The organism is Chryseobacterium indologenes (assembly GCF_002025665.1).
Classification (GTDB): Bacteria; Bacteroidota; Bacteroidia; order Flavobacteriales; family Weeksellaceae; genus Chryseobacterium; species Chryseobacterium metallicongregator.
On record NZ_CP018786.1, the window covers coordinates 5,132,099 to 5,246,034 of the forward strand.

General features: G+C 35.8%; 122 protein-coding genes and 2 tRNA genes (2 of these 124 running past the window's edge). 54 read left to right on the forward strand and 70 right to left on the reverse strand.

Translation table 11 applies throughout. The features are described 5' to 3' along the window. The 7 genes from BUE84_RS23190 to rpiB all read right to left on the reverse strand — a co-directional run. A protein-coding gene (locus BUE84_RS23190) for an SDR family NAD(P)-dependent oxidoreductase (RefSeq protein WP_079243682.1) crosses the window boundary here: on the reverse strand, positions 1-180 show its 5' end (the start). It extends 570 nt beyond the left edge of the window; 180 of the gene's 750 nt are visible here — the first part of the coding sequence; its start codon is at positions 178-180; its stop codon lies off the left edge, out of view. An 82-nt stretch (positions 181-262) separates the two neighbouring features. After that, entirely contained in the window at positions 263-634 is a 372-nt protein-coding gene (locus tag BUE84_RS23195; RefSeq protein ID WP_079243683.1) for a YraN family protein, read from the reverse strand. 47 nt (positions 635-681) lie between these two features. Then, positions 682-1,611, reverse strand: coding sequence for an LD-carboxypeptidase (locus tag BUE84_RS23200; RefSeq protein ID WP_079243684.1), 930 nt, complete (start codon positions 1,609-1,611; stop codon positions 682-684). Then, the gene (locus BUE84_RS23205; RefSeq protein ID WP_034694031.1) at positions 1,608-2,294 is read right to left on the reverse strand and encodes a LysE family translocator; all 687 of its coding nucleotides are present in this window, start codon (positions 2,292-2,294) and stop codon (positions 1,608-1,610) included. The genes BUE84_RS23200 and BUE84_RS23205 overlap by 4 nt, the downstream gene beginning before the upstream one ends. A 244-nt stretch (positions 2,295-2,538) precedes the next feature. Further along, on the reverse strand, positions 2,539-2,805 hold the full coding sequence (locus BUE84_RS24255; RefSeq protein ID WP_145953321.1) for a hypothetical protein: 267 nt from the start codon (positions 2,803-2,805) through the stop codon (positions 2,539-2,541). 245 nt (positions 2,806-3,050) lie between these two features. Then, positions 3,051-5,204, reverse strand: coding sequence for a ribonuclease R (gene rnr / locus BUE84_RS23215; protein WP_079243686.1), 2,154 nt, complete (start codon positions 5,202-5,204; stop codon positions 3,051-3,053). A 336-nt stretch (positions 5,205-5,540) separates the two neighbouring features. After that, entirely contained in the window at positions 5,541-5,975 is a 435-nt protein-coding gene (gene rpiB / locus BUE84_RS23220) for a ribose 5-phosphate isomerase B (RefSeq protein ID WP_079243687.1), read from the reverse strand. Positions 5,976-6,619: 644 nt separating this feature from the next. Between rpiB and BUE84_RS23225 the strand changes: the two genes are divergently transcribed. After that, positions 6,620-7,810 (forward strand): phosphoglycerate kinase, encoded by a 1,191-nt coding sequence (locus BUE84_RS23225; RefSeq protein ID WP_079243688.1) that lies wholly within the window; start codon positions 6,620-6,622, stop codon positions 7,808-7,810. A 1,561-nt stretch (positions 7,811-9,371) separates the two neighbouring features. Here BUE84_RS23225 and BUE84_RS23230 read toward each other — a convergent pair. The 6 genes from BUE84_RS23230 to BUE84_RS23255 form a co-directional block, all read right to left on the reverse strand. Beyond that, a complete protein-coding gene (locus BUE84_RS23230) occupies positions 9,372-10,193 on the reverse strand; it encodes a class I SAM-dependent methyltransferase (RefSeq protein ID WP_079243689.1) in 822 nt (273 codons plus the stop codon). A gap of 114 nt (positions 10,194-10,307) precedes the next feature. Continuing rightward, positions 10,308-12,170 carry a tRNA uridine-5-carboxymethylaminomethyl(34) synthesis enzyme MnmG gene (mnmG, locus tag BUE84_RS23235; RefSeq protein WP_079243690.1) on the reverse strand — a complete coding sequence of 621 codons (1,863 nt, stop codon included), beginning with the start codon at positions 12,168-12,170 and terminating at the stop codon, positions 10,308-10,310. A gap of 146 nt (positions 12,171-12,316) precedes the next feature. Then, complete coding sequence (gene ybeY, locus BUE84_RS23240) at positions 12,317-12,736, reverse strand: rRNA maturation RNase YbeY (RefSeq protein WP_047426469.1); 420 nt, start codon at positions 12,734-12,736, stop codon at positions 12,317-12,319. 4 nt (positions 12,737-12,740) lie between these two features. Further along, the gene (locus BUE84_RS23245; RefSeq protein WP_079243691.1) at positions 12,741-14,900 is read right to left on the reverse strand and encodes a patatin-like phospholipase family protein; all 2,160 of its coding nucleotides are present in this window, start codon (positions 14,898-14,900) and stop codon (positions 12,741-12,743) included. Positions 14,901-14,902: 2 nt separating this feature from the next. Then, positions 14,903-17,350, reverse strand: coding sequence for a bifunctional UDP-N-acetylmuramoyl-tripeptide:D-alanyl-D-alanine ligase/alanine racemase (locus BUE84_RS23250; protein WP_079243692.1), 2,448 nt, complete (start codon positions 17,348-17,350; stop codon positions 14,903-14,905). Positions 17,351-17,548: 198 nt separating this feature from the next. Next, complete coding sequence (locus BUE84_RS23255; RefSeq protein ID WP_034694049.1) at positions 17,549-18,136, reverse strand: thymidine kinase; 588 nt, start codon at positions 18,134-18,136, stop codon at positions 17,549-17,551. Positions 18,137-18,197: 61 nt separating this feature from the next. Between BUE84_RS23255 and BUE84_RS23260 the strand changes: the two genes are divergently transcribed. The 5 genes from BUE84_RS23260 to BUE84_RS23280 all read left to right on the forward strand — a co-directional run bounded on the left by BUE84_RS23260 (position 18,198) and on the right by BUE84_RS23280 (position 24,122). Then, positions 18,198-19,685 carry a hypothetical protein gene (locus BUE84_RS23260; RefSeq protein ID WP_079243693.1) on the forward strand — a complete coding sequence of 496 codons (1,488 nt, stop codon included), beginning with the start codon at positions 18,198-18,200 and terminating at the stop codon, positions 19,683-19,685. A 2-nt stretch (positions 19,686-19,687) separates the two neighbouring features. Beyond that, positions 19,688-20,362, forward strand: a complete 675-nt coding sequence (gene rsmI, locus BUE84_RS23265; RefSeq protein WP_076595170.1) for a 16S rRNA (cytidine(1402)-2'-O)-methyltransferase — start codon at positions 19,688-19,690, stop codon at positions 20,360-20,362. Positions 20,363-20,368: 6 nt separating this feature from the next. After that, positions 20,369-21,880, forward strand: a complete 1,512-nt coding sequence (locus tag BUE84_RS23270) for a WG repeat-containing protein (RefSeq protein WP_145953322.1) — start codon at positions 20,369-20,371, stop codon at positions 21,878-21,880. A 175-nt stretch (positions 21,881-22,055) separates the two neighbouring features. Next, the gene (gene fabG, locus BUE84_RS23275) at positions 22,056-22,799 is read left to right on the forward strand and encodes a 3-oxoacyl-[acyl-carrier-protein] reductase (RefSeq protein WP_034694056.1); all 744 of its coding nucleotides are present in this window, start codon (positions 22,056-22,058) and stop codon (positions 22,797-22,799) included. Positions 22,800-22,802: 3 nt separating this feature from the next. After that, positions 22,803-24,122: a DUF6056 family protein gene (locus BUE84_RS23280; protein WP_079243695.1), complete on the forward strand. Its 1,320-nt coding sequence runs from the start codon at positions 22,803-22,805 to the stop codon at positions 24,120-24,122. Positions 24,123-24,165: 43 nt separating this feature from the next. Here the strand turns inward: BUE84_RS23280 and BUE84_RS23285 are convergent, their stop codons facing one another. Then, the gene (locus tag BUE84_RS23285) at positions 24,166-25,206 is read right to left on the reverse strand and encodes a GMP reductase (protein ID WP_079243696.1); all 1,041 of its coding nucleotides are present in this window, start codon (positions 25,204-25,206) and stop codon (positions 24,166-24,168) included. A 61-nt stretch (positions 25,207-25,267) separates the two neighbouring features. Between BUE84_RS23285 and BUE84_RS23290 the strand changes: the two genes are divergently transcribed. From BUE84_RS23290 to BUE84_RS23300, 3 genes are read left to right on the forward strand one after another with little or no spacing between them, the layout of a single operon-like run. Further along, a complete protein-coding gene (locus BUE84_RS23290) occupies positions 25,268-26,023 on the forward strand; it encodes a prolipoprotein diacylglyceryl transferase (protein WP_185117005.1) in 756 nt (251 codons plus the stop codon). Beyond that, entirely contained in the window at positions 26,020-26,256 is a 237-nt protein-coding gene (locus BUE84_RS23295; RefSeq protein WP_079243698.1) for a hypothetical protein, read from the forward strand. The genes BUE84_RS23290 and BUE84_RS23295 overlap by 4 nt, the downstream gene beginning before the upstream one ends. Before the next feature lie 10 nt (positions 26,257-26,266). Continuing rightward, the gene (locus tag BUE84_RS23300) at positions 26,267-27,670 is read left to right on the forward strand and encodes a radical SAM protein (protein ID WP_079243699.1); all 1,404 of its coding nucleotides are present in this window, start codon (positions 26,267-26,269) and stop codon (positions 27,668-27,670) included. A 52-nt stretch (positions 27,671-27,722) separates the two neighbouring features. Here the strand turns inward: BUE84_RS23300 and surE are convergent, their stop codons facing one another. Both surE and BUE84_RS24260 read right to left on the reverse strand, forming a co-directional pair. Then, complete coding sequence (gene surE, locus BUE84_RS23305; protein ID WP_079243700.1) at positions 27,723-28,511, reverse strand: 5'/3'-nucleotidase SurE; 789 nt, start codon at positions 28,509-28,511, stop codon at positions 27,723-27,725. 289 nt (positions 28,512-28,800) lie between these two features. Further along, positions 28,801-28,971 (reverse strand): lmo0937 family membrane protein, encoded by a 171-nt coding sequence (locus BUE84_RS24260; protein WP_110008970.1) that lies wholly within the window; start codon positions 28,969-28,971, stop codon positions 28,801-28,803. Between the two features lie 343 nt (positions 28,972-29,314). On the opposite strand from BUE84_RS24260, the gene BUE84_RS23310 reads away from it, so the two are divergent. Then, positions 29,315-31,444 carry a carboxy terminal-processing peptidase gene (locus BUE84_RS23310; RefSeq protein WP_079243701.1) on the forward strand — a complete coding sequence of 710 codons (2,130 nt, stop codon included), beginning with the start codon at positions 29,315-29,317 and terminating at the stop codon, positions 31,442-31,444. A gap of 53 nt (positions 31,445-31,497) precedes the next feature. Here the strand turns inward: BUE84_RS23310 and BUE84_RS23315 are convergent, their stop codons facing one another. Next, positions 31,498-32,001: a superoxide dismutase family protein gene (locus BUE84_RS23315; RefSeq protein ID WP_062672846.1), complete on the reverse strand. Its 504-nt coding sequence runs from the start codon at positions 31,999-32,001 to the stop codon at positions 31,498-31,500. 243 nt (positions 32,002-32,244) lie between these two features. Between BUE84_RS23315 and BUE84_RS23320 the strand changes: the two genes are divergently transcribed. From BUE84_RS23320 to BUE84_RS23365, 10 genes are all read left to right on the forward strand, one after another. Next, complete coding sequence (locus BUE84_RS23320) at positions 32,245-32,895, forward strand: 4'-phosphopantetheinyl transferase family protein (RefSeq protein WP_079243702.1); 651 nt, start codon at positions 32,245-32,247, stop codon at positions 32,893-32,895. Between the two features lie 86 nt (positions 32,896-32,981). After that, positions 32,982-33,884, forward strand: a complete 903-nt coding sequence (locus BUE84_RS23325) for a GyrI-like domain-containing protein (RefSeq protein ID WP_079243703.1) — start codon at positions 32,982-32,984, stop codon at positions 33,882-33,884. Positions 33,885-33,976: 92 nt separating this feature from the next. After that, positions 33,977-36,223, forward strand: a complete 2,247-nt coding sequence (locus BUE84_RS23330; protein ID WP_079243704.1) for a TonB-dependent receptor — start codon at positions 33,977-33,979, stop codon at positions 36,221-36,223. 50 nt (positions 36,224-36,273) lie between these two features. Further along, positions 36,274-36,933: a hypothetical protein gene (locus tag BUE84_RS23335; RefSeq protein ID WP_079243705.1), complete on the forward strand. Its 660-nt coding sequence runs from the start codon at positions 36,274-36,276 to the stop codon at positions 36,931-36,933. 138 nt (positions 36,934-37,071) lie between these two features. After that, on the forward strand, positions 37,072-38,385 hold the full coding sequence (locus BUE84_RS23340) for a 2TM domain-containing protein (RefSeq protein ID WP_079243706.1): 1,314 nt from the start codon (positions 37,072-37,074) through the stop codon (positions 38,383-38,385). A gap of 4 nt (positions 38,386-38,389) precedes the next feature. After that, the gene (locus BUE84_RS23345) at positions 38,390-38,695 is read left to right on the forward strand and encodes a 2TM domain-containing protein (RefSeq protein WP_079243707.1); all 306 of its coding nucleotides are present in this window, start codon (positions 38,390-38,392) and stop codon (positions 38,693-38,695) included. A gap of 46 nt (positions 38,696-38,741) precedes the next feature. Then, positions 38,742-39,311: a methyltransferase family protein gene (locus BUE84_RS23350; RefSeq protein ID WP_079243708.1), complete on the forward strand. Its 570-nt coding sequence runs from the start codon at positions 38,742-38,744 to the stop codon at positions 39,309-39,311. Positions 39,312-39,436: 125 nt separating this feature from the next. Further along, positions 39,437-39,733, forward strand: a complete 297-nt coding sequence (locus tag BUE84_RS23355) for a 2TM domain-containing protein (protein WP_079243709.1) — start codon at positions 39,437-39,439, stop codon at positions 39,731-39,733. Positions 39,734-39,763: 30 nt separating this feature from the next. Next, a complete protein-coding gene (locus tag BUE84_RS23360; protein ID WP_079243710.1) occupies positions 39,764-40,039 on the forward strand; it encodes a 2TM domain-containing protein in 276 nt (91 codons plus the stop codon). Between the two features lie 60 nt (positions 40,040-40,099). Beyond that, the gene (locus BUE84_RS23365; RefSeq protein ID WP_079243711.1) at positions 40,100-40,843 is read left to right on the forward strand and encodes a LytR/AlgR family response regulator transcription factor; all 744 of its coding nucleotides are present in this window, start codon (positions 40,100-40,102) and stop codon (positions 40,841-40,843) included. A 92-nt stretch (positions 40,844-40,935) separates the two neighbouring features. Here the strand turns inward: BUE84_RS23365 and BUE84_RS23370 are convergent, their stop codons facing one another. The 3 genes from BUE84_RS23370 to BUE84_RS23375 all read right to left on the reverse strand — a co-directional run bounded on the left by BUE84_RS23370 (position 40,936) and on the right by BUE84_RS23375 (position 43,527). Beyond that, positions 40,936-42,162 (reverse strand): DUF6051 family protein, encoded by a 1,227-nt coding sequence (locus tag BUE84_RS23370; protein WP_079243712.1) that lies wholly within the window; start codon positions 42,160-42,162, stop codon positions 40,936-40,938. Between the two features lie 170 nt (positions 42,163-42,332). Next, the gene (locus BUE84_RS24265; RefSeq protein WP_145953323.1) at positions 42,333-42,530 is read right to left on the reverse strand and encodes a hypothetical protein; all 198 of its coding nucleotides are present in this window, start codon (positions 42,528-42,530) and stop codon (positions 42,333-42,335) included. A 100-nt stretch (positions 42,531-42,630) separates the two neighbouring features. Then, positions 42,631-43,527 (reverse strand): hypothetical protein, encoded by an 897-nt coding sequence (locus BUE84_RS23375; RefSeq protein ID WP_079243713.1) that lies wholly within the window; start codon positions 43,525-43,527, stop codon positions 42,631-42,633. A gap of 113 nt (positions 43,528-43,640) precedes the next feature. On the opposite strand from BUE84_RS23375, the gene BUE84_RS23380 reads away from it, so the two are divergent. Then, positions 43,641-44,369, forward strand: coding sequence for a glycine-rich domain-containing protein (locus tag BUE84_RS23380; protein ID WP_079243714.1), 729 nt, complete (start codon positions 43,641-43,643; stop codon positions 44,367-44,369). A gap of 14 nt (positions 44,370-44,383) precedes the next feature. After that, entirely contained in the window at positions 44,384-44,734 is a 351-nt protein-coding gene (locus BUE84_RS23385; protein WP_079243715.1) for a hypothetical protein, read from the forward strand. Positions 44,735-44,797: 63 nt separating this feature from the next. On the opposite strand, the gene BUE84_RS23390 is transcribed toward BUE84_RS23385, so the two are convergent. Both BUE84_RS23390 and mnmA read right to left on the reverse strand, forming a co-directional pair. Then, entirely contained in the window at positions 44,798-45,007 is a 210-nt protein-coding gene (locus BUE84_RS23390) for a hypothetical protein (RefSeq protein WP_079243716.1), read from the reverse strand. A 126-nt stretch (positions 45,008-45,133) separates the two neighbouring features. After that, the gene (gene mnmA, locus BUE84_RS23395; RefSeq protein WP_079243717.1) at positions 45,134-46,321 is read right to left on the reverse strand and encodes a tRNA 2-thiouridine(34) synthase MnmA; all 1,188 of its coding nucleotides are present in this window, start codon (positions 46,319-46,321) and stop codon (positions 45,134-45,136) included. Between the two features lie 193 nt (positions 46,322-46,514). Here mnmA and BUE84_RS23400 point away from each other — a divergent pair, with 193 nt between their 5' ends. Continuing rightward, positions 46,515-47,042, forward strand: a complete 528-nt coding sequence (locus tag BUE84_RS23400; RefSeq protein ID WP_079243718.1) for a hypothetical protein — start codon at positions 46,515-46,517, stop codon at positions 47,040-47,042. A 145-nt stretch (positions 47,043-47,187) separates the two neighbouring features. On the opposite strand, the gene BUE84_RS23405 is transcribed toward BUE84_RS23400, so the two are convergent. Further along, entirely contained in the window at positions 47,188-49,722 is a 2,535-nt protein-coding gene (locus tag BUE84_RS23405; protein WP_079244026.1) for an ATP-dependent Clp protease ATP-binding subunit, read from the reverse strand. A gap of 151 nt (positions 49,723-49,873) precedes the next feature. Between BUE84_RS23405 and BUE84_RS23410 the strand changes: the two genes are divergently transcribed. Genes BUE84_RS23410 through BUE84_RS23425 form a run of 4 tightly spaced genes read left to right on the forward strand, consistent with a single transcriptional unit; the run spans position 49,874 to position 52,633 of the window. Next, a complete protein-coding gene (locus tag BUE84_RS23410) occupies positions 49,874-50,098 on the forward strand; it encodes a uroporphyrinogen decarboxylase (RefSeq protein WP_079243719.1) in 225 nt (74 codons plus the stop codon). After that, the gene (locus BUE84_RS23415; RefSeq protein ID WP_079243720.1) at positions 50,098-51,195 is read left to right on the forward strand and encodes a glycosyltransferase; all 1,098 of its coding nucleotides are present in this window, start codon (positions 50,098-50,100) and stop codon (positions 51,193-51,195) included. Before BUE84_RS23410 ends, BUE84_RS23415 begins: the two co-directional genes overlap by 1 nt. A 44-nt stretch (positions 51,196-51,239) precedes the next feature. After that, positions 51,240-51,659, forward strand: a complete 420-nt coding sequence (locus BUE84_RS23420) for a SufE family protein (RefSeq protein ID WP_079243721.1) — start codon at positions 51,240-51,242, stop codon at positions 51,657-51,659. A gap of 50 nt (positions 51,660-51,709) precedes the next feature. After that, positions 51,710-52,633 (forward strand): glycosyltransferase family 9 protein, encoded by a 924-nt coding sequence (locus BUE84_RS23425; RefSeq protein WP_079244027.1) that lies wholly within the window; start codon positions 51,710-51,712, stop codon positions 52,631-52,633. Here the strand turns inward: BUE84_RS23425 and BUE84_RS23430 are convergent. The 5 genes from BUE84_RS23430 to BUE84_RS23450 all read right to left on the reverse strand — a co-directional run bounded on the left by BUE84_RS23430 (position 52,623) and on the right by BUE84_RS23450 (position 55,824). Beyond that, on the reverse strand, positions 52,623-53,744 hold the full coding sequence (locus BUE84_RS23430) for a hypothetical protein (RefSeq protein WP_079243722.1): 1,122 nt from the start codon (positions 53,742-53,744) through the stop codon (positions 52,623-52,625). The two genes, BUE84_RS23425 and BUE84_RS23430, sit on opposite strands and share 11 nt — an antisense overlap. Positions 53,745-53,813: 69 nt before the next feature. Further along, entirely contained in the window at positions 53,814-54,293 is a 480-nt protein-coding gene (locus BUE84_RS23435) for a hypothetical protein (protein ID WP_079243723.1), read from the reverse strand. 61 nt (positions 54,294-54,354) lie between these two features. After that, positions 54,355-54,429, reverse strand: a tRNA-Val gene (locus BUE84_RS23440). Between the two features lie 33 nt (positions 54,430-54,462). After that, positions 54,463-54,537: transfer RNA gene (locus tag BUE84_RS23445), tRNA-Val, on the reverse strand. Between the two features lie 42 nt (positions 54,538-54,579). Next, the gene (locus BUE84_RS23450) at positions 54,580-55,824 is read right to left on the reverse strand and encodes a bifunctional folylpolyglutamate synthase/dihydrofolate synthase (protein WP_079243724.1); all 1,245 of its coding nucleotides are present in this window, start codon (positions 55,822-55,824) and stop codon (positions 54,580-54,582) included. A 183-nt stretch (positions 55,825-56,007) separates the two neighbouring features. On the opposite strand from BUE84_RS23450, the gene BUE84_RS23455 reads away from it, so the two are divergent. From BUE84_RS23455 to BUE84_RS23475, 5 genes are read left to right on the forward strand one after another with little or no spacing between them, the layout of a single operon-like run. Then, entirely contained in the window at positions 56,008-57,330 is a 1,323-nt protein-coding gene (locus BUE84_RS23455; RefSeq protein WP_079243725.1) for a TolC family protein, read from the forward strand. Position 57,331: 1 nt separating this feature from the next. Then, on the forward strand, positions 57,332-57,922 hold the full coding sequence (locus tag BUE84_RS23460; RefSeq protein ID WP_079243726.1) for a SprT-like domain-containing protein: 591 nt from the start codon (positions 57,332-57,334) through the stop codon (positions 57,920-57,922). Positions 57,923-57,924: 2 nt separating this feature from the next. Continuing rightward, entirely contained in the window at positions 57,925-59,007 is a 1,083-nt protein-coding gene (locus BUE84_RS23465) for a mannose-1-phosphate guanylyltransferase (RefSeq protein ID WP_238594320.1), read from the forward strand. A gap of 32 nt (positions 59,008-59,039) precedes the next feature. Next, complete coding sequence (locus tag BUE84_RS23470) at positions 59,040-59,702, forward strand: hypothetical protein (protein WP_079243727.1); 663 nt, start codon at positions 59,040-59,042, stop codon at positions 59,700-59,702. Then, on the forward strand, positions 59,671-60,204 hold the full coding sequence (locus BUE84_RS23475) for a GNAT family N-acetyltransferase (protein ID WP_079243728.1): 534 nt from the start codon (positions 59,671-59,673) through the stop codon (positions 60,202-60,204). Before BUE84_RS23470 ends, BUE84_RS23475 begins: the two co-directional genes overlap by 32 nt. A 91-nt stretch (positions 60,205-60,295) precedes the next feature. Here the strand turns inward: BUE84_RS23475 and bcp are convergent, their stop codons facing one another. Beyond that, on the reverse strand, positions 60,296-60,745 hold the full coding sequence (bcp, locus tag BUE84_RS23480; RefSeq protein ID WP_079243729.1) for a thioredoxin-dependent thiol peroxidase: 450 nt from the start codon (positions 60,743-60,745) through the stop codon (positions 60,296-60,298). 33 nt (positions 60,746-60,778) lie between these two features. Between bcp and nth the strand changes: the two genes are divergently transcribed. Further along, entirely contained in the window at positions 60,779-61,399 is a 621-nt protein-coding gene (gene nth, locus BUE84_RS23485) for an endonuclease III domain-containing protein (RefSeq protein WP_079243730.1), read from the forward strand. Positions 61,400-61,577: 178 nt separating this feature from the next. On the opposite strand, the gene BUE84_RS23490 is transcribed toward nth, so the two are convergent. Both BUE84_RS23490 and BUE84_RS23495 read right to left on the reverse strand, forming a co-directional pair. Further along, the gene (locus tag BUE84_RS23490) at positions 61,578-62,024 is read right to left on the reverse strand and encodes a DinB family protein (RefSeq protein WP_185117006.1); all 447 of its coding nucleotides are present in this window, start codon (positions 62,022-62,024) and stop codon (positions 61,578-61,580) included. Between the two features lie 81 nt (positions 62,025-62,105). Further along, positions 62,106-63,902 (reverse strand): DUF885 domain-containing protein, encoded by a 1,797-nt coding sequence (locus BUE84_RS23495; RefSeq protein ID WP_079243731.1) that lies wholly within the window; start codon positions 63,900-63,902, stop codon positions 62,106-62,108. A 169-nt stretch (positions 63,903-64,071) separates the two neighbouring features. Between BUE84_RS23495 and BUE84_RS23500 the strand changes: the two genes are divergently transcribed. The 4 genes from BUE84_RS23500 (at position 64,072) to BUE84_RS23515 (ending at position 66,747) form a co-directional block, all read left to right on the forward strand. After that, positions 64,072-64,533 (forward strand): hypothetical protein, encoded by a 462-nt coding sequence (locus tag BUE84_RS23500; RefSeq protein WP_079243732.1) that lies wholly within the window; start codon positions 64,072-64,074, stop codon positions 64,531-64,533. 172 nt (positions 64,534-64,705) lie between these two features. Next, positions 64,706-65,410, forward strand: a complete 705-nt coding sequence (locus BUE84_RS23505) for a MotA/TolQ/ExbB proton channel family protein (RefSeq protein WP_047426580.1) — start codon at positions 64,706-64,708, stop codon at positions 65,408-65,410. A gap of 12 nt (positions 65,411-65,422) precedes the next feature. After that, the gene (locus BUE84_RS23510) at positions 65,423-65,821 is read left to right on the forward strand and encodes an ExbD/TolR family protein (protein WP_047426583.1); all 399 of its coding nucleotides are present in this window, start codon (positions 65,423-65,425) and stop codon (positions 65,819-65,821) included. Positions 65,822-65,856: 35 nt separating this feature from the next. After that, positions 65,857-66,747 carry a ferric siderophore ABC transporter substrate-binding protein gene (locus BUE84_RS23515; RefSeq protein ID WP_079243733.1) on the forward strand — a complete coding sequence of 297 codons (891 nt, stop codon included), beginning with the start codon at positions 65,857-65,859 and terminating at the stop codon, positions 66,745-66,747. 15 nt (positions 66,748-66,762) lie between these two features. Here BUE84_RS23515 and BUE84_RS23520 read toward each other — a convergent pair whose 3' ends face one another. The 10 genes from BUE84_RS23520 to BUE84_RS23565 all read right to left on the reverse strand — a co-directional run bounded on the left by BUE84_RS23520 (position 66,763) and on the right by BUE84_RS23565 (position 74,869). Beyond that, positions 66,763-67,155: a hypothetical protein gene (locus BUE84_RS23520; RefSeq protein ID WP_062672909.1), complete on the reverse strand. Its 393-nt coding sequence runs from the start codon at positions 67,153-67,155 to the stop codon at positions 66,763-66,765. Positions 67,156-67,377: 222 nt separating this feature from the next. Further along, complete coding sequence (locus tag BUE84_RS24890; protein WP_238594321.1) at positions 67,378-67,596, reverse strand: four helix bundle protein; 219 nt, start codon at positions 67,594-67,596, stop codon at positions 67,378-67,380. A gap of 54 nt (positions 67,597-67,650) precedes the next feature. Further along, positions 67,651-69,054 carry a nucleoside recognition domain-containing protein gene (locus BUE84_RS23530; protein WP_079243734.1) on the reverse strand — a complete coding sequence of 468 codons (1,404 nt, stop codon included), beginning with the start codon at positions 69,052-69,054 and terminating at the stop codon, positions 67,651-67,653. Positions 69,055-69,353: 299 nt separating this feature from the next. Next, the gene (locus BUE84_RS23535; RefSeq protein WP_079243735.1) at positions 69,354-69,863 is read right to left on the reverse strand and encodes a DUF6973 domain-containing protein; all 510 of its coding nucleotides are present in this window, start codon (positions 69,861-69,863) and stop codon (positions 69,354-69,356) included. Between the two features lie 54 nt (positions 69,864-69,917). Then, positions 69,918-70,772 carry an acetyl-CoA carboxylase, carboxyltransferase subunit beta gene (accD, locus tag BUE84_RS23540; RefSeq protein ID WP_047426596.1) on the reverse strand — a complete coding sequence of 285 codons (855 nt, stop codon included), beginning with the start codon at positions 70,770-70,772 and terminating at the stop codon, positions 69,918-69,920. Positions 70,773-70,862: 90 nt separating this feature from the next. Beyond that, on the reverse strand, positions 70,863-71,933 hold the full coding sequence (gene fbaA, locus BUE84_RS23545) for a class II fructose-bisphosphate aldolase (RefSeq protein ID WP_079243736.1): 1,071 nt from the start codon (positions 71,931-71,933) through the stop codon (positions 70,863-70,865). Between the two features lie 70 nt (positions 71,934-72,003). Continuing rightward, complete coding sequence (locus BUE84_RS23550; protein WP_034694189.1) at positions 72,004-72,870, reverse strand: NAD kinase; 867 nt, start codon at positions 72,868-72,870, stop codon at positions 72,004-72,006. Position 72,871: 1 nt separating this feature from the next. Further along, positions 72,872-73,525, reverse strand: coding sequence for a CBS domain-containing protein (locus tag BUE84_RS23555; RefSeq protein WP_034694191.1), 654 nt, complete (start codon positions 73,523-73,525; stop codon positions 72,872-72,874). Positions 73,526-73,712: 187 nt separating this feature from the next. Continuing rightward, the gene (locus tag BUE84_RS23560; RefSeq protein WP_079243737.1) at positions 73,713-74,243 is read right to left on the reverse strand and encodes an RNA methyltransferase; all 531 of its coding nucleotides are present in this window, start codon (positions 74,241-74,243) and stop codon (positions 73,713-73,715) included. 5 nt (positions 74,244-74,248) lie between these two features. Further along, a complete protein-coding gene (locus tag BUE84_RS23565; protein ID WP_079243738.1) occupies positions 74,249-74,869 on the reverse strand; it encodes a toxin-antitoxin system YwqK family antitoxin in 621 nt (206 codons plus the stop codon). Between the two features lie 55 nt (positions 74,870-74,924). Between BUE84_RS23565 and BUE84_RS23570 the strand changes: the two genes are divergently transcribed. Beyond that, on the forward strand, positions 74,925-75,524 hold the full coding sequence (locus tag BUE84_RS23570) for a hypothetical protein (protein WP_238594322.1): 600 nt from the start codon (positions 74,925-74,927) through the stop codon (positions 75,522-75,524). Positions 75,525-75,536: 12 nt separating this feature from the next. On the opposite strand, the gene BUE84_RS23575 is transcribed toward BUE84_RS23570, so the two are convergent. Continuing rightward, positions 75,537-76,415, reverse strand: a complete 879-nt coding sequence (locus tag BUE84_RS23575) for a bestrophin family protein (protein WP_079243739.1) — start codon at positions 76,413-76,415, stop codon at positions 75,537-75,539. A gap of 265 nt (positions 76,416-76,680) precedes the next feature. Here BUE84_RS23575 and BUE84_RS23580 point away from each other — a divergent pair, with 265 nt between their 5' ends. Next, the gene (locus tag BUE84_RS23580; protein WP_079243740.1) at positions 76,681-77,559 is read left to right on the forward strand and encodes a cupin-like domain-containing protein; all 879 of its coding nucleotides are present in this window, start codon (positions 76,681-76,683) and stop codon (positions 77,557-77,559) included. 182 nt (positions 77,560-77,741) lie between these two features. Here the strand turns inward: BUE84_RS23580 and BUE84_RS23585 are convergent, their stop codons facing one another. Continuing rightward, positions 77,742-78,272 carry a GNAT family N-acetyltransferase gene (locus BUE84_RS23585; protein ID WP_079243741.1) on the reverse strand — a complete coding sequence of 177 codons (531 nt, stop codon included), beginning with the start codon at positions 78,270-78,272 and terminating at the stop codon, positions 77,742-77,744. A gap of 126 nt (positions 78,273-78,398) precedes the next feature. On the opposite strand from BUE84_RS23585, the gene mutS reads away from it, so the two are divergent. Then, positions 78,399-80,993 (forward strand): DNA mismatch repair protein MutS, encoded by a 2,595-nt coding sequence (mutS, locus tag BUE84_RS23590; RefSeq protein WP_079243742.1) that lies wholly within the window; start codon positions 78,399-78,401, stop codon positions 80,991-80,993. A 34-nt stretch (positions 80,994-81,027) separates the two neighbouring features. On the opposite strand, the gene BUE84_RS24515 is transcribed toward mutS, so the two are convergent. From BUE84_RS24515 to BUE84_RS23595, 4 genes are all read right to left on the reverse strand, one after another. Next, a complete protein-coding gene (locus BUE84_RS24515; protein WP_157885766.1) occupies positions 81,028-81,195 on the reverse strand; it encodes a hypothetical protein in 168 nt (55 codons plus the stop codon). 157 nt (positions 81,196-81,352) lie between these two features. Continuing rightward, positions 81,353-81,508 (reverse strand): hypothetical protein, encoded by a 156-nt coding sequence (locus tag BUE84_RS24520; protein WP_158521395.1) that lies wholly within the window; start codon positions 81,506-81,508, stop codon positions 81,353-81,355. Positions 81,509-81,552: 44 nt separating this feature from the next. Further along, entirely contained in the window at positions 81,553-81,714 is a 162-nt protein-coding gene (locus BUE84_RS24270; protein ID WP_145953324.1) for a bacteriocin, read from the reverse strand. Between the two features lie 112 nt (positions 81,715-81,826). Continuing rightward, entirely contained in the window at positions 81,827-82,657 is an 831-nt protein-coding gene (locus tag BUE84_RS23595) for a hypothetical protein (protein ID WP_145953325.1), read from the reverse strand. A gap of 135 nt (positions 82,658-82,792) precedes the next feature. Between BUE84_RS23595 and BUE84_RS23600 the strand changes: the two genes are divergently transcribed. From BUE84_RS23600 to BUE84_RS23610, 3 genes are all read left to right on the forward strand, one after another. Continuing rightward, positions 82,793-83,281 carry a TlpA family protein disulfide reductase gene (locus BUE84_RS23600; RefSeq protein ID WP_079244031.1) on the forward strand — a complete coding sequence of 163 codons (489 nt, stop codon included), beginning with the start codon at positions 82,793-82,795 and terminating at the stop codon, positions 83,279-83,281. 11 nt (positions 83,282-83,292) lie between these two features. Beyond that, on the forward strand, positions 83,293-83,949 hold the full coding sequence (locus BUE84_RS23605) for a thioredoxin family protein (protein WP_079243744.1): 657 nt from the start codon (positions 83,293-83,295) through the stop codon (positions 83,947-83,949). A gap of 72 nt (positions 83,950-84,021) precedes the next feature. Then, on the forward strand, positions 84,022-84,423 hold the full coding sequence (locus BUE84_RS23610; RefSeq protein WP_079243745.1) for a DUF2809 domain-containing protein: 402 nt from the start codon (positions 84,022-84,024) through the stop codon (positions 84,421-84,423). 24 nt (positions 84,424-84,447) lie between these two features. Here BUE84_RS23610 and BUE84_RS23615 read toward each other — a convergent pair whose 3' ends face one another. From BUE84_RS23615 to BUE84_RS23635, 5 genes are read right to left on the reverse strand one after another with little or no spacing between them, the layout of a single operon-like run. After that, a complete protein-coding gene (locus tag BUE84_RS23615; RefSeq protein WP_079243746.1) occupies positions 84,448-85,368 on the reverse strand; it encodes a YARHG domain-containing protein in 921 nt (306 codons plus the stop codon). Further along, the gene (locus BUE84_RS23620) at positions 85,365-86,003 is read right to left on the reverse strand and encodes a DUF2306 domain-containing protein (protein WP_079243747.1); all 639 of its coding nucleotides are present in this window, start codon (positions 86,001-86,003) and stop codon (positions 85,365-85,367) included. Before BUE84_RS23620 ends, BUE84_RS23615 begins: the two co-directional genes overlap by 4 nt. 5 nt (positions 86,004-86,008) lie before the next feature. Beyond that, positions 86,009-86,410, reverse strand: a complete 402-nt coding sequence (locus BUE84_RS23625; RefSeq protein ID WP_079243748.1) for an energy transducer TonB — start codon at positions 86,408-86,410, stop codon at positions 86,009-86,011. 19 nt (positions 86,411-86,429) lie between these two features. Further along, positions 86,430-87,731, reverse strand: a complete 1,302-nt coding sequence (locus tag BUE84_RS23630; RefSeq protein WP_079243749.1) for an alpha/beta fold hydrolase — start codon at positions 87,729-87,731, stop codon at positions 86,430-86,432. Positions 87,732-87,761: 30 nt separating this feature from the next. Next, positions 87,762-88,964 (reverse strand): NAD(P)/FAD-dependent oxidoreductase, encoded by a 1,203-nt coding sequence (locus BUE84_RS23635; RefSeq protein ID WP_079243750.1) that lies wholly within the window; start codon positions 88,962-88,964, stop codon positions 87,762-87,764. Positions 88,965-89,078: 114 nt separating this feature from the next. Between BUE84_RS23635 and BUE84_RS23640 the strand changes: the two genes are divergently transcribed. The 5 genes from BUE84_RS23640 to BUE84_RS23660 all read left to right on the forward strand — a co-directional run bounded on the left by BUE84_RS23640 (position 89,079) and on the right by BUE84_RS23660 (position 94,031). Beyond that, positions 89,079-89,573, forward strand: coding sequence for an acyl-CoA thioesterase (locus BUE84_RS23640; protein ID WP_034692066.1), 495 nt, complete (start codon positions 89,079-89,081; stop codon positions 89,571-89,573). A gap of 95 nt (positions 89,574-89,668) precedes the next feature. After that, on the forward strand, positions 89,669-90,721 hold the full coding sequence (gene thiL, locus BUE84_RS23645; RefSeq protein ID WP_079243751.1) for a thiamine-phosphate kinase: 1,053 nt from the start codon (positions 89,669-89,671) through the stop codon (positions 90,719-90,721). 92 nt (positions 90,722-90,813) lie between these two features. Further along, a complete protein-coding gene (locus tag BUE84_RS23650; protein ID WP_079243752.1) occupies positions 90,814-91,632 on the forward strand; it encodes a helix-turn-helix domain-containing protein in 819 nt (272 codons plus the stop codon). 169 nt (positions 91,633-91,801) lie between these two features. Beyond that, positions 91,802-93,037 carry a multidrug effflux MFS transporter gene (locus BUE84_RS23655; protein ID WP_145953326.1) on the forward strand — a complete coding sequence of 412 codons (1,236 nt, stop codon included), beginning with the start codon at positions 91,802-91,804 and terminating at the stop codon, positions 93,035-93,037. 85 nt (positions 93,038-93,122) lie between these two features. Next, the gene (locus BUE84_RS23660) at positions 93,123-94,031 is read left to right on the forward strand and encodes a DUF6268 family outer membrane beta-barrel protein (RefSeq protein WP_079243754.1); all 909 of its coding nucleotides are present in this window, start codon (positions 93,123-93,125) and stop codon (positions 94,029-94,031) included. Between the two features lie 53 nt (positions 94,032-94,084). Here BUE84_RS23660 and BUE84_RS23665 read toward each other — a convergent pair whose 3' ends face one another. From BUE84_RS23665 to pepT, 7 genes are all read right to left on the reverse strand, one after another. Next, on the reverse strand, positions 94,085-94,819 hold the full coding sequence (locus tag BUE84_RS23665; RefSeq protein ID WP_079243755.1) for a LytR/AlgR family response regulator transcription factor: 735 nt from the start codon (positions 94,817-94,819) through the stop codon (positions 94,085-94,087). Continuing rightward, positions 94,800-95,870 carry a sensor histidine kinase gene (locus tag BUE84_RS23670; protein ID WP_079243756.1) on the reverse strand — a complete coding sequence of 357 codons (1,071 nt, stop codon included), beginning with the start codon at positions 95,868-95,870 and terminating at the stop codon, positions 94,800-94,802. Before BUE84_RS23670 ends, BUE84_RS23665 begins: the two co-directional genes overlap by 20 nt. Before the next feature lie 77 nt (positions 95,871-95,947). Continuing rightward, a complete protein-coding gene (locus tag BUE84_RS23675; protein WP_079243757.1) occupies positions 95,948-96,541 on the reverse strand; it encodes a porin family protein in 594 nt (197 codons plus the stop codon). A 151-nt stretch (positions 96,542-96,692) separates the two neighbouring features. Further along, entirely contained in the window at positions 96,693-96,935 is a 243-nt protein-coding gene (locus BUE84_RS23680) for a hypothetical protein (RefSeq protein ID WP_079243758.1), read from the reverse strand. A 157-nt stretch (positions 96,936-97,092) separates the two neighbouring features. Further along, a complete protein-coding gene (locus BUE84_RS23685) occupies positions 97,093-98,400 on the reverse strand; it encodes a hypothetical protein (RefSeq protein ID WP_079243759.1) in 1,308 nt (435 codons plus the stop codon). A 155-nt stretch (positions 98,401-98,555) separates the two neighbouring features. Next, a complete protein-coding gene (locus BUE84_RS23690; RefSeq protein WP_079243760.1) occupies positions 98,556-99,122 on the reverse strand; it encodes a hypothetical protein in 567 nt (188 codons plus the stop codon). A gap of 6 nt (positions 99,123-99,128) precedes the next feature. After that, positions 99,129-100,376: a peptidase T gene (gene pepT, locus BUE84_RS23695; protein WP_079243761.1), complete on the reverse strand. Its 1,248-nt coding sequence runs from the start codon at positions 100,374-100,376 to the stop codon at positions 99,129-99,131. 187 nt (positions 100,377-100,563) lie between these two features. Between pepT and BUE84_RS23700 the strand changes: the two genes are divergently transcribed. Together BUE84_RS23700 and BUE84_RS23705 are read left to right on the forward strand one after the other, a co-directional pair. Then, a complete protein-coding gene (locus BUE84_RS23700; RefSeq protein ID WP_079243762.1) occupies positions 100,564-101,412 on the forward strand; it encodes a hydroxymethylglutaryl-CoA lyase in 849 nt (282 codons plus the stop codon). Positions 101,413-101,614: 202 nt separating this feature from the next. Beyond that, positions 101,615-102,451, forward strand: coding sequence for a sulfurtransferase (locus tag BUE84_RS23705; protein ID WP_079243763.1), 837 nt, complete (start codon positions 101,615-101,617; stop codon positions 102,449-102,451). A gap of 51 nt (positions 102,452-102,502) precedes the next feature. Here the strand turns inward: BUE84_RS23705 and BUE84_RS23710 are convergent, their stop codons facing one another. The 10 genes from BUE84_RS23710 to BUE84_RS23755 form a co-directional block, all read right to left on the reverse strand. Continuing rightward, positions 102,503-102,829: an SUF system Fe-S cluster assembly protein gene (locus tag BUE84_RS23710; RefSeq protein WP_047376050.1), complete on the reverse strand. Its 327-nt coding sequence runs from the start codon at positions 102,827-102,829 to the stop codon at positions 102,503-102,505. Positions 102,830-102,832: 3 nt separating this feature from the next. Then, positions 102,833-103,534 carry a 3'-5' exonuclease gene (locus tag BUE84_RS23715; protein WP_079243764.1) on the reverse strand — a complete coding sequence of 234 codons (702 nt, stop codon included), beginning with the start codon at positions 103,532-103,534 and terminating at the stop codon, positions 102,833-102,835. Between the two features lie 19 nt (positions 103,535-103,553). Further along, positions 103,554-103,901, reverse strand: a complete 348-nt coding sequence (locus tag BUE84_RS23720) for a tRNA-binding protein (protein WP_079243765.1) — start codon at positions 103,899-103,901, stop codon at positions 103,554-103,556. Continuing rightward, entirely contained in the window at positions 103,898-104,407 is a 510-nt protein-coding gene (locus BUE84_RS23725; RefSeq protein WP_079243766.1) for a hypothetical protein, read from the reverse strand. The genes BUE84_RS23720 and BUE84_RS23725 overlap by 4 nt, the downstream gene beginning before the upstream one ends. 160 nt (positions 104,408-104,567) lie before the next feature. Next, positions 104,568-105,578 (reverse strand): trypsin-like serine peptidase, encoded by a 1,011-nt coding sequence (locus tag BUE84_RS23730; protein WP_145953327.1) that lies wholly within the window; start codon positions 105,576-105,578, stop codon positions 104,568-104,570. Positions 105,579-105,650: 72 nt separating this feature from the next. Then, positions 105,651-106,496: a caspase domain-containing protein gene (locus tag BUE84_RS23735; protein WP_079244032.1), complete on the reverse strand. Its 846-nt coding sequence runs from the start codon at positions 106,494-106,496 to the stop codon at positions 105,651-105,653. 270 nt (positions 106,497-106,766) lie between these two features. Then, positions 106,767-107,411, reverse strand: coding sequence for a response regulator transcription factor (locus BUE84_RS23740; protein WP_079243768.1), 645 nt, complete (start codon positions 107,409-107,411; stop codon positions 106,767-106,769). Beyond that, a complete protein-coding gene (locus tag BUE84_RS23745; RefSeq protein ID WP_079243769.1) occupies positions 107,408-108,178 on the reverse strand; it encodes a sensor histidine kinase in 771 nt (256 codons plus the stop codon). Before BUE84_RS23745 ends, BUE84_RS23740 begins: the two co-directional genes overlap by 4 nt. Positions 108,179-108,191: 13 nt before the next feature. Beyond that, entirely contained in the window at positions 108,192-108,836 is a 645-nt protein-coding gene (locus BUE84_RS23750) for a hypothetical protein (protein WP_079243770.1), read from the reverse strand. A 14-nt stretch (positions 108,837-108,850) separates the two neighbouring features. Beyond that, positions 108,851-109,396, reverse strand: a complete 546-nt coding sequence (locus BUE84_RS23755) for a hypothetical protein (RefSeq protein ID WP_079243771.1) — start codon at positions 109,394-109,396, stop codon at positions 108,851-108,853. Between the two features lie 245 nt (positions 109,397-109,641). On the opposite strand from BUE84_RS23755, the gene BUE84_RS23760 reads away from it, so the two are divergent. Beyond that, a complete protein-coding gene (locus BUE84_RS23760) occupies positions 109,642-110,511 on the forward strand; it encodes a RimK family alpha-L-glutamate ligase (protein WP_079243772.1) in 870 nt (289 codons plus the stop codon). A 141-nt stretch (positions 110,512-110,652) separates the two neighbouring features. Here BUE84_RS23760 and BUE84_RS23765 read toward each other — a convergent pair whose 3' ends face one another. Continuing rightward, the gene (locus BUE84_RS23765; protein WP_079243773.1) at positions 110,653-111,477 is read right to left on the reverse strand and encodes a universal stress protein; all 825 of its coding nucleotides are present in this window, start codon (positions 111,475-111,477) and stop codon (positions 110,653-110,655) included. A gap of 229 nt (positions 111,478-111,706) precedes the next feature. On the opposite strand from BUE84_RS23765, the gene BUE84_RS23770 reads away from it, so the two are divergent. The 3 genes from BUE84_RS23770 to BUE84_RS23780 form a co-directional block, all read left to right on the forward strand. Continuing rightward, positions 111,707-112,825: a sensor histidine kinase gene (locus BUE84_RS23770; protein ID WP_079243774.1), complete on the forward strand. Its 1,119-nt coding sequence runs from the start codon at positions 111,707-111,709 to the stop codon at positions 112,823-112,825. Then, a complete protein-coding gene (locus BUE84_RS23775; protein ID WP_034691944.1) occupies positions 112,822-113,586 on the forward strand; it encodes a LytR/AlgR family response regulator transcription factor in 765 nt (254 codons plus the stop codon). The genes BUE84_RS23770 and BUE84_RS23775 overlap by 4 nt, the downstream gene beginning before the upstream one ends. Before the next feature lie 272 nt (positions 113,587-113,858). Next, positions 113,859-113,936, forward strand: partial view of an efflux RND transporter periplasmic adaptor subunit gene (locus tag BUE84_RS23780; RefSeq protein WP_079243775.1) — the beginning only. The gene runs 1,044 nt beyond the window's last position; 78 of the gene's 1,122 nt are visible here — the first part of the coding sequence; it begins with the start codon at positions 113,859-113,861; its stop codon lies beyond the right edge, outside the window.

Consider the following 113,936-nt stretch of genomic DNA (forward strand, 5'->3'; position numbering starts at 1 on the left):
ATTTCTTACATCAAACATTAAACTAAATATTTCGGTAAATTGAGAAAGCTCTGTTTTTACAGATTCCAGCACCTCATTTCTCCTTCCACAAATAATAATTCTGTTTCCTTGTTTTGCAAAAAGTTCTGCAGTGGCTTTACCTATGCCAGAAGTGGCTCCGGTGATCAATATTGTCTTCATAAAATTGGTTGTTAAATGTCTGAATGCACTCCTCTATCAGTGTCATGATTCTGTTACATTCAAACATTGTTGTATTGATTTATTAATTTGCATCAAAGGCCTGAAAAGCATCTTTGATATGGTCAATGATTAAGTTTTTGTTATCATCAGGAAGAACGGAAATAATATCAAATCTGACTTCCTGATCTTTATTAAATTCCTCCATATAATGATCGGCTGCAGAGACAATAGATTTTATCTTTGTTTTTGTTACAGCCTCCTGAGGAAGCATAAAAGCATCGGTAGATCTTGCTTTCACTTCCACGATAATAATCAGATTATCTTTTTCAGCAATGATATCAATTTCGTTTTGTTTAAAACGATAGTTTCTGATAAGGATTTTATAGCCATTTTTCTGAAGATAATCAGCAGCAAGATTCTCTGCTATTTTTCCAAAATCATTATGATGAGCCATATTGTATAGTTAAGAGTTTGGAGATAGGATAGGAGAGTAGTGCTACTTTAAAAATCTATTTTTACTTTAGTATCCACTTTCATTTTCACGATTGCACCGATTAAAAGTGGCCTGTTGTCTTTAATATGTCCATTCGGGAAGGCAAATACTACCGGGAAATTATACTTTGAAATTCTGTCCGAGATCAGTTTATAAACAAACTCATCAAAACTTTCTTCATAGCTGTTATTTTCCTTTTCATCTCCCATATTGGTCATTCCGCCAACGATGAGTCCTTTGATTTTATTGAAGACACCTGCCAGCTCCAGACTCATGATCATACGGTCCAGTGCATAGAAGTTTTCTCCGATATCTTCGATAAACAGAATCTTGTCTTTAAAGTCAAAAGAATATTTGGTTCCCAGAAGGGCATAGATAAGGGCTAAATTTCCTCCAACCAATTCTCCCTGAATATTCCCTTTTTTGTTCAAAGGGTGAGATTTAAGGCTGTATTTAGGCTTTTTGCCTTTAAGGATATCAAAGATCAGATCATAGCTTTCATCTGTAACTCCAAAGCTGGATGTTTTGATGGTTTGCCCATGGATGGAAACAAAACCTTTTTTCATCAGATAACTCTGGATCACTGTATTATCGGAATATCCAATGTACCATTTCGGGTTTTCTGTAAAATTTTTCAGTGTCAGGTGCTGGATCAGATGCTGGCAACCATATCCACCTCTCGAAGCCCATACAGCTCTTATTTCCGTATCGTTTAAGGCCCAGTTGATATCTTTTGTTCTTTCCTTTTCTGTTCCGGCATAATTATATCCGTTTGAAAATTTAGTGTAGAGATGTTCTCCGAGAACGGGTTCAAAACCTCTGCTTTTAATCATTTCTATTCCCTTTTCCAGTTGAGTAGCATCTACTGCTCCTGCAGGGGAAATAACAGCTATTTTGTCTCCTTTTTTAAGAGACTTTGGAAAGATCATTTTTTTCATTTTGTTTTTTGATATTTTACTTCTTTCTTTTCTGCTTCCTCCAGTTGTTTTTCAAATTGGTTGAACTTTTTGAAACTCTGCAGGAAAATAAAGAAACTGAAGATAATAAGAATACAGCCAACAACTCTTCTGATTTGGTTGGCTAGTTTTTGTGTTAATTTATCATGAAATTGCTTGGCAAGAAATATCTTGGCAAGATCTATAGACAGGTAAGTGGCCAGTACTATGCTGATGTATAAAATAAAACTGCTGGTGTCCGGATATTGATTCCTTACGGAAATTACCGTTACCAGCCAGAAAAGGATGACTCCAACATTCAAAAGATTAAAGAAAAAACCATTGAAAAAGGTCTTAATATAATTTTGGCCAATGATCTTTTCTTCTCCCGGCATGTGCATTTTGGTTTTGGTCACCAGCATCACAATTCCATAGATGAAAATAAGAATAGAGGTGATCCTGTAGAAACCCGGATGTTTATCAATTAAAGAAACAATATCTGTACTGGCATAATACGCCGCTACAATGCATAATAAATCTGCAGTAATCACACCAAGATCCAGTGATAAGGCATGTCTGGGGCCTCTGGAAAAGCTGGTTTCAATTAACAGGAAAAAAATAGGTCCTATGAAAACCAGGCTCAGCATAAATCCTAATATGATGGCAGATAGTACAAGTTCTAGCATTAAGTGGTGTTTTAAAATGAATAAAAATTCATTTCGTTTAATACAAAGTTAGACTTTATGATTTAATTATTCAATAAAGTTGTGATATATCAAGTAGATTTTAATCAGACTTTAATGTAAAAATTTTAAGAAATAGGAGAGGAGCGTTTATTATACGTTTTTTTCTAAAAAAAAAGAGGTCGTTCCATTTCGAAACAACCTCTTTTTTATTATAATTTTACTGAATACGTTCAGCAATCTTTTTTTATTTTTCCAAACAGTTTTCATTAAAAACAAATTCGAAATCTTTTCTGATTTTAAGACCAAAAATACCTCTTTCAAAGGTATAGATAACCTGATTCTTAAACAGCATTCTTTTATAATCAATCAAAAAGCTTCTTGTCATATAAGAATATTCGTAGGCGTTTCCACTCAAATAAACGTAAGTAGTTTTACCTTTCTGATGACTGCGTACACTCCCAACCTCCGAAACCATACATCTGAAACAGTATGTTTCTTTAGTCGGATTCATTCCTGTAACATAATTGATCAAAAAAAATGCATTGACTATCTGTGGAAATGTAACTGCAAAAAAGTATTTTTTTCCTTGTTTATCAATATTAATAATATTTCTTTTGATTAAAATATTACATATGAATACAAGGACGATTATAGCGAGTACAAAAAGATAAAAATTGATAACAGTGTTAAAAATAACTGTTATCAATAATATTACGTTTAAAATACTAAATACAATGTATTTATCTATTCTCGTCATTACTTCACAATCTGGAAATCAAGCTGCTTCTGAATCAGATTGGCTTTTACCACTTTGATCTGAACTTCATCCCCCAGCTGATATTTATTTCCGTGTCTGATTCCGTATACGGCATGGGTTTTCGCATCATACATATAAGAATCATCCACAAGATCTCTCAGCTTGATAAGACCTTCAGCACCGTTCTCAGGAATCTCAACCCAGAAACCAAATTCTGCTACTCCGGAAATCACTCCTTTGAAAGTTTCTCCCAAATGTTTTTCCATGAATTTCACCTGCATGAATTTGATAGAGTCTCTTTCCGCATCTGCTGCCAATCTTTCCATTGCACTGCAGTGTTTTGCTTTTTCTTCAAGATCACCTCTGTTCGGAGATTTTCCTCCATCCAGATAATGCTGAAGAAGACGGTGTGCCAACAAATCCGGGTAACGACGGATAGGAGAGGTGAAGTGGCTGTAATACTCAAACCCCAGACCGTAGTGGCCAATAGGTTCTGTAGAATATACCGCTTTACTCATACTTCTCATCGCAAGCGTTTCAATCATATTTTCTTCCCCTTTTCCTTTTACATCATGAAGAAGTTTATTCAGAGATGCAGCCACTTTTTTGGTATTGGCTAAATCCATTTTATATCCGAAAGTAGCAACGAAGTCTCTCAACGATTCCAATTTTGCAGGATCCGGATCGTCGTGAACCCTATAAATAAATGTATTATTGGTGATCTCACCTTTTCTTGAAAGAGATACAAATTCTGATACTTTTTTATTGGCTAAAAGCATGAATTCCTCGATCAGGTGATTGGAGTCTTTACTGATTTTAAAGTAAACACCAACCGGTTCATTATTTTCATCAAGATTGAATCTTACTTCACTTCTGTCAAAAGTAATCGCTCCTTTTCTGATACGTTCATGACGCATTATTTTCGCTAGTTTATCAAGCGTATTGATTTCTTCCGCCAGATCTCCCTGTCCGGTTTCAATACGTTCCTGTGCTTCCTCATAAGTAAATCTTCTGTCTGAATGAATAACCGTTCTTCCAAACCACTGTTTCTGAATTTCAGCATTGTCATTCAGTTCAAAAACAGCTGAGAAGGTATACTTATCTTCGTGTGGACGAAGTGAACAAACATCATTACTCAAAACTTCTGGTAGCATCGGCACAACCCTGTCAACAAGATATACCGAAGTAGCTCTCTGGTAGGCTTCATCATCCAGAATTGTTCCCGGCACTACATAATGAGATACGTCAGCAATATGAACTCCGATTTCCCAGTTTCCGTTTTCCAGTTTTCTTATGGACAAAGCATCATCAAAGTCCTTCGCATCCTTAGGGTCAATGGTAAATGTACAGATATTACGCATATCCCATCGCTTTGTAACCTCTTCATCCGTAATACTTCTGTCTATTTTATCTGCATCAGCTTCAACTTCCGATGGAAATTCATATGGAAGACCATATTCTGCAAGAATAGAGTGGATTTCCGTTTCATGTTCTCCCGGAGCACCCAGCACCTGAATGATTTCACCTTCCGGATTTTTATCACCAGGTCTCCATTCTGTCATTTTTACAATGACCTTATCACCATCTTCAGCGTTGTTGAACTTTCCTTTTGGAATGAAGATATCTGTATTAATTGATTTTTTATCGCAAACCACAAACCCAAATTCCTTGTGAGCAACCTTCTGAAACGTCCCTACAAATTCTGTTCTGGTACGTTCCAAAACTTCCAAAACAGAGCCTTCCAGTTTCTTTCCTTTATAATGATAAGTTATAATAAGAACCTTATCTCCCTGCAATGCATCCTTCACATTTTTGGCGTGAACGAAGACATCATCTTCCAAACCTTCCACACTTACGTAAGCATTTCCACTTTGGTTAAAGTCAATAGTTCCGGTAAGCGTTCCTGCGATTTTCAGGTTCACTATATATTTTCCTTTTTCTACTTCTTTGATCTTTTCAGATCCCTGAAGTTTGTGCAGTGCCTGGATTACAAGTTCTCTTTGTCTTGGATTTTTGTAATCTATTCCGTCAGCGATCTGCTTATAATTATAAATTTTGGATGAATTTGCATTCATAAAACGGAGGATCATTCTTCCGATTTCCATCATTTTTAAATCATTTTTATGACTTATATATTTTCTTTTTTTTGGCATTTTAATTTTCTTTTAATTGTTTTGGTCTTTCCCAACTAAGACCTTTTTCTAAATCTTCCTTATTCGTTCCTTTGTATAAGGTTATTCAATTTCATCATTAGAATCTTTCCGTAAATCATCAGAAATTATCTTTCATTTTGCTTACAACGGGAGCTTTAGTTTTGTATAAATTTAATACAATTCTGGAGAAGAAAAGAGAAAAACCTTTTATTAAATATGTTTCAAATATAAGAAAGGCTTTGGAGAATAATAGAGTGTAATTTCTATTGGACACTGCAAATGTACAAATAAAAAATAAATAAGGCTTGTAAAGTGATTTACAAGCCTTATTTATAATTAGCAAACTGCAATTTTGTCAACTCTGTTCTGGTGTCTTCCACCTTCGAAGTCTGTTGAAAGAAATTTATCTATAATTTCAATCGCCAGTTCTTTAGATATAAATCTTGCCGGCATTGAAATCATGTTAGCATCATTATGTTGTCTTGCCAGTGTTGCAATCTCCGGCATCCAGCATAAAGCACATCTTATTTTCTGGTGTTTGTTCGCAGTGATCTGAACTCCGTTTCCGCTTCCACAGATCAGAATTCCCAGCTCATTTTCTCCGTTTTCCACAGAGGTTGCAGCAGGGTGTACAAAGTCCGGATAATCCACACTGTTTGTGGAAAACGTTCCAAAATCCTGAACTTCAAAACGTTCTGAAAGGTAGTTCTTAACAATCTCCTTATATTCATAGCCTGCATGGTCCGCTGCGATAGCAATTTTTCTTTTCATAATACTCTTATTAAGCTTTATTAGATTCTATTTCCTTACAAAGGTAAGAATAATAACAATTCGTGTTAGTAAACCCTGAGTTAATTGTGAAAAGGTATGTGAATAACTGTGGAAAACTTTTATCAACTTTCTATTTTTAAAGATGAATTTATTTCGTAATAGAAAATCTTTTCTCAAACTTTTACCACAACTTTCCAGATGTTTTCTTCAGCTATCCCCAGATTTTTCCATAATAAAATAACTAATAATGGTTTCATTTCAAAGTTATCAACATTTGTTAATAAGTATGTGAAATAGCGGGTTTACAGAGATTTATATTGTGAATTAAATATGAGTTGAATAAAAGTTGAATGTTATCAATTTTTAGCCTAAAACTTATCCCCGAAACTAACAACACTCAACAACAACTACATTATTCTTTTTTTTAAAAGAGAAAAAATTGTTGATTAATGGGTGATTGGGTTCGGGGAAAGTTTTTGAAAACTTTTATTTTAATCAAACTGTTGAAAAAGTTTAAAACCTTACATTTGTGAAACAAAAATTCAATGAGATTTATGAAATTGTTCTTGCGAGATTTTACCGAAAGCTAAAACGGATTTTGAGCACGGCGGTTTCATAGGGCTTAGCAAAAAATAAATCTACTTATGAAAACAATCAATGATCTTAATTTTAAAGATAAGAAGGCTCTGGTAAGAGTGGACTTCAATGTTCCACAGGACGATCAACTGAAGGTGACAGACAACACAAGAATTGTTGCTGTGAAACCAACGGTGGAAAAGATCCTTAATGATGGTGGTTCTGTCATCTTAATCACACACCTTGGAAGACCTAAGGGAGAGGTTAAAGATGAATTTTCCCTTAAACATATTGTTGGCGAAGTTTCTGCAGTTTTAGGACAGGAAGTGAAATTTGTTGATGAATGCATTGGAGAAAAGGCAGAGCAAGCAGCTGCAGATTTAAAACCAGGAGAAATCTTACTATTGGAAAATGTACGTTTTCATAATGAAGAGGAAAAAGGAGATACTGCTTTTGCAGAGAAGCTTTCAAAATTAGGAGATGCTTATGTAAATGATGCATTTGGAACGGCACACAGAGCTCACGCTTCCACAGCAGTAATTGCTCAGTATTTTCCATCAACTAAATATTTCGGTTTATTGATGGCTAAAGAGCTTCAGGCAATCGATAAAGTATTAAAAAGTGGAGAGAAACCTGTTACTGCTATCCTGGGAGGTTCGAAGGTTTCAACTAAAATTACCATTATAGAAAATATTCTTCCTGCAGTAGATAATCTGATCATTGGAGGTGGTATGGCATTTACTTTTATTAAGGCGCTTGGAGGTAAAATCGGGAATTCTCTTGTAGAAGAAGATAAACTTCCTTTGGCCCTTGAAATTTTAGGAAAAGCTAAAGAGCACAAAGTAAAAGTATATCTTCCGTCTGATGCCATCATCGCTGAAAGCTTTAGTAATGATGTGGAGAGAAAAGAAGTTGATATTTATACAATTCCTGAAGGATGGATGGGACTTGATGCTGGCCACAAATCAAGAGATCAGTTCAATGATGTACTGTTAAATTCAAGAACGATCCTTTGGAATGGGCCAATCGGTGTTTTTGAAATGTCAAATTTTGCGGGTGGAACAGTTGCATTAGGTGAGAGTATTGCTGAAGCAACAAGATTAGGAGCTTTCTCTTTAGTAGGAGGAGGAGACAGTGTTGCTTTCGTAAAGCAATTCGGATATGCTGATCAGGTAAGCTACGTTTCTACCGGAGGTGGAGCAATGCTTGAAAGTCTTGAAGGACTTGAATTACCAGGAGTAGCAGCAATCAATAATTAATAGAAAATAAAAAAGCCTGCTAATTATATTAGCAGGCTTTTTTATTTCTTAAACTTAAAGAAAATCCTTTATTGATCGTAGTTTTAATAATATTTTAGATATAACTTATAGTTATATATAGAGGGGTTGAATTCTCTTTCAGGTACTTATGTTTTTCAGGAAATTTATGATCAGGATATTCTTATAAAATTTATCAATTTAAGTGTTTTTAATTCTTGTTTTATTCTCTTTTTGCTTTGGTAAATGACCATGATTTTTGCAGTACTATTGATATATAAAAAAGATTTTTTCTATGAATTATACTTTGTATTTCGAAATGTATAAAGAAGTAATTGATATGATTTTATGAAAAGTATTAGAGGATTGGTAGGAGAGAGTTGTGATTTTTTTTCCAATTATAATAAGGCTTTTTTTACCTTTTTGAATAAGAACTTGAGAGAGTGGTATTAAAATTACCGGTTTCTTGGAATAGTATTTTATATTGTTTTAATTTTTAAATTTCTATTAGAAAAAGGAAGATATAAATTTTTGGAAATTTTAAATATTTATATTCAATGATTTATTTATTTCACATATCAGTGATAGTGTTGTATCTTATTGATTATTAATAATTAAACTAATTTATTAACTATCTTATCCTTTATTATTTTCATTTGATATTCTTACTGCAATAACAGAAATCAATAGGTAACTACAACAAAATGAATAAGTTATTTACTTTTAGAATTTTTAAGACCTCTTTCCAGGATAAATTTAAATGAGTTTTAATTTTTTATTTCTTAGACTTAAAAATTTTCCATGAAGTTTAAAATCGTTTAGGTGTTTTCAATTTTTAAATTTTTTTATTGAGTATTGATTTTTGAAATTCTCTGCAATTATTAATTTTTACTTTTTTCCAGTTTTCATAAAAAACAGAAACTGTCAATTTTTATCAATTTTATTTTTTTTGAAATAGAGTAAAATTATTTTTCATCAAAAATGATGGAGTGGAGTAGGGTAGGTTTTTTTTATCATAGAAGAATTACTTTAGAACGAAATTTGATTTTCTATTTCTTTATCGTCAGTAATATATTTGGCAGAACAGCTTTAATTTTTTCATTTCAATAAAATCGTCGAAAAACGACCTTCATAAATAGCCTAAAAATCGATTTTCTAACTTTTTTAGAGTATTTGTATCTTATTTTATTTTGAAGTTAATTTTAAATTGTTTTTGTGGTAATTTGTATTGTAAAAACTAAATTTCTTCTTTTTTTTCGCTGTTTTTATGCTTTTGTTAAAATTTGAGTTAAAAAGTTCAAGGAATACTTTAAGAAGATAAATCAAGGGATAGGTAATTTGTATTTCTCTCTATTTTTTAAATGGAGTAGGGGAGATATTTTTTATTGATCGGTAAGGAAGGTAAATTTCAATCTTATTTTTTGATTTGATAAAATTGAGGAAGAATTATTATTTTGGATATGATAGAGAAAAAGAAAACTCAGGAGAAATAAATCCTGAGTTTTTATTTTTAAGTTAAAAATGCTGAAAATCGGCTTTCATAAATGGGTCAAAAATCGATTTTCTATCTTTTTTCAATAATATATATCAAACTCGAAAATTCGTTGGAAAACAACGCTTTTACGTTCGAAATCGTTCCGTAAACAACAGCTTTTACCCAAAATAGGGGTGATTTTTTGTATTTTTCGCTCAACATCGAGATGTAGTAGGAATCAAGTACCAAAGGTTTGATCTTTCTCATTTTCCAGTCTGGATTTTTAGAAAATAAATTTTCCATTCCGTTTTTAGAAAAATGGTAGACATGTCTTGGCACATCATAAGCAGCCCAATATTCTTTATAATGTTTGGCGTCATAAGAAGTAGGGTTGGGAACTGCGATAATAAGTATTCCTTTTTCTTTTAATTTTCCATGAAATTTGCGGAGCATTTCATCCTGGTTTTCGATATGTTCAAATACATGCCAGAGTGTAATAGCATCTAAAGTGTTATCTTCAATTTTATGAATATCATCTAAAATTGAAGCTTTTGCTATTTTTCCCTGTGCTGCTTTTCTGGCATCAGCATCCGGTTCAAAGCCGAAGGTTTCAAAATCATTTTCTATATATTTTACAAACTCTCCGGCACCGCATCCGTAGTCAAGAACTTTTGATCCCTTTTTTATTCTGTCTACCAGTATGTTTTTTTTATACTGCAGATTAAAAGACTGTAGGAATTTATAAAGTTTTTCTTTTAAACTTCCGGAATCCTGGTGATGAGAAATGTAATCTTCACTTTCATAATATCTGGAAATATTGGATGGAATAGGAGTGGTTTTAAAGACTCCTTTTGTTTCAGTCTCTTTAATCTCAAATATTTCCTGTGAAAGAAAATGATCTTTTATTTTCATTGAAGTAAATATCTTTTATATGGTAAAAAAATTAAGATATTCAGAAGTGTTTTACGCTTATAAATACCTTAATTTTTGTTTTTATTTTCTAATGTTTCACGTGAAACATTTTTTTTAGCGCCCTAGGTAAACTAATAAAACGTTGATATCAGCTGGAGAAACACCACTTATTCTTCCTGCTTGTGCAATAGTCTTCGGACGAACGTTAGACATCTTCTGCTTTGCTTCTGCAGAAAGGCTGGAAAGCTTTGTGTAATCAAAATCTTCAGGAATTTTAATGTTTTCCAGACGATTTAACTTAGCAACATTTTCTTTTTCTTTCTCAATATATCCTTTATACTTGATATTAATCTCTGCCTGTTCTCTTACTTCATCATTATATTGAGTAGAAACTTCTTTGATAAAATCAATTTCATCCAGTTTTTCTAATGTCATATTAGGTCTGGTAAGAATTTGAGCTGCTCTGTAGGCCTGATCTACAGGACTACTTTCAATAGATTCCAGAACTGGATTGATAATGCCTGGTTTTAAAGAAGTTTCACGAAGAAACTCTTCAAGTGACTGACTTTCAGATATTTTGGTTTCAACTCGTCTTAATCTGTCTTCTTTTGCTAATCCTAACTGATATGCTTTTTCTGTTAATCTGATATCGGCATTATCCTGTCTTAAAAGAAGTCTGTATTCTGCACGTGAAGTAAACATTCTGTAAGGTTCTTCAGTTCCTTTTGTAATCAGGTCATCAATTAATACTCCAATATAAGCTTCGTCTCTGTTTAAGATAAAATCTCCTTTTTCATGAACTTTATTGTGTGCATTGATTCCGGCAATTAATCCTTGACCTGCTGCTTCTTCATATCCGGTTGTTCCATTGATCTGTCCTGCGAAATATAAATTGTCAATTAGTTTAGTTTCGAGTGTATGCTTTAATTGGGTAGGAGGGAAGTAGTCGTATTCAATAGCATAACCGGGACGGAAAACTTTTACATTTTCAAATCCTGGAATATGTTTCATTGCTTTGATCTGTACATCCTCAGGAAGAGAAGAACTGAATCCGTTTACATAGATTTCTACAGTTTTCCATCCTTCAGGTTCTACGAAAAGCTGATGTCTGTTTCTTTCTGCAAAACGATTAATTTTATCTTCAATACTTGGGCAGTATCTTGGACCTAAACTTTGAATAGTTCCATTAAACATTGGACTTCTGTCAAAACCTTCTCTTAAAATATCGTGTACTGTTTCGTTAGTGTATACGATATGACAGCTTAATTGTTTTGTCAGTTTCGGAGTATCAAGGTAGCTGAATTTTTGAGGATTTTGATCTCCTTTCTGTTCTTCCATTTTTGAATAATCCAAACTTCTTCCATCTACTCTTGGTGGAGTTCCGGTTTTCATTCTTCCTGCTTCAAAACCTAAAGTGACCAATTGTTCTGTAATTCCAAAAGCTCTTGGTTCACCCATCCTTCCTCCGCCTAATTGTTTATCTCCAACGTGAATTAACCCGTTAAGAAAAGTTCCGTTAGTAAGTACTACAGATTTTGCTTTGATCTCAATTCCTAAAGAAGTAACAACTCCTGCTACTTTATTATTTTCAACAATCAGTTGTTTTACCATATCCTGAAAGAAATCAAGATTGGGAGTATTCTCTAATGCTAAGCGCCATTCTTCAGCAAAAAGCATTCTGTCATTTTGGGTTCTCGGAGACCACATCGCAGGACCTTTTGAAAGATTCAGCATCTTGAATTGGATAGCAGATTTGTCTGCCACAATTCCGGAATATCCTCCCATTGCATCAATCTCTCTTACGATCTGTCCTTTTGCGATTCCGCCCATTGCCGGGTTGCAACTCATCTGTCCGATGGTCTGCATATTCATTGTAATAAGTAGGGTTTTTGAACCGAGGTTAGCTGCTGCGGCAGCGGCTTCACAACCTGCGTGTCCGGCACCTACTACTATCACATCATATATTTCTGAAATCATTTTTATCTCGCTTGTTTTAAGCTTTAAACCTTATCTTTATAACCAATGTTTCACGTGAAACATTTTGAAGAATGCACTCTAGATAAACTTATATTGTTGCTAGAATAGAGTACTTTAGATATGGGACTTTAAGTGATTGTTCAATTCTAAAACTTTAAATCCCTGTATTTATCCAGGTACAGATCTTCCATTCTCCGCATCTCTTTTTCTTCCTCTTCCGTCTTATCTTTATAGCCTGCAAGGTGTAAAATACCATGGGCTAAAACCCTTCTTAATTCTTCTTCATAATCTCGGGAAAGGGTAGAGGCGTTATCAGAAATGCGCTGCAAAGATACGAAAATCTCAGCGCTTATTGTCTTGCCTTTTACATAATCAAAAGTGATAATATCTGTATAATAATCATGCTGCAAATAATCCTGATTGATCTTAAGAAGATATTCATCATCACAGAAAATGTAATTGATTTCTCCTGTTTTTTTTCCTTCTGAAAGAATAAGATCTTCCAGCCATTTTTTGTAATCTGTACTTACCGACTCTGGTAAGTTTTCATAAAAGAACTGTATCATTTTTTTAAAACCAGTGTCCTAATATAACACTGAATATACCTTTTTGGTTATTTTTTAGGGAGTGGCTAAAGTTTACTTTTATCTGCCCGAAAGGAGATTTGTAACCTGCCGTAATTCCCAGTGAACTATAATTTACTTTAACTGCATCCTCAAACTTGATATCGTTTGATAAGTTAGCAAAGGTAAAGTTTCCGCTGATAAAATAGTTTTTATTAAACTTAAACTGTACATCATTAGAAGCCAGTATTACATTGTTTGTATAAAGCTGAGCAAAATAGAATCCTCCGAAACTTTTAAAATTCATAAGATTCTGCTCAAAAATTCCTCCTAATCTATATTGGTAATAGGCAGGAAGATTTTCACCAAGTGTAACCCCTCCAAATAAATTCAGACGATAACTGAATTGTTTGCCAAGTGGAATGTTAAGCCTTAGGTCTGCTTTAATCTGAATGATTCTTTTATCAACTTCAGACTTTAATAGATCTACAACCTTTCCTTCAGCAGCAAAATAAACCCCTTTGGTCGGGAATTCCTTATCATCCTGTGTGTCGGTTTTTATGAAAATATAAGGATTTAAAAAACGGCTGTATCGTCTGTTATCTCCATTGCTGTTTTCTGCTTTAAAATAGTCATGGCTTATACCACCACCAATGGCGAATTTGTCCTTCCATATGGACTGTATATAGGCTTCATTTCTGATCCATTCCCAACGGTCTACTACGTAATTGTCTACATTCTTTATATCAAAACTCATCCCGGATGAATAAAGGCCAACTCCCGGAATGTATCCGTTATCTATAAAATAATTCAGGTAATATCTCATGCGATCTCCTACAACGACATCCAGGGAAAGGTTAGAATTTTTGAATAAAAGTCTTTTTGCAGAATAATTTAAAAGAAGTCCTGTTTTAAAAACTTCGTCATAATGGAGTCCGAATTTTAAAAAATGGCGGGCATCATCTTCAGTGACGTAAAGCTTCAGGTAGTTGGCGTCATTTTCCTGAACGATATCATAATTAATAAATTTGTAGTTGTTGGTGGCAACCAGTTTATCGATCATTTTATTGATACTTCCATAGGTCTGCAAAGAGGGGAGGCGTAATCCCATTTTACCAAGGGTATAGTTTTTACCGTAAATTTTACTTCCTTCAATAGAAATGCTATCGATCTTATAAACATTGGAATATATCGGATTTACACGTTGTCTGAGGCGATCAAATGGTTTCTTTGGAAGTTGGTCCAGGATCTGGGAATATTTTAATCCTTCCACATATCCGCTATCCAGAATTTTCTTTTTATCATCATAGCTTGTTGCGGACATCCCTTTCAGGTTAGGTTTGATATTAATGTCTGTATATTTATATTGTTTTCGGGTATCTTTTTTGATTCCGAAATCAATAACCTGGTTCAGAATGGCAATAATATTGTTTAAATCCTCTCTTTTGGATAGATCCTGATTAAGGTCCACACCGATGACGATATCAATTCCTTTGTCCTTTAAAGGCTTTGAAGGATAGTTTACCGTCATAGCTCCGTCAATATAAATGCTATCCCCAATTTTTACAGGATCCATTAAAGAAGGGAATGCGGAACTTGCCATAATGGACTGTACCAGATCTCCCTTTTCAAAGATCTGCATATTACCACTTTCAAGATTGGTAGCGACGCAAAGGAATGGAATAGGCATTTTGGAAAAGTCCTCAATATTGGAAACGTTTTTAAAAAGTTCTTTCAGAAGATAAACATTTCTCTGGCCGGTACTGATGGAGGAGGGAAGTGTGATTTTTCCGTTTTTAAGCGGAATGGATAAAAGATATTTGTCTACAGATTTATTAAAAAAGCTGGCTTCCTGCCGGGACTTTGGATCCATAATCAGAGAATAGAAATCCGTATCCATGACTATTTTTTCTATTTCTTTCCCGGAATAGCCGGCGGCATACAATCCACCTACAATAGCTCCCATGCTGGTTCCGGAAATATAGTCTACTTTCACTCCCAAAGAATCTAATACTTTAAGAACTCCGACATGTGAAAAACCCTTGGCACCACCACCTGCAAGTGATAACCCTATTTTTGGATTTTTCGGAATTACCAAATTTTTTTTTACCTGAGAATGGATCAATAATAATTGGAATATGGAAAGCAGAATCAGGAGTTTTCTCATAGTTAATCTTTTATATAAATCCGTTTCACCCGGGGTGAAATGGAGGTTAATACTTCATAGGTTATCGTTTTGCAGTATCCTGCGAATTCTTTTAAGCTTGGTTTGGCATTGAAAACAGTTACCGTATCGCCTTCTTTTATGCTAGGAATATGGTCTACATTAATCATCATCATATCCATACAGATATTTCCGACAATAGGTGCAAGAGTCTTATTTACCCCTACATTTCCTACCTGATTTCCAATGAGTCTCGGAATTCCGTCTGCATATCCTACAGGAATCGTTGCAATTCTCGTAGAATGATCTGCTTTATATCTTCTGCTGTAGCCTACTGATTCACCATTTTCAACAGTTGATATCTGTGAAATTACGGTTTTAAAGCTTACCACAGATCGTAATTGTTTCTGTATTTCAGGATCTGCAGATTCTCCCAGCATACCAATACCGATTCTCACCATGTCATGCTGATGATCTTTATAGCTTGTAATTCCTGCCGAATTCAGAATATGACGGATAGGGGTGTAGCCTAGTTTTTCAATAAGATAACTTGAATTTTTTTCGAATACATCAAGTTGTTTCAAAGTGAATTCTTTTTCTTCAGGCATATCAGAAGATGATAAATGACTGAACATACTTTGAACCTTTACGTTTTTCTGACTTAAAGTTTCGCTTAACTGATCCAGCTCAAAATCTTTGAAACCAAGACGGTGCATTCCTGTTTCCAGCTTAATATGGATTGGATATTTCTTATCATATCCGGATCTCTGAACTGCTTCATAGAATAATTCCAGAACTCTGAAACTGTAAATTTCAGGCTCAAGGTTGTATTCTATTATAGTCTGATAGCTGTGCTGCTCAGGATTCATAACAATAATAGGAGTGGTGATCCCTTTTTTACGAAGTTCTACCCCTTCATCTGCATAGGCTACCCCAAGATAATCTATATGATGATGCTGAAGAAATTCTGAAACTTCAAAGCTTCCCAGTCCGTAAGCATTGGCTTTTACCATAGCCATCATTTTAGTTCCCGGTTTCAGGAGCGATTTATGATAGTTGATATTATGAAGAATTGCATTAAGATTCACTTCCAGTACCGTATCATGTTTTCTTAGTTCAAGAATATCTTTCAGCTTTTCGATTTCAAATTTTCTGGCTCCTTTAAGCAGAATAATCTGATTTTCTAGTTCAGTAAGATGTTTACTTTCAATGAGCTCTTTGGTGTCAATAAAAGTATATGTTTTAGCTTTAAATAATTCACTAAAGTTTGATATTTCATCTCCGATTAAGAATACAGAATCAAAATGCTGCTCATTCACCAGCTCAGAAACTTCTTCATACAATTCTTTGGCGTTGGAATTCACTCCTACAATATCTGTTAAGACCAGAGATTTTTTAGATTTGTTGTATTCATTCAAAAATTGCAGAGCAGTCTTCAAAGAATCGAGGTCTAGATTAAAAGAATCATTAATGACAATATTGCCCTTAATTCCTTCAATCGCTTCAAGCCTCATTTCAACGGCTTTTAAAAGGTTGATTTTTTCAACGATCTTTTTATTTTCGATATTCAGTTCCTTGAGTACGGAGATAAGCGCCATAGCATTGGTTAATGTAGCTTCGTCTCTCTGATGAACAGGAAAACTGATTTCTTCACCCAAATATTCAACAATGATGTTTTCATCTTTGGAAATATTGTTTTTGATGAAAACCTGATTGTCTTTTTTAAAACCGTAAGAAATTAATTTTTTATCGGAATAGGAATTTTTAATTTTTTGATCCACCAGAGAATTATCTCCATTATAAATGATGACTTCAGAATTATTAAAAAGACTGATCTTTTCATCTATCAATTCTTCGTCAGAAGAAAAGTTGGCAGCATGGGCAGTTCCGATGTGGGTAAGCAGTCCGATCTGAGGATGGAAAATATTTTCAAGTTTTTCCATTTCATGCGGTTTTGAAATCCCTACCTCAAAAATCCCCAGCTGATGGGAGTTGTTGATCTGAAGAAGAGACAATGGAAGACCGATCTGAGAATTAAAACTTTTAGGGCTTTTTACAGTAGGAAACTCGTTCCATACACATTGATATAACCATTCTTTTAAAATAGTCTTACCATTACTTCCTGTAATTCCGATCGATTGTAAATGAGAATTTTCGAAATGATACTTTGCTAATTTTTGAAGAAACTCTACGGAATTTTCAACAATAATCCAGGTAATATTTTCAAACTCCGGATAGTGATGTTCAGAAATAATGACATTGATACCTCTGTCCATTGCAGATTCAATAAACTTTTCTCCGGAATTTTTCTGAGTATTGATCGCAATAAAGGCTGTATTTTTGGTAGAATAAATAATTCTGCTGTCGTAAGCTATATTTTTGATCAATAAATTTCCGTCTCCAATGATTTGTGCATTGGTGATCTCTGCAATGTGTTGTACTGTATAATTCATTGGTACCCTTTCTGCTTTATTTAGAGCGAAACTGCAAAAAGGTAAAATTGCAAAAGAAATAAAGACCGTTTTATCATCTTCTTTCCTTTTTTAATATTTTACAATAAAGCTTTTTCGCTTTTCATTTTAATATTAAGTGAATATATTGTATGGTTTGATGCAAACAGCATTTTTCTCTGTTTTGCCTTTATCCATTTATTATTTTCTTTTTGAAAGTACTTCGTCAATAAAAACACGGCGGCTTACTGCTTCATAGCTTTCTGTTTCTCCTAATTCTACCAGATTATCTCCCTGAGAAGTTCTCATGGAATAGTTGGCCAGATTACCTGTTCTCTTACAAATAGCATGCACTTTTGTAACATATTCGGCAGTCGCCATCAAATTAGGCATTGGTCCGAACGGACGGCCCAAAAAATCCATATCCAATCCTGCAATAACTACTCTGATACCACTATTGGCAAGCTGATTGGCAACATCCACAATGCTTTCATCAAAAAACTGAGCTTCATCAATGGCTACTACATCACAATTGGAAGCCAACAGAAGAATTTCATTAGGGTTTTCTACTGCTGTACTACGGATTTTATTCTGATTATGAGAGACTACATCCTCTTCAGAATACCGTATATCCATTTTAGGTTTAAAAATTTCCACATTCTGTCCTGCCATTTCCGCTCTTCGTAATCTGCGGATAAGTTCCTCGGTTTTACCGGAAAACATAGAGCCACAAATTACTTCCATCCAACCACTTTGTTTGGAATGATTAATTGTATTTTCTAAAAACATTTGTTAAATTAGCCGTATATTTTTAACATCAAAAGTAAGCAATTTTAATAAGAATCTTATTATGCAGAATATCCAAGATTTAAAGGAAAAGATTTTTTTTGAATCCATGAATATCATTGATAATCTGGACAAAATAAGCAATATAGACGAATTACTTTCCAAGCAAGATCTTGTAGATGAGCTTGCTAACAGGATTTCTTTTTTGAAACTGCTGGAAAAAAATATTGAATACTTCGTAGCAGACAATACGACACAGAATCCGGACTATCAGTATACCTCTTTTGTTTCAGGTGAAACAGAACATCATGATACCGGAAATGAAGTGATGGAAGAAGAAGCTATTTTCAATAATGAACTGAACGAAATTGATGAAAATGAAGTTTTTTCAGACGAATCTGAAGAAGAAGAGGCTGTTTTCAACAATCAGTTGAATGAAATTGTTGAAAATGAATTCCATGAAAATATCGTAAGCTTTGTAGAAGAAAATAATGAAGAAAAATTAGCTGAAAATATTCAGGAAGAGACTCCTGAATATGAAAATCTGGAAGAAGAAGCCGTTTTCAATAATCAGCTGAACGAAATTGATGAAAATGAAATTTCAGAAGAACAGAGAGCGGTTCTGAGCTTTGTAGATGAAGATAAAATTCTTGCGGATTCTACACCGGATTCGGATGAAGATCTTAATGAAGATCTGTTTCATAATGAAGTCACAGAAGAAGAAGCTATTTTCAATAATCAGCTTAATGAAATAGAAGAGCAGGAGGAAGAAGAAATTGCCAAGTCGGAGTCTGAAAAAGAAACGGATTTTGCTGTTGTAAATGATGTAAAACCTCCAGTAACGGAAACAATTCCGAGTATTTTTGATACGGAAACGCTGGATGATGAAATCCTGATTGAAGAAAACGAAGAACAGTTTGTAGCTTCAAATGTTTCCATAGAGCAGGGAGAAATGGCTACAGAAACTTCCAATGTGGAAAATATTCTGAGTGAGATTAAAAATGACCATTCAGAAGAACCTATAAAAGAAGAAAGCATCCTTGCTGAAGTCTATGACCGAAGAAAAATTGTTGAAATCGATAAACCTGTTCCCGAAGAAACAGATAAACATCCTTCTGATGAAAGCTTCGAAAATTTAGAAGAATATCATCGGGAGAAAAAAATAAAATTAGCCAATATCAAAGGAATGAAGGCTGTTCAGTCACTTTTTGATGACGACCACCTGGAGCTTCCCAAAGAAGAGAAAACTTCTCCTGTTGTAAAAGAAGACTCAGGAAGTATTCTGAAATCCAATATTCCGACCAATTTCATGGAAGCAGACAAGCTAAAACCTGAATTTAAGCTGGATCTGAATGACAGGCTTGCCTTCACGAAGATGCTTTTTGAAGGAAGCCAGGCAGATCTGAACGATACTGTTTATCAGTTGAATCAATTCAGAACGCTGGAAGAAGCCAAAGAATATCTCAGCGATCTGTACTACGACAGAAAATGGAATAAGGTGGATGAATATGCACAGAGACTTTGGATATTGGTGGAAAATAAATTCTTATAATTTTGAGCGGAATCCTATATTTTGTTCCCACACCCGTTGGGAACCTGGAAGATATGACATTCAGGGCAGTAAATGTGCTGAAAGAAGTAGATTATATTTTATGTGAAGACACCAGAACTTCAGGAGTACTTTTAAAACATTTTGAGATCTCCAAGCCTTTAAAGTCCTATCATTTACACAATGAGCATCAGGCAACGGAGAAAGTGATTACAGATCTTAAAAACGGGCAGAATATTGCTATTATTACCGATGCGGGAACACCTGGTATCTCAGATCCCGGATATTTGCTGGCAAAAGCAGGAGCAGATAATAATATTGACATGATTTGCCTTCCCGGAGCAACCGCTCTGATTCCGGCACTTGTGGTTTCGGGACTTCCTAATAATGAATTTTTATTCGCAGGATTTCTGCCGCAGAAAAAAGGAAGACAAACCAAACTGAAACAGCTTGCTGAAGAAAAAAAGACCATTGTTTTGTACGAAAGTCCTCATAAAATCAATACTACACTGGAGCAGATCAAAGAATTCTTCGGAGAAGAAACCAAAGTAAGCTTAAGCAGAGAGATTTCTAAAAAATTTGAAGAAACCAAACGAGGAACAATCAATGAATTAATTGAGTTTTCCAAGAGTAAAACTTTAAAAGGAGAGATCGTTCTTATTGTCAATAATTCTATTTAATTTTCTTTGAAAAAATTAGTTTTTGTATTGTGTTCTGTAGTCTGTACAGCACAGACTAACCAATATATGAAGGTAATCCTGTCGAAAAAAACAGGGAAAGAAATCAGTTCTTATTCGGAGGGATATGGAACATTCTATGATACTGGTTACAAGAAACAGGGAATTGTTGATTCTTTAGGAACTATAACATTTGAATCTCCTTACAAAGGAAGTATTCTGCATGTTTTCAAAAACCGGTTTATCCTTTATTCTGAAGAAGGAAATAGTAGAAAATCAGCTGTTATTGACGAAAAAGGGACAGAACTTATTCCCCTGAACGATCAGGAGTTTAATACACCGTGGTGGAGTGAAGATTGTATTATTTCATCAAAAAAGAATACAGAAGCGGTCTATGATTTTAACGGAAAGGAAATCATTCCTTATTCTGAAAAAATCCGTTTTTCAGGTAAGAACAGACTTTTTGTTTTAAAAGATAAAAAATGGTTTTTGTATGACCTTAATGGAAAACAGCTCAGCAATCGTGAATTTAAAGAAGATTATAGCTTTGATGAGGGTAGAGCACTAATCATCAATGAAGACAACGAAAAAGAAATTGTTGGAAGTAATGGCCAGACTCTGCACAAATTTTCAAAACAAGTGGTCGATATCAATGCCTATCCTTATCTGATTACCCAAAATAAGGCTACAGGAAAATATGGCTTGATTGATGCTGATGGAAATACAATTGCTGACGAAATCTATAACGATATCACCCCTGAATACTTTGGTAAAAAAGAGTATATCTATCTTACAAAAAAAGGAAAAACAACAGTTTTCAGTAAAAAAGACAAGAAGCTGTATGCACAGGCTTTTAAATATTTAAATCCTTTATTGAATAATTATTTCAGTGTCTACAATGATAAGATAAAGAAATCTGGAATTATAGACCTGGAAGGAAATATTATTCTTCCTCTGGAATATGATTTTATCAGAAGTTTTACCATTTCAGGAAAAGACTTTATTTACCTTAAAAAAGGAAATGAAGAGAAATTTCTTGATAAAAATCTTAAAAATATGGTAGAAACCGGAGTTCAGATTTTGGGCTTTTATCCTGATAATCTTATTGTTGGAAAAGAGAATCGGTACTACAGGTTTTCTGTGAAAGATCAGTCATTATCTGAATTGAAGAATATCAGCCAGATAAAAAATGAAGATGTTGAATATTTTAATCCTCTTAATCAGTATTCAAAACCTTTGGTCTGCAGAAATACAGGCAATTTATATGGAATTCTGGATGGGAAAGGAAAAGAAATTGTACCCTTTGTTTACGAAGATATTATCACATTCGGAAATGCTGAAAACGAAATTGTCGTTAAAAAAGAAGGAAAATTCGGAGTTTCCAATTTTCAGAATGAGCCTTTGAAAGAAATTATTTATGATAAATATTTCTGGCAAAAAGAGGTATTAAGACTGGATAAGAGTAAAAAAACAGACTTTATTTACTTCACCAGATTTAGAAATAATCCTGGTCAACTTTAATGAAAATCCTGATAATCATCAAAAAAAATAGTAGTATTTTGACAATTTAAATGGGTTGAATAACATTTTATAATATCTTTGCAAACCGTTTAATTCCAGAAAGGAATTGTAGAAACATGAAGAGGCAGCTGTCACAAGCTGAACGAGTTATAAAAGAAAATAATTGTCAATAGATATGAAAATATTAGAAGGAAAAGTAGCACTAATTACCGGAGCTACAAGAGGAATCGGTAAAGGTATCGCTGAAATGTTTGCTCAACAAGGAGCAAAAGTGGCATTTACCTACGCTGGCTCTGTAGACAAAGCAAAAGAATTAGAAGCAGCTTTAAGTTCTGTAACCCAAATTAAGGGATATCAGTCTGACGCATCAGATTATGATGCAGCACAGAAATTGGTGGAAGATGTAATGGCAGAGTTCGGACAGATTGATATTTTGGTAAACAATGCAGGGATTACAAAAGATAACCTGTTATTGAGAATGTCCAAAGAAGATTGGGATAAAGTAATCAAAGTAAACTTAGATTCAGTTTTCAACCTTACAAAAGCGGTAATCAAGCCGATGATGAAGGCAAGATCAGGATCTATCATCAATATGACTTCTGTAGTAGGTGTGAAAGGTAATGCCGGACAAGCCAACTATGCAGCTTCTAAAGCTGGGGTAATCGGATTTACAAAATCTGTGGCACTGGAGTTAGGATCAAGAAATATCAGATGTAATGCGATTGCACCCGGATTTATTGAAACAGAAATGACTGCTGTTCTGGATGAAAAAACAGTTCAGGGATGGAGAGAAGAAATTCCAATGAAGAGAGGAGGACAGCCAGCAGATATCGCCAATGCTTGCGTATTCTTAGGCAGCGAAATGTCAGCATACATTACCGGACAGACATTAAACGTTGACGGTGGAATGTTAACTTAAAAAATGAAAAAAGCACAGAATATAGTATTATTCTTGTCAGTTTTAATAGGTATCGGTCTGGCATACATTAGTTTCTTTAATGTATATCAGACCGATGATTATTTTTGCTCCTATGCTACCAGAAAATTAGGATTGCTGCAATGTTTTATAGATACCTATACAACATGGGGCGGAAGGTACTTCGGATATTCTATTAATATGTTTAATCCTGTCTTTTATGACAGTAAAAATATTGTTCCGAAAATCTATCCTGTTTTTTTAATGCTTTCCTTTATTGGAGTTTCTGCACTAAACTTGAAAGAATATTTCAACTATTCTTTCAAAGAGTCTATTAAAAAAGGCTTTCTTCTATTTTTCTTTTATACCATACTTCTGGTAAGCCTGCCTGAACATTACTTCTGGATCACAGGTTCCAATATCTACTTCGTTCCTGCAATTTTAGCGGGTATTTTACTCTATTTTATTAAAAAAAATAAAGATACAGGAGAATATATATGGTTTTATCTTTCCATATTGCTTGTCGTAATGCTGATGGGTTCTAATGAAATTCTGGCATTGATTATATGGGGAATTCTGTTGGTGTCTTATTATCAGAAACGTAATAAAAAAAATCTGACTTTGGTATTGACTGCAAGCGTCTTTTTAATGGTAAGTTTTCTTGCACCAGGGAACTTCAACAGGATGGGTGAAACCGAACAAGGAATTATAAAATGGGAAAAAAGAATAGGCCTTTTTGGAGCCAATACACTCTATGTTACAGCTAAAGTTCTTTTAATACTCCCTTTATTGATGATGGTTTTTGAAGAAGAACTCAAAAAAATAACCAGTCAGATAACCTTTAAAAAAGCTGTTTTATTCTGGATGGTTTCATTGATTCCTTTGTTATTTACAGGGTATATTCTCACCTCTATCGCGAGGCAGTTTGAAAGTATTATCTTCTATTTCTTAATTACCTTTTCACTGATTGTCTTTTTTAAATTTGAAAAAATTAAAAAACTTTGGTGGATTTCCCTTTTCATTATTTTCCTTCCTGAGCTCAAAGTTTTCCCGGAGAAATATTCTTATTTTAATATTGATCTTAATGGTGAAAATATAGTCATGGAGCTTTTGGCTACAGATCTTAAGGAATATGAAAGAGAGATGAATGAAAGAGTTGATATGATTAAAAACTCTTCTCAGGATTCTGTGGTGGTAGACAAAATAAAAGAAGTTCCAAGAATTTTACATATGGATGAAATGGCTTCTGTAAAAGAGGAAAAAACCTATGTAAATGATCAGCTTGAAAAATATTTCAATAAAAAATACATCAGAACAAAAGAATAATAAAAGGCTTTAGAAAATTTATCTAAAGCCTTTTATTTTATTTCTAGTCCTTAAAAACCTGGTTTTCCTGTTCCTGAACCCTTATAAAAGTTGTTCTTTTGGACAGTTCCTTAAGCTTCGAAGCACCTACATAAGTACATGTGGATCTTACACCTCCTAAAATATCCTTTACAGTGTCTGAAACCGGCCCTTTATAGGCTACTTTCACAGTTTTTCCTTCAGAAGCACGGTATTCTGCTACGCCTCCGGAATGTTTGTCCATGGCTGTTTTAGAACTCATTCCATAGAAAGAACGATATTTTTTACCGTTTTCTTCAATCATTTCTCCGCCACTTTCATCATGTCCGGCAAACATTCCGCCCAGCATGACGAAATCTGCACCTCCACCAAAGGCTTTTGCTACATCACCGGGAACTTTACATCCGCCATCAGCGATGATATGTCCGCCCAGTCCATGAGCCGCATCAGCACATTCTATGATTGCAGAAAGCTGAGGATATCCAACTCCGGTTTTTACTCTGGTAGTACATACTGATCCGGGGCCAATGCCTACTTTGATGATGTCTGCACCTACCAATAGAAGCTCTTCCACCATTTCTCCGGTAACCACATTTCCGGCCATAATAATTTTCTCCGGGAAATTGGCCCTTGCTTTCTTCACAAATTCAACGAAATGCTCAGAATATCCATTGGCTACATCTATACAGAGAAACTCAATTTTTGGGTGCTTTTCGAGGATCTGCTTTATTTTCTCCTCATCTGCTTTTCCTGTTCCGGTACTCAAAGCAATATACTGATGAATACTTTCAGGCTGGCTGTCCAGAAACTGGCTCCATTCAGCAGGAGTATAATGTTTATGAACTGCAGTAATAATTTTCTCTTTTGCCAGCTCTACGGCCATTTCAAAAGTTCCTACCGTATCCATATTGGCAGCAATTACGGGAACTCCTGTCCATTTTTTCTTCGTATGCTTAAAGGTAAATTCTCTTTGTAAATCAACTTCTGAACGGGATTTTAAAGTAGAACGTTTAGGGCGGAACATTACATCCTTGAACCCCAGTTTTATGTCATATTCTATACGCATTTTGTAATTATTTGTCAGAATAAAGGTAGTGAATAATATGAAATAGTGTATTTTTGAAATAATGGATTTTCCTGTAACATTTCATATTTTCGGCAAAACAATCCTTGCACATCCGCTTTTTGAGGCTGCCGGAATGTTTCTGGGCATGAGATATTATTTTTATCTGAAACGTAAGTCTAAGGAAAAACTTTCTTTCAATACTTCTGCTGCAGTTTTAATTGGTGCTACTGCCGGAGCTTTGATAGGTTCCAAGCTGATTGGTAATCTTGAAAACCCTTATGCATTATTTGAAAATTTTTCTATCAGAAAGTTTTGGTCAAACAATACTATTGTAGGCGGACTGGATTTTGGTTTAATGGGAGTAGAGCTGGCAAAAAAGATTGTACATCATAAAGAAAGTACGGGAGATCTTATTGTTTTTCCCCTGATATTGGCCATGATTATAGGCAGAATAGGGTGTTTTCTTACAGGGGTTTATGAAGAAACATATGGTATTCCTACTGATTCTGTTTTTGGAATGCATTTGGGGGACCAATATCTCAGACATCCTGTTGCCTTGTATGAAATAGCCTTTTTAATTCTTCTTTGGATTGGATTAAAGTATATTCAGAGTAGTAAAAAATACCCTTCCGGTTTTATATTTAAGCTGTTTATGCTCAGCTATTTTACATTCAGATTCCTTTTGGATTTTATAAAACCAAGGGTAGAAATCATTGGAAATATGGGTACGATTCAAATGGTGTGTATCTGTGTAATTATTTACTACATTTATAAAATTAAAAATACCGGATCTTTATATTTAAAATATTCAAGATGAAAACATTAACTATTTTAGAAGGGAATCTCAATCTGGCTGGGGTAGTGATAATGATTATTGGTGCAATTATTTTGATAGCACTGGTTTTTTCCCTCATCGTCGCTTTTATTACAAAACTTATTTATGAAAGAAAAGAAGACCGGAAATTCACCAGGAAACAATTTATCCAGACTATGCTTATCTCCCTTCTGATCTGTGGATTGATCAGCGGTTATATTTGCGGAGGACTTTAAAAAATTTGCTATGCCAGTAAGAAATTATACTTATTACGATTATACAATCAGTCTTTGCCCGGAATGTCTTAAAAGGGTAGGTGCCAAAATCATTATTGAGGATGAAACTGTTTTTATGACCAAAAGATGTCCGGATCATGGATTTTTTAAAACAAAAATAGCTTCTGATGTACAGTATTATAAAAATATAAGAAACTATAATAAAGCCTCTGAAATGCCCCTTCATTTCGGAACCGATGTGGAATATGGCTGTCCCTATGATTGTGGACTATGTGTAGATCATGAACAGCATAGCTGTCTTTCTATCGTAGAAGTTACAGATCGTTGTAATCTGACCTGTCCCACCTGTTATGCGATGTCCTCACCCCATTATGGAAGTCACAGAAGTCTGGAAGAAATTGAGGCTATGTTTGATGTTATTGTAAAAAATGAAGGGGAACCGGACGTGGTGCAGATCAGTGGAGGAGAACCTACAATCCATCCGGAATTTTTCAAAATTATGGATATTGCCAAATCAAAACCGATCAAACATCTGATGCTGAACACCAACGGAATCAGAATAGCCAATGATCCGGGATTTGCAGAACAATTGGCGACGTATGCTCCTGAGTTTGAAGTTTACCTTCAGTTTGATTCATTCAAACCTGAAGTTCTGGAAGATTTCAGAGGAAAGGATCTTACTGTAGTCAGAATGAAGGCGCTGGAAAAACTCAATGAACTTAACCTTTCTACCACATTGGTGATTGTCCTTCAAAAAGGTAAAAATATTGATGAAATAGGAAAAATTATAGAATTTGCCCTGAAACAGAAGTGCGTAAGAGGAATTACCTTCCAGCCTGTTGAAATTGCCGGAAGAAACCGGGAAGACTCTGCTCATGAAAAAATTACCTTAACGGAGGTAAGACAGGAAATTATCAATCAGTTTCCATTATTAAATTCTGATGATATTATTCCCGTTCCATGTAATCCGGACGCGCTTGCTATGGGATATATCTTGAAACTTCAGGGCGAAACAATTCCTTTAACCCGATATATCAATCCTGCAGATCTTCTGAATAATGAGTCAAGGAATACCATTGTTTACGAACAGGATAAGGGGTTGCATATGCAGCTGCTGGATATTTTCAGTACCGGAATTTCCGTAGATAAAGTTCAGCCTAAAATCAATCAGTTACTGTGCTGTCTGCCGGATGTTTGTGCTCCGGATCTTGACTATGATAACCTTTTCAGAATAATTATCATGAACTTTATGGATGCTCATGATTTTGATGTAAGAGCGGTGAAGAAGTCTTGCGTACATATTGTCAATAAAGACCTGAAGTTAATCCCTTTTGAAACCATGAACCTTTTTTACAGAGATGAAAAAAAGGCTTATCTGGAAGAGCTCAGGAAAGAAGATAAAGTATTATTTTAACAATACAAAAACAAAGCGTGAAATCCAATTTCACGCTTTTATATCTCTTTGGTTATTTTACTTCTTTTACATTTTCAAAAGTCATCACTTCTTCCAATGTTTTCATATACTCATAAGCTGTCAGGTCAAACTTTACCGGAACAATAGAAATATATCCGTTAGCCAATGCTGTTTCATCAGCATCTTCAGAGTCATCCATATTGTTGAAATAACCGGTTAGCCAGTAATATTTTTTACCGTGCGGATTGATTCTTTCGTCAAAGCTTTCTTCCCATTTGGCATTGGCCTGTTTACAGACTTTTACTCCCTTAATCTCTTCTGCTGGAAGTTTAGGAATATTTACGTTCAGTACAACTCCTTTGGGCATTGGGTTTTCCAATGTTCTTCTTACAATATTCTGAATAAATTCCTTAGCCTGACTAAAATCCGCTTCCCAGCTGAAATCCAGTAATGAGAATCCAATAGCAGGAATTCCCTCTACACCAGCTTCTACCGCAGCAGACATTGTTCCGGAATAGATTACATTGATAGAAGAATTTGCTCCGTGATTGATCCCTGAAACTACAATATCAGGTCTTCTGGTCAGAATTTTATCAAGAGCCATTTTTACACAGTCTACAGGAGTTCCGCTGCAAGAAAAATCTGTCTGCGGGCCATCCAGGGTAACTTCTTCGTAACTTAGGGTAGAATTGATAGTAATAGCGTGGCCTTTTCCACTTTGAGGAGAGTTGGGTGCTACAACCACTACTTCTCCGATTTCATTCATAAAACTGATAAGATTTCTGATACCAGGAGCTGTAATTCCGTCATCATTAGTCACCAGAATAAGTGGTCTTTCCATAAATTATCTTTAATTTTTTATTTAAATAGAATGAGTTTGTTCATTTTCAGAATTGAACAAATAGATTTTCAACACATCAAATGTAGGTAAAAATCAGACGCAATAAAATACCGGATTGGGAATGGCTGTAGCAAGAAGAGAAATAAAATTCTCATACTTTGACTAATAGAATGAAGAACAAAGCATAGATAAAGAAAAACAACTAGTGCAGAAAATAAAACTGAAATGAAGGAAATTTAATATGAATTTCATTTCAGTTTTAATTTAAGTGGTTATACAAAATAATAAACTAGTCGAGAGGTTTTCTGCCGGAAATGATATTATAAAGAATAACAATAATGGCAATGACCAGTAAAACGTGAATTAAATAACCTGTGCTCATTCCAGGAACGACTCCTAACATTCCCAATAGCCAAACAACGATGCAGATGACTGCTACTAACCATAATAAACTTTTCATGACTTAATATTTTGAATTTGTATGGTAAATTCTCTGCATATTTTATGCCTTTATGGGTTAAAATTGATTTTTGTGGTATGTGTTTTTTGTTTTTTGATTAAAAAATTAAAATCTGGATATGCCTGACAAAAGGAATGGTCAGTATCATTTTATAATGAAACTGTCTGATAATAGGAAATGACTCATACTGTCTTGATTATTTGCAAATCTCTTTAAATAAAAATGATCAAAACTGTCGATATTTGTAAATAAGGTATTAAATTTGATCATTTGTAACAGTACCAAACTTACTGCTACTAATTATTATACTTATTTTAAAAAAATTAATAAATAAAGACAGTTTATGTGGAAAAATTTCAAACTGAATAAATTTTTACTCCTGATTCCATTAACCAGTCTAATGTTTTGTTTCAACTCGCCACAGAATGACGATGAAAAGATGCAGACGATAATGGTGAGCGTAAAAAACACACTTTCTTATCTGCATTATAGCCCGAAATCTATCAATGATGCCTATTCGAAGGACGTTTATAAGCATTATTTCGAATTGGTAGATCCAGCGAAAAGATATTTTCTGCAATCTGATATGGATGAATTCAGCAAGCATGAAACCAAGCTTGATGACTATATCGGACAAGGTGATCTTACATTCTATAAGCTTACGATTGACAGACTCTACCAAAGAGTAGATGAGATTGATAAAATCACGCAGGATATTTTCAGCAAACCCATCAATCTTCAGGAAGATGAAACGCTTACTCTTGAGCCCAAACTAAAAAAAGTACCTGCCAACAAACAGGAACAGTATAATGAGTGGAAAAAATTCATCAAATACAACATCCTTCAGGAAGTTGAGTCGATGAACAGCAAAGAAGAGGCTCAGAAAGAAAAGAAAGATTCTGTTCAGAAATACAAACTGAAAGATACTATCAAGTTTAAGCCACTTACTCAGGACGAAAAGATCAAAAAAGCGACTGATGAAGTAAAAGACCTTGTAAAAGATACTTTCACAAGATTCAAAAAGAGAAAGAAAATGGATTGGTTTACCGTGTATATGAATGCGTATACAGAAGTATTCGATCCACATACAAACTATTATTCTCCAAAAGATAAAGAAGATTTTGATACTCAGTTTACAGGAAAAGTAATTGGTATAGGAGCTCTGATTCAGGAGAAAAAAGGAAATCTTTACTTAGGAGCACTTACCATTGGTGCACCGGCATGGAAATCAAAGCAGCTTTCAGAAGGAGATAAAATCCTGAAAGTAAGATCAAAACCGAAAGAAGATGCTGTAAATGTGGTAGGAATGCTTTCTGATGAAGCGGTAAGATTAATCAGAGGAGAGAAAGGAACTCCGGTAACATTAACTGTTCAGAAAAAAGACGGTACCATTAAAGATGTAACCATGATCCGTGAAGAGGTTGCTATTGAAGATACTTTTGCAAGAAGTATTGTGGTGAATACTCCAACTGGAAAAAAATACGGCTTCATCAATCTGCCAAGCTTTAATGCTGATTTTGAAAATGCCAAAGGAAGAAATGCTTCTGATGATATCAAAAATGAAATCATTAAGCTTAAAGAACAGAACATTCAGGGAATTATTCTTGACCTTAGAAATAATGGAGGAGGTTCCTTAACGGAAGTAGGAGATATCATGGGACTTTTCATGGAAGCAGGTCCTTACGTTCAGGTGAAAGACGGAAACGGTAAAATACAGACGCTTAAGAACAAAAATGAAACTCCAATCTGGACAGGTCCGTTGGTTATCATGCAAAATGAACTTTCCGCTTCAGCTTCAGAAATCCTTGCAGGAGTAATGCAGGATTATGGTAGAGCGATGATTATCGGATCTCCGCAGTCATTCGGAAAAGGTACCGTTCAGACTTTTGTTGACCTGAACAGATTCCTGAACACTGAAGATGATTTCGGATCTCTAAAACTGACAATTCAGAAGTTCTACAGAATTACCGGAGAATCTACACAGAGAAAAGGAATCGTGTCTGATATCCAGATGAAAGACTTCTTTACGTATGCTGAAGTAGGAGAACGATATGATGATTATGCACTGGCTTGGGATAAAATTCCACCTACAAAATTCCAGAAACTGAATTATTTCAACATCCAGGCGCTGGAGAAAGCAAGTGCAGACAGAATGGCTAAAAACAGCAATTATCAGTTGTTACTAGAATCTGCTCAATGGAGAGAAAAACTGGATAAAGAAGAAAATATCACTTTGAATATCACCAAGTTCAACGAGCTGATGAAGAACAGAAAATCTCAGATTGAAAAGTTCAAAGCTCTGACAAAATTTGAAAACGGACTTCAGTTTATGATGTATCCAAGTGAAATTGAAAGAGAGAAAAAAGACGAAGCTTTCAAGAAAAAATCTGAAATGTGGATCAAGAATCTGAAAAAAGATCTTTACCTGCAGGAAGCAATGAATATTGTATCAGATATGGGAGCTAAATCCTAAACATAAAAAAACCGCTAATGAAAAATTAGCGGTTTTTTATTGAATACAGTAGATTACTTAATTTCTACACATCCCACTCTTCCTCCGGCATTTCCGGTAGGCTGGGTATGGAAATCATCCGCTGCTGCATGTACAATAAGACCTTTTCCGATGATGTTTTTAGATTCATCAGTACAGCCAAGACACCACTTGTCTGTCTTGAAAGTTAATGTTGCTGTTCCGTTCTGATCAGCAACCAGGTTTCCTATATCTCCCATATGGAAGTGTTCAGCTCCCCATTTACCATGATCATTCTTGGAAGGATTCCAGTGTCCACCGGTAGACGTTCCGTCTGCTGCAGAGCAGTCTCCTTTTTCATGAATGTGTACTGCATGGATTCCAGGAGTAAGGTTGGTAATATCCAGCTTCATTGTTACTTCATTTCCATTTTGAGTAAACTTCGCTGTTCCTCCTGTCTGTGTTCCGCTTTTGGCATTTACCGAGTATGTTTTTGTTGTTCCGCACGAAACGGCAAAAACTGCAAATCCCGCCAATAATGCTAATGTTTGTACTTTCATTTGTTAAATGATTTATAGTGATTTTACGATAAATTTAAAAAAGATTTTCCAAAAGGCTTTATGATCTCACTCTTTTTTGAAAAACTTAGTTTGAATGATTGCTTTAATACAGCCTGTTTTGTCCTTAAATTCTGAAAGGTTGTCTGAAGGGTAACTTCTTTAAAAAGAGGCGAAAAAAAGCTTATTTTTAGTCTTTAGAAAGTAACCTATTAATCCAGTATCTGCAGTAAGAAAAAATAGAGCATGATTATTCTGTATACATTCATTAGTGAAGCAAATCACCAGTCTCTTCTTGACAGATATCTGCCTGTTTTTTCTCAGGAAAGTAAACAGAATATTCTGAGATACAGGAGATGGCAGGATGCTCAGCTTTCCTTGCTGGGAAAAATCCTTTTACAATATGGATTAAAGACTTTTTATAACATTTCTGATATTGAAACAGGTGTTCTCACTAACAAAAAACCTTATTTAAAAGGAAATGATCTTCATTTTAATATATCCCATTCCAAAGACCTTGTTGCCTGTGCTATTGCAGAATATCCCTTGGGAATAGATGTTGAATTTAATGATCAGAAAATTAGCTATCAGGATTTTATATTTCAAATGACCGACAAAGAGCTTCAGGAAATCCAAAATTCTGAGGATAAGATGAAACAATTTTTCATGTATTGGACACGAAAAGAAGCCGTAATAAAGGCCCACGGAGCCGGAATGATGCTTCCTCTGGATTCTTTTGAAATAATAAATAATGAATGCCGTATTATGGATGAAAAGTTCTTTACCAAAGAGATTTTCATTCATGAAGAGTATCATAGCTGTATTGCCTCTTCAGATCAGAAAATTAAAGAAGTGATGCCGATTATTAAATGCATTGAAGAAGATATTTTACTATAAAAAATGAAACAGGGCTCTGATAATAGCAATAAAAGACAACTTAATTCCGCTATGGAAAAATATCTTTGTGAACTAACAACTTTGAAGTGGAAGAATATAAAATACGGATTGTAAAAATAATTCAATATATTGATAGTCATATTGATGCGAATCTGTCTCTGGAAAAAGTTTCAGAGGTAAGTGCCTATTCACCGTTTCATTTTCACAGAATATTTAAGCTGGTTACAGGGGAAACCCTTCAGAATTATATTACCAGAAAGAAAATAGAAAAAAGTGCCCTTCATCTGGCGGTTCATAAAAATAGGGAAATCAAAGATATCTATTGGGATCTGGGTTTCTCTAACCATTCAGTTTTTTGCAAGACATTTAAAAAATATTATGGTCTTGCTCCAACAAAATTCCGCCAATCAGCTCCTGAGAATTTTTGTAAGATTATACAAAAACAAAGCAAGAATGGACAAGTGGATACAGTTTTCAGCCAATACATTTGTAATATTGAAAACCTGTTAAACTGGACTAAAATGAATTTAAAAATCGAAGTAAAACAAATGCCTGAAATGAATCTGGCATCCGTGATGAGCTTTGGAATAGGTAACGTAGAGCCTTCTTTCAACCATTTAATAGAATGGGCAAAAAGCAAAAACCTTTTTCCACGGGAGAATCTGAAAATGATTTCTGTGTATCATGACAGCTGCAAAATAACACCTCTCGATAAAGTCAGAATCCATGCCTGTATGCTTTTGGATGAAAGACTCTCAAAACACGAGGGCGAAATATTTCCCGAAACAATACATGGCGGAAAATACATTGTGGGAAGCGGTGAAGTTACTCTCGCCGACTTTGAGCAGTGCTGGGTTTCTTTGTTTTTATGGATGAATGAAAACAATTATTCTACAAGAAGAACCTTTCCCTATGAAATCTATCACACCAATTTTAAAGAACATCCGGAGGGAAAGATGATCGTGGATTTTTGTATTCCGGTTCAGTAATTACCATTCGGAAGCAAAAGAATGCCTTTCGGTAATAATTTTTTTACAAAAAGGTATTTCTCATCCTATTTTTGATCCAGAAAACAATAAAAATGAAAACACAAGGACAAAACATCCTGTTTCTGATTCTCCTTCTCACCTCCATTATGGGATATTCCCAGGTGAAAATATCAGGAAAAGTATCCTTCAAAAATAAAGGAATAAGTGAAGTAAACGTGACTTTAAAAGATACCTATGACGGTGCTACCACAGATGCTCAGGGTAATTTTACCTTTGAAACTTCGGAAAAAGGACCTCACAAAATAACGTTTGCCCATCCTAAATATGAAAATGTAGAAAGAGATATTTCTATTGAAAACCAAGATGTTTCGCTGAATATTGATCTTAAAGAGCAGATCAGCGAGATTGATGCAGTAGTGGTTTCTGCCGGATCTATTGAAGCCAGCGATAAGAAAAGAGCAACAGCGCTGCTTACTCCCATTGATATTTATACAACGGCAGGAGCAGACGGACAGATTTCTTCAGCATTGACCTATCTTCCGGGAGTGCAGAAAGTAGGAGGGACGGAAGGACTGTTTATCCGTGGAGGTACAGGAACGGAATCTAAAATTTTTATGGACGGTAGTCTTATCAACAATTATTTTTCCAACTCTGTTCCGGGGATTGCTGGAAGAGATCAGTTCAATACTTCTCTTTTTAAAGGAAATATCTTCTCAAGTGGTGGCTATTCTGCGCTGTACGGGCAGGCTCTTTCCGGGGCATTGATGCTGGAAAGTGTCGATCTTCCGGATGAAACTTCCTTTAATTTTGGTATTTCTCCTATTTTCCTGAGCGCAGGATTTCAAAAGTTAGGAGACAATAAAAACTATTCCTATGGCGCTACAGCAGGATATTCTCTTTTAAGCCTGATGCAGAAGGTCTTTAATTTTAATACTGATTTTGTAGAAGCGCCACAAGGTCTTAACGGAGATATGAATTTCAGATTTAAAACAAAGTCAGGAGGCTTTTTTAAATATTACGGAATGTTCAATTCCAATAAAATGGGGGTAAGATCAGAAAGTCTTGAACCCGGATATGATTTCAGTCTGGTAAAACTTAATGGTAAAAATACATTTCACAACCTCTCTTTTAAGCAGAAATTCGGAAAATACCTTTTGAATGTAGGCGGTTCTTACTCTTACAACAGATCAGATCTTCATTTTTCTACAGAAACCAATGACGTTGAATCCAACAGAAGCCAACTTCTTACCGATGGAAATTATCTGAATTTCAAAGCTGTTCTTGAAAGAAAAATCAACAGAATCAGTGCAGTAAGAGGAGGAATTGAACTGAATAATACCGATGAAAATCTGAATTTTGAAGCTGTACAGAAACATTATACAGATTTAATCTCTGCGGCCTTCGTGGAAACGGATCTTGGATTCAGTAATGCATTGTCAGCGAAGATAGGAGTAAGAGCAGAGCATTCCTCATTTTTAGGAAAGAACAATATTGCTCCTCGTTTTGCGATCGCATACCGCCTTGCAAAAGATTGGACAACCTCATTAGCGTACGGACTTTTCTACCAAAACCCGGAAAGCAAGTACATCAATGGTCCTGCAAATCTTGGCTTTCAGCAATCTCAACATTATATTTTTCAGGTTCAGAGAGCTTCAGAGGGCAGAACTCTACGTTTTGAAGCGTTTTACAAAAAATACGATCAGTTGATCAAAACTTTTAATATTAACCCGGATAAGGAGCAAAATCAGCAAACTCAGTCTGCTTTAAACAACAGTGGATACGGATATGCAAAAGGAGTGGAATTCTTCTGGAGAGATAATAAAAAAACATTTGAAAATATTGATTATTGGATCAGTTACTCATACCTGGATTCAAAAAGAGATTTTCTTAATTATCCGGTAAGCCTGCAGCCAAGTTTTGCCGCTGAACATACCCTTTCGGCAGTGGCTAAAAGATTTATTCCGGAATGGAAACTTGGAGTGAATTTATCTTATACGTATGCAAAAGGACGTCCTTACTACGATATCGCTTCCAAATTTGAAAACGGACAGACTGTTAACTATACCCGAACAGAAGGAAGATTAAAAGATTACAACGCTTTGAATTTCAGTATTAATTATCTTCCCAATATCGGTAAAAAAGATGCAAAAGCATTTCCGGTATTTGTATTGAGTATCAGTAATATTTTAGGGTCAAAAAATGTATATGGTTACAATTTCTCTGCTAATGGATCCAGAAGCTCAGCCATCGTTCCGCCAGTCAACACTTTTGTATTCATCGGAGCATTTATAAGTTTTGGAGTAGACAAAACAGATGATGCCATCAATAATAATTTATAAAAACATATCTTAGAACAAACAAACATAACTCACTTTTAAAATTTGATATCATGAAAAAATACCTTTTAAGTTTTGCTTTAGCTTTTGTGAGCTTAACAGCTTTTGCACAGGCAGATTATGACAAAATTATGTCTGAAAAAATAGCCAGAATAGAGACCTGCAAAACCTCAGAAGATTTCCAGACTCTGGCAAATGATTTCCAGAGAATAGGAAGTAAAGAAAGCACAAAATGGCTTCCTGCTTACTATGCTGCATTTTCTTATATCCAAAAAGGAAGAACCCTGATGAGAGACGGCAAAATGCAGGAATTGGATGGTATCGCAGATCAGGCTGAAAAACACCTTTCTATGGCTCAGAATCTTGCCGGAACTGATAATGCGGAAATACACTTACTGAGAAAAATGTCTTATTCCCTGAGAATGATGGTGAACCCTGCACAACGTTATATGACAGATGGTGCCAGAGCTGCTGAGGAAATGAGCATTGCAGAGAAATTAGATCCTTCAAATCCGAGAATTGCTCTTATCAAGGCAGAAGATGTGTATTTTACACCGGAACAGTACGGAGGAAGCAAAACCAAAGGATTGGAAATGTTTAAAGATGCTCAGGCAAAATTTAAAGCATACAAACCTAAGACGGCTTTAGATCCCAGCTGGGGAAAAGGAGAAGCAGATTATTTCTTAAGCTTACCTGTTGAAAAAGCAAAATAGTTTTCACTGTATTTATATCCATTAACCTTCATTCGTGAAGGTTTTTTTATACCGTTCAGAGAAGAAAATCAGCCCTTCGGTAACAATTAATTTTTGATACCTTTAATAAAAACTAATTTTGAGTCAAGAAAACAGATCATGAAGCGTAAATACTTTAAAATATTACTTTGGACGTCATTAGGAACCACTTTGTTTTTCTTTTTATTTTTTAATAATGAAAAGACTTTGCAGACTTTTCTGATCACGCTGCTTCTTTCAACCATGTATTCTTTTGTATTGGGATTTGGAAACGGATTTATCAATGAATTCCTCAACAAAAAGTTTCCCTGGTCAGAAGCGACCCGAACGAGAGCTGTTCTAAGTATTATTTCTATCATCATCGGGAACTTTATTTTGGTCTATTTCTGCAATTACATGAACTATGTGGTGATTCAGAAAACGGCTACTATACAAGAGTTTTTCTCTTCAAAGTATGGGGTAACCAATTGGTTCATGATTAATATTGCTCTTCTGATCTCTGCTTTTCTTCATGCTAAGAGCTTTATGGAAGAGCTTAAAAAGAATTCCAGAAAAGAAGTCGTAGAGCAGAAGCTTATTGCCAAATCAGCAAATGCCCAGTTTGAAAGTTTAAAAAATCAGCTGGATCCTCACTTTCTATTCAATTCTCTGAATGTTTTAAGCTCACTAATCGATGAAAATCCGCGCCAGGCTCAGAAGTTTACTGCTTCAATGTCAAAGATTTACCGGTATGTACTTGAACAGAAAGATAAAGAGCTGGTAACAGTAGAAGATGAAATAGAATTTGCCAAAACCTATTGTGAACTTTTAAAAACAAGGTTTGAAGACAGTGTAGATTTCACTTTTGATGTTCCCAAGGAAGACTATCAGAAATATGTAGTTCCATTGGCGTTGCAGTTACTGTTGGAAAACTGTATCAAGCACAATTTTGCGACATCATCAAAACCTTTGACCATCAGAATTTTTTCAGACGGAAATACGCTTTGCATTGAAAATAATCTGCAGGTGAGAGAACAGATCAAAGAAAGCTCGGGAATTGGTCTTGCTAACATTGTACAGCGTTATTCCCTTCTTACAGAACGAAATGTATTCATAGAAAAATCCGAAGATCATTTTAAAGTAAGACTTCCAATGCTGATGGCTAAACCACAAGTTTCCACCTCGAAACCTGAAGATGATTCTGCGGCTTATCAACGGGCGCAAAAGAGAGTAAAAGAGATTAAGAGTTTTTATATGAACCTTATTTCTTACTGTACCATAAGTGCCTTTTTAATCTTTATTAATCTTTTTACGAGCAACAGAAATCATTGGTTCTGGTTTCCTGTATTGGGATGGGGAATAGGCGTTGCTTCCCACGCATTTCAGGTGTTTGGAGTAGGAGAATCCTGGCAGGAAAAGAAGATTCGTGAAATTATGAACAAACAAAAAAAATAGAACCATGGGAACATTTAACGAAAACGATATTGAATATCAACGGGCAAGAAGGCAAGTAGAAAGACTGCGTGGATTTTACGGACATTTATTTGCTTATATCGCAGTGAATGCTCTGATTGTTGTCTATAATTGTATGCACCTGAAATCTGGTGAAAGTTATTTTCAGTTCAAAAACTTTTTCACAGCAACTTTCTGGGGAATAGGGCTTGCAGCCCATGCGGTTACCGTTTTTCTGCCCCAGGTTAATTTTATCAGAAAATGGGAAGATAAGAAGATCAAGGAACTGATGGATAAACAGAAAGATCACTAAAGAAATTGTCTTTTTCAAAATACTTTTAACTTTAAATTTATTGAAGATGAATACTTTGTCAACTCTGTTTTATATTTCAATGGCCGCTTGGTTTCTCTCGGAATTTCTGTACAAGAATATGCTGAAATCCGGTAAAGAAGATCAAAAGAACAAAGATAAATCAACCTTGAATATCTTATGGCTGGCCATTCCATTTTCTATTGCAAGTTCAATATTCATGTCCTATAATACTCATTTTCCGATGGCTGGCGGTAGTTGGATTCTATATCTTGGTGAGTTTTTTATTCTTATCGGGATTATTGTCAGATATGTAATCATCAGATCTCTGGGAAAATATTTTACTGTAGATGTTACCATAAGACAGGATCATAGAATCAAAAAAGAAGGATTTTATAAATATCTGAGACATCCTTCCTATGCTTTTTCTCTGCTGACCTCTCTTGGGCTAGGTTTGTATTTGAATAACTGGCTGTCATTACTCTTTGCTTTTGTACCTCCGTTTTTGGCTTTTGCCTACAGGATTAAGATCGAAGAGCAGGCTTTGGTAGAACAGTTTGGCGATGAGTATCTTGAATACAGAAAAAGCACAAAGAAACTGATCCCTTTTATCTATTAATGACAGGTTTTTACGATTCGGCTAGCATAATCTACCATTCGGTAATGTAAAATTGATTTGTGCCCTTTTCCTGAACTACCTTTGATTCAAGAAAAAACAAATTAACCTTTTAAAAACAAAACATTATGGAAATTTTACCAAATAAAGAGACGATTGCTTACAGAAAAGCATCCAGAAGAGTAAAAGAATTAAAAGAGTTTTACGGAAACCTTACTTCTTATTGTATTGTGATTCCATTTCTAGCAATACTGAACCTTATGACAGCTCCCGGATACTTATGGTTTTTATGGCCTGCACTGGGATGGGGAATAGGAATTGCATTTCATGCCATCAGCGTATTTGGAATCGGAAAAAGCTGGGAAGAAAGAAAAATAAAAGAACTGATGGAGAAAGAGGAAAAAGAGAAAATAAAAAAATTCTAACAATAATCATAACTAAAAACTTACACGATCATGGATTACGAAACTGCTAGTACAAAAACGAACAACATTAGAAAATTCTATAAAAGCATTTTTATATTTGCCATCTTCGCTCTTCTTCTCATTCCTGATGATATTTTTGGCGAAAAGATGATTAGCTTTCATTGGTTTGACAGATATACCCTCCTTGGAATTTGGGCATTTATCATTCTTGTAAAAGCTGCAAAACTGTTTCTTTTTGATTCCGAATGGGAAAAAGACATGATTGAAAAAGAGCTTAAAAAAGAGAAAAAGCCAATAAACTATTAAAATCTGTCCACTTTTATCTAACTTTATTTCCCAAAATCTGAAAACCAAAATTAAAACTCAATGATCAAAACTGTCATCATAGAAGACGAAAAACCTGCTTCAAGGAAATTAGAGAGAATGTTGAATAATTTTCCTGAAATAGAGATAGTTGCCAAAATAGAATCGGTGGAAGAAGGAGTTGCCTGGTTTTCTGAAAACGAACATCCGCAGCTGATTTTTTCAGATATTGTTTTGGGTGACGGACTGTCTTTTGATATCTTTGAAAAAGCACCTACCAAAGGTTTCATTATTTATACGACAGCCTTTGACCAATATACCTTGAAAGCCTTTAAGCTGAACAGCATTGATTATCTTTTAAAACCTATTCTTGATGAAGACCTGGAAGGAGCCGTGGAGAAATTTAAATCCTTTATTCCTGCCAATGACACCAATGGTTCTCAGGATATCAAACAGTTAATGAGAAAAGAAAAATCTACCCTTTCTAGAGTTCTGGTTAAAATAGGCTATAACCTTAAGATTATACAAACCCATGAGATAAGCTGTTTTTTCAGTGAGAATAAAATCGTTTATCTTCAGACGGAAGACCGTACTTATCCATCAGATTTTACCCTTGATGAGCTGGAAGATGTTCTGGATACAAAAAAGTTTTTCCGTGTCAATAGGCAGTTTATTATCAGTTCAGATTATATTAAAAATATCCATACTTCACCTTACTACAAAGTGGACCTTGAGTTTCAGCCTGAAGAGGAAATAACTGTCAGCAGAGACCGTGTAAAAGATTTTAAAGACTGGCTGGTCAGTTGATAAAAATTAACCTAAAACAAACACCATGGATCTTATATTATTATTTTTTAAACTATTCCTTTCGCTATTTTATCCCTGAAATGGTGACCTAATTAATTCATATAAAAATCACTGGCAGATTTTACAAACTGATGAAAGGCTTCCGTAACTTCTTTCTTATGTTTATGGGTAAGAGGAAAAGGAACCATATGGGAATATTCAAACGGGAAATCCTTGATTTCAATGTCTACATTGATATTCCTGTAGCCGCCCTTCAATGTATTTAAAGCTTCTATCGGAGGGGCAACACTGTCTTTTTCCAAAACATAGGCTTTGATCTGGGATTGGATTTCCTGAATTCTTTCCTCCCTTTCCTTCTGAAAATAATTGTAGCGAAGCATTTTTTTGAACCAGCTTTCCTGTGGATGTAAAGCTTCAGTCTGATAATGTTTCAAACGTGGATCCGATTTAAAATCAGAGCTTAATAATTCAGTAAAAACAGATTGCATTTTAACGGTTGCCTGAGTATCCATGATATATTTGGATATAGGAAACATCCTGTCGATCGTCATTCCTCCACAAAAACAAAACACTTTTGATCGGGTAAAATAATGATGGGGATCTGCCATTTTGATAATCAGAGCCAGAAATGATCCTATCGAATATCCAAATAAATCCAGTTTTGCATCCGGAGCAATACTTTTAAGATGACCGTTTTTAACACTTTTTACCACTTCCGTAATATCAGAATAGGTCTGCAGACCGGACCAGAACATTCTTTGAGGATGAGCTTCCAGTCTGGAACTTATGGCAGCATTCACATAAGAGTAATTCATGTTTTCCGGATACTTTTTCTTCCTGAAATTTACCACTTCCATCATGTGATGGCGGTCACTCCATATCGGTTCTGCACGATCCATATGAAAAGCAATAGGAAATAATATGATGGCTTTTTGTGTTCTTTGGGCCAGTTCATATGCCCAAGGAAGATACTTATCCCATTTCTTTTCATTTAGGCCATGAAAGAAAAGGATAACTTCTTTAGCTGTTTCTATATCTGCTCTCTTCAGGATATGATATTCAAACTTTTTATTGCATTCAATATCAAAATCTTTGATATCTACTGCAGGCTGGCTATAAAAGAGATAGCCGTTTTTGTTGATTTCAAGTGTTTGCTGATGCTTGTGGCAATGTTGATTTTCTGAACCGTAAAGCAGGTCGCAAACCTTAGATTCAAATGAAATTGATTCAATGCTTAGATTCAGTTCTTTAAGTTCAGCCCTGTTTTTTCCGGAATCAAAATGATTTTTCAAAACTTCATACAATTCATAATATTCCATAGCATAGCGATTGAAAGGTTCATGTTTAGAACTATCAAGTTAGATAAATATTGTGGTAATGAATTGATTTTTAGGATCTAAATGTATTCTAAGCATAGAAGAATTACAATAAACCCCGAAACAGTTTTATTCCGGGGTCTTGATATATAGATTGATAATGATGTTTATTTTTATAGCTTTCCATTGGTTTTAACACCATATTTCTGTACAGTGATAGCAGTGATAGCCATCATAACGATACATAACATAAGGTCAGCTTTCTCAGGGCGAAAAATTTCCTGATAGATATTGTATCCAACGAGCATGGACACGAAGAAAATAAGTGCATTATTGGCAGATGTATATGGGGGTTTGATTGTTGTTTTCATAGTGATGGTATATTGTTGTTTAATCAGTAAGTATATCAACTTTAAAAACGTTACAATAATTTTTCAATATCTCTAAAAATTTCACTCTTTTATTGTTTAACTATCTGTAATCAATCCTGTTAGATTCTGTGTCTTCAAGTTGTTTTACAATTGATTCTGGGATCTCATCACTGTCAATGGGAAAACTGATAGAATCAGAAATAAAGTTTTTTCTGTCCGCTTTTCTGAAAATTTCAAACAAAGCAATAGGCTCCTGGTTGAAACTGATGCAGGTACTTATGAAGTGGATTTCGTGGAGTTTATAGTCCGGATTCTTAAGTTTTTCTTTAATGTCCTTTATCCTTGAAATGAAATGCCTTTGACGAATAAATGTATTGCTGTTCATGATGATAAACACATAATCCGAATAAGCGGTTACCTTTCCGAAATATTTATGGTGATCGCCACCGCTTCTTTCAATAAAATATTCTCCGGTGGTTTCAGACTTGTAAATTTCCATGGCAGAACGCCATATGCGGTCTTCTTTTGCCATCAAAGGATTATCGGGCAGATTTCTGTTGTAAGAATACCAGCAGCCTATTAAACGGTCTAAAAGCGCGGTATTCATATTGGCATTATTCATATCAATCCTCAGATCATTGAAATTAAATGCTTCCGTATTGGAGTTAATAAAATCTATGTAATTTGAATAACCCAAAACCTTGACAATTAAACTCAGTTTAGCAAGGTTGGGTCTGCTCAGAACTGCATTTTCATTCTGTCTGAATTTCTTCAGCTTATTGATAATCAGATGCTCATAGAGATAATTAGTACCCAAAAGATCTGGCTTTTTTTTGATCTCTTTTTCTGAATGATCATTGATAATCAGTTCATTCAGTTCAGCACTTATATAAGACCATTCAGTTTTGGTAACGTCTTCCCAATGATTTTTCTTTAAAAATTGCCTGCTTAAGAAATTCATAAGCTTTTCAAGATGCAGAATATCTTCCTTTTTCATGGTGTTTATTTGTAAGACTAATTTAAGATTTTTATCAAACTAAAAAAGATTTTTGAAAGACTTTTATATTGTATAATCCATTGATATTTGAATAGAAAACAAAAATCAAAACAATGGAAACAAAAATGATAGTAAAAGACGAATCTCTTTGGAGCCGCATACAGGAATTTTCTCTGGATGTTCCCGGTGTCGAGTTCCCTTTCTCAAAAAAACTAGCAAAGGAAGAACGCTGGAGTCTTGATTTCACACGAAAAGCAATTGAAGAATACAAAAAGTTTGTTTATCTCTGTTGTACTCTTCCCCATGGAGCTTCTCCCAGTAAGATAGTTGATAAGGTTTGGCATATGCATCTTATCTATACCCAGAATTATTGGGAAGAATTCTGTCCGCATATTTTAAAAAAAACACTTCATCATCATCCTTCGAAAGGTGGCTATGCGGAAAAAGAAAAACATCAGAACTGGTTTGAAGATACTTTAACAGGTTATCGGCAGATTTTTCAGCAAGAAGCACCAGACGAAATCTGGAGAGAGAGTAAGAAAAAGTCAAAAGTACAATCCTGGCTGAGAAGAATGGCCTTCTTTGCTCCCATATTTGTGTTACTGCTTCTATTTTCGTGTACAGAAGGAGATAATTTTTCAGGATTAATGGTTACTGGAGTCGTATTTGGGATTATTTTCATTCTGGGAACAATCGTTTCAATTATAGGAGATCAGGAGGTTTCTGATCCTAACAGAAAAGATAAGCAAAACAATGACGGAGGAAGTTGTGGCGGATCAAGCTGCAGCGGCGGAGGTGGTTGTGGAGGCGGCTGCGGTGGTTGTGGGGGCTGTGGAGGATAATAAAACTAATTATTATGAAAAAACTCATCATTCATTCAGTTCCGGTTGTGATAAGCTTTATATGGCTTATGGCAGTAACGCAGACATTTAATCCGATTATTCTTAAAGGTCCAGACTTTCTGAGGTTCTATCTTATCCTGGTTTTTGGATTTTATGCTTCGCTTTTCATTCTAAATTCTTTGAAAGAAACCATTTCGGGAACGACATTTTATTTTGTGGGATTAATTTTCTTATTGGGAATTATCAAGTTTGTCAGAGGCATCATATTGGGAAAACCAGTTGGATTTCTGGTTATGATCTTAATAGCAGAATGTATTGTTACATTGATTTTTATCTCAGGTCATGTCAATGAAAAGATAAAGTAGAATCTATTGTTAAAAACAAACCCGAAACAGAAATGTTCCGGGCTTTATCATGTGTTGTTGATATTAAATATCTTTCTTTTTTTCTTTTACGGGCTGATAGCCATATTTTCGAACCATAACGGAAGTCAGGACGACTAAAATAAGACTGATCGCGATATTGGAGTTTTCCGGATGTACAATGGCCTGATAAAGATTATAACCGAAAATAGAGGATACAACTGCAATCAGAATATTGTTTACATAAGCATACTGGTTTTTTGTAGATGTTTTCATAGTAGTATTTTTTATTGTTATTTACTCAGTAAGTATTATAACTTAAAAAACGTTACAGAAAAATTTCAAAAAAATATTTTCTTAAAAAAACAATCTCAATGACCCGAATCCCGTACCCCGAATCTCTTACGAAATCACACCGCTACCGATCAGTTCCTCATCGATATACCATGAAGCAAACTGTCCTTCGGCAATAGCGGACTGAAGCTCATCAAATTCAATATAAAAAGCATTCTCAAACTGATACAGGGTTGCTTTCTGCAAAGGCTGCCTGTATCTGAATCTTGCCATTACTTCCATAGATCCTCCGTTCTGAAGTCTCAAATCCTCACGCACCCAGTGCAGTTCAGAATTGTCTATTTTCAAAGCTTTTTTGTGAAGTCCCGGGAAATGGCTTCCTTCTCCTACGAAAAGGATGTTGTTTTCCATATCTCTGGAGATGATAAAACAGCTTTCTTTGTGGCCGCCTATACCAAGTCCTTTGCTTTGTCCGATCGTGAAAAACTGGGCTCCCTGATGTTTCCCGATTACTTTTCCGTCAGATTTTTTATAATGGATTTTTTTGGATAAAAACTCAAGTTCCTCTTCTTTGGAGGAGAATTCAGGTTTTTCTTCCGAAAATAAAGGAGAATCTTTGAAAATTTCTACGATTTCACCTTCGTTAGGTTTTAATTGCTGTTGTAAAAACTGTGGAAGGCTTACTTTCCCGATAAAACATAATCCCTGAGAATCTTTTTTATCTGCCGTTACCAGTCCGATTTCTTTCGCAATTTCTCTTACCTGAGGCTTTGTAAGTTCTCCGATAGGAAACAAAGCTTTTGAAAGCTGATCCTGACTGAGCTGACAAAGGAAATAAGACTGATCTTTATTATTATCTTTCCCGGCCAGAAGATGGAAAATTTCTTTACCGTTTTCGTCAAAAGTAGAATTTACCCTTGCATAATGTCCTGTTGCTACTTTATCTGCACCTAAAGACATGGCAGTCTTCATAAAAACATCGAATTTTACTTCTCTGTTACACAATACATCAGGGTTGGGAGTTCTGCCTTTTTCGTATTCGGCAAACATATAGTCAACGATGCGTTCTTTGTAAAGTTCACTCATGTCTATCACCTGGAAAGGAATTCCAAGCTTTTGTGCCACCATAAGGGCATCATTACTGTCCTCAATCCAGGGACATTCATCTTCAAGTGTTACGGAAGCATCGTTCCAGTTTCTCATGAATAAAGCCACTACCTCATGGCCTTGCTGTTGCAGCAAATACGCTGTAACACTAGAATCTACACCTCCGGAGAGGCCTACTACTATTTTCATTGTATTTCAATTTTACGAAACTCTTAACGGGAGTTCTTAGTTTGATGCGGCAAAAATACAACTAAATAAATTCGTAAAAAAAACATAATTTTAAACATTGATAAAAACGATAGAGCTATATGTCATCTTTTTATCAACCTCTCTGCAGATGGAAACAGATGAGCATATAATTGTAAGACCAAAAATATAAAATATGAAAAAGTTTATTATTTCAATGATGCTGATATCTTCAGGATCAGTTTTTTCCCAAATTTCAGTGGGTGCACCCGTACAGGAAAACAGCAAGTGGACTTTTGGAGGAGGCATTGGATTAGGATTTGGAAGTAACAGCGCTTTTAACCTATCTGCATCACCAAGAGTAGGCTACAGGTTTACTAATGATTTTGAAGGCGGGGTAATAGGAAGTGTTTCGTGGCAGACTTCTGATTATTATAAATCTACCATGTTTGGAGTAGGCCCTTTTGTCAATTATTATTTTGCCAGATCATTTTATGTGGGAGCTAACTACCAGCATTATTTTGTGGATTACAAGGATAAATACTACGATTATAAATACAATACAGAAGAAAATGCTCTGTATCTTGGAGGAGGTTATATGCAGCGAATTGGAAATAACTCCTTTATGCAGCTGGGATTAATGTATAATGTGCTTTGGAAACAGAACTCCAGTGTATTTTCCAGTGGTCTGATCCCGAATATCGGCTTTGTGGTGGGACTTTAATGTTTGATTTATCAATAGAAATGTGCTTTAGCCCGTTTAATAATTAGAAAACAAAATTCATTCGGCTTTAGCCAAAACATATAAAAATAAAAATCCCCGGGAAACTTCCCGGGGATTTTTTATTGAAATTTAATTTCTTATTTAATTAAGATTGAGAAGACTTTTCAGCAGATTTTTTAGCTTTCTGTGTTTTTCCGATCAATCCGTCTTTTGCTTCATTAAGGTCAAGAACCACGGTTTCTCCTTCATTCAATTGCTTGTTTACCAGCATTTCTGCCAATAAGTCTTCAATATACTTCTGGATGGCACGTTTCAATGGTCTTGCTCCGAAATCTTTATCCCATCCTTTTTCAGAAATAAAGTCTTTTGCTTCTTCAGTAAGATCTACTTTATATCCTAGTTTTTCAAGTCTGCCATACAGTTTGTTCAGTTCAATATCGATAATTTTCTTGATATCATCCTGTACAAGAGAGTTGAAGATTACAATATCATCAATTCTGTTTAAGAATTCTGGAGCAAATGCTTTTTTAAGAGCACTTTCAATGGTACTTCTTGCTCTTGAATCTGAAGTGGTTTTCTTCGCAGAAGTTCCGAATCCTACACCATCTCCAAAGTCTTTAAGATCTCTGGTTCCGATGTTTGAGGTAAGAATAATGATAGTATTTCTAAAGTCAATTTTTCTTCCTAAGCTGTCTGTAACGTGTCCTTCATCCAAAATCTGTAACAGAATATTGAATACATCCGGGTGAGCTTTTTCAATCTCATCCAAAAGAACCACCGCATAAGGCTTTCTTCTTACCGCTTCTGTAAGCTGACCACCTTCTTCGTATCCTACGTATCCCGGAGGCGCACCAACCAATCTTGAAACCGCAAATTTCTCCATGTATTCACTCATGTCAATTCTGATCAGAGATTCATCAGATTCGAAAAGTTCTCTTGCCATTACCTTTGCCAATTCGGTTTTACCAACCCCGGTTGTTCCAAGGAAAATAAAGGTACCAATAGGGCGGTTAGGATCTTTAAGACCAGCTCTGTTTCTTTGAATAGCTTTCACTACTTTTTTCACAGCATCTTCCTGACCGATTACTTTTCCGTTCAGCTTCTCATCCATTTGGGCCAATTTGTCAAGCTCGTTCTTACCAACTTTCGTTACCGGAACACCACTCATCATAGAAACCACTTCCGCTACATTTTCTTCCGTTACGGTTTCTTTTTTCTCTTTTACATCTTTGTCCCATTTTTCCTGAGCAGCATTCAGTTCCATTTGAAGACGTTCCTCTTCATCTTTCAGCTTTCTTGCTTCAAGATAGTCCTGAGCTTTTACAGCCTTCTGTTTCAGTTCTTTGATATCTTCGATTTTCTTTTCAAAATCAATGATTTCTGTAGGAACTTTCATGTTTTTAATATAAACGCGGGATCCGGCTTCGTCCATGGCATCGATTGCTTTGTCCGGTAAGAAACGGTCTGTAATATATCTTGAGGTCAAATTGACACAAGCCAGAATTGCTTCCGGAGTATAGATTACATTATGATGTTCCTCATATTTATCTTTGATCTGATTCAAGATCTGAACGGTTTCATCAATAGAAGTAGGTTCCACCATTACTTTCTGGAATCTTCTTTCTAAAGCTCCGTCTTTTTCAATATACTGACGGTATTCATCCAGGGTAGTTGCCCCGATGCATTGAATTTCACCTCTTGCCAAAGCCGGTTTGAACATATTGGAAGCATCTAAACTTCCCGTAGAACTTCCAGCTCCTACAATCGTATGAAGCTCATCAATGAATAAGATGACATCTCTGTTTTTCTCCAGTTCCGTCATAATCGCCTTCATTCTTTCTTCAAACTGACCACGGTATTTAGTTCCGGCAACTAAACTTGCCAGGTCTAAAGTGATCACACGTTTTCCGTAAAGAACCCTCGACACTTTTTTCTGTTGAATTCTTAGTGCTAAACCTTCAGCAATGGCAGACTTACCAACTCCCGGCTCCCCGATAAGAAGTGGGTTGTTTTTCTTTCTACGCGATAAGATCTGAGAAACTCTCTCAATTTCTTTTTCACGCCCGATTACTGGGTCTAGTTTTCCATCTCTTGCCAAAGAAGTAAGGTCTCTACCAAAGTTATCCAATGTAGGCGTTTTACTTTTTGCAGAACCTAGATTTCCTGTAGGCTTTCTCATTTGCTCAAATTCTTCTCTCTCGTCATCGTCATCGTAAGCACTCATCTGAGGAGACTGCCCTGAATTTTTAAGCATAGTCTGGTATTCTCTTGAAACTCCTTCGTAGTCGATGTCATAAGCTCCCAGAATATTTGAAGTAGGATCTTCATATTTATAAAGAATACCTAAAAGCAGGTGAACGGTATTAATTTCATTGCTTTTATATTGACGGCATTCTAACTCTGCACGTTTAATGGCATGGTCTGCCATCTTAGTGAAAGAAATATTGGTAACCTCTTCAGAAATAGGATTAAGACTTGCTGTATTTAAAGTTTCAATTTTTCTTCTGATTTGTGTTAAATCCGCATTAAGGTTTTGAAGGATTTCTTTTGCAGAGTTTTCCGTTTTTATAATACCTAAAAGTAGATGTTCTGTATTAAGAAATTCACTTTTCAGCCTTTTAGCTTCGCTTTTGCTTTGTTTGAACACCTGGCTCAAACCTTGTGAAAACTTATAATCCATAATATATCTCATTAGAACAAAGGCAACATTACCTTTTATTCATTATCTAAATTACAAATATTTTACCAAAAATCAATTAATGACTTTATGGCAGAAAAAATTTTATTATCTTATTGAAAATGATTAAGTTTGTTATCCTTAAATTTTCCCCATGAATCCTGAACTTACCACTTACATCGGCTATTCTGCTTCTCTTTTTATCGTATTGAGTTTCATACTGAAAGATGTAAGAAAAATCAGAATTGTCAATATGATTGGCTGCATTTGTTTTGTCATTTATGGCTTCTTTAGCGGACCGCTTTGGCCAGTAATTATACCAAACGGATTAATCTGCTTCATTCAGATCTATCATTTAATACTAGGTAAGAAGAGTTGATGAGGAAAAAAATAATTACTTCTGCTTTTAGTAATCTGTATACTGACCAACGGATAGAAAAGGTGTGCAAAACCCTTTTTGATAACGGTTATTCCATAGATCTGATCGGTAATGACTGGGAAGGGAATGAAAAAATGGAGCGTCCTTATTCCTTTTCAAGGATTAGATTGAAATCAAAAAGCCTGAAGACTGCTTATTTTGAATTCAACTGGAAACTCTATAAAGAATTAAAGAAAAAAGCGGACAAAGATACTATCCTTCATGCTAATGACATAGATGCACTTCTGCCAAATTATCTCATTGCCAGAAAACTGAACATTCCTTTAGTCTTTGACAGTCATGAAATTTTCACAGAAATGCCATCCGTTCAAAACAGATTTTCTCAGAAATTCTGGAGAGTGCTTGAAAGAAAGCTGGTTCCTCATATGAAACTGATGATGACAGAAAGTGAAAGCTATGCCGAATGGTTTCATGAGCAATACAATGTGAATCCTGTAGTGGTTAGAAATATTCCGAGAAAAATTCTTTCTGTACCGGAAATTCCTGAGAATCATCCAAAAATTATTTTATATCAGGGAGCGATTAATCAATCCAGAGGTATAGAAAAAATGATTGTCGCCATGCATCACATTAAAGATGCTGTTCTGAAAATTGCAGGGGATGGGCCGAAGAAAAAAGAATATGAGGAACTTGTTATTCAGGAAAAACTGCAGGATAAAGTATTTTTCCTGGGCAAGCTGAAACCGGAAAACCTCAGGGAAATAACCAGAACAGCTGATGCAGGATTCAGTCTTGAAGAAAACAATGGAGTAAGTTACTATTATTCACTTCCTAATAAGGTTTGTGACTATATCCAATCGAGAGTGCCGCTTGTGATGATTAATTTTCCGGAGATGCAAAGGATAAAAAATCAATTTGATGTAGGAGAAATTATTCCGGATCATCAGCCTGAAACCATTGAGAAAGCAATTAATCTTGTTCTTCAGAGAGGAAGACAGCGTTATCAAAGCGAATTAAATAAGGCAGCAGATGTTTTTTGCTGGGAGAATGAAGAAACAAAAATCCTGCAACTTTTTGAAAAAGCATCACGTAAATAATTTTTACAAAATTGGTTATCTTTGCAAAAGAAATTTGATTTAAAATGACCATTAAAGAAAAACAGCAGGAAATAATAGACGAATTCGCTTTTCTTGACGATTGGGAGCAAAAGTATGAGTATATCATTGATCTTGGAAAAGAACTGAAAGGCTTAGCTGAAGATAAGAAAACCGAAGAAAATCTGATTAAGGGCTGCCAGAGCAAAGTTTGGATTGATGCTGAATTTAAAGACGGGAAACTTTTCTTTAATGCAGATTCTGATGGTATTCTACCAAAAGGGATCGTTTCTCTTTTAGTAAGTATTTACAGTGGACATTCCACTCAGGAAATTCTGGATTCTGATTTTGATTTTATTGCAGAAATAGGATTACAGGAATTTCTTTCACCTTCCAGAGCGAACGGACTGATGGCGATGACAAAGCAGATCAAGTTTTATGCAGTTGCTTACCAACTGAAATCATAGCCGTGACCAGAATTTTAGCATATCGTTTTTCCGCATTCGGAGATGTTGCGATGACTGTGCCTGTTTTCAGAGAATTTCTGGAGCAGAACCCCGGTGTGGAAATTATTATGGTTTCCAGGAAAAATTTTGAGGCTCTTTTTGCGGGAGTTCCTAATGTAACTTTTAAGGGGATTGATCTGGATGATTACAAAGGCTTTTTTGGATTAAGGAAACTTAGCAATGAACTGATCCGTGAATTTAATCCGGATTGTATTGCTAACCTTCATGATGTAATCCGAACGAAGATTTTAGACAGGATATACAGAAGAAAAGGACTTAAGGTTTTTAAGATAAACAAAGGTAAAGAGGAGAAAGAACATCTTACGGATGTCTGGAACCTGGAAAAAGTGCAACTGAAAAAAACCGTAGAACGCTACGCTGACGTTTTCCGTGAAATGGGATTCAAAGTTGAACTCTCTCATCAATTAAGACCGGTTTCAGAACAAAAATCAGGAATTGGGTTTGCTCCTTTTGCTCAGCATAAAGGAAAAATGCTTCCTTTGGAGAAATCCTATGAACTGGTTAGGATTCTGGCTCAGAAACATACAGTATATTTCTTTGGAGGAGGTAAAAAAGAAACGGAAACTCTTGAAAAATGGGAAGAAGAGATTCCTAATACAAAAAACCTTGCCGGAAAATTAAACCTTACAGAAGAACTCAATTATATTGCCGGGCTCAAACTGATGATATCTATGGATTCTGCCAATATGCATCTTGCAAGTCTTGTAGGAACGAGATGTGTTTCTATTTGGGGAGCGACTCATCCATATGCAGGATTTTTAGGATTTGGGCAGAGTGAAGAAGATGTTGTTCAGGTGAAAGATCTGAGCTGCAGACCATGTTCGGTTTTTGGAGATAAAGAATGTTACAGAGGCGACTGGGCCTGCCTTGAAGAATTCAATATTCAGAAAGTGGTGGACAGGATTAATTTTTAAAAATAATCTTTAGCATCTCATGAGCCTTAGCTTTATCGGAATGTTTTTTTTCTAAGACTTCCTTTCTCTTTTCGGTGTCGTGATACTCTTTTTCAGCTGAGGTGATAATTCGTTGGCGAATTTCATTCATATCAGATCCAAACAGGCATACACTCTTCAAAATAGGATCATCTGTAATATTTTCACTGATGATGACAAAACGGCTGTTGTAAAGCGTATTAAAAAGCTTCACTTTTGTGCCCGAATTCTGATAAGAAATCAAGATATTGCCATGAGCATCTTTCAGAAGCCTAAGAAGATTTTCAGTGGTCTGAATAGGAGTGAGGCTGATGTTTTCAACTGTGGAAATCTTTCTTTTAATATCTTCAGTGGCACGATCTGAGGCTACAATTAATTGATATTGTGGAAGGGTTTTAAATAAGTCAATAGTCTCATTCAATGCTCTTTTGTTGTCAGCGGTACTAAGGTCTCCATGAAAAAGAAAATACTTTCCTTTTGTATCCAATTCCTTTACCGATTCATTACCATGAAAGATATGAATCAGATGGGCATTTCCCGAATAAGTTTCTACTTCATTATATTCCTTTTCAGACAGGCAGAATACGGCTTCAAATTTCTTTAAAAGTTTTTTCTGATATCTGGTATGCTTTAAAGATTCAATTTTGTAGATGAGCTTTTTGAATATGTTTTTCTCTGACACAGAAAGACCTTTATAATACTCTGTTTCGTTATTATGGTAGCGAAGATAGAATTGGTGGTCATTATTTCTCAGAAACCGTATTATAGAGGTTGTCTGTAGGCCTTCGAACAGGATAGGTGCTTTATTCCTTTCCAGATTTTTAATGAGTTCTTCAGAATTTCTGATAGCAGCTGCGAAAGGAGTTGACGAGAAATAAAGCAAAGGGTTCTTTTTCTTTTGATAAAAAGACACATTTTCCGTAATCTCTTTGACTTCCGGATCAATCTTATCAGGGATCTGGTCTACAAAACAATGTAGGTGAATTTTTATTCCAAGATCAGATAAAGCCTTGATTTTATAATACACATCAATGATTCCACCATAAGAAGGAGGGTAGGGATAATTGAATGATATGATATGGAATTTATTCAAAAAAACGGATGTTTAATACCAAAGTGACAAAGGTAAGAATATCACTAAAGGATTACTAATCTCAGATTTTTATTTTTCAGGTATTTTTTTCTCTAATGCTATATAGATATCTTTTGTTTTTTCATTAATTAACTTTACATATTCTCCAGATTTATCTATTCTCAGAATTAATTCGGAGTTATTTTTAGTGTTTTTGAGAATGAGAGATTTTTTTTGGATTTTAAATGTAAAAGTTTCTTTTTTTAATATTCTCTCGAAATTAGAATCTCTTATTGAATGGTTGATTAACTTAACTTTTTCGGAAGGATAGCACTCCTGATAGAAAACTTTATTATCACCAATAAAAATAAAAATCTTTGAATATACCTGTTCCGGATTAATATAATCCATATTTTTAATATCTAAGGAGCTTTCAAATCTTCTGGCGTTATCAAAATTTGGATCTGCATTGCCTGAGTTTTTTGTAATCACTGCTCTTTCAATAATTATTTGAGAATAGTTTTTTGAAAAAAATAAAAGAAAAATTAGAAATACAAATATTGGTTTCATCGCAGAAATATTGATCAGGATAAAAATAAAAAAATCTCCCAGAAATCTGAGAGATTTTTTGTGGGTCCTGAGGGATTCGAACCCCCGACCCTCTGGGTGTAAACCAGATGCTCTGAACCAACTGAGCTAAGAACCCGAATTTTTTTGAAAGGTTTCGTTTCCTTTTCTGTGGGTCCTGAGGGATTCGAACCCCCGACCCTCTGGGTGTAAACCAGATGCTCTGAACCAACTGAGCTAAGAACCCTCTAGACTTGTTCTCTTGTTTAGAGTGGTGCAAATATACGACTTATTCTTTAATCTCCAAATTTTTTCCCAAAAAATCTCCCACTACAAAGTTGCTTCCGCCAATAAAAATCATTTCTTCGTTTGTACATCGTTCTTTTGCAGACAGATACGCTTCCTGTACGGAGTCAAAAATTTTATAAAAAATTTTCGCCTCCTTAAGCAGGTTTTCGTAATCTTCGGGATGTCTTCCCCTGTTAATGGATGGTTTTGCAAAATAGAACTCAGAATTTTCAGGAAGTAGTTTCATCACATCATCTATTTTTTTGTCGTTCACAAACCCCAAAATAACATGCTTGTGTTTGTTAATTGAATTTAATTGTGAAAAAACATACTCCAAACCTGCCTGATTGTGCCCCGTATCACAAATCGTAAGCGGATTTTGTGAAAACTCAAACCAACGGCCAATAAATCCTGTATTCTGATGAACATGAAGCAATCCGTTTTCAAGATCTTCATCAGAAATAAGGACTCCCAGTTTTTTTAATTCTTCTACCGCAGCTAAGACAACCCTGATATTCTTTTTCTGGTAATTTCCTTTCAGATCAGATTCAAGGTTGGTATTTATAAGAGTAGCATCTATAAACGGTGCATTTTCTTTCGTTGCTTTCTCCTGAATGATATTTCTAACGGCTTCATTCTCGTCACCGGAAATAATAGGGATATTGCTTTTAATAATTCCAGCTTTCTCGGTGGCAATTTCTTCGATGGTATCTCCAAGAATATTCTGATGATCCAGCTGAACATTAGTAATAGCCGAAATCAATGGATTGATAATATTTGTGGAATCCAGTCTTCCTCCCAATCCTACTTCAATAATGGCAAAATCTACCTGCTGCTGATAAAAATATTCAAAAGCCATGATGGTTGTAAACTCGAAGAAAGAGGGACGGATATCTTCCGGAATCGTTTTTAATTTTTGAATAAAATCAAAGACAAATTCTTTATTACAGTTTTTTCCATTCACCTTTATTCGCTCCGTGAAGTCTATAAGGTGCGGAGAATTGTATAATCCGGTTTTATAACCAGCTTCCTGAAGAACCGATGCCAGCATATTGCTTGAAGAACCTTTTCCATTAGTACCGCCAATGTGAATACATTTTATTTTATCCTGAGGATTTCCAAAGAAAGCACAAAGCTTTGTAATGTTATCAAGCCCAGGTTTATAAGCCTTCTGTCCATCTATTTGATAGTTGGGCATCTGTACGAAAAGCCAGTCGATAGCTTCCTGATATTGTTCATTTGTCATAGTGCAAAATTCCCAAAAGTTTTTTTAAAATAAAATATAATTTTTCAATCTGTAACTTTTTTATATTTAATTCGTCTAATATTGAAAAATCTTAATATGAAATCGCTGTGATTTACATGGTATACTACTCATGAAGATAACACGATTCCATATGACCATTAAAAACAAATAAACATATACAATATGAAAAAAGTTTGGATCATCGTTTTTGGATTAGGTTATCTGGGTTTAAGCGCTCAGAAGAAATGGTCCTTAAAAGAATGTGTAAGCTATGCAGTTGAGCATAATCTTCAGGTTATCCAAAATCAGTATAACAAACAAAACCAAGAATACAACCTTAAAGCAGCCCAAAAAGAATATTTACCTTCCCTATCTGGGAGTGTTACGACTGGAGTGAGTTTCGGGCAAGGATCATTAGGAGCCGGAAGCTTTAGAAACGATAGATTCAATAACAGTGTGGGGCTGGGAGCCGATATCCTGGTTTATAATAATGGAAGACTAGAGAAGAATATAAGGAAGGCTCAGTTTGATGTAGAAGCAAGTCAATATGACATTGAAACCATTAAAAATGATATTTCTCTTCAGATTGCTCAGCAATATCTGACCACTTTGTTGAATAAAGAGATTGTTAAAATCTCTCAGAGTGCCGTGGATAATGCGCAGAAACAATTTGACAGAGCTAAAATTACAACTCAGGTTGGAACAACTTCCCAAACGGTTCTTGCAGAGGCTGAAGCTGCATTGGCAAGAGAAAAACAAAATCTTAAAACAGCAGAAGTAAATGTAGGCCGTGCTTTGTTTGCCATCGTTCAGCTTTTACAGCTTTCGGATTATAAGGGTTTTGATGTGGAAGATGTGAATATTCCGGAAAAACTTGAGTTGCAGCTTACTACCGCAGATGAAGTGCTTACAACGGCGTATGAGATACAACCGCAGATCAAAGCAGCGGAAAGCCGCATAAGATCTGCCGAAGCACAAACTGAGGTAACCAAAACAGCATTCTGGCCAACGTTAACAGCCAGTGCAGGTCTTAATACTTTCTATAACAGGCAGTTTGATCCTATGCCAGGTACTATTCAGGGAACTTTTTTTGAACAATACAAAGATCAGTTTGGACAAAATGTAGGATTATCACTTAATATTCCTATCTTCAATAAAGGAAAAACAAAACTTCAGGTAGAACAGTCTAAAATAAATGAAAGTTTAGCTAAGAATTCCCTGGAACAACAGAAACAGACTGTAAGACAAAACGTACAGAAAGCACAGTTTGATGCTGATGCCAATTATGAAACCTACCTGTCAGCAGTAGAAGCAGAAAAAAGCTCGAAACTGGCTCTTGATTTTGCTGATAAAAGTTATACTGCGGGAAGAACAACCATCTATGACGTCAATGTGGCGAGAAATAATTATGCAAATGCACAGGGATCAGTAGCGCAGGCAAAATATAATTATCTTTTTAGTCTTAAACTATTGAATTTCTATGCAGGAATTCCATTAAGTTTGTAAAATGCCAATCAAATCATTAGAAAAATACTTACCTCAAAATACTCTTAAATATTTAAGACTCTGGTTTTCAGATTACTATATACATATAAAGGTCACAAGAAACAGAAATTCAAAGCTGGGAGATTACAGAAAACTTCCGGACAATTCTCATGAAATTACGGTAAACTCTACCCTTACCCCGCAGCTTTTTTTCTTTGTACTCACTCATGAGCTTGCCCATCTGATTGCTTTCGAAAAATATGGACGAAGAATTTCTCCCCATGGCAACGAATGGAAAGAAACTTTCAGAAATATGCTCCTGGAAAGTCTTGAGATTTATGATGAAGAACTCAAACCTATCATCATAAAATTTTCAAAATCACCCAAAGCCAATTTCATGGCAAGCCCTGATCTGGTAAGATATTTCCATACTGAGAAACAGGATGATACTCTTCAATTTATCGAGGAACTTAAAAAGGGAGAATTTTTTATCTATCGCAACGAAAAGTATTTATTAGAAGGTCTGGTTAAAAAAAACTATCTTTGTAAGAACCTGGCTACTGGAAGGAAGTATTCTTTCAAGCCTTTAGCGAGGGTAGAAAAATGTAGCTAAGAATGTTAAAATCAGATAGATACTGCGTTATAATGGCGGGGGGAATCGGAAGCCGGTTCTGGCCTATGAGCACGCAGAAATTTCCAAAACAGTTTCAGGATATTTTAGGAACCGGGCGTACTATGATTCAGCAGACCTATGACCGAATCAGCAAGGTAATTCCTAAAGAGCAGATATTCGTGATCACGAATAAAGAATATGTTCCTGTTTCCCATCAGCAGCTTCCGGAAATTCCTGAAGAGAATATTGTGGGTGAGCCGTTGATGAAGAATACAGCAGCTTGTAATCTGTATATGGCTAACAAAATTGCTGAGATTAATCCGGATGCCACAATGATTGTATTGCCGGCAGATCATCTGATCCTTAAAGAGGACGTATTTCTGGAAAAAGTGGAGCTGGCATTTGAGGTGGCTTCACAGCATGATTATCTGGTAACATTAGGGATAACTCCAACAAGACCCGACACGGGTTATGGCTATATTCAGTTTGTAGAAAAAAAAGGATCAGAATATTTTAAAGTAAAAACATTCACAGAAAAACCTATTCTTGAAATTGCCCAAAGCTTTTTGGAAAGTGGTGATTTCCTTTGGAATGCAGGAATTTTTGTATGGAATGTGAAAAGTATCCACCATGCTTTTGATCTCTATCTTCCTGAGATGATGCAGCATTTTATGGCTTGTGAGTACAACTCCGAAAAAGAAAACAACTGCATTGAAACAATCTATCCAAAGGTTCAGAAAATCTCCATTGATAACGGGATTTTAGAGAAGGCAAAGAATGTTTACGTGATTCCTTCAGACTTAGGCTGGAGTGATCTTGGTACATGGACTTCCGTATATGAAAATACAGAAAAAGATAAAGACGGAAATGCTGTAAAACTGAAACATTTACTTTCTTATAATTCAAAAGGGAATATCATCCGTTTAAAGAACAATAACAAGGCAGTGATCATTGACGGTCTTGAAAACTACATTGTTGTAGATACAGATAAAGCGCTTCTTATCTGCCCTCGAGATAATGATCAGCTCATTAAAGATTATGTTCTTGACTTAAAAAACTTTAAGAAAGGCGAGAAGTTTATGTAATATTTGGTATATTTTCTGCTGATTTTTAAATTATGATTAAAACTGCAACCCGATTTACAATTCTTACATTTTTACTTTTGGGAGTCTTGGGATTTGCCCAGGAGAAGAAAAAGTTTTCAAGCATTCCTGCTATTTTGCAGCAGATCAACCCTGGTAATAGGGCAGATTCATGGGTGTTGGTATACAACAGCTATGGGAAAGGACAGGAAATAAAGATTTCGGGTAAGGTAGACTATACTCCTCAATTCTCAGGATTCAATCTTTTCCCTAGTGAAGACAGCTTTTATTATATCGCTTATTCGGAAGGAGGTAAAGTAAATTACATTACGGATGTCGAAGGATTGAAGAAATTTGTAGATAGAATTGATAATGCTCAGGAAGCAGCTATTGTATTAGCTGCTGACGGATATATGGTAGATGAGGAGTTTAAGGACCTTGCTGGTAATTATCATGAAGATAAGTCGAATTACTATTTGGACCTTGGAAAACTAACCTCAAAAGAATGTCCATACCAGAAAACACATTATACAGTCACAGTCAATAAATCTACAGGTGCTGTAAGCAATGTCAAAGACAATGGAACTTATATTGAGCTTTACAATAAAAAATGTGCTAATAACCCGAGACTTTTAAAAATCGAAAAAAAAGAAGAACCAAAGAAAGATGAGCCCAAAAAAACACCCAAGCGCAAATAATACCTATGAGACTGAGCGATTAATCCTTCGCCCTATGTCCCGTGAAGACAAAGATTTTGTCTTTGAACTTTATAACAGACCAAAATTCATTCAACATATCGGCAACCGCAATGTAAATTCCATTGAAGATGCTGAAAATTATATTCTCAACAGATTTGCTCCACAGATTGAAAGACTGGGATTTGGAAACTATCTTTTAGTAACAAAAGACGGAAATGAAAAAGTAGGTGCAGTGGGAATCTTCGAAAGGGAAGGGCTGGATATCGTCGATATAGGATATTCTCTTCTGGAAGAGTTCGAAGGTAAGGGATATGCTTATGAAGCTGCTCAGAAGGTTAAATCTATTGGCATGGATGACTTTGGATTAACAAAAATATCTGCCATCATTTCAAAAGATAATATTTCTTCCCAAAAACTGATCGAAAAGCTGGGGTTAAGGTTTAAAAAGCACGTTACACTTCCCGGTGAAACAGAAGAATTAAATTACTACGAAACGGAATAATAAAGACAAAAAAATACTTTCACAAATAACACAGTGATATAAATCGTGTTATTTGTGAAAGCATTTGTGACATTGGTGTTTCAAAAAAGAATTAACCTTCCAGAATCTGCTCAGCAGCAGTCTTTGAAGTTACTTTTTCAATCACTCTTGTACAAACTCCATTTTCATCAAAAATAAAAGTGGTTCTTACAATTCCCATATACGTTTTTCCAAACGTTTTTTTCTCCTGCCATACCCCGAATTTTTCGATAATATCTCGTTTTTCATCTGCGATAAGATCATATGGGAATGCAAATTTGCTATGGAAATTTTTCTGTTTCTTTACTGTGTCACCGCTTACTCCCAGTAATTGAAACCCTGCTTTTTCAAGCTTAGAATAATTATCGCTCAGGTTACAGGCTTCCACTGTACAGGTTGGTGTATTCGCTTGCGGATAGAAGAAAACGACCAGTTTTTTTCCAATTAATTTTGATGAGGTTACTGTTTCTCCGTCTTGATTGAATCCTTCAAATTCAGGTAATTTATCTCCAACTTTCAGCATAATGATTTAATTTTGTTCAAATTTAAGGCATACATGACAAAAAAACAAAGAGCTGAGCTCGTTCAGATAGAACTGGAAAAATTATATCCCACTACACCTATTCCGTTAGATCATACCGATCCTTATACATTAATGGTTGCTGTAGCACTTTCTGCGCAGACTACGGATAAAAAAGTTAACCAGGTTACGCCTGATCTTTTTACCGTGGCAGGAACTCCTCAAAGAATGGCTAAGCTTGAAGAATTTGAAATCAAAGAACTGATCAAAGAAATCGGACTTTCCAATACAAAAGCTAAAAACCTGAAGAGAATGGCTGAGCTTCTGTTAGAAAGGCATAATGGTATTGTTCCACAGACTTATGAGGAATTAGAAGCACTTCCTGGAGTAGGGCACAAGACAGCTTCTGTTGTTATGAGCCAGGGATTTGGATTTCCTGCTTTTCCGGTAGATACACACATTCATCGTCTGATGACACAATGGAAACTTACTTCCGGAAAAAATGTGGTGGAAACAGAGCGTGATGCTAAAAATTTATTCCCTGAAGAAGTATGGAACAAACTTCACCTCCAGATCATTTTCTATGGAAGAGAATATTCTCCGGCAAGAGGAAAAGGAGAGAAGGATTTTATTACGAAAATGCTGTTTGAGAAATAATTCATTGATTTTAGCGCTATGCTCGTAAGGGTTTTGTAAAAAATTACGTTGAAATAGCTCGCAAAGGCACTTCTTTTAGCAAAGGCAATATTTCCCTAGCTGAGTGAAACGTCCTTGCGAACGAAAAAGAAAACGCAACAATTACTTTGTGATCGTTGCGTTAATTTTTATTGATGGATTAAATGTCCAGTAACCTTCTATGGTAATTGATCTGCCCCAAATGATAATCCAGATGAGCAACCAGATGAATAAGAAAGTAATCTGTGGTCATTTTGCTTTCAAAGACAATCAAAGGATATTCTTTTTTAAGATCTTCTTCAGACAATTGGGGCAGAACAGAATCTATCATTGCTATGGTGGCTTGTACTTTTTCAATAAGTTCAGCTCTTGGAACATCTTTTAAAGAAAATTCCAGCTCACGATGTCTGATGTAGCCCGTGTTTCCAAGCTGTGCTCCTATAAAATGATTGATATTTCCAACCAGATGAAGGGTTAGGTTACCAGCAGAATTGGAAATGTTTTTATCAGTTTTCCAAAGATTTTCTTCATTTTGATAGGCTTCTATCTCTGTTTTTAATTTATTTAAATCTCTGTTGAAAAGAGATCTGAGGCTTTCTGTGATCATATCAATTTTGTTTATTTAGAAGAATGAAATAAAAAAGAAGGGTACTTCGTTCAATCGGTACCCTTTTTTATTAATATAATTTTATTTTTGTTTTTTAGCCCAAAGCTCCATCTTTCTGTTCAAAACATCCAAAGGAAGACATCCCTGGCTCAATACTTCATCATGAAAGCTTGCCAGATTGAATTTGCTTCCCAGTTCTTTTTGGTATTTTTCTCTCAGTTCACGGATTCTTAAAGACCCTATTTTGTAGCCCAGAGCTTGTCCCGGCATTGCCATATAACGTTCAACTTCTGCTACAGCTGCTCCTTCATCATAAGAAATATTGCTTAGGAAATACTTGATCGCCTCTTCTCTTGACATTTTTCCGGTATGAAGTCCTGTATCTACAACAAGTCTTACCGCTCTCAGCATCTGATCACTCAGGTAACCCATTTTCTGGTAAGGATCTGTGTATAAACCGAATTCAGGGCCTAATGTCTCACAATAATGTGCCCATCCTTCGCCGTATGCACCAAACCATCCAAATCTCATGAACTTAGGAAGCTTTGTGTTTTCCTGCTGAAGAGAAACCTGATAGTGGTGCCCTGGAATGGCTTCATGAAGGAAAAGAGATTCCATTCCTGAAGTAACATTGAATTTTGTAGGATCCGGAAGCGGAACATAAAATATCCCTGCTCTTTTCCCATCCGGAGTTCCCGGCATATATTCGGCACTGGCACTTGCCTCTCTGAATTTCTCTGTCTGTCTGATCTCAAACTTTGTTTTTGGCGTTACATTAAACATTGTTTTCAGCTTCGGAGTGATTTTCGTTAAGATTCCGTTGAATGCATTTAAAACCTCTTTAGACGTTTTATAAGTCATTGCCTTTGGATCCGTTTTTACAAAAGTGATAAACTCTTCAAGAGTTCCTGTAAAGCCTACCTGTTGTTTTACTTTTTCCATTTCTGCACGAAGCATAGCTACCTGCTGAAGTCCGATTTTATTAATTTCTTCAGGAGATTTCTTAGTGGTTGTCCAGCTTTTTACATAATAATTGTAAATCTCATTTCCGTTAGGAAGATTGTTGTATCCATCTGTATCCCTTGCTTTCGGAAGGTATTCTTTTTCTAAAAATGTTCCCATTTTAGTATAAGCGGGAATGATTTTTTTGATGATAATATCTTTGTAAAGAGCTGAAAATTTATCTTTCTGAGCTTGAGTTAAGCTTTTGGGGAATTTTCTTATAGGGCCATAGAAAATATTCTTTTCCATATCGGAAGTAGTGATTTCCTCTGCTCTCATCTGAGGAATCATCTTGACAACCAGTTTTTTAGGAAGCACTACTTTATTGTTGATTCCCTCACGGAAGTTATCTGTAGCTGCATTCATCCAGTCAGGGAATTTTTCCATTCTTTTCAGCCAGTCGCTGTAGTCTTTTTCTGTTTTAAAAGGCTGATTTCCTTCTCCGCTTCCATACAATGGGAACGTAAGCGGCAGTCCTCCAAATTGGGTAAAAGGAATATATTCCGGATGATAGGCATAGGCCTCAGTTTTATCTTTCAAAGTATAATCCAACACATCATACACTACTTTATCTTCATCAGAAAGAGTTTTATAATCTACATGTTCCAGCTGTTTCTGCACAGAATTGTAGAATGCTATTTCTCCTGAGATAAAATCTTTATCAATATTGATAGGAAGCTGATCGTTATATCTTGTATCTCCTTGTGCGGTAGCATCTAAAGGATATAGTTTAAGATACTGCTCATAATAGTTTGAAGCGATAGAATCCAGGTTGCTGGGCGTTACTTTTGTAAGGGGAGAATCCGATTTTTTGCAGGAAGCAAGACCGATCATCAATCCTAATCCAAGAATACTTTTCGATAAAATGTTTTTCATTTTCAGAATCTTTATGAAAACAAAAATAAGTATTATTGGGAGATCCAGACTTATTGTTTGCATTGATTTAAAAAAATTATTTTCAAAATCCTTTTAACTTTGAATCAATTTTTTATCTTTGTCTAAAACGTTTAACAATCATATTATTACAGTTCTTTTTTAAGAAAAAATGAAAGGGATTTTAAAAATTTACCATCCGGAGGAGACGCTAAAATACAATATCAGAAATACTTATTGTAAGGCAATTTACAGCAACCAGCAACACTTTTTAGAGGTTGAAGTGATTACGGATGACAGTTTGGATCACGTAGATGATGATTCATTACAGTACAACTTTCCACAGCTTTCACTTGAAGTGTTCGATTTCCCTATCGAGTCGACGGAAATTGAAGGAAAAACAATCAAAATCAATGATTCTGATGAAGAAACTTATACAGAAGTAGATCTTTTCGATGATGAAGAGGCCTATATCTATGACAATGAGCTTCTTTTTGAAAGAAATGAAGAAGGGGAGCTTCAGGTCATCTGGAAAGGGACCATTGATGATTTCTATACCGGATCAGATACTCCGATTCCTTTTAGATTAAAATGTGAGTTCGGGCAGGATGATATTGAGGTAGACGAAGATTAGTCACTGCCATCATTCTTTTATTATCCAATTTCTTTTCAAAATTATTTTTGGAAAGAAATTTGCTGTTTACAAAATTGTAACAAATTTTAAGTTGTTTTTAAGCAATTTTTAAGAGTTCAATTCATAATATTCTCCTACATTTGTCGTTGAAATTTAATAAAATTTACATTTAATGCTGTTAACGGAACTTTCTCAGATTTTATTTGCACAAATCGCTACTCCTGCAGTTGCTGCAGACAACTTAGAGTTCTCCTTCTGGAAAATTATGTTCCACGGAGGAGCTTTCGCTAAAATAGTGATGGTCACTGTATTACTATTGGGAGTGTTTTCTCTATATCTGTTTTTTGAAAGATTTTTCTTTATCAAAAGGCTGACCTCAAAAACAGATTCCAACTTTATGAACAATATCGAAGACTTCATCAAGGCCGGAAAAATAGAGGCAGCAGCCGATTATTGCAAAACGCAAAACTCTCCTGAAGGAAGAATTTTAGAAAAGGGAATTTCAAGATTAGGACGTCCAGTTTCTGATATTGTGAGTGCTATGGAATCGCAGGCACAGGTAGAGGTTGCCAATATGGAAAAAAACCTGAACCTTTTGGCTGTAGTACCAAGTATCGCACCCATGTTGGGACTTTTAGGTACAGTAATCGGGATGATTATTGCTTTCTTTAATCTTTCCCACGCAACAGGGTCTTTCTCTCCGAAAACACTTTCAGAAGGGATCTATACTGCTTTAGGACAGACCGCTGTAGGTTTAGCCGTAGCGATTCCTGCTAACTTCTGTTATAATATTCTATTGACAAGGATTGATAAATTTGTCCTGAAAGCTCAGAATATGTCAGGAGAATTTTTAGACCTTATCAACAAACCTTTATAAATCTTTCTTACGATGAAAATTCAAAGAAGAAATAAAGCAAACCCGGAATTCAGTTTAGCAGCGATGACAGACGTTATCCTGTTGATGCTGATTTTCTTTATGATTACTTCATCAGCTGCCAATCAAAGCGCTATTGATGTGAATCTGCCGAAAGCCGGAGCCGTTGACGATAATATTCCGAATCCTGTGACGGTAAGCATCAAGCCGGATGGCTCATTCTTTGTGGATGATAATCCTGCAAATAGAGGAGAACTGGAGAAAATTATTGTAGATAAATTAGCCAGCCAGCCCAATAAATCATTTACGATCAGAGCTGATGAAAACACATTGCACAAAGATGTTGTTTTTGTAATGGAAATTGCTGAGAAATATAAATTTAACATTGCCATTGCAACCGTTAAAGATAAATAACACACCCGGATTTCCGGAAAGAATTACGTTTTAAGATGAAAAGCTATACAGCAAACAGAAACGAAGAAAATAAAGATAGAGTAAAGAGCGCACTGCTTTCTATTCTCATCTGGGCTGCTATTCTGCTTTTTGTTTTTTTGTATAAATTAAAACCTGAACTGGATAAAGACCCTGAAGTCGTTACTACCATGCTGGTGAACTTTGGTGACAACAGAAACGGAAAAGGGATTGAAGAACCCGCTGAACAGCCTGGAAGTCTTGCCGCTGCAACAGAAGAAGTAACTCCAGAGCCTGCAGAAACTCCCGTTCCGGAAACAAAAACAGTTATAAAACCAGAACCGGTTCCTACTCCCGAACCAAAGAAAACTGAGGTTAAGGAGAAAGTCATTACAGGAAATAATTCAAAAGCTAGTGTTCCTAAAAAAGAGGAATCCAAAAAAGCTGAGAAAAAAGAAGCCACGAGCACGAGTGCTTCAAAAAATACCAAAAAATCAGGGGCAGCTACGGCTAACTCAAAAACGGGAAATGGAGACGGAAAAGGAACTGCAGCTATCGGAAACCTGATCAAAGGAAGAGGAACCAAAGCCGGAAGCCAGGGAACTGGTGAAGGCATTGGAAATGCAGGAGATCCTTTAGGAGGAGATGGAAACGGAGATAGTAAAGTAGGGATCGACAGAAAACTGGTAGGCTATATTCCCGGAACAATGGGAAGAGGAGGTGCACAGCCCTCTCACAGTTGTACAGCAAGCGGATCAATTACTATTGCTTACACCGTAGATAAAGCAGGAAATGTAGTGTCTGCAAGAAGAGCCGGAGGCGTTTCAGATCCTTGTGTAGCCTCTACATCTGTAGCCTGGGTTAAGAAATATGTAAAAGCAGAAAAAGCCAATACTTCTTCTACCGGAACTTATAAAATTACATTCTAAAAATACAAAAGCACTTTATTCAAGTGCTTTTTTTAATTCATTTATTCTGTTGATAATTGGGAGTGCAAAAATACCACTGGTCTGAAGATACAGTTCGTAGAATGTCTTTGCTTTATCCTGAAAATCTTTATTCTGATCATGTCTGCTGTTGAAATAGAATAAATTTCCCAGCATTTCATAATAATCTTTGTGATCTCTTTCCTGTCTTTCATTGACAATGGCGATCATTTCTTCTTTGGTTTTAGAAGCAACTTCTGTAAAGCTCATCTTGAAGATGTCCCTCATCAACGTATCAAAATCCAGTTCTTTCTGCATTAAACTTTCTTCAGGTTTGTCCAGAATCAGTTTTTCTAATGCCTGGGTTAATTGACGAATAAGTCTTAGGGTAAATTCTTTATCTGTAATCATAATAGGGTATTTTGTTGCTAGTTGCTAGTTGCTAGTTGCTAGTTGCTAGTTGCTAGTTGCTAGTTGCTAGTTTGGGGTTAGGTTCTCCAGTTTAACTGCACGTATTTTATAAAGTTATTGATTTTTCCTCCTAAGAGTTTGTATTGTTCTGATTTTTCTTTAAAGTCTGAGTGTAATTCCGGATAAAGTCTGGTTATTTTCGATAGATGACAAATTGTTTCGTCAACTTGCCTGAGAGTAGGTGAGAAACCTAATGAAATCACCTTTGTAACAGTTTCTTCCATATCCCTCTGCAATATTTGTAACAATTGAATCAGCTGATCGTCTCAATTGGCTACCTAGTTCGTATAATTCATAGTTGGGTAGTTTGAGCGATAATTTATGTGTTTCAATAAACAACTCAAAAGCAATATTATAAATATCAAGTTTTTCGTAACTCATTAATACATTTTTAACGGTAAAAAACTAGCAACTACCCAACCAGCAACTGTTTTATTAAGCAAAGAACAAATATGCCAATGCAATTGCTGTAATAACACCTACTAAATCGGCCAGAAGCATAGCAATTACCGTATATCTTGTATTCTTAACGGCAACGGCACCGAAATATACTGCAATTACGTAGAACGTCGTATCTGAGCTTCCCTGAAGTACAGCGGCCAGTTTTCCCTGGAAACTATCAGCCCCGAATGTGGTCATCGTATCCACCATCATTCCTCTGGCTCCTGAACCGGATAAAGGTTTGATTAACGCTGTCGGAAGTCCGTCTACAAATCTTGGATCCATATTGGCAACGTTAGCAACCCATTTCATCCCATCAATGATGACATCAAAAACACCGGAAGTTCTTAATAAAGAAATCGCAATCAACATCCCAACCAGATAAGGAATAATCTTAACACAGGTAGTGAAACCTTCTTTTGCACCTTCAATAAAGGCATCGAAAACGTTGATTTTTTTATAAACGGCTCCTAATACAATCGCAAGGAAGATAAATAGAATTAAACCATTGCTTAGTACTTTACTGAAGTCATCCAGCTCATCTTTACTCAATTGTACAAGGTATAGAACTAATAAAGCAATAATCGCTGAAATTCCTCCTACATAAGCTATAACTACCGGACGAAGAAGATTGATTTTCTGATATAAAGAAACAATAATCATTGCAGCCAGTGTAGCCGCAAAAGTAGCAATCATACACGGTAGGAAAATATCTGTAGGCGTTTTGGATCCCATAGATGCTCTGATTGCAATAATGGAAACCGGAATTAAAGTCATACCTCCGGCATGAAGACACAGAAACATGATCTGTGAATTACTGGCAGTATCTTTATTAGGATTTAAAGTCTGGAGACTTTCCATAGCCTTTAAACCAAAAGGAGTGGCGGCATTATCCAATCCCAATAGATTGGCACTGAAATTCATCAGCATATGCCCAAATGCAGGATGGTTTTTCGGAATTTCCGGAAATAATTTGGAGAAAAAAGGTTGGATCAAACGGCTTAGAAGGTTGATTCCTCCTGCTTTTTCAGCAATACTCATGAACCCCATAAACAGGGTCATAATTCCGATAAGACCAAGACAGATCTTCACTGCAGTTTCTGAAGTTCCGATAACTCCGTCGGCTTCCTGAACACGGTAAACGGTTGCATTCTGTTTTAAAGAATCTGTTTTATAATGAATTCTGCTGTCTGCAAAATCATTTTTTTTCATCAGACTGTCCCGAACAATAGGAGAGAGGCTGTTCATAGGCTGGGAAGCAATCTTCACTGTATCACCTCCTTTTCCCACCACCATATCATTGAAAATGGTTTTGTAGTTACCTGACGAAACGTATTTTATACTGGCAATGGCAATGGCAATGATAATGAAAGCCGACCAAATTCTGCTGAGAACCATCTGATTGATTTAATTGTTTAAACTTATCAAAAATACTTTAAACCACAAAAGTAACTAAAGTCTTTTGTTATTCCGGTATGAAAGAGGGCTAATGATGGTTTGCCAGTTTAATCCAATTTTAACGCAGTGTTCGCAAAGGTTTTATGTAATGAAATATTTTTTCGTTCACGAAGGCGTTAGCACTAAGCAAAGAGAATTTAAATTAGTGAACATAGCCTAATGAAATGCCCTTGCGGACGAAAATATGCATAAAGTTTTATATTTTCCTTGCGATCTTTAGCGTTTAAAATAAAAATAATTTACTCTTCCAGATAAACAAGGTGCCCTTCAAAATCATCATCCAGATTTTTCAGAACTTTAGCATCATCCATTTTTTTGATTAATACATCTACAAAGAAGCTTTTTTCAAAAAACTGACGGTGAATTCCGGGTAAAATTTCCATGAAATAATCCATTCCGATTTTGTTGTTATGGAGATCCATTTTAGTTTCTAAAGGCTCATTGGGGAAGAGTTCTTCATGCATATCTGTTATTCTCTTGCAGAAATCCAGTGCTTTTTTAGGAGAAGAAATTTTACAGCAGTACATCATGATGAAGCAGCACCACAGGGCATGTCTGAAGGCATTTCCGCTTCCATTAGTGGAAGCTGTCTTAGGAAACTTCTTCTGTGCAATGGTAAATGCTTTTATCGTGGCATGAAAACTGAGTAAAGCGAAAAGAGGATGGGGAAGAACAAGTGATAAAAGACGTATAATCTTTTTAAAACTCATACTTCTGATGGTATTGAAAAATATCTTAAAAGTCCTCATAAATAAAAATCTCTCCCTAATTAGAGAGAGATTGTATTGTTTTTGTTACAGAAACTATGCTTTTACAGCTAATAAATTAACTGTTTTGGCAACAGTATCCTGAATTTCAGTTCTTTTTACGATGAAATCTACAAATCCTTTTTCCTGTAAGAATTCTGATGTCTGGAATCCTTCCGGTAAGTCTCTACCGATTGTTTCACGGATTACTCTTGGTCCTGCGAAACCGATCAATGCTCCCGGCTCTGCCATAATGATATCAGCAGTCATTGCAAAAGAAGCGGTAATTCCTCCGAATGTAGGGTCACAAAGGTAAGCGATGTATAAAAGTCCTGCTTCAGAAAGCTGAGCCAATTTAGCCTGAACTTTTGCCAGCTGCATCAAAGAGTAAGTAGCCTCCTGCATTCTTGCTCCTCCGGACTGACAGATAATCATGTATGGAAGTTTGTGTGCAATACAATAGTCTATTGCTCTTCTGATTTTTTCTCCCATTACAGAACCCAAAGATCCACCGATGAAAGCAAAATCCATACAAGAAACTACCATTTCAGTTCCTTTTACAGTTCCTACAGCATTTCTGATAGAATCTGTAAGCTTAGTTTTAGCTTTTACTTCTTTCAAACGATCTTTGTAAGGTTTTGTATCTTTGAAGTTTAAGATATCAATACTTTCAACATTGGCATCCAGTTCGGTAAATTTACCACCGTCAAAAAGGATGTCAAAAAATTCTGCACTTCCTATTCTTACATGAAATCCATCTTCAGGAGAAACATAGTTATTTCTCTTTAGTTCATCATGTTCCACTACTTTTCCGGATGGAGTCTGATGCCAAAGGCCTTTGGGAACGTCCTTTTTCTCATCAGTAGAAGTGGTAATGTTTTTTGCTTTTCTTTTAAACCAGTCGAATGCCATTTTTGTTTGTATTAATGTATAAATGTAAAATGTACCAATGTAAATGCATTTCTTATGAATACTTTTTACATTGGTACAAATTTACAGTTCTTATTTTAAAGTATTTACGTTATTTAAATCTTCAAATGCTTTTACCAATCTTGTAGAGAATGTTTCCTCACCTTTTCTTACCCAAACTCTTGGGTCATAGAACTTTTTGTTAGGTTTTTCTTCTCCTTCAGGGTTTCCGATTTGAGCTCTTAAATACTCAATATTGTTTACCATATAATCTCTCACGCCTTCTGTATATGCAAACTGAAGGTCAGTATCGATGTTCATTTTGATTACTCCATAGTCGATAGCTTCTCTGATCTCCTCTAAAGTAGATCCTGAACCTCCGTGGAATACAAAGTTGATAGGTTTAGCCGCTGTTCCGAATTTTTCCTGAACATATTTCTGAGAATTGTCAAGGATTTTCGGCGTAAGAACTACGTTTCCTGGCTTATAAACTCCATGTACGTTACCGAAAGCAGCAGCGATAGTGAAGTTATCAGAAATAGCTTTTAATTTTTCATAAGTATAAGCGATATCTTCAGGTTGAGTATATAATTTAGAGTTGTCAACATCTGAGTTATCTACACCATCTTCTTCACCCCCTGTTACTCCGATTTCTACTTCCAGAGTCATCTGAAGCTTAGCCATTCTTTCGAAATACTGAGCTGAAATCTCAAGGTTTTCTTCTAAAGATTCTTCAGAAAGGTCCAGCATGTGAGAAGAATAAAGAGATTTTCCTGTCTGCTTGAAGAAATCTTCGTTAGCATCCATTAATCCGTCAATCCAAGGAAGTAATTTCTTTGCACAGTGGTCTGTGTGTAGAATTACCGTTGCTCCGTAAGCTTCAGCAAGAGTATGAATATGTTTTGCTCCAGCGATAGATCCCAGGATAGCAGCTCTTTGTCCGTCATTGTTTAATCCTTTTCCTGCGTTGAATGCGGCTCCACCATTAGAAAACTGGATAATTACAGGAGAGTTCAATTTCGCTGCAGTTTCCATTACAGCATTGACGTTGCTTGATCCAATTACGTTTACTGCAGGTAATGCAAATTTGTTTTCTTTAGCATACTGAAAGATATCAGTAACTAACTGACCTGTGGCAACTCCTGCCGGAAAAATTCTGCTCATGTTTTACTTTTTATTATAAATTTATTAGGTGTTTTAATTTCATGTAAAGGTAATCATTTTTAAGAAATTACTAGTTTCTTTTATCTCGGCCCCAAAGGAGCTTCTGACGGATGGTTTCGTAAAAACTCAAACCGTTGGGCTGCACCAGAAGAAGCTGGAATTTTGCCTTTTTGATAATGATTTCCTTATCGGTTTCTATATGTATCAGTCGGGAATCTAAGGAAAGAGAGTATTGAGGTACACGGCTTTCCACTCTGAATTTTATTTCTACTTTATCATTCACTACTAAAGGTCTCACATTCAGATTGTGAGGAGCGATAGGAGTAATAACAAAATTTTCGTTATTGGGAGAAATAATTGGTCCGCCACAGCTCAGAGAGTAAGCGGTAGAACCGGTAGGTGTTGAAATAATGACACCATCGCCCCAGAATACATTCAGAAACTCATCATTGATATAAGAATCCACGGTAATCATCGATGTCGTTTCTTTTCGGGAGACGGTAACATCGTTTAATGCATAAGGGAAGGCTCCTTCCAGTTTGGGAGAAACTACCTCAATTACGGAACGGCGACTTGTTTTTACATCTCCCTTTAAAATGGAATCCAGTTCTTTAAAGGCTTCTTCTTTTGTGAAAAAGGCTAAAAACCCAAGTCTTCCTGTATTAACTCCTACCACGGGAATTTCAAGATCCTCAATAAAGGTTAAAGAATTTACAATCGTTCCGTCTCCACCAAAAGTGAAAAACAAATCTACTTGTTTATCAAGAAGATCCTGTTTGGAGTTGAAAGTTTCGAATATTTTTGAAAACTGAAGAGCTTCAGCCATTTCATCATACAGAACAGATTTTACACCTCTTGCTTCAAGTTCAGAGATAAACTTGCTTAAATATAAAAAAGTATCAAGATCTTTTTTCTGAGAATATATGGCTGCCTTCATGTTATATTTCTATGAATTTTTGTAAAAAACCATAACGGTCTTTAAACAGATCGGATTTCTCATCAGAATAGTATTTTTCAACAATTCTGTAGTCGTACCGGTCAAATGTAGCATCTATCGAGGCCAGGTTTTCATTACTGATCTTTATTGTGACCTGGACTACCTCTTCAGACATAAAGCTTATAAATCCTCCGTAAAACTTCGAATTGTTACTTTCTACAATATTGGTAATTTCCGTCATTGAATATTTTCTGGCCGGAGTTTCTACGGTAAGAATAGCTCCTGTTTCTGAAAATAAAGGATAACGGGAAAGGTCCTGAAAAACATCTTCACAGGTAATATACCCGAGATATTTTTCATTTTTATTAATCACCGGAATCACATTGGAGCTGAAAGTATAAAACAGACGGATGCTGTCCATAACATTGTTATCCTCCAGAATTGCAAACCGTTCAATCTGGTGTTCCAGGTCCTTTAGTGTTCCCCCATCTTCTTCATACAGAAAATCCATGGCAATGGCTCCGAAGAAGTGATGAGATTTTTTGATGAAAATATGGGAATATCCAAAGTCTTCCAACAGGTTTCTGGCCGACTCTATGGAGTCAGACAGGCTAAAACATGGAAAGTCTTTTGAGATATAGTCCTTGATAAACATTGTGCTAATTTATAAAAAATTAAACGAAACTTTTTCTGAAAAGCCGACTTTTTTTAAGATGAAACAAAAAAAATGCCGTCAAAATTTGTTTGTAAAAAAAAATAAAGTACCTTTGTCGCCTTTCATTTTTACTTTTTATTAGATTTATTTCAAACTGCACTGTCTATTAAGGACATATGCAGTTTTTTTATTTTAATGCTTTTGCAAATTCCCACATCACAATTCCGGCGCACACACTTACATTAAGAGAATGTTTCGTCCCAAGCTGTGGAATTTCTAAAAACACATCAATATTGGGAAGTACTTCATCGCTGATTCCTTCTACTTCATTTCCTAAAATCAATGCATATTTTTTTGATCTGTCAATGGTGAAATCAGTGATTAGCTGGCTTCCGGTAGTCTGCTCAATCCCGATGATTTCGTATCCTTTGCTTTTCAGGTCTGCAATAGCTGTATTTGTTTCTGCTTCATGAGACCAGTCTACACTTTCCGTTGCCCCCAATGCCGCTTTATGAATCTCACGATGAGGTGGCTGTGGAGTGATTCCGCAAAGAATAATTTTTTCAATTAAAAAGGCATCCGCCGTTCTGAAGGCTGCACCTACATTGTGCATGCTTCTGATATTATCTAAAATGATGACCAACGGAATTTTTTCAACCTTCTTAAATGTTTCTACATCTATTCTGTTTAGTTCTTCCAGTTTTAGTTTCTGTACCAATTGTATTATTTTGTTGAGATTAATTTTCCGTCTTTATAGACCTCTGTTTTTTCTATGCTTCCGTCTTCACGGTAATGAACTCTGTTGCCGTTTCTTTTATCATTGGCAAGCTCTGTTTCACGCTGTAATTTTCCTGATGGATAAAACACTTTCCATTTCCCGGTAGCAAGCCCGTTATCGTATTGGCCGATATCTTTTATTGATTTTCCGTCTTCATGGAAGGTTTTGCTTTCTCCTTGTAATTTATTGAATTTATAATTAGAAATTTCAACTATTTTACCTACAGGAGAATAGAACGTGGCAGTAAGACTATTATCATAAATGTTCTTTTCTCCGTTTCTGAAAGCTTCTTTGGAAGTCAGCACTCCGGTCTTATCGAAATAGGACCATTCTTTTACTTTGTATCCTTTTTTATATTCTCCTTTTGACTGCACTTTTCCGTTATCGTGATAAAAAACAGCATCACCATCCAGTTTCCCTTTTTTCCATTCTACCATATTTTTTACCTGGCCGTTGTCATAAAATTCTTTGCATGAGCCTTCCTGCAGCCCATCCTTATATCCACAAGGTTTCTGTGCTGTGATTAGAACAGAAGTGGAAAAAAACAATAGAAACATGTACTTCATAGCTATTTTTATTTCAAAAATAGTAAAATACTTATATTTGACTCAAAAATATACTATGAAAAAATTATTCACTTTATTCATATTAATATGGGGATTTATGTACCTGGGTGCACAAAACACGTATTATCCGCAAGCTTTTTTTGATAAAAAACTGGCGAGAGATATGCTTGGATTCGGGAATTCTACCATTGAAGGAGTAGCTTCCACAAAACAAAAAAATAACTGGGGCATCAAGCCATTGCTTGGAGAAAAACATTATGCTCCCAAAGGAACCGTTGTTATGCTTTTTCCTGTTACACCTTATTTTGAGGAATTTTATAACATGAGAAAGAAATATGAAAATAAAAAAACAACAGTATATATGTCTGAAGAAGCCTTTAAATACAGAGTGGAAGCTCTAACAGATGATCACGGGAGGTTTAAATTTGAAAAATTAAAACCCGGGAAATATTACCTTGAAACCATCGTCAATTTTACAGCGACGGCAAGCTATCAGCAGCAAACCGGAACTTCAAATGCTTATAACGGATATGGAGCCTATTTGTATTCAACACCCATATACAGTACATTTTTCTACGGATATTCTGCAGCCAACAGGGAAAGCAAATTTGTGGAAATAAAACAGGATGGTGAACTGAAAGAAATCAAGCTTTAAAAGCTTGATTTTTTATTTTCTACTCATAATCTGATGCACATTCTTCTCAATATTCTGAGCTAAAGTCTCCATTGGAATATCATTTTCGTCATTATTAAAAGGATCTTCAATTTCTTCCGCAATAAGCTCCAGGCTCATCAGAACATAATATACAAAAACCGTCAGAGGAATCATAAAAAGACCTATCGTAATAACGTATGCAATAGGTAAAGCAAAAACATACAGAATGATGAATTTCTTGATAAAAGAAGAATAAGAATAAGGAATCGGAGTGTTTTTGATTCTTTCACAACCTCCACATACATCCAGAAATCCTGAAAGTTGTGTATCTAAGTACAGCATTTCAACTTCTGAAATTTTTCCTTCTTTTTTTAACTGGTTCAATTTATGACTCAGCAGAATCACTATTTCGCTTGGTCCATGATTTTTCAAAGAATTTTCAATTTCAGAATAATCTTCATCCAAAGCCAGCCTTGTGGATTCCTTGGAAAGGTGTTTGGCTAAAAAGTGAGGAAAGTATTTTAAATATCTTGCAATCTGCTCAGCATCCTGACGATTATCACCAAGAATAGTATTGATTTTTATGGCAAAGTTTCTGGTGTCGTTGACTAGTTTTCCCCAAAGTTTTCTGCCTTCCCACCATCTGTCATAAGCCGTATTGGTTCTGAAAACCAGTAAAAGAGAAAGTACAAATCCGAGTAGAGAATGAATCATACCTACATTGCTCACTCCTGATTTTGTGGTAAGATGCAAATATTCAACTTCCAGATACTGAATTCCCCAGGAATATAATCCTACAAGAATCATACTCGGAAAAAGAATTTTTAAGGTATCACTTTTGTGTAAACTGAAAAGGATTTTAATGAAATGTTTGGTATTGTAGACTCTCATAAATTCACTTATTACTACAAATATAAATTTTTCATGTGAGCTCTGCTAATTAAGTAAGGAAGTCTGAAGCTGGGAGCGGGAAGTTATTGACGCTGAATAAGAGCTCTAAGTTTTTCATAAAAATCTTTTTATAGAATGATGTATAGACATTTGCAAGACAAATCTTAACTTCTAGCATCCCTCTTCCAGCTTCCAGCCATTTTAATCTTAATTTTCTCAGGTTTCAAAAAAACACTATTTTTAGTTCGCATTAAATACAAAATACATGATCCTCGAAAACGTAGATATTGTAAATGATATCAGTAAAGAAGATTTTCAGAAAAATTATTTTAAAAAGCAGAAACCTCTTTTGATTAAGAATTTTGCCAGCCGATGGGACGCTTTTGACAAATGGAATCTTGCCTATATCAAAGAAAAAGCAGGAGATCAGGAAGTTCCGTTATATGACAATAAACCGGCTGATGCTGCGAAAAGTTCCGATGCTCCGGTTACCCATATGAAAATGAAGGAGTATATTGATACGATAAAAAGCAAACCTTCAGATCTGCGAATCTTTTTCTATATCATCACAGACAGGCTTCCTGAGCTGCTGAAAAACTTTACCTATCCGGATCTTGGAATAAAGTTTTTTAAAAGACTTCCGACTTTATTTTTCGGAGGAAGTGAAGCCCATGTTTTAATGCATTATGATGTTGATCTTGGGGATTTTATGCATATCCATTTTGAAGGAAAGAAAAGAATCCTGTTGTTTGATCAGAAACAGTCTCCGTTTTTATATAAAGTCCCTTTATCCGTTCATACCATTTATGATGTGGATTATGAAAATCCGGATTATGAAAAGTTTCCGGCGCTGAAATATGCAAAAGGATATGAAATATTTATGGAACATGGCGATGCACTCTTTATTCCGGGTGCTTTCTGGCATTTCAACAGATATCTGGAGCCTGGTTTTTCACTTTCACTACGGGCACTTCCCAATAAGCCGAATGTTTTTGCCAATATGCTGTATCATGTTTTCATTATGAGGTACACAGATAAACTTATGCGAAAAATTTTCAAGGCCAAATGGGTGAGTTATAAACAGAAATGGGCTTATAAAAAGAGTTCGGAAGCACTGGGAAAACACATGAAGTCCGGACAATAGGCTGTATACCTTAGATTATTTTAACGCAAGGAACGCAAATTTTATTTGCTGATAAGGGTTCGCAAAGGCGTTTCACTCAGCGAAGAAAATTCGTCAATTGCTAAATGAAATACCTTTGCGAACGAAAATAAGAAGCATCAATATCAATTTTCTTTGCTTTTTAGCGTTAGATTTAGATCAGTTTATTTATTGATAAGCCCGAAGATGGTTGCATCTACGAATTTTCCTTTTTCAAAAAAATAATCTTTCAACGTTCCTTCTTTGCTGAAATTTAAAGAAGTCAACAGCCTTTCGGAAGAAATATTGGATGGATCTATGAAAGCATCCACACGGTGAAGCCTCATCGTTTCAAATCCATAGGTTAAAATAGGAAGAATGGCCTCTTTCATATAGGATTGTTGCCAGAATTTGGGATTGAGCTCATAACCGACCTCTGCTCTGAAATGTTCTCTGTACCAGTTGTGATAGCCACAGGTACCAATAACTTTTCCGGTGGATTTCAGTTCCAGAGCCCATCTGAAGCCTTTTCCTTTTTCAAATTCACTGTTAAAATGCTGGATGATGCGGCGGGAGTCGTCTTCCGTCTTGAAGGTATCCAGATCATAATATTCCATAACTTCATCTAAAGAAAAGTATTCAAAAAGATCTTGGGTATCATTAAAAGTAAGCTGACGCAAAATAAGCCTTTCAGTTTCTAAAACAGGAAATTCCATGAATAATGTGATTTGATGGCTGAAAAATACGATTAATTACTGATAAAGAAAAGTATAGAAGATTAACCCCTAAACAATTCTCTTACCCTGAATTTATTTTTTTAAATTTGGGGCTCATTTTTTACTATGGCAAAAGCAGCGAAGAAAGAAACCCCGTTAATGACGCAGTACAATACCATCAAGGCGAAATACCCTGATGCTCTATTATTGTTCAGGGTTGGGGATTTTTATGAAACTTTTGGTCAGGATGCTGTCAGAACTTCTCAGATTCTGGGTATTGTGCTTACCAAAAGAGCCAATGGTGAGGGGCATATAGAACTTGCTGGGTTTCCACATCATTCTGTAGATTCTTATCTTCCAAAACTGGTAAGAGCAGGAATGAGGGTTGCGATCTGTGATCAGTTGGAAGATCCGAAAATGGTGAAAGGGATTGTAAAACGTGGTGTTACTGAGTTGGTTACGCCTGGTGTTACCTTTAATGATCAGGTTTTGAATTCCAAAAAGAATAACTTCCTGCTTTCATTACACAAAGAAAAAGAGAAATACGGAATTGCCTTAGTGGATATTTCTACCGGAGAGTTTCTGGTAAGTGAAGGAAACCTGGAAAAGCTTTTACACATCATCAATACCTTTGATCCGAGTGAGATTATTTTCCAGAGAAGCACACAGATTCCGGAACAGATCAAAAATAAAAATGCCTTTAAGCTTGAAGACTGGGCTTTCCAATATAATTTTGCCTACGAAAAACTCACAAATCATTTCAAAACCAATTCTTTGAAGGGATTTGGAATAGAAAACCTTCCATTGGCGATTACAGCAGCGGGAGCTATTTTTGCGTATCTGGTAGAAGATACCCATCATAATCTGCTTGCCCATATTACAAAGCTTCAGATCATTCCTCAGGAAGATTATCTGATGATGGATAATTTTACCCTTAGAAACCTGGAAATTGTTTATCCAAGCAATCCACAGGGGAAATCACTGTTGGATATCATTGATAAAACATCTACTCCGATGGGAGGAAGATTATTGAGAAGAAGAATTATCCTTCCTTTAAAATCGGTAGATGAGATCATGAGAAGATTATCTCTGATTGATTTCTTAAACGAAAATGATGCGCTGAAATATGAAATCTGTCAGCTTCTGAAATCCATTTCTGATCTTGACCGATTAATGGGAAAACTGGCTGCAGAGAAAATTTCACCTAAAGAACTTGGATATTTACGCCAGAGTTTAATTAATATTCATAAAATCAAAGCTTTATTGCATCCTCATGCAGATGTGTTGGCGTGGTTAGAGCCTTTATTTGATCTTGAAGAGTTGATTAAATTTCTGCAGAACCATCTTAATGAAGAGCTTCCGGTAAGTATTGCGAAAGGGAATATCATTAAAGAAGGGGTTTCTGAAGAGTTGGACAGACTGAGACATCTTCAGAGTAAAGGAAGAGGTTTCCTGGATGAAATGTGTCAGAGAGAGATTGAAAGAACAGGGATTACCAGTCTTAAAATTGATTTTAACAATGTTTTCGGATACTATATTGAAGTCCGAAATACCCATAAAGATAAAGTTCCGGATGACTGGGTAAGAAAGCAAACCTTAGTGAATGCTGAAAGATATATTACCGAAGAACTGAAAGAATATGAAAACCAGATCCTTGGTGCTGAAGAAAAAATAGGTGTCCTGGAAACATCACTGTACAGAAATGTATGTGGGGAAACGATGATTTATATAGATCAGATTCAGGGAAATTCCAATATTATTGCCCAACTTGATGTGGCTGCGGGATTATCTGAACTGGCTGTTTCTGAGAGTTATACAAAGCCTGTTTTGAATGACGGCTATACCATTGATTTAAAAGAAGCCAGACACCCGATTATTGAAAATGCGCTTCCGCTAGGAGAAAAATATATTCCGAATGATATCTTCCTGGATAAGGATTCCCAGCAGATTATCATGGTAACAGGACCCAACATGGCCGGTAAATCGGCAATCCTGCGTCAGACGGCTATTGTATGTCTTTTGGCTCAAATTGGAAGTTTTGTACCTGCAAAACATGCTGAAATCGGATTGCTGGATAAGATTTTTACAAGGGTAGGAGCTACCGATAATATTTCTGCAGGAGAATCTACTTTCATGGTAGAGATGAATGAGGCAGCCAATATTTTGAACAATATTTCAGAACGAAGCCTTATTTTATTAGATGAAATCGGGCGTGGAACTTCTACGTATGACGGGGTTTCTATTGCATGGGCTATTGCAGAATATCTTCATCAGCATCCTACACAAGCGAAGACGTTATTTGCAACGCATTATCATGAGCTGAATGAAATGACGGTCAATTTCGAAAGGGTGAAAAACTTCCATGTTTCTATTCAGGAAAACAAAGGGAATATTATTTTCCTGAGAAAACTGGTTCCGGGAGGAAGTGAACACAGTTTTGGTATCCACGTTGCAAAACTGGCCGGAATGCCTGCCAAAGTGGTCAACAGAGCGAATGAGATTCTTAAAACTCTTGAAGCAAGCAGAACGCAGGGAAGCGGAAGTACTTCTGAGAGTATTAAAAGAGTCACAGAAGAAAACATGCAGCTTTCATTTTTCCAGCTGGATGATCCAGTCCTGGAGAATATCCGTGAAGAATTGACGAAAATAGATATCAATACATTGACACCAATTGAAGCTTTAATGAAATTGAACTCGATAAAAAAAATGATTGGAGGGTAATCCAATCATTTTTTTTACTATTATTCTATATTAATTAGCAGCAGAATCCATCCTGCATCCCCGGAACACCATATCGTTCTTCTCCGGTATGAGGATCTGTACAGCTTATTACTCTTGGGCATACAGGTCTGTTTGCTCCACCGCTGATCTCTTTCAGCTCAATTTTACTCAATTTTCTTTTCTGATTTTTTAAATTTTTCATAATAATTTTAATTTGGTAAAAGCTAATTTACAAGATATTTTATTATGTTCAAAATATTGTGAGTCAAATTGTTAACTTTTTTAGAAGAGAATCTGTTTTATAAAAAAAGATTGAGGGCGGCCTCAATCCTTATTTATCTAACAAAGTGTATGGGATCCTAACAGCAATAGCCGTTTTTGTCACCAGCTCCAAGCTGCCATTCTTCAAATTCTCCTCTGCGGCAGAATCCGTCCCAGCATACTCTGCCATTTCCTGTAATTTCTTTTAACTCACTTTTTGTCAGTTTTCTTTTTTGAATATTTGATTTTTTCATGATGATTTGTTTTGGTTATTGTTTTTAGTTTTAAGTGTGTTGGATTAGCAGCAAAATCCGGTGCTGTCTAAAGGTCCTATAGTATATTCATCATCTGTTCCTCTTACCCTGCAAAGACCTTCCCAGCATATCCCAGGTCCATTTCCTCCTGTGATATTTTTCAATGCTTTTTTAGTCAGTTTTTTCTGATGGTTTAATTTTTTCATGGTATTTTTAGTTTGATTCAACTCAAATATATAAAAATCATCTATATAATTCTATTACTTGTGAAAAAATTAACATGTCTGTAAAAAAAAGAGCCTCAGCGGCTCTTTTGTATTATAAATGATTGTATTCGTAAGTATTAACGTCTGTGGAACCTGTAGTTGTGGTCCCGTTTTTATCATAATAGCTTCGGATTTCTTTGGTAGGATAACCGCTGGAATTATATTCGAAATTAGATTTGAATATGGTCCATTCAGTTCCAGTTCCGTTATTATAGCTGATGATGTGGTTGTAGCTTAATGTATTGTGGGCAGATCCACTTTCATCTTCATTATCAATAATTTTTAAATACCCTGTTATATTTTTTAAAGGAGCATTTTTGGAGTCATATACTACTGTTTTTAAGGTAGAGGATGCAGTCTCAGTAGTATTATTCTGAGTTCTTGAAAGAGTACCAGTCCAGCTGCTCATCGAACCATCAGCATTCAAAATTGCATTTCTGGTTTCACTTCTTGTTGATGATGAAGTAGTGGCTGTATATACAATTTTTACATTGTTATTGGCCTGATAGGTATAGTTGGACTCTGAATTCCAAGCTCCTCCGAAATCAGTTCCTGAGATTGTTTTTTTGATGAGCCTGTTATTGCTGTCATAAGTAAATTTAGTATTAAGAGAAGTGTTTGAACCGTTCACTACAGATTGTGTTATCAGATCACCTGAATAGAGAAATGTAGTTACGCTTCCTTCTGTGATATTCTTGATCTGAGAAATTTTTGATCCGTTATAGGTAAACGTTAAAACATCTCCATCCATAGTCATTTTGGTTACCAAAACTGGATCATTGTTGTTATTGTTTCCGTTATTACCTGTTGAAGTATCATCGTCATTGCTGCTTGTGCATGATGCCAAAAAGAAAATTGGCAGAAGTAAATAAGTTTTTTTCATGGTTTTCATTTAAGGCTGTAAAAATATCAAAAAAATGAATCAGTGACCAAAAAAATGTTTATTTGTAAAAGATTTACAGAATTGATGAATTTTATTTTTGTATATTGTTGGATTGTAGTTGTTTATATCTTGATAATGAAAAATATAATAAAAATATTAACACTGTTTTTATTCTGTACGGTTTTTAAAGCCCAACAAACAAGTGTTTCTGTACTAAAATATGAAGATCTGGAGAAGAGAATTCAACAGGAAAAAGATAAATTGCTTGTGGTCAACTTCTGGTCTACAACCTGTGGTCCGTGTGTAAAAGAGCTGCCACATTTTATGGATGTTAATGCAAAATATACAGATAATCAGAAGTATAAGATGATTTTGGTTTCACTGGACAGATTGGCTGATAAAGAAAGAGTCCTGAAATTCATTAAAAATAAAAATCTAACCGCTGAAGTACTTTTGTTAGATGATATCAAAAGGATGAACACCTGGATTCCAAGATTTGAAAAAGACTGGGACGGAAATATTCCGGTAACGTTATTCTACAAAAACGGATTAAAAATCCATTTCAATGACGGTGAAATGAGCAAAGAAGATCTGGAAAAAACAATTAAAGAAAACCTCCAATAAATAATTAAATTATGAAAAACCTGAAAATTTTAATGACCGCATGCATCGTTGGGCTGGGATTACTAAGCTTTACAGCGAAAGATCATGATGGAAATATTAGTCAGAAAATGAATGTTTCATCTGTAAAAGGCTATGAAATAGGAGACGAAGCCGCCGATTTTAAGCTTAAAAATATTGACGGGAAAATGGTTTCCCTAAGTGATTTTAAAAGCGCAAAGGGATTCATTGTAGTATTTACCTGTAATCATTGTCCTTATGCAAAAAAATATGAGGACAGAATCATTGAGCTGGATAAAAAATATAAGGCTCAGGGCTATCCGGTCATTGCCATTAATCCTAATGATCCGAATGTACAGCCGGAAGATGGCTATCAGCAAATGATTGAAAGAGCAAAGCAGAAAGGATTTACTTTTCCTTATCTGGTAGATGAAGGGCAAAAAATTTATCCGCAGTACGGAGCAACAAAAACACCACATGTTTTTGTACTGAAAAAAGAAAACGGAAAGAATGTTGTAAAGTACATTGGTGCTATCGACAACAATTATGATAATCCGAATGATGTCTCAGAATATTATGCTCAGGATGCCGTAAATGCTCTGATCAAAGGTGAACCGGTGAAAATGACAAAAACAGTAGCCATTGGATGTACAATCAAAGTAAAGAAATAATATATTTGCCTGTATAAAATAAGATCGGTGTTCTTAGAATACCGTTTTTTTATGCCTTAAACTCAATTTGAAATGAAATTCCAGTTCAGCCTGAAGTATCTGCTTCTCACCGTATTTGTTTTTCTTGTAGAAGTATTGATTGCCACCAAACTAAGTGATATTTTCTTCGTGAGAGCTTATCTTGGGGATGTGATTGTGGTAATGCTTCTTTACACGTTTGTAAAGAGCTTTGTAAAAATAAATGATCAGAAACTTATTCTGGGAATTCTGATTTTTTCATTGATGATAGAATTTGCACAGTATTTCAATATTGCAGAAAAACTAGGCTTCCGTCCTGGAAGCCTGATGTATATTGTTATTGGAAATTCTTTCTCATGGATAGATAATCTTTGCTATGCGGTAGGCTGCCTGATTCTCTATCTTATCGTAAGAATGACAAACAGTGATGGCTTAACCTCAACCCCTAATCCCTAACTCCTGCTACCTAAAACCTTTTCTCTATCTTCCAAAACTGTCATACTTATCCTCCGCATATTTGGTAAAACGGTTCAGTAAAGCCACATTTTCCTTTTCCATAGGCGAAAGATCATTGTCTACATTGCTGGAAACAGGAATATACCAGTCTGTTTGTTCAAAGAAATTTCTGTAGGTTTCTTTTTTAAAGGAATAACCATGTCTTGCAAATACAGAGTTTTTGATGATCTCAAGATCCAGCTTTCTTAAGTTTTTAAGATCCTTTTCTGACAGTTTCTGTTTGGAAGCATTCAGTTTGAAAATTGCTTCAGATGCTATACGGTTTTTAGAGGTTTTATAGCTTTCTGTTTTTCCGGTTTCTTCATCGGTGTATTTTTCAGTAAACTCTTTTGGGTTTGACCAGTCTACCAGATCAGAATCCTTATCCAGCATAAAATTCGGGTTATAAACGAACTCTTTTTTAGTCAGTTTAAGCATTTTTGAAGGAGCTTTAACGCTTGTTTTATCAAAAGCATTCCACTTTCCGGTTAAGCTGTCTCCTTTTAATTTTACTTCAAATCTTCCATCTGTTTTATCATTGCCGGGTTCGTCCAATACAAAAGATGCCGTAGATTCATTAAAAACACCTCTGAACGGCCGCTGATTTCCATTAACGATACTTTGTCCGTAAACGCTGTCTTTGGTGATTCTGTTGATTTTTAAAGAAATTCTTTTATAGTTACTGACATCATATTCAGAGCCATCTGTCTGGTCAACTACCTTTTCCATTCCGGCAAATTCCCCGGTATAAATTCCGTAATATTCCTGGTGGACTTCAGGGATTACCACAGAGTCCTTTTTTGCGGTCAGAGAATCTTTTCCTGATTCGGTAGTCTTTCCTTCTTTTTTGCAGCTTAACAGAGCAACTGTCAGCAAGGAAATCAGTGTGTAATTTACAATTTTCATAGATGTTTTTTTGTGATTAAATATTCAATAATAAGGATGTTGGGAATCCAGCCCAGCCATGCAATGATCTGATAGACCTCCATAGGATTGGGATGAAATAAATATACAATAATTACCTTCCACATTCTCAGGGTAATAGCAGATAAAGTAAAAGCAAAACTCCGCCACATCCATTGCTTGTGTTCTTTAAACCTTTTCTGTCTTGCCAGCTGATAGGCTTTCAACGTTGAAAACCACCATAAAAAGCCTAAAATAATAAAAGAAATCTTCGATAAAATGCCTCCATTGGCAAAAAGTCCCATATAAATTCCTGAAGGTGCCGCACAGATCAGGATGAGAAAAATATAGATTTTTCCCATGTTCCTGTGGAAATTTTTGAATCCAAAATCCTTTCTGAGCAAAGCAAGAAAACCCGAAAGAAGTACAAAAATGCTTGTATAAACATGGGTATAGAAAAACGGAAGATATTCCGGCCTTTCTGTTACTTCTGTCTGTTTGATCATCAGAAAGCTCACCTCAGGATTAAAAGGAATATATTCTAAGGTAATCTTTAGCATCAGCCAAAAGAAATATGCAAATCCAAGAACTAAAAGGATTTTAAAGAAAACTGCAGTATTTCTTTTGACTGATAGCATTTTAATTATTCAAAATTAACAATGAAGGGGAGGTTATATGGAACTGATACAGGTTTTCCATCAAGTTCCCCAGGAACCCATTTTGTTTTCATAGATTTCAATACTCTTTCGACTTCCTTATTAAGATCTTTATTATTTCCCGTTATAACGATTTTTTCTATTTCTCCTTGAGTATTAATAATGAATTGTGCATTGGACCGTACTTTTTCATTTTTAGAATTTCTTATCTTATTTGTTTTAATTTCCTTGGTAACATCATTTATAAACATAGAGATTCCACCCGGATATTGTGCAGGTTTACGTTCTGTAGTTTTTTCTTTAAAAATGCCATGGTCGGGAAGAGTATATTTCTGAGAAAATGCGAGTCCAAATCCAAGGCACAAAGTGAAGGTTACTATTTTTTTCATGGTTTATTTTGTATTCAGATTATTTATTTTCAAAGAAATCAATGACTAATTCATTGAATAACTCCGGTTTTTCTTCGGGAACATAATGATTGGCATTGGGGATAATAGCTAATTGTCCCTTTGGGATAGATTCTGCGATTTTTACCGTATGTTCTGTTTTTATAAGATCATTATCACCAGCAATAATCAATGATGGGCACTGAATTTTATTCAGGTCTTCATACTTCCATTGGGGATACTTCAAATCCAGATTCAAAAGATCAATAAAGATATCATTTTTGTGGTCTTTATTCTCTTTAATAAGGTTCACGAGCATTTCTTTCATGGATTTTAAATCATTATCTTTGACTCCTTCCGGAAAAATATTGGCTCCTGAGCATGCTATTTTGTCTACCATCTCCGGATATTTCATTGCCATAGAAAGTGCGAGAATTCCTCCGTCACTCCAACCCAAAATCTTTGTTTTTTTGATGTTCAGCTTCTCTAAAAACTGCTTAAGATCCTCTGTCTGAATATCAAAAGTAAGTTCTTTCGTTTTGTCATACGTAGATCTTCCCCGTTCACGGCAATCGACAATGATCACCTTATATTTTTTGGCAAATGTATCTTTTTGGTTCATAAAAGCACTGATGGATTGGCCATTGCCATGAAGCATAAGAACCGGCTCACCTTCTCCATAGACTTCATAGTATAATTTGATGCCGTTAACATCCATAAATTTTCCTTCCGGCATTGCTCCGATAATACCACGACCTTTGATCAACAATGATTTTCTGCCACTGAATGGTTTGTAATCTGAAGTTTCAATTGTAAAATGTTTTACGTGCTTTATTTTCTGAGAACGGATTCCTTCAAACCAACCATTCGAAGAGGCAATATCTTTTTCAAAACCTGAGTTTTCCAGTGGAACTTCAGTCCATTTTTTTGATTTTCCATCATTGACTTCCAACTTAAAATCGTCAAAATAAAAATCCCCGTTGCTTTGTGCAAAAGCTCCGATATTCATGGTCTTCGCAGAAGGATTGATGGTTCCTTTTATTTCGTAGGTTTTCCATTCATGGGTTACTTGGATTCCATAATATTGATTTTCAAAGAAACTGGTAGATTCATCTTTGTTATCTATTCTGCACCATAACCCACAATTGGAACCATTATCCTCATTATCTTTTCTGATTTTTGCCGTTATACGGAAGTTCCAATTCTGTTTATGCTCTATATTGACAGCTTGCGTGAATGAAGTCCAGTCAGAGACGATCGTTTTTTCCTGGCTGTATCCTAAAAAGAAGCAGAGTATAAGAAAGAACCCGAATTGTTTTTTCATGTGTTTAGTTTTTATTAAAAGTAATATTTTTTACAAGTTGTTGAGATCCTGTGCAATCAGCCATCCTTCACTCCAGCATGCCTGGAAATTGAATCCTCCGGTCACAGCATCTATATTCAGAACTTCTCCGGCAATATAGAAATTAGGAAGTAATTTGGAAGACATGTTTTTGAAGTTAATTTCCTTTAAATCAACACCTCCGGCTGTTACGAACTCATCTTTGAAAGTAGATTTTCCGGTTACCTGAAACTTCTTTTGGCAAAGATTTTCCAGTATTTTCTGCATCTCTTTTCCTGAAATATTGGCCACCTGTTTATTAAGATCAACTTTTGAACTCTCTAAAATTTTCTGCCAGAACCTGTTGGTAATATCGAAGATCTTTGACTGTCCGATGGTCTTCTTAGGATTGCTTTGCTTGAAATTATGGAACATTTCTTCCGCTTCATCCATTTCTATGGAAACGAAATTCACTTCAATTTCAAAGTTATATTTAAGCTTTGCCAGACTGATGGCTTCCCATGCTGAAATTTTCAATACAGCAGGTCCGGAAAGTCCCCAATGGGTAATTAGTAATGGTCCGCTTTCTTCCGTTTTCAGTTTTGGAATTGAAATTCCTGCATTTTCAAAGCTTGTTCCCGGAAGATCTTTCAGCAATTCATCTTTAATATTGAATGTGAAAAGGGAAGGAACAAGATCCACAATCTTATGACCCAGATTTTCTACAATTTTCAGTGATTTTGGAGAACTTCCGGTCGTATAAACGATATAATCTGCTTCAAAATCCCCTGAATTGGTTTTTACAATATATTTTTCGTCCTGTTTTTCAATCTCTTTTACCGCACATTTTGTCTGCACTTTGACGTTTTTCTTTTGAGTTTCGTTCAGAAAAGTATTGATGATGGTCTGAGAAGAGTTACTTTCAGGAAAAGTTCTGTTATCGTTCTCAATTTTCAACGGAACATTACGCTGGTCAAACCATTCCATCGTATCGCCAGGCTGAAATTTAGTAAAGACACTTAATAATTCCTTGTTTCCACGGGGATAAAACTGAACCAATTCTCTTGGATCAAAGCACGCGTGAGTGACATTGCAGCGTCCGCCTCCGGAAATTTTAACCTTCTGAAGGACATCTGAGTTCTGTTCTAAAATCGTAATTGTATATTTCTTTTCGTCAAGATTAGATGCACAGAAAAAGCCTGCAGCACCGCCTCCGATAATAATGATCTGTTTCATGTATGGGTAATCCTATGCGGAAGATTATTTTTTCAAAAGTACAATTTTTATAAACCATCTTATTTGAGTATTTTTGAAGATTATAATTTTAATTATATCAAAAACGATTTTCATATGATTTTCTACCATAAATTTGAAGTAAGATGGAGCGATCTTGATGCCAACAAGCACTTGGCCAATTCATCGTATGTACAATATTGTGCACAGGCCAGAATGGCTTTTATGACTAAAGAGAAAATGGGAGTTACCCAGCTGAGCAGATGGGGAATCGGCCCGGTGATCCTGCATGAAAGATATTCTTTCTTCAAAGAAATCTATGCAGATCAGATCGTCATCGTAAGTGTAGAAATAGACGGATGTGCAGAAGATTCTTCCATCTACCGTTTCGTACACAAGTTCTATACTCCGGACGGAATGCACTGTGCTACTGCAGAAGCTACAGGCGTATGGATTGATATGATGCTTAGAAAAATGACCACGCCACCGGATGATGTAGTGGAAGCAATGAATAAGTATAAAACCCCGGACACTGTTGTATTATCGAAAGAAGACTTCAAAAAGTTTCCTTTCCACCCGCACAATATTGACCCGGCAGAACTTACTCAATAATTCAAAGTTTAAAATTCAAGGTTTAATGTTTAAAGTTGGAGAAGCAATTTTAAGATCATTCATACTTTTTACATTGGACATTAATACAAAAAATCATGTTTGAAGATAAATCACAGGAGCTGACGCCCATTTCGAAATTAGGAGAATTCGGTCTTATTAAACATTTGACAGAGCATTTTCCACTATCCAATGAATCTTCGGAGCTTGGAGTAGGAGATGATGCGGCAGTTATTAATCCTGACAACAAAAAAGTAGTTCTTACAACAGATGTATTGGCGGAAGGTGTACACTTTAATTTAGGGTACGTTCCTTTAAAGCATTTAGGTTATAAAGCGGTAGTAGTAAACCTGAGCGATATTGCGGCAATGAATGCAACGCCTACACAGATATTGGTTTCCCTTGCAGTGTCTAACCGTTTTCCTGTGGAAGCATTGGAAGAAATCTATTCAGGAATTCAGGCAGCATGTGGAAGATACAAGGTTGACCTTATCGGAGGAGATACAACAAGTTCCAATTCAGGTCTGGTGATGAGCATTACCGCTGTAGGAATTGAAAATGAAGAAAACATCGTAAAAAGAAGTGGTGCAAAACCAAATGATCTTCTTGTTGTAACAGGAGATTTAGGCGGAGCCTATATGGGATTACAGATTCTTGAAAGAGAACATGCGGTTTATCTTGCTGATCCTAATATGCAGCCGGAAATGGAAGGCTATGACTATATCCTTGAAAGACAGCTGAAACCTGAAGCTAGAACAGACGTTAAAAAGATTCTGGAAGAGTTGGATATTAAACCAACTTCTATGATTGATATTTCAGACGGTCTGGCTTCTGAAATCCTTCACCTTTCGGATCAGTCCAAGGTAGGATTCAGATTGTACGAGGAAAAAGTTCCGTTAGACAATCTTACGATCTCTACAGCAGATGAAATGAACTTAAATCCTGTAATGACGGCTTTAAGTGGTGGTGAAGATTATGAACTTTTATTCACCATTTCATCAGAAGATTTTGATAAAATTAAAAACCACCCTGATTTTACCATTATCGGGCATGCCGTAGAAAAAGAAGAAGGAAACTTTATGGTAGCAAGAGGATCAAACCAACTGGTAGCACTTACTGCTCAAGGATGGGATGCTTTTTTAAGCCAATAAAACTGAAAAATTATATTTAATTTTAAATATTGTAAGAAAACCGTAGTATCTTTTGCTGCGGTTTTCGCTTTCTCTGATCAAATACATTCGCAATGAATTCATCTGAAAAAAATATTCCTGTTCATAATCTGGTGTCTGAAGAATTTCAGGTTAACACTTTAGAAAATGGACATCCGGAGAACTTCGAGGATATTCACCGGCATAATTTTTTTGAAATTATCTGGTTCAAAGAAGTGCATACAGACAGCCGTCTTGAACTTGATTTTGAGAGCTATACCGTAAAAAACAACCAGCTCTGTATTATCGTTCCCGGCCAGGTTTTTAATATGAAACTCCGTGATGAAAAAGGCTATGTGCTGGCCATCAGCAAAGAAATTTTCAAAGAAGCCTGTGATACGGAAGTGGTTTTGTCCAACGGAGCAAGACCTTTCTTTTTGGATGCAGAAAGCAGTGAAACCGGAAATATGCTTATTTCAATGATTAAAAGAGAATATCTAGGATCCGGCCGCGTTGAAGTTTTAAAAGCTTATCTGAGAGCTTTCTGCCTCATCATTACAGATCAGATCGCGATGCAGAATACATCAGAAGATGATAAACCGAGAATTCAGCAACTCGCAGCGTTGATAGAAGAGTATTATGTCACAGAGAAAAATACAGACTTTTATGCCGAACAGCTCAAAATAAGTGCTCATCACCTTAATGACATTGTCCGTCTTTCCAGAGGAACAACAGTGAAAAAAATGATTGCCCAGAGACTTATTCTGGAAGCCAAAAGAGAGCTCAGTTTTGGTGCTTTAACGGTAAAAGAGATTGCATTTAAATTAGGTTTTAGCGATGCTTCTTACTTTTCCCGGTTTTTTAAAAAACATACCCGGCAGAATCCCGATGGATTCAGACCTGCAAAAGGCTAATCCTCAGAATGTTCCTTTATTATTTGTTTTAATTTAATAATTCGGGCATAATCAGACCGGATAATCCTCAGTTTGTGCTGTCCTTCCTTCAGTTCTTTTATTGAAAAACGATACTTTTTACAGCAATTTTGCAGTTGAAAAAATCGCCTGCGAAGGCTTATTGTTATTTATGAAGAAGAATTTGAATATTGTAGTGTTTATTCTCGCACTACTCAACACATTAGAGTCGCTAAGTATAGATCTTTATCTTCCCGCTTTCCCAAGTATGGCGAAGATTTTTAATACTGATATCGGACACATTCAGGTATCCATTTCTGTATTTTTTGCCGGATTTGCTTTCGGGCAGTTGTTATGGGGACCTTTATCTGATAAAAAAGGAAGAAAACCCATGTTGTACTGCGGACTTTTGCTTTTTATTATAGGAGCTACGGCCATTTACTTCACATCTGATATTTATGTATTATGGGCTATGCGTTTTCTGCAGGCGTTCGGAGGAAGTGCAGGAATTGTTATTGGAAGGGCGATTATTATTGATCTCTATGATAAACATAAAGCCGTTACCATCTTTTCACAACAGTCACAGATCAGCGGTATTGCTCCGATTGTAGCTCCGTTACTGGGAAGTGTATTCCTTAAATTCTGGGGCTGGAACAGTTCTTTTGCATTTTTATGCATTATGGGACTGATTACCTTTTTTATGGTGTACAAATTTGTACCCGAAACCAATACCAGAATCCATCTTTCCGATGATGAGATGTTGAATGAAAAAGGATTGAAAGACCAATTGAAAATGATCATTTCCAACAAAGATTTTATCAACAGCACCATGGTAGGAAGTATTGCCTTTGCTTCTTTGATTATTTATATCTCCAATGCACCATTTTTATTCATGGAGATCCATGGGTTTTCGAGCAGTACATTCAGTTTTATTTTTGCTTTTAACTCACTGGCGTTGATAACAGCCGCTTATATTACGCCTAAACTGATTAAAAGAATAAGCAATTCAACACTTTTATTTGCTGCTACAATTGTTCTGTTGGTGGTATGTACACTTCATATTCTGATTGCAGCTGAAAATCTGTCTGTAGCCTTAGAAATTGCCATGTTGTATCTGTCATTACTGGCTATCGGAATTTTGTTTCCTATTACATCAGCTCATGCTTTGTCTCCATTCAAAGAAGGAAGAGGAACTGCGGCGGCACTGCTGGGCTTTATGCAGTTGATGGTAACCTTCTTAATATCAGGATTGATAGGTTTCTTAGAAGCAGACTCTATTATTCCTATGGTTGTAACACGTTCTGCAATGGCATTGATTGCAGTGTGGTTCGGATACCGAATTTTTAAAACTCAAAAAAGAGAAAGCTTAGATACCAGTTCTAATCCAGAAATTGATCCTGTTATTTAATCCGGTTGTCATACAATCCGGGCACTTAATCAAGTATTTTTTGTAAAAAATAGTCAAAGGGTTCTCTTTGCATAAAATTTAAAATATGAAAAGAACCCTTTCGACAGCTCTATGCTGTATATTGCCATTGGGATATTGGGTAAGTGCACAGTCCGGGCTCTCTGCAGAACTTAAAACAGAGTATATTCCTGCTTCCAACTACATCCGGCCTGAGGACAGCACAAAGACCAATTCTAAAAGTGATTTTAAAAGAGTAGACCTGAATCTCAGTATTCCGTTATCGGTAAAGAAAGATACTGACGGGAAAGTAAGGTTGTGGTCTATGCTATTGAGTGGCTCTTATGCAAAGATGACACATAAAAATTACGAAACTCAGTTGTTTCCTGATCAGATGCTGAATGCACAGGTCGGAATACAGCATATGAGACCTTTAGGCAAAAAGTGGAGTATGATGATGATGGCATCCGTAGGAGTGTATACAGACCTTGAAAAAATAGATTTTGATGATGTGTTGGGTCAGGGTGGACTTTTATTTATCAGACATTTTAATTCTAATATTTCTTTAGGTGGAGGTCCAGTGCTTACGACGGCTTTTGGAGTTCCCATGATTTTACCCTGGATTTATTTCGACTGGAAAACAAACGGAAAAATTAAATTGAAGATCAATTTCCCGGAAGGGATGGAAGCCGGATATCTTTTCTCAGATAAATTTACTTTAAAGGCTGTTGTAGAACTGAACGGAATGACTGCAGAGAGAAATATAAACGGGAAATCGATGTTGCTGGGGTATCAGCAGATCACTGCAGGGCTCAGACCGGAAATAAAAATTAATGACAGGCTTACTTTACGTCTTACAGGAGGAACTGCCATATTGAGGAGCTTCAGCGAAAATGACCGGAAAATCAGCAGTATTTTCAGAGACAAAAAAATAGCAGATCCAAGATTTTCAAGCACATTTTATGCAGCAGTATCATTACGCTGGAATCTACCATAAAAAAATGCCGGAAGCCTGGAGTTATTAAATTCCCTGCTTCCGGATTCTTTCTTCTATTTACTGATTAATTTCTTATAAACAACCTGATTAAGCAGCTCTTCCTTTCGGGTACGGGATATGGGAAGCTCAATTTTATTAATGAAAAGGCGTCCTCCTGAAATCATATCAATATGGGTAATATTGATGAGGTAGGATTTATGAATTCTGAAAAAATGGTCTGAGGGAAGAGATTCTTCAATAGCTTTCATAGTCTGATGAATAATCAGTGATTTATCTTTAAAATGAAGCTTGGTGTAGTTTTGCATACTTTCAATGTACAGAATGTCTACCCATGAAATTTTAATGAAAGTATCAGACTGCCTTACATAGAGAAAAGGATCATCGAGAGTAGTGTTGTTTTTTAATTTCTCACCAATGATAAACTGCTGCTGTGCCTTATTAACTGCCTGATAAAAACGGTTAAAAGCAATGGGCTTTAAAAGGTAATCCACAACCTGCAGACGGAATCCTTCCAAAGCATATTCGGAATAAGCTGTGGTAAGAATACATAAAGGGGGATTTTCAAGCTGTTCCAAAAATTCCAATCCTGTGAGATAAGGCATATTGATATCCAGAAAAAGGAGGTCTATTTCACTCTCCTTTACTTTGGTATTGGCTTCCAGAGCGGTAGCGCATGTTCCTTCCACCGATAAAAAGTCAATCTGGTCTGCCAGTTCTTTAAGATGGAATCTTGCCAGAGGCTCATCATCGATGATCAGGCATTTCATTTTAGGAATTGTATTGCTCATGATGGTCTGAAAGTGTTAGCGTTAAAGTTATTCTAAAGATATGTTGATCTGTTTCAATTTTTAAGTCGTGGGAATCCATATATTGTAATTTTAACCGTTTTTTTACATTTTGAAGACCAATTCCACCTGCTCCGTCTTTCTTTTTATAGGTTACCATATCCGAATAAGAATTTTCAACATAAAAATAGAGATGATTGTCTTTTTCTTTACAGGAGATTTTTACATAGCCATTATGTCCGGGAAGCCTGCAGACATACTTAAATGCATTTTCTATAAAAGGAACGAGAAGTAAAGGTGCTATATAGGCTTTTCTGTTATCAATGTCCCATGAGGCTTTTACGTCCAGTTCATTTCCCCATCTCAGTTTTTCTACCTCAACAAGGTTTTGGAGATACTCAATATCCTTATCCAAAGGAACCATAGCCTGATTGCAATGATACAACTGATACCTGAGCATATCCGAAAATTTCATCAGTAAAAAATCGGCCAGCTGGGTATCCGTTTTCATCAGAATATGAATATGATTCAGGATATTAAATACCACATGAGGATTGATCTGATCCTGTAAAAGTTTGAGCTGGTTTTCCAGATGAGCCTGCTGCAGGAGAATATGGTCCCGTTCTATTCTGCCATGCTCTTTATAAAATTTAATGCCACATGCTGCTCCGTTGATCAAAAATGAGGCAGGTAAGGACATATAAAAGCCTTTCCATAAAAAAGGGAGATGGTCTGAGAAATTTTTTGGAAGCTCATCTTTTGGAGCTACTTCGAGATAAGTGAAAATAACAGCGAAGATGAGGCTCAATATGAAAATAACCATCACAACCTGCATCAGAAACCGTTTCATCTTTTTTTCACGTAAAGCTTTCGGAAGAAGTTTATTGGTTAAAAAATGGGTGAAGGTAAAAGAGGATACTGCAATGATGGCTGCCTGAATCATTGCAAGGTATTTTTCTGTGGTGATCTGAAAATTGCACCATAGTACAATAGCGAGAACAAGCCAGAAAATAAAAGTAAATATGTATTCTTTTAAAACAAAAGATTTTGTCATGGAACTGGAAATGGATTATAAAAAATTAGAAACTGCAGGGAAAAACAGTTTCTAATGGTAAAGATAATTTAAGTTTCTTAAAACAGGAAATACCCTATTCCGAGGGAAAAACTATGTGGTTTGGACTTAAATTCTTTACTGATGCTTGTAAGACCGGTCTCATACCTCAAATCTACCGTGAAGTTCTTATAATCTAATCCTACACCACCTGTAATGCCAATATTGGATTTGTCAAACTTTTTAAAACCCTCCTGAAGAGCTTGCAAAGCAGAAAATTTATTGTTGAAGGTGTAGCTGTAAACACCTCCGGCAAATACTCTCACATTAAAGTCATCTGCTTTAATCAGTTTATATCCTACTACCACAGGAATATCAATAGCGTTCCAGGAAAGTTTTGAAGAGCTTCCGTCTTGGGATTGGTATGATGTTTTTCTTTTGTTGAACAGAGCTTCTCCCTGTACGTACAGTTTTCCGATATCTAATCTTGTCATTACACCTGCCTGATAACCGAATCCGTATTTCCCTTCCAGAGAAGATTCCGTGGAGGTTTTTGTAAAGTTTGCCCCTCCCTTTACTCCAATGTGAAAAGCCGGAGTTTGTTGTGCTTTTGTTTCTATACCGCAAAAAATACATAATAACAATGCACTTAAAGCGAAAAATTGCTGCTTCATAAATTAATTATTGTTAAAAATCTAATGCAAAACAACAACGATGAAGCATGAAATGAAATTTTATTTGATGAATGGCAGAAACACTTTGACAAGGATCTGTTTTAGGATGAAAATAAAAACCGGAAGCATTACTACTTCCGGTTTTCTATTACTAAAAAGGTTGTTCTTCACAGATGGAAGGAGGAACACATGCGCCACCGCCCGGATTTCCACCGCCTCCTACAGCGATGCATTGTCCCGGATTTCCGTCTTCATACATTTCACAGGCATATCCCCAGGCACATTGGCAATCGTCCTGACAATTATAAGAGTTTCCTCCCATATGACAGCCTCCATTTCCGCTTCCTAAAATTTCAGATAAGTCTTTTCTCAAAAGTTTTTTCATTGTTTTCATGATAATTTGGTATTAAATGTTATTGTTTAAAATTGTACATTCTGGTAAATATAATAAAATTGCCTTAAAGAATTGTAAATGAATTGAATGTAGTGTTATATAGTAGTGAAAGCCACTCTTAGAGTGGCTTTCTTATAATAGATACAAACTTTTTGTATTAGAAACTGAATTCCTTCTGATACAGCAGACGTTCTTTTGTAAAAAGAGGAATAGTTCCTTCATATCGTAAAGGAGCGATTCCAAAACCGTAGAACATATCAGCCTGGATTTTACCTTTTACAGTAATCACTCCTTTTCTTTGAGGAATCAATGTTAATCCTAAAGACGAAAGAGCAGAAGCTCTTCCTTTTACTCCTGAATTAGCGATAGGAATGGTAAGAAACATCAGCCCTACTGCACCTTTTGCTTCTAAACCACCTTCAGCAGATAAATTTCCCTCTGCAACAGTGATGGCTGGTTCTGATTTCTTATGAAGATTAATGTTAATCTCTGGATTTTTGCTTACTAAAAAGTTTGCATTCCCCTCAAGATCCAAAAGCTGGGCCTGTACTTTTCCAGTAGCCTGTACTCCCAGGAAAGGACCTGCAGAAAGAGTAGGGCTTAAGATCAGCCCTGTAGGTCCCAGAACGATAGGAACGATAGGAATATTCAGGTAATCTGTTGTGCTTGCGGTGTAGCCCAGACTTCCTGCGATAGTTACGGAGCTCTTAAGTTTGATATCATCCATGATGAGGTTAACATAGAAGTTGGACAAATGCCCCCATGAGAATGTGATATTATAATCAATTTTTGGAGTAAATCCTCCTTTTACATTGACACTTGATGTTCCTGCTGAAGATAAAGGAAATGAAAAGGTTCTATTAAAATCAAAACGGTTAAACGTAATTAATTTCTGGTTTTGAAGGTTTTTCGCTTCGATAGAATGTATTCTTTGGTTGATCTGCTCAGAAACCATCCCTTCTACAGGAACGTAGTTAACCATTTTTCCATCAATATTAACAGGAGCTTTCCCGGATGGATCATACACACCGCTCAATGTTCCGCTATAGATAAATTCTTCAAGCTTGGCACTTGACGTTTGTACTTTAAATTGGTTATTCAATTTTGAAACAGAACTTACTTTCGAAAGAATGGTGTTCACCTGATCACCTTCTATCTTAGTCCCTACAATAACAGTTCCTACGGAAATACTGTCAGTTTGTGGAGTCATACGGCTGAATGTAATTTCTCCTTCATTATGAGTAGAAATGGCATTTACTGATTCATCATTTAGAATAATAACATTCTTCTGTAAAGTCAGATTTCCCAAAGTCTTCATAGGAGTAGACTCTGAAGGTTTTTCAGCAGGATCATCCGCCGGATCATCCTGAGAACAAGACGTTAAAAGAAACAAACAGAAAATAGAAAAAAGAAATGAAAAGTAAAAATTTCTGTTGATTTTGAAATGGGTGGATTTCATTTTCATATAAAGTGATTTTAAGGTTTAATCAAAATTAAGTGAATTATTTAAAACTTACAAAAGAATTGTGTTAAATTAATATCAACAACATAATGATCTTCGATTATGTTTTCGGTATATGAAAAATAAAAACCCGCTATCAGAATAGCGGGTTTTGTATATTATTTTTTAAAAGACATTACTAAAGGAATGGTAACATTGGAGGAGACGGGTTTTCCTTTGTCTTCTGCCGGTTTCCATTTGCCTTTCTCTTTAATCCTGTAAAAAGCGGCTTCAATGAATGCGTTTACATCTTCATTATTTCCTTTTACATTAGGGTTAAGAGGATTTCCTTTAGAATCAACAACAAAAGTTAATGTTGCTTTGTAAGAATCCGAAGAAAAATTTAAAAAATCAAGGTCTACAGCTTCATATAAAAGCTTTTGAAAACCTGTTTTTCCTTTATCATATTCAGCATCTTTAGTGACTTTTGTTTTTGTAGGAGGATCTGCAGTGATCATTTTCTGATCCTCAAGAGTGGCTTTATCTAAAGCCGTCTTGTATGCTGTTATTTTATCCTCTGTCAAAAGCCATTCTTTCTTGGTTCTTAAATCATTAGGCTTAGGATATTTATTATACAGAGCCGTTTTCTTTCTTTCATAGCGTGAATCTGCCCTCTCAAATTCCGAAACCTGGGCACTGCTGAAAATAAAAGTGAAAATGAATGCTGATGCTAAGACCTTTTTCATGATTTATTATGCTTTAACAATATTAATAATGACTTCAGTTGCTTTTTCCATGCTTTCCAAAGCTACATATTCGTAGGGTCCATGGAAGTTGATTCCTCCCGCAAAGATATTCGGGCAAGGAAGTCCCATATAAGAAAGTTGCGCACCGTCTGTACCTCCTCTGATTGCCTTGATCTTAGGCTCAATTCCAGCTTCAGTCATTGCCTTTGCAGCAAGATCTACGATGTGCATTTTACCTTCAAACTGCTGCTTCATATTTCTGTATTGCTCTTTGATTTCCACTTCAGCAGTTCCTTCACCATGTTTTTGGTTGAATTCTGCTACTTTTTCCTCCATGAATTTCTTTCTGGCTTCAAATTTATCTGCATCATGATCACGGATGATGTATTGAAGTTTTGCTTCAGAAATATCAGCAGTGATATCCATTAAATGGTAAAATCCGTCAAACCCTTTTGTGGTTGAAGGAGTTTCGTTAGCAGGAAGCATTTGAGCAAATTCAGCGGCTAAAAGAGCAGCATTGATCATTTTTCCGTAAGCATAACCAGGGTGAACGCTTAATCCATGGATTTTTACTACTGCTCCGGCAGCGTTAAAGTTCTCATATTCAAGTTCTCCAACTTCTCCACCATCCATTGTATAAGCCCATTCTGCACCGAATTTAGCCACATCAAACTTATGAGCACCCCTTCCGATTTCTTCATCCGGAGTAAATCCTATAGCAATTCTTCCGTGCTTGATCTCCGGATGAGCGATAAGATATTCAGCCGCTGTTACAATTTCTGCACAGCCTGCTTTATCATCAGCTCCCAAAAGAGTGGTTCCGTCAGTAGTAATTAATGTCTGACCGATATATTTTTTTAAGCTTTCAAATCTTGAAGGAGACAATGTGAATCCTGTTGCCTGGTTCAAAAGAAGATCGTTTCCGTCATAATTTTCCCAAACCTGAGGTTTTACATTTTCTCCGCTGAAGTCTGGTGAAGTATCATAGTGTGAAATAAATCCGATGGTAGGTCTGTCATCATTTTCAAGGTTAGAAGGAACATAGCCCATGATATAACCGTTGCTGTCTATAGAAACATTTTCAAGACCGATGGTCTTCAGTTCTTCAGTAATATAGTTGGCAATATCCCACTGGCGAGGAGTAGAAGGCGTTGTTTCACTTTCTGCATCGCTGGTTGAATATATTTTTACATAGCTAAGAAAACGGTTCAGTAACTTTTCTTTCCACAATGGGTTGAATTCTATTGTACTCATCAGATATCATAAATTTTAACAAAGTTAGCAAATTTGATGCTGAGAATACGTTATTTGCGATTTAATATCAGTTATTGAAATTATTAATCAGATATAAATCTTTGAAAATCAAAATAGTGTTAGCTTTGTATGTACAGTATACTAAGTAGTTTAGTTTTATTATATTTGAGAAAATCAAAAAGTAACAATGTTTCTTACCGAATGTCCTAGAGATGCTATGCAGGGATGGGGAGAATTTATCCCTACCGATAAAAAAATAGATTATATCAACTCCTTGATGGATGTTGGCTTTGATGTATTGGATTGTCTGAGTTTTGTTTCTCCGAAAGCAATTCCACAGATGGCTGACTCTGATGAGGTGGCTGAAAATATCGATAAATCACGTTCAAAGACAAAAGTTTCCGCGATTATCGGTAATTATAGAGGAGCCGAAAAAGCATTGAAACATCAATCTGTTGATATTCTTGGTTTTCCGTTCTCTATTTCCGAAACTTTTCAACATAGAAATACCAATAAAAGTCAGGAGGAAGCTTTCGATGAAATCATTAAAATGCTTGAGCTGGTAAAAAGTGAAGGGAAACAACTTAATATCTATTTCTCTATGGCCTTTGGAAATCCATATGGTGAGATGTGGAAATGGGAAGATGTTGACCAATGGGCACAAAAATTCTCAGACATCGGAGTGAAAGATATCTTATTATCAGATACTACCGGAGTAGCAACTCCTGAAACGATTGCTCTTTTGTTTGAAAAAATACCTTCAAAATATCCTGAAATCAACTTCGGAGGACATTTTCATAACCGTTATGAAGATTCTTATTCAAAATTAAAAGCCGCTTATGATCAAGGCTGTCGAAGATTTGACAGTGCTATTAAAGGAATTGGAGGATGTCCTATGGCTAAAGATGATCTTGTAGGAAACATGCCTACAGAGCAGGTTATCAACTTTATGAGTATTGAAAAGGCAGAACATAAACTGAACTTACTGAACTTTGAAAGCTCTTATAACAAAGCGAAGGATATTTTTCATTTTTAAAAGAATACATTATAAATTTCACAGATCTAACAACTTATACAGATCTTGGATAGTATGATCCTAAATTTGTCATTCCGTAGGAATCCAGATTATCTTTTTCAATAACGAAATTAAGATTCCTACGGAATGACAAAAATACAACTGAACTATTTGTCTTAATGTGTCCATAGTCATATCTAGTTTTAACCCCAAAACCAACAAAATGTCTTCAATAATTTTCCCTTCCGAATTAAAGAATATTCCAACAGAAAATCTCATCATTCTTGATGCAAGAACCGGAAAAGATGTAAAGCAAAATTACCTTGAAAAGCACATAAAAGGAGCAAGATTCATTGATCTGGATAAAGATCTTGCTGAGATAGGAGAAAATGCAGCTTTCGGAGGCAGACATCCGCTTCCTTCTGTAGAAAAGTTTGCTGAAACCCTTTCGGATCTTGGGATATCAGATGATTTTCATATTGTTGTTTATGACGATAAAAATGCTTCGAATGCAGCAGCGCGTGCATGGTGGATGCTAAGATCTTTTGGATTGGAAAAAGTTCAGGTTCTCGATGGTGGAATGCAGGCGGCGGAAAAAGCTGGTTTAGAATTTTCTTCTGGAGAAGAGATATTTGATAAAGCTTCTTTAATCAAAAAAAATGAATGGGTTCTTCCTGTTTCAAGCTTGGAAGTGGTTGAAAATGAATTGAAAAACAATTCTTCTACAGTTGTTGATGTGAGAGATGCCTATCGTTATAAAGGTGAATCTGAGCCTATTGATCTGGTTGCGGGGCATATTCCGGGAGCAATTAATATTCCTTTTTCTGAAAATCTGGATGAAAACGGAAACTTTCTAAGTCCGGAAAGCTTAAAAAAAAAATACAGTAAGTTATTACAAAATAAGCCTGATCATCTGATTATTCACTGTGGATCGGGAGTTACTGCCTGTCATACTATTTTAGCGCTGGATTATGCGGGATTTCCCATTCCTGATCTGTATGTCGGTTCATGGAGCGAATGGAGCAGGAGAGAAGGAAAAGAAATTGCAAAAGATATCTAAAAACAAAAACCCCGAAAATAATTCTTCGGGGTTTTATATTGTTAAGAGTATTTAAAGCATTCCTAATTCAAACTTTGCTTCTTCACTCATCATATCCTTATTCCAGCTTGGTTCGAAAGTAAGCTCTAAATCTACACTTTTTACATGCTCTACTTCTGCCACTTTATCCTTTACTTCCTGTGGAAGAGTTTCTGCAACAGGGCAGTTGGGAGTTGTCAGTGTCATTATAATTTTTACGTCAGCATCATCGGAGATCTGGACATCGTAAATCAGCCCTAATTCGTAGATGTCTACCGGAATTTCAGGGTCATATACGGTTTTTAGTACACCGATGATTTCCTCACCAATGTCAGCAATTTGATCGTCTGTAAATTTCATTTTTTAATCTAGATTGATATTCCTTTTCAACAAATCTTCCTGACGCATGCGCCGGAAAATATTTGCCAAAGTTAAGACATCTTTTTCACAATAGTCAACAATTCTCTGCAAGTCTTTTTCTATGTAGTAAATTGATGAAACCATTGAGCCGTCAATATCATCTTTCGGAGTAGGAATACCAAAGACATGAGCCAGTAGTTCCAGCGATACAAAACTCTTATAATCCCCGAACTTCCACAGTTCCATAGTATCTATGTGAGGAACCTCCCAGGGTTTCTTTCCAAACATCTGAAACGGAGCAGGAGGGAGCATTCCATTGATAAGATATCGTCTGGCAATCCATGGAAAATCAAATTCCTTTCCGTTATGCGCACAAAGAATGACATTGTAAAGCCTTGGACTGTTGAAGATTTCTCCAAATTCCTGAAGCATTTTCTTTTCATCATGCCCGGAAAAGCTTTTTATTTTTAAGGTTTCATTCTTTTCAACCATTCCGATGGTGATGCAGATGATTTTCCCAAACTCGGCCATAATACCGGCCCGGTCATAAAATTCTTCTGCAGAGACCTCTTCTTTTCTCTGAAATTTTGTTTTTTTATCCCACAGATACTGATCGGTTTCGGATAAATCGTCCCATGATTCAGCTTGTGGAACGGTCTCAATATCAAGGAATAAAACTCTTTCTAAGGGTATGTTCTGTATCATATGTGTTTTTGTTGGGTGTCTATCCTACCTGCATTCCATTTTTTGTGGGTAACGAAGGTGCTAAAAGAGTGACATCTTTTTTGTCCTCACCATATAATCCTAATACAAGGCATTCACTGAAGAAGTTGGCAATCTGCTTTTTAGGGAAATTGACCACTGCTAAAATCTGCTTTCCCACAAGTTCTTCTTTTTCGTAAAGAGAAGTAATTTGTGCAGATGATTTTCGGATTCCTAAATCTCCGAAATCTATTTCCAGCTGATAAGATGGGTTTCTTGCTTTTTCAAAATCATTCACTGAAAGAATGGTTCCACATCTGATGTCTATTTTTTCAAAATCTGCCCAGGTGATATCTGGTTTTACTGTCATGGTAATTTGTTAATTAGATGTTCTACTTCTGTTTTCTGATCTGCATATTTTTGTTGTAATACTGATCCTTCGCCCATTCTTTTATAATATTCCAACGCTTTCCCGCCGAAGAATTTTTTATGAAAATCCGAAACCTCAGGGATCTGCGGAAAAACTTTGTGAAAAAGCATCTCATAATAGGCCTGAAATTCTCTTTCATTCTTGTCTTCAATGACCTGTCCGGGAGCCTTCTGCCTTACATGAAGCATTTCATGGGCAACCATATTCAGAACAAGGTTCAGATCAAAATCAAATAAATTTCGTGGGATCATTACGGTCTGAGGGCCTCCGAGCTCTCCTTCTGCTGTAAGAAGCATCGAAGTAGGAGAGAGTTCTTCCCTGAATCCGAACCCCGCAAAGTTTTCATGTTCCAGATCAAAGGAATGGAGCAGATATTTTGCTGCATCCAGAATCTGGTTGTGTTCTTTGTAAGCCTCAAGGTGTAAATTGATCTGCTCGAAATTCATCTGAAATATGTTTTAAACAAATGTATTAAAATATTGAGAATACTGAGAGGGATTACTTAAAAATGCTTCGAAACATACTATTGGATATGCTAAAATATCATCTTTAACATAAAATCCGCCCGTCTTTAAAAGGCGGGCGGGTTTTTGAAACTAAAAAAAATTAAGGATGTTCATTTCTTGCTCTGATGACCAGATTTACTAAATCTGAGCCGCCACTTGCAAAATTATCGCTTGGGTTGTGGGCACTTTGAGTAGCCACAGCATACGGAGAGCCGTCCCAATATCCCCAGAAAGGGCCTCCGCTTTGTCCAGGCCATATATCTGCTTTATGGCTCATGCTTTCGTTGTCATCAGCACTCCAGAAATCTCCATCCAGAGCGATTCCTGTTTGGTATGTTGGTCTTTGAGTTCCTGTAAGGTCTCCCGGATATCCGGCGTGAGTCCAGTAAGCACCTCCATCCCATGAGTCAGAGTAGGATTTTGAACCTAGCCATCCTGTGCTGTTTCCGATAGGTCTGTCTAATACAATCACTACATAATCGTATTGGATTTCTGTTGAATCAATAGAAGGACCTGCTACTTTGTACTTATAATAAGTTAATGTACCCCAAGCCGTTCCGTAAGGAGCGCTTCCGTTATAATACATTGGAGTGAATTTCAGCCATCCGGTTGTGTTATTAGGCTGCCAGTCAACAATATGAGAGCAGGTAAGAAGGTGTCTTGGGCCAATCATTACACCGCTTCCTGAACCTAAAGAGCTTTCTACTCTTCCCACACATCTCCATGGATAGGCGGTAGAATTATATACTTTTCTTTGATCTGCTCCGAAAATAGTTCTTGCATTTTCAGGAGTCAGGAAAGAATCTCTTTCAATGAATTTAGGTTTTCTGTCTTTTTTAGGTTCCAGTTTTGGGTTGTATTCAAAATCAGCATGGGTAGGATAGAAATGATCAGTTTCCAACGATCGGTTTTCTGCTGTTTTTTCATCCATAGGCATTCCTATGGTTTTCATTCCTTTTGGAAAAGTTCTTCCGTTAATGGTTTCCATAGCAGGAGCCTGGCTGAATAATTTTTCAATTGCGGCCGGTTTTTCAGTTAATTTTGCTTTAACAGTTCTAAGTCTTGACACCTCTTCAGTTGTCATTGGGTTGTTGTTTTCAATTTTAGACATGATTATTATTTTTAATCTGGTATATTCCTACTCTTTTGATGGCTTTTCGGATTCCGCCGTAATGGTTATTGGTTAAGTGAATATTTTTTGAGAAAATTCTGCAGTCATGCTTTCTGTCTGGTTAATTTGTGCGGCTCCCATAGCAGCCAGTGCAATAGCCACCTGCTTATCAAGTGTTTTTCGGACGATATTTCCATTGGTAGCACGTAATGCCTTACAGAAATGATAAGTAAAATATCCTCGTATTTGTCCGCTGATACTGCCTTCCATGGAAACCTGATTGTCTTTTGCTGCGGCCCACAACGTATGGTTCATTCCTGCAACAGGGACAAGTGCTTTCGCAAGAACAGTTGATTTTTTTGAATTCTTAGATGATTCCATTTCACTGGCATAGGTAAGATAGAATTCATCCTCAAGCATAGGAGGAATGTAACGGGCAGTTTCGTTCAGAAAATCTGCTTCCAGTCCCAGATCCATTTTTCTGGTTCCTGTTCCGGAATAACAGCAATCGAAGATCACTTCCATATTAACTCCGGCTTTTAGTTTGCTGAGAACGGTCTTAAAATCATCATCACGAATGACTCCGTTATTGGCATAATCATGTGGGCAAATAGCTTCATCCAGACCATCCAATTCCAGATCTGCTCCGATATTGGCGACTCTTGTTCCGTGGCCGGAATAATAAAAAACAAGAGAATCTCCTTTTACACTTGTGCTGATCATGGATTTCAGATAGTTCAATATATTCGCTCTTGTGGCATTTTGGTTGGTCAGGATTTTAATCTTTGCCGGACTAAAGCCACAGATAACCAATGTATTTGCCATATCCCTCGCATCATTTACGCAGCCATTAAGGTCCGGACCTCCGTATCCGATGGGTGCATAATCATTAATACCTACGATAAGTGCTTTTTTCATTGTATTAGTTTTAAAAATATTCCCTACTCTGTTTCGGCTTTTCGGGTTCTGCCTTTCTGTGTTTTTTTCTATCACAAAATTCCGCTATTCCGAAAGACAAAAACAGAGGAGAAAACCGTATTTTGGAAAAGGGAAAACACCTTTTTAGCTGTATATGAGAGTGTTATAAAATAAAGATCCGGCAGCTTGAAAAGCTGCCGGATACGTAAATAGAATGTAAAGATGTTTGTTTTATAGTATTGAAATAAGATTAATAATGAGAATATTCAATCAGCACAGATCATGTTTTAAGGCAAAAAGCACCAATCCGGCTCTGTTTTTTATATCCAGTTTTACAAAAACAGAATCTCTGTAGCCATCAATGGTTTTGGGGCTAAGGCACATTTTATCAGCAATTTCCTTGTAGGTAAGTTCACTGCATGCCCATTTTATAAATTCCTTTTCCCGGTCTTTCAGTTCTGAAAGCAAAGAAGCATTTTTGGCCTCTTCTGTTTTTACCTTCAATAGTTTTTGAGCCACAAAATCAGTATAAAAGCTGCCTTTTTCAAATACCGTATCAATGGCCTGAAAGAGAATAGAGGGCTGCATATCTTTGAGTAAATATCCTTTTGCTCCGGCCTTCAGCATTTTAATCAAAATTCTTTCATCATCATCCATGGTAAGGGCAATGACTTTGATATCGGGATAATGCTCGGTAAGCCATTCTGTGGTTTCTATACCATTTTTATATGGCATATTAACATCCATCAGGACTACGGCGGGTAATTCTGAAGCCTGTTCCACACCTGCAATAAATTCTTCTCCGTTGGGATGATTCATAATTACCCGATATTGAGTGTTTTCTGTGATCATATTCTCCAGTGCTTTGGAGATTAGAGTATGATCATCAACGATCGCTATGGGAATAGTTTTCATAATAAATTTTTATGATAGGTTATCAATGTTTGTGTTCCTTTATTAAGTTCTGAATGTATAGACAGTTCAGCATGAATCAGTTTGGCTCTCAGTTCCATGTTTTTTAATCCTGAACCGTCCTGAATACTGCTGGTATCAAAGCCTCTTCCGTTATCGGAGATGCTGATGTGTAGTTTCTCACAGTCATCTTCCATCTGTATGGAAACATTTTTGGCTTTGGAGTGTTTCAGTATATTATTGATACTTTCCTGAATAATCCTGAAGAGGATCAGGCCATGTTTGGGAGAAATATCAATATCCTGCTTTTGAGTAATAAATTCTATTTTTAATAATTTCAGTTTTTTGATCCTTTTCACTTCTCTTTCAATGGATTCTGCCAGTCCGAAATGAATGATCTGTTCTGTGATTAAAGTTTTAGACAGGTTTCTTATATCCTGTATGCACTCTCCCAATAGTTCATTAAGCTCAATCAGGTCTTCTTTTTCTGTACTTTTGAGTTTGGTAATCAATTGGTTCTGGCGTAAGCGGACGACAGAAAGTTTCTGCCCCAGATCATCATGCAGTTCCTGTCCGATATAATTAAGGGTCTGCTCCTTCATTTCTACCTGGGAAGTGGCGAGTTCCTTTTCAAACCGAAGATCTTTTTCTTTTTGCGCGATCAGCAGGGTCGTTTTTTTCTTGATAAAGACCGCATAAATGAAGATCATTGTCAATACAACGATGAATAAAGTAATCGTAAAGATGATGACCAAATTATTCTCTTCCATATCTGAAAAGGATTTATCTGATTCTTTCTTGCTTGTTCCAAACTAAACCCAATATGAGTATTCCGTTACTGATCAGATTCAGCATAAATAAAATGAAGAAATAAATACTTTCTGAAACAGTAGTTCTAAAAAATAGAATTGGAATACTTCCAATGAAAAAAATCAGTAGAGCAACTGAAATCCAGAATGGTAGATAGTTTTTAATTTCCAGTATTTTATCAGAATTAAAGGTTTGGTACAGGAACAAAATAATTGAAAATAGCAACAGAAGAATATCTACATACAGCATATTAAAAGAAAAATGATGAAGCAGATCGTCTTCCGTGTAAAACATAATCACAATATTGAGGACAAAAAGAATCAGGATGATTACCTGTATCTTTTTGAGCATCGGAACATACAGTAATTGGTAATAATAGAATAAGTATAGAAAGAATACGATCATTAAAAAACCAATCACATAAAATATATCCGTAGGCAGACTTGTCAGCTTGAAATAGAAATAACAGGAAATATCAATCAGGGAAAACAACAGATATCCAATGATAAAAAATAAATTTTCCTTTCCGGTTTTTCTATATTTTATGATCATTAAAGTCATCACTATAATGGAAATGATCATCGATATCTGTTTCCCTGTTTCAATATTCCAGTTCATAATTTTGTGTTTTTTTAAGGCATTGTTTCTGATAATGCTTTTGGTGGAGGTGCCAGATTGGTCATGTTCATAGATTCTATTGAAGTAACGTCTGTGTTTTCTTCGGTGGTGGCTGATCTGGACATTGCCTTCTCTCGTTCTCTTTTTTGGGCAGTAGGTACTAAAAATATAGTCTGGTAACCTGCATATTCAGGTTTGGCCATTCTGTTTTTAGGATGATTCATGGGATATTTTCCCATGTAAATCCTGATACCCGGATTTTTTAATTTTTGTTTTTTGGCGTTTTCTTTTACGTATTTAATATATCCTTCCATATCTTCCAGCGAAAACCAGTACCATCGGGAATCGGGTTCCCCATTTCTGTACTTCATGAGAATTTCATGATTGGTTCTGGTGTATTCATCAAAAAGAACCCTGCCTTCACGATAGCTGATCAGTTTCTTTTTATAACTGTTGCTAACGGGTTCTTTAGGAGGTTCGGAGCAGCTAATCAGACAAAAAGTCAAAAGAAATGCTGCACAAATCAGATTTAAAATCTTAGTAAAAAAGGAAGTTTTCATTTTTATGGTTTTAATTTTATGGAACAAAATTAGCTAACGGCACAACTATAAAAAAGGGGGAAAACACTGTTTTTATCCTTTAATAAATTTACGACTTTTTGATATTCAGATGAATAGAATGTGTTAGTTTGTTTTTGTTCTCAAAATAATATTCCAATTGTACCCTTCAAAATAGAAAAATCTGTGTCTCTGTTTATCCATAAGGTATCCCGAAATTGAATCGGAAATAAAACTCAAAAAGAAGCATGAAAATCACAATCACGGGGTATAGAAAAGAAGAAAGATTTTTACAGGGAGTAACCAATGATGAGGATACGGAACTGATTAATTTTTTAATCAATAAAGGATTAAACATCGTTCCCACCATCTGGAATGATCCAAATGTAGACTGGAGCAGTTATGATGTTGTTGTCATCAAATCTCCCTGGGATTATCACAATCATTTAAGTGAATTCCTGGGCTGGCTGAACAGTCTTGAAAAATTAGGAGTAAAAGTACTGAATCCTGTAGAAATCATGCAATGGAACAGTGATAAGCATTATCTGAAAGATCTTGAAGAAAAGGGACTTCCCGTCATTCCCGCAGAATATCTTGAAAAAGGATTTGTATTGGAAAGACGTTTTTTTGATCATTTTAATACTGAAAAACTGGTGGTAAAACCCTGTGTAAGCGCTGGAGCACAAAATACAATTACTGTAAGCAAAGATAATTTCAACGAGCGTTCTGCAGAAATTGAAACTCTTCTGAAAGAGCAGGATTATATGGTGCAGCCTTTTGTAGAGGAGATTAAAAACGGAGAATGGTCATTCCTATTTTTTAATGGAAAATACAGTCATTGTTCATTAAAAACACCTAAACAGGGAGATTTCAGAGTACAGCATTATCATGGGGGAAGTATTAGCTATCCTACACCAAATCCATTGCACATAGAGCAAGCGGGATTGTATTTGAAAAGTCTGCCGGAGGAAACTCTTTATGCAAGAGTGGATGGTGTTTTAATTAATAATTCATTTCATCTAATGGAGCTGGAACTCATAGAACCTTATTTGTTTTTGAATGGAGATCCTGATTTACTGGAAAACTATTATGAAGCACTTATGGTTCTGACAAAATAATTTAGAGTAAATAATTTTTAAAATTAAAATAAAAACAGGACCCGAAATCTATTCCCGGTCCTGTCAAACAAGATTAAGTGTAAAATTTAGCCTTTAAAGGCAAAAAGGATAATTCAAATGTGAACAGATTTTTATTGATTCTTAATCTATGTTTAGGGGAATTGATAGTAATGGTATTTTATTCTTATAAGCCATTATAGCTGTTTTACTTCTATGAAACAGGGATTCCACAAGATTGTATTTATAAGGAACCATAGTTAAAAGGTCTGGCCCCGTTAGTCTTATTTCCTCTTCAATAGCTTTGATAATCTCAATAGATTGAATCATTTTAAAGCTATACTTAATATCATCCAGATCATATCCGGAATTCAGATCAATATCATGAATAACCTCAGCAAAATCTTCTAATCTTTCACTTACATTGAAAACCTCAATCTCAGCATTGAATTCATTAATAAAGTGGTAAATATCATTCATGGCAGACCAGGTCATGCTTTTGTGCGTGTCATAAGCAAAAAGTATTTTTTGGATTCCAGTATATTCTATGTGGGCAGGAACAATGAGTATCGGTTTTTTAATTCTGTGAATCGCCCTTGTTACACTGTTTCCTAAAAGCTTTTGTTCAAGGGTTTTCTCCGCCATTCCCATCACCACAAAATCACATTCGTGGACTTGCATACAGTTTTCAAGCTCTTCAATAAAATTGCCGGAAGCTAGATGATGTTGGGTTTCGACAGCATATAATCTTTTAAGCTCAGCCGCCTTATCCTCCAGGTGTTTCTGATTTTTAAGCGTTTGGTTATAGAAAAAATCGGCCGAAGCCTGTGCATTCAAAGCATGAACAGAAACCGTTTGAAGATTAAAAAGTATAATCCTGTATTTATTTTCTTTTGCCATAGATGCTGCGTAATGCGTGGCATTTTCAGCTTCGTGAGAAAAATCTGTGCAGACAATTATTGTTTTCATTGTACCGGATTTAATACTGCAAAACTATGATAGACACTTGTTCCCTTACTCTAAAAATAATGTGATGTTGCATAAAATGATGATGAAATGTCTTTTTCAGGTGATGAACCGTCACATCCATTTGAACACTGTTATTTTACGTTTCATGTCCTGTTTTGGCGGTCTCGTCTAAAATGGAGGATACTCATATAAAATCTATTTCTATATTTACATTCATAAAGTCCCGGATATGAATAGGATTTCTACCATCAGGAAAAATTTAGTACGGAATAAGAAGATTCTTTCCACTATGAAAAGAAGGCTCGTAATCTGGGCATTGGCAGTTGTTACTTTCTGTGTTTTCTCCTACCTTATTGATCCCTTTGATCCTGTTTGGAAAGGATATCTGGACGCTCCACTGAAGATGATTCTGGAAGATGCCACATGGATTGTCTTTTTTTCCATCATCATTTCAGAGGTAAGTATATTTATTGACAGAACACTCAATAAGTGGCTTCCCTGGAGAAACAGAACGGTAAAACGACTGTTTATCCAGTGTTTGCTTCAGATCGTGGGAAGTGTGATGATTGTGATCATTATTAATGCCATTGTAGACTGTACCTCAGTCACGTTGCCCGAAATGGATTCCCGCAAAGAATATACACTTCTTGGACAATGGATCGCAACCAATATTGTAATATCATTGATTATCAGTGCATTTAATACCGTAGATTATTTATTGGAAAACTGGAAAAAAACAGCAGTAGAAGCAGCTCAGCATAAACTGAGGGCTTCCAAACATAAGCAGGCTGCAATGGCTGCAGAGCTTCAGGCTCTTAAGCTTCAGATAGATCCTCATTTTATTTTTAATAACTTAAGTGTGTTGTCAGAACTTATTCTGGAAGACCAGCAGCTAGGGTATGATTATTCCGAGAAGTTTGCGAGAGTATACAGATACCTGTTGGTCAATTCCAAAAAAGACATTATCGCAGTAGAAGAAGAACTCAAATTTTTAGAATCCTACATCTTTCTGATTGAAAAAAGAATTGGTGAAGGAGTGGTATTCAAAATAGATATTGAAGAAGAATACAGATCCAGATTCACCCTTCCGCTGTCTTTACAGTTATTGGTTGAAAATGCCATTAAACACAATCAGACATCCAAAGTAAGTCCACTGGAAATCCATGTTTATACAAATGAGGAAGGAGAATTGGTTGTTTCTAATACTATTCTGCCTTTAATCAATAAGCCGGATTCCTCAGGAGTAGGGCTTACCAATATTATTGCACGGTACGAAATCTTAGGATACCCTAAACCCGTGATTGAAAAAACAGAAGATAAATTTATTGTAAAACTCCCATTGATATGAAGATTAATAAAGTTTTAATCGTTGAAGACGAAAGACCGAATGCCGACAGATTAAAAAGACTGTTGTTGAAGTTAAGACCCCATATCGAAATTCTGTCTGTAGAAGACTCGATTACTTCAACGGTACACTGGCTGGAAAATAATGTGGTTCCGGATGTTATTATGATGGATGTGCGGCTTGCGGATGGGCTCAGCTTTGAAATATTTAACAAACATGAAATTAAAAGTGCTGTTATTTTCACTACAGCCTATGATGAATATGCAGTACAGGCATTCAAGTATAACAGTGTAGATTACCTTCTGAAGCCTATTGAAGAGGAAGAACTTGATGCCGCCTTAAAACGCTATGAAACCTTTATGGAATCCGTTCCGGTAGTAGGAACAGCCATCGAAGGACTCTTGAATTACATACAGCCAAAAGATTACAGAAAACGTTTTCTCATCGCTCACAGAGATGGATATAAAACCGTTCTGGCAGAAGATATCCTATACTTTTATACCGAATTGGGAATCAGCAAAGCCATGCTGAATACCGGAGTGGTAGAAAATGTTCCGCAAACCCTGGAAGAGCTTGAAAAACAGTTAGATCCCAAATTCTTTTTCCGTGCCAACAGACAATTTATCATTCACATCAATTCCGTAAAACAGATCTTTAATCATTTTAATGGAAAATTAAAGCTGGAACTGAGGAAACAACCTGATATGGAAGTCATTGTAAGCCGGGAAAAAGCTTCCATTTTTAAATCCTGGATGGATTATTAATTCTAAAAAAATACAGAGGAGATTGCTTTTACAAAGAGCAATCTCTTTTTCTTTTTACTTGTGAAATACATTAGTTTATCCTTAATGATTCCACTCTTATTTCCACATGAAAATCTCTTTTTTGTCACAATTATAAAGGAAAATAACGGTTTTCCTTTCATTTTTGCTATCATACGTTTCACCTGCAATTAATGACACTTCACCCAACTTCTGAATGAATATCCCTATAAGATGAAGTTATTTTGCTCCTGTAAAATTTAAAAACCAATGTTATGAATTACAGAAAAGGATATCTGGTACTTTCACTTACAGCTGCAGCGATACTTTATTCGTGTGGCTCCGGTAACGGC

Excerpts from the sequence above, each read along its gene's own strand:
- BUE84_RS23195 (WP_079243683.1), bottom strand. The coding sequence starts at position 634 with ATGGCTCATCATAATGATTTTGGAAAAATAGCAGAGAATCTTGCTGCT.
- BUE84_RS23200 (WP_079243684.1), bottom strand. The coding sequence starts at position 1,611 with ATGAAAAAAATGATCTTTCCAAAGTCTCTTAAAAAAGGAGACAAAATA.
- BUE84_RS23205 (WP_034694031.1), bottom strand. The coding sequence starts at position 2,294 with ATGCTAGAACTTGTACTATCTGCCATCATATTAGGATTTATGCTGAGC.
- BUE84_RS24255 (WP_145953321.1), bottom strand. The coding sequence starts at position 2,805 with ATGAATCCGACTAAAGAAACATACTGTTTCAGATGTATGGTTTCGGAG.
- rnr (WP_079243686.1), bottom strand. The coding sequence starts at position 5,204 with ATGCCAAAAAAAAGAAAATATATAAGTCATAAAAATGATTTAAAAATG.
- rpiB (WP_079243687.1), bottom strand. The coding sequence starts at position 5,975 with ATGAAAAGAAAAATTGCTATCGCAGCGGACCATGCAGGCTATGAATAT.
- BUE84_RS23225 (WP_079243688.1), top strand. The coding sequence starts at position 6,620 with ATGAAAACAATCAATGATCTTAATTTTAAAGATAAGAAGGCTCTGGTA.
- BUE84_RS23230 (WP_079243689.1), bottom strand. The coding sequence starts at position 10,193 with ATGAAAATAAAAGATCATTTTCTTTCACAGGAAATATTTGAGATTAAA.
- mnmG (WP_079243690.1), bottom strand. The coding sequence starts at position 12,170 with ATGATTTCAGAAATATATGATGTGATAGTAGTAGGTGCCGGACACGCA.
- ybeY (WP_047426469.1), bottom strand. The coding sequence starts at position 12,736 with ATGATACAGTTCTTTTATGAAAACTTACCAGAGTCGGTAAGTACAGAT.
- BUE84_RS23245 (WP_079243691.1), bottom strand. The coding sequence starts at position 14,900 with ATGAGAAAACTCCTGATTCTGCTTTCCATATTCCAATTATTATTGATC.
- BUE84_RS23250 (WP_079243692.1), bottom strand. The coding sequence starts at position 17,350 with ATGAATTATACAGTACAACACATTGCAGAGATCACCAATGCACAAATC.
- BUE84_RS23255 (WP_034694049.1), bottom strand. The coding sequence starts at position 18,136 with ATGTTTTTAGAAAATACAATTAATCATTCCAAACAAAGTGGTTGGATG.
- BUE84_RS23260 (WP_079243693.1), top strand. The coding sequence starts at position 18,198 with ATGCAGAATATCCAAGATTTAAAGGAAAAGATTTTTTTTGAATCCATG.
- fabG (WP_034694056.1), top strand. The coding sequence starts at position 22,056 with ATGAAAATATTAGAAGGAAAAGTAGCACTAATTACCGGAGCTACAAGA.
- BUE84_RS23280 (WP_079243695.1), top strand. The coding sequence starts at position 22,803 with ATGAAAAAAGCACAGAATATAGTATTATTCTTGTCAGTTTTAATAGGT.
- BUE84_RS23285 (WP_079243696.1), bottom strand. The coding sequence starts at position 25,206 with ATGCGTATAGAATATGACATAAAACTGGGGTTCAAGGATGTAATGTTC.
- BUE84_RS23290 (WP_185117005.1), top strand. The coding sequence starts at position 25,268 with ATGGATTTTCCTGTAACATTTCATATTTTCGGCAAAACAATCCTTGCA.
- BUE84_RS23295 (WP_079243698.1), top strand. The coding sequence starts at position 26,020 with ATGAAAACATTAACTATTTTAGAAGGGAATCTCAATCTGGCTGGGGTA.
- BUE84_RS23300 (WP_079243699.1), top strand. The coding sequence starts at position 26,267 with ATGCCAGTAAGAAATTATACTTATTACGATTATACAATCAGTCTTTGC.
- surE (WP_079243700.1), bottom strand. The coding sequence starts at position 28,511 with ATGGAAAGACCACTTATTCTGGTGACTAATGATGACGGAATTACAGCT.
- BUE84_RS24260 (WP_110008970.1), bottom strand. The coding sequence starts at position 28,971 with ATGAAAAGTTTATTATGGTTAGTAGCAGTCATCTGCATCGTTGTTTGG.
- BUE84_RS23310 (WP_079243701.1), top strand. The coding sequence starts at position 29,315 with ATGTGGAAAAATTTCAAACTGAATAAATTTTTACTCCTGATTCCATTA.
- BUE84_RS23315 (WP_062672846.1), bottom strand. The coding sequence starts at position 32,001 with ATGAAAGTACAAACATTAGCATTATTGGCGGGATTTGCAGTTTTTGCC.
- BUE84_RS23320 (WP_079243702.1), top strand. The coding sequence starts at position 32,245 with ATGATTATTCTGTATACATTCATTAGTGAAGCAAATCACCAGTCTCTT.
- BUE84_RS23330 (WP_079243704.1), top strand. The coding sequence starts at position 33,977 with ATGAAAACACAAGGACAAAACATCCTGTTTCTGATTCTCCTTCTCACC.
- BUE84_RS23335 (WP_079243705.1), top strand. The coding sequence starts at position 36,274 with ATGAAAAAATACCTTTTAAGTTTTGCTTTAGCTTTTGTGAGCTTAACA.
- BUE84_RS23340 (WP_079243706.1), top strand. The coding sequence starts at position 37,072 with ATGAAGCGTAAATACTTTAAAATATTACTTTGGACGTCATTAGGAACC.
- BUE84_RS23345 (WP_079243707.1), top strand. The coding sequence starts at position 38,390 with ATGGGAACATTTAACGAAAACGATATTGAATATCAACGGGCAAGAAGG.
- BUE84_RS23350 (WP_079243708.1), top strand. The coding sequence starts at position 38,742 with ATGAATACTTTGTCAACTCTGTTTTATATTTCAATGGCCGCTTGGTTT.
- BUE84_RS23355 (WP_079243709.1), top strand. The coding sequence starts at position 39,437 with ATGGAAATTTTACCAAATAAAGAGACGATTGCTTACAGAAAAGCATCC.
- BUE84_RS23360 (WP_079243710.1), top strand. The coding sequence starts at position 39,764 with ATGGATTACGAAACTGCTAGTACAAAAACGAACAACATTAGAAAATTC.
- BUE84_RS23365 (WP_079243711.1), top strand. The coding sequence starts at position 40,100 with ATGATCAAAACTGTCATCATAGAAGACGAAAAACCTGCTTCAAGGAAA.
- BUE84_RS23370 (WP_079243712.1), bottom strand. The coding sequence starts at position 42,162 with ATGGAATATTATGAATTGTATGAAGTTTTGAAAAATCATTTTGATTCC.
- BUE84_RS24265 (WP_145953323.1), bottom strand. The coding sequence starts at position 42,530 with ATGAAAACAACAATCAAACCCCCATATACATCTGCCAATAATGCACTT.
- BUE84_RS23375 (WP_079243713.1), bottom strand. The coding sequence starts at position 43,527 with ATGAAAAAGGAAGATATTCTGCATCTTGAAAAGCTTATGAATTTCTTA.
- BUE84_RS23380 (WP_079243714.1), top strand. The coding sequence starts at position 43,641 with ATGGAAACAAAAATGATAGTAAAAGACGAATCTCTTTGGAGCCGCATA.
- BUE84_RS23385 (WP_079243715.1), top strand. The coding sequence starts at position 44,384 with ATGAAAAAACTCATCATTCATTCAGTTCCGGTTGTGATAAGCTTTATA.
- BUE84_RS23390 (WP_079243716.1), bottom strand. The coding sequence starts at position 45,007 with ATGAAAACATCTACAAAAAACCAGTATGCTTATGTAAACAATATTCTG.
- mnmA (WP_079243717.1), bottom strand. The coding sequence starts at position 46,321 with ATGAAAATAGTAGTAGGCCTCTCCGGAGGTGTAGATTCTAGTGTTACA.
- BUE84_RS23400 (WP_079243718.1), top strand. The coding sequence starts at position 46,515 with ATGAAAAAGTTTATTATTTCAATGATGCTGATATCTTCAGGATCAGTT.
- BUE84_RS23405 (WP_079244026.1), bottom strand. The coding sequence starts at position 49,722 with ATGGATTATAAGTTTTCACAAGGTTTGAGCCAGGTGTTCAAACAAAGC.
- BUE84_RS23410 (WP_079243719.1), top strand. The coding sequence starts at position 49,874 with ATGAATCCTGAACTTACCACTTACATCGGCTATTCTGCTTCTCTTTTT.
- BUE84_RS23415 (WP_079243720.1), top strand. The coding sequence starts at position 50,098 with ATGAGGAAAAAAATAATTACTTCTGCTTTTAGTAATCTGTATACTGAC.
- BUE84_RS23420 (WP_079243721.1), top strand. The coding sequence starts at position 51,240 with ATGACCATTAAAGAAAAACAGCAGGAAATAATAGACGAATTCGCTTTT.
- BUE84_RS23425 (WP_079244027.1), top strand. The coding sequence starts at position 51,710 with ATGACTGTGCCTGTTTTCAGAGAATTTCTGGAGCAGAACCCCGGTGTG.
- BUE84_RS23435 (WP_079243723.1), bottom strand. The coding sequence starts at position 54,293 with ATGAAACCAATATTTGTATTTCTAATTTTTCTTTTATTTTTTTCAAAA.
- BUE84_RS23450 (WP_079243724.1), bottom strand. The coding sequence starts at position 55,824 with ATGACAAATGAACAATATCAGGAAGCTATCGACTGGCTTTTCGTACAG.
- BUE84_RS23455 (WP_079243725.1), top strand. The coding sequence starts at position 56,008 with ATGAAAAAAGTTTGGATCATCGTTTTTGGATTAGGTTATCTGGGTTTA.
- BUE84_RS23460 (WP_079243726.1), top strand. The coding sequence starts at position 57,332 with ATGCCAATCAAATCATTAGAAAAATACTTACCTCAAAATACTCTTAAA.
- BUE84_RS23465 (WP_238594320.1), top strand. The coding sequence starts at position 57,925 with ATGTTAAAATCAGATAGATACTGCGTTATAATGGCGGGGGGAATCGGA.
- BUE84_RS23470 (WP_079243727.1), top strand. The coding sequence starts at position 59,040 with ATGATTAAAACTGCAACCCGATTTACAATTCTTACATTTTTACTTTTG.
- BUE84_RS23475 (WP_079243728.1), top strand. The coding sequence starts at position 59,671 with ATGAGCCCAAAAAAACACCCAAGCGCAAATAATACCTATGAGACTGAG.
- bcp (WP_079243729.1), bottom strand. The coding sequence starts at position 60,745 with ATGCTGAAAGTTGGAGATAAATTACCTGAATTTGAAGGATTCAATCAA.
- nth (WP_079243730.1), top strand. The coding sequence starts at position 60,779 with ATGACAAAAAAACAAAGAGCTGAGCTCGTTCAGATAGAACTGGAAAAA.
- BUE84_RS23490 (WP_185117006.1), bottom strand. The coding sequence starts at position 62,024 with ATGATCACAGAAAGCCTCAGATCTCTTTTCAACAGAGATTTAAATAAA.
- BUE84_RS23495 (WP_079243731.1), bottom strand. The coding sequence starts at position 63,902 with ATGAAAAACATTTTATCGAAAAGTATTCTTGGATTAGGATTGATGATC.
- BUE84_RS23500 (WP_079243732.1), top strand. The coding sequence starts at position 64,072 with ATGAAAGGGATTTTAAAAATTTACCATCCGGAGGAGACGCTAAAATAC.
- BUE84_RS23505 (WP_047426580.1), top strand. The coding sequence starts at position 64,706 with ATGCTGTTAACGGAACTTTCTCAGATTTTATTTGCACAAATCGCTACT.
- BUE84_RS23510 (WP_047426583.1), top strand. The coding sequence starts at position 65,423 with ATGAAAATTCAAAGAAGAAATAAAGCAAACCCGGAATTCAGTTTAGCA.
- BUE84_RS23515 (WP_079243733.1), top strand. The coding sequence starts at position 65,857 with ATGAAAAGCTATACAGCAAACAGAAACGAAGAAAATAAAGATAGAGTA.
- BUE84_RS23520 (WP_062672909.1), bottom strand. The coding sequence starts at position 67,155 with ATGATTACAGATAAAGAATTTACCCTAAGACTTATTCGTCAATTAACC.
- BUE84_RS24890 (WP_238594321.1), bottom strand. The coding sequence starts at position 67,596 with ATGAGTTACGAAAAACTTGATATTTATAATATTGCTTTTGAGTTGTTT.
- BUE84_RS23530 (WP_079243734.1), bottom strand. The coding sequence starts at position 69,054 with ATGGTTCTCAGCAGAATTTGGTCGGCTTTCATTATCATTGCCATTGCC.
- BUE84_RS23535 (WP_079243735.1), bottom strand. The coding sequence starts at position 69,863 with ATGAGGACTTTTAAGATATTTTTCAATACCATCAGAAGTATGAGTTTT.
- accD (WP_047426596.1), bottom strand. The coding sequence starts at position 70,772 with ATGGCATTCGACTGGTTTAAAAGAAAAGCAAAAAACATTACCACTTCT.
- fbaA (WP_079243736.1), bottom strand. The coding sequence starts at position 71,933 with ATGAGCAGAATTTTTCCGGCAGGAGTTGCCACAGGTCAGTTAGTTACT.
- BUE84_RS23550 (WP_034694189.1), bottom strand. The coding sequence starts at position 72,870 with ATGAAGGCAGCCATATATTCTCAGAAAAAAGATCTTGATACTTTTTTA.
- BUE84_RS23555 (WP_034694191.1), bottom strand. The coding sequence starts at position 73,525 with ATGTTTATCAAGGACTATATCTCAAAAGACTTTCCATGTTTTAGCCTG.
- BUE84_RS23565 (WP_079243738.1), bottom strand. The coding sequence starts at position 74,869 with ATGAAGTACATGTTTCTATTGTTTTTTTCCACTTCTGTTCTAATCACA.
- BUE84_RS23570 (WP_238594322.1), top strand. The coding sequence starts at position 74,925 with ATGAAAAAATTATTCACTTTATTCATATTAATATGGGGATTTATGTAC.
- BUE84_RS23575 (WP_079243739.1), bottom strand. The coding sequence starts at position 76,415 with ATGAGAGTCTACAATACCAAACATTTCATTAAAATCCTTTTCAGTTTA.
- BUE84_RS23580 (WP_079243740.1), top strand. The coding sequence starts at position 76,681 with ATGATCCTCGAAAACGTAGATATTGTAAATGATATCAGTAAAGAAGAT.
- BUE84_RS23585 (WP_079243741.1), bottom strand. The coding sequence starts at position 78,272 with ATGGAATTTCCTGTTTTAGAAACTGAAAGGCTTATTTTGCGTCAGCTT.
- mutS (WP_079243742.1), top strand. The coding sequence starts at position 78,399 with ATGGCAAAAGCAGCGAAGAAAGAAACCCCGTTAATGACGCAGTACAAT.
- BUE84_RS24515 (WP_157885766.1), bottom strand. The coding sequence starts at position 81,195 with ATGAAAAATTTAAAAAATCAGAAAAGAAAATTGAGTAAAATTGAGCTG.
- BUE84_RS24520 (WP_158521395.1), bottom strand. The coding sequence starts at position 81,508 with ATGAAAAAATCAAATATTCAAAAAAGAAAACTGACAAAAAGTGAGTTA.
- BUE84_RS24270 (WP_145953324.1), bottom strand. The coding sequence starts at position 81,714 with ATGAAAAAATTAAACCATCAGAAAAAACTGACTAAAAAAGCATTGAAA.
- BUE84_RS23595 (WP_145953325.1), bottom strand. The coding sequence starts at position 82,657 with ATGAAAAAAACTTATTTACTTCTGCCAATTTTCTTTTTGGCATCATGC.
- BUE84_RS23600 (WP_079244031.1), top strand. The coding sequence starts at position 82,793 with ATGAAAAATATAATAAAAATATTAACACTGTTTTTATTCTGTACGGTT.
- BUE84_RS23605 (WP_079243744.1), top strand. The coding sequence starts at position 83,293 with ATGAAAAACCTGAAAATTTTAATGACCGCATGCATCGTTGGGCTGGGA.
- BUE84_RS23610 (WP_079243745.1), top strand. The coding sequence starts at position 84,022 with ATGAAATTCCAGTTCAGCCTGAAGTATCTGCTTCTCACCGTATTTGTT.
- BUE84_RS23615 (WP_079243746.1), bottom strand. The coding sequence starts at position 85,368 with ATGAAAATTGTAAATTACACACTGATTTCCTTGCTGACAGTTGCTCTG.
- BUE84_RS23620 (WP_079243747.1), bottom strand. The coding sequence starts at position 86,003 with ATGCTATCAGTCAAAAGAAATACTGCAGTTTTCTTTAAAATCCTTTTA.
- BUE84_RS23625 (WP_079243748.1), bottom strand. The coding sequence starts at position 86,410 with ATGAAAAAAATAGTAACCTTCACTTTGTGCCTTGGATTTGGACTCGCA.
- BUE84_RS23630 (WP_079243749.1), bottom strand. The coding sequence starts at position 87,731 with ATGAAAAAACAATTCGGGTTCTTTCTTATACTCTGCTTCTTTTTAGGA.
- BUE84_RS23635 (WP_079243750.1), bottom strand. The coding sequence starts at position 88,964 with ATGAAACAGATCATTATTATCGGAGGCGGTGCTGCAGGCTTTTTCTGT.
- BUE84_RS23640 (WP_034692066.1), top strand. The coding sequence starts at position 89,079 with ATGATTTTCTACCATAAATTTGAAGTAAGATGGAGCGATCTTGATGCC.
- thiL (WP_079243751.1), top strand. The coding sequence starts at position 89,669 with ATGTTTGAAGATAAATCACAGGAGCTGACGCCCATTTCGAAATTAGGA.
- BUE84_RS23650 (WP_079243752.1), top strand. The coding sequence starts at position 90,814 with ATGAATTCATCTGAAAAAAATATTCCTGTTCATAATCTGGTGTCTGAA.
- BUE84_RS23655 (WP_145953326.1), top strand. The coding sequence starts at position 91,802 with ATGAAGAAGAATTTGAATATTGTAGTGTTTATTCTCGCACTACTCAAC.
- BUE84_RS23660 (WP_079243754.1), top strand. The coding sequence starts at position 93,123 with ATGAAAAGAACCCTTTCGACAGCTCTATGCTGTATATTGCCATTGGGA.
- BUE84_RS23665 (WP_079243755.1), bottom strand. The coding sequence starts at position 94,819 with ATGAGCAATACAATTCCTAAAATGAAATGCCTGATCATCGATGATGAG.
- BUE84_RS23670 (WP_079243756.1), bottom strand. The coding sequence starts at position 95,870 with ATGACAAAATCTTTTGTTTTAAAAGAATACATATTTACTTTTATTTTC.
- BUE84_RS23675 (WP_079243757.1), bottom strand. The coding sequence starts at position 96,541 with ATGAAGCAGCAATTTTTCGCTTTAAGTGCATTGTTATTATGTATTTTT.
- BUE84_RS23680 (WP_079243758.1), bottom strand. The coding sequence starts at position 96,935 with ATGAAAACAATGAAAAAACTTTTGAGAAAAGACTTATCTGAAATTTTA.
- BUE84_RS23685 (WP_079243759.1), bottom strand. The coding sequence starts at position 98,400 with ATGAAAATGAAATCCACCCATTTCAAAATCAACAGAAATTTTTACTTT.
- BUE84_RS23690 (WP_079243760.1), bottom strand. The coding sequence starts at position 99,122 with ATGAAAAAGGTCTTAGCATCAGCATTCATTTTCACTTTTATTTTCAGC.
- pepT (WP_079243761.1), bottom strand. The coding sequence starts at position 100,376 with ATGAGTACAATAGAATTCAACCCATTGTGGAAAGAAAAGTTACTGAAC.
- BUE84_RS23700 (WP_079243762.1), top strand. The coding sequence starts at position 100,564 with ATGTTTCTTACCGAATGTCCTAGAGATGCTATGCAGGGATGGGGAGAA.
- BUE84_RS23705 (WP_079243763.1), top strand. The coding sequence starts at position 101,615 with ATGTCTTCAATAATTTTCCCTTCCGAATTAAAGAATATTCCAACAGAA.
- BUE84_RS23710 (WP_047376050.1), bottom strand. The coding sequence starts at position 102,829 with ATGAAATTTACAGACGATCAAATTGCTGACATTGGTGAGGAAATCATC.
- BUE84_RS23715 (WP_079243764.1), bottom strand. The coding sequence starts at position 103,534 with ATGATACAGAACATACCCTTAGAAAGAGTTTTATTCCTTGATATTGAG.
- BUE84_RS23720 (WP_079243765.1), bottom strand. The coding sequence starts at position 103,901 with ATGACAGTAAAACCAGATATCACCTGGGCAGATTTTGAAAAAATAGAC.
- BUE84_RS23725 (WP_079243766.1), bottom strand. The coding sequence starts at position 104,407 with ATGAATTTCGAGCAGATCAATTTACACCTTGAGGCTTACAAAGAACAC.
- BUE84_RS23730 (WP_145953327.1), bottom strand. The coding sequence starts at position 105,578 with ATGTCTAAAATTGAAAACAACAACCCAATGACAACTGAAGAGGTGTCA.
- BUE84_RS23735 (WP_079244032.1), bottom strand. The coding sequence starts at position 106,496 with ATGAAAAAAGCACTTATCGTAGGTATTAATGATTATGCACCCATCGGA.
- BUE84_RS23740 (WP_079243768.1), bottom strand. The coding sequence starts at position 107,411 with ATGAAAACTATTCCCATAGCGATCGTTGATGATCATACTCTAATCTCC.
- BUE84_RS23745 (WP_079243769.1), bottom strand. The coding sequence starts at position 108,178 with ATGGAAGAGAATAATTTGGTCATCATCTTTACGATTACTTTATTCATC.
- BUE84_RS23750 (WP_079243770.1), bottom strand. The coding sequence starts at position 108,836 with ATGAACTGGAATATTGAAACAGGGAAACAGATATCGATGATCATTTCC.
- BUE84_RS23755 (WP_079243771.1), bottom strand. The coding sequence starts at position 109,396 with ATGAAAACTTCCTTTTTTACTAAGATTTTAAATCTGATTTGTGCAGCA.
- BUE84_RS23760 (WP_079243772.1), top strand. The coding sequence starts at position 109,642 with ATGAAAATCACAATCACGGGGTATAGAAAAGAAGAAAGATTTTTACAG.
- BUE84_RS23765 (WP_079243773.1), bottom strand. The coding sequence starts at position 111,477 with ATGAAAACAATAATTGTCTGCACAGATTTTTCTCACGAAGCTGAAAAT.
- BUE84_RS23770 (WP_079243774.1), top strand. The coding sequence starts at position 111,707 with ATGAATAGGATTTCTACCATCAGGAAAAATTTAGTACGGAATAAGAAG.
- BUE84_RS23775 (WP_034691944.1), top strand. The coding sequence starts at position 112,822 with ATGAAGATTAATAAAGTTTTAATCGTTGAAGACGAAAGACCGAATGCC.